We start from the raw sequence: 109,489 nt of genomic DNA, 5'->3' as shown, positions 1-109,489 counted from the left end.
TCGCCGATGCCCGAGGCCTTGACGAAGGCTTCGGCGCGCTTGGCGGTCGAGCGCGGGTCGCGCGAGTAGAGCTCGCCGGTCGAGGGCTCGACGATGTCGCAGGTGATGATCAGCATCGGCGTGGCCGAGAACGGATCGACGAAGACCGACGTGAGGTCGGGCTTGAGGATCATGTCCGACTCGTTGATCGCCTTCCAGCCTTCGATCGACGAACCGTCGAACATCAGGCCGTCTTCCAGCTCGTCTTCACCCAGGACCGAGGCGACCATGGTGAGGTGCTGCCACTTGCCCTTGGGATCGGTGAAACGCAGGTCGACCCACTCGATTTCCTCGTCCTTGATGCGGGCGAGGATGTCCTTTGCACTTGCCATCGCTGATCCTTCTTTTCTCCCGCCCCGGCCGTGAGCGCCGTGCGGGGTTTCAGGGGTGGTTGTGGTGGAGGCCGCCCGTCCCAAGGCCACCCCCGGTTGCACGTTCCCCGTCCCGGCGCGCCGGTTCGGGGAGCGCCAATTCAGATCGCGTCGTCGTCGCGCTCGCCGGTGCGGATGCGCACCGCGGCGTCGACGGTCATCACGAAGATCTTGCCATCGCCGATGCGGCCGGTCTGCGCGGCGGCGGCGATCGCCTCGACCACGCGGTCGACCAGCGCGTCGCCGACGACGACCTCGAGCTTCACCTTGGGCAGGAAATCGACGACGTATTCGGCGCCGCGATAGAGTTCGGTGTGGCCCTTCTGGCGGCCGAAGCCCTTGGCCTCGGTGACGGTGATGCCCGAGACGCCGATCTCGTGCAGCGCTTCCTTCACCTCGTCCAGCTTGAACGGCTTGATGATCGCTTCGACCTTCTTCACCTGGTCAGACCCCTGCAACGCCAGGCCGGCCGCACTAGATGCGGCGGGCGGTTGTCCCTTGTGGCCCGACCTAACAAGAATCGTGCCACGCTCTAGAGGTTTTCACTAGGCCATCGCTCGCGGTTGCGAAAGCGGGAATTGTGCAGGCTGGGCAACAAAGCGAATGAGTTGGCCGCGGCTCGCGCCATAAAGTTACGTCGCCGCGATTTTTTCGTGCACAAATTTTACGCAGGCGCTGCCCGTTTTTTGGGCAGCACTGCGCGCGCCGCCGTTCAGGCGTAAGGCGGCTTGTCGAGGCCCGCGGGGCTGAGCGTGAAGATCTCGCAGCCGTCCTCGGTGACGCCGATCGAGTGCTCGAACTGCGCCGAGAGCGAACGGTCGCGGGTGACCGCCGTCCAGCCGTCGTCGAGGATCTTCACTCCCGGCTTGCCGAGGTTGATCATCGGCTCGATGGTGAAGAACATGCCGGGCCTCAATTCGGGGCCGGTGCCGGCGCGGGCGGCGTGGACCACCTCGGGCGCATCGTGGAACAGGCGGCCGAGGCCATGGCCGCAGAATTCGCGCACCACGCCGTAGCGGTGGCGTTCGGCATGCTCCTGGATCGCCGCGCCGATGTCGCCGAGGCGCGCGCCGGGCCGCACCTGCTCGATGCCGATCATCAGGCATTCGTGGGTCACCTCGACCAGCCGCCGCGCCTTCAGCGACACGTCGCCGACGAGGTACATGCGGCTGGAATCGCCGTGCCAGCCATCGAGCAGCGGGGTGACGTCGATGTTGACGATGTCGCCGTCCTTGAGCGTCTTGTCCGAGGGGATGCCGTGGCAGACGACGTGGTTGATCGAGATGCAGCACGAATGGGTATAGCCGCGATAGCCGAGCGTCGCCGGGATCGCGCCGCCGTCGAGCGTCATCTGGCGCACGACGTCGTCGAGATGGTCGGTGCGCGCGCCGGGCACGACGAGCGGGGCGAGCGCATCGAGGATCTCGGCGGCGAGGCGGCCGGCCTTGCGCATGCCTTCGAACCCGGCGGGGCCGTGCAGCTTGATGGTGCCGTCGCGCGGCTGGACGTCGGTTTCGTCGGCGGTCACATATTCGGTCATTCCCGCGATGTAGCGATCATCGCGGCAAATTGCGAGGCGGCAGGGTTACGTTTCATTGCGCAACGAAGGCGGCGCGATAGGCGGGCTTGACCGCGACGAGCACGGCCGGGGTGACGGGCAGGGTCACCTCGTAGCTGCCCTCGGCGAAGGGGCCGGCGTTGTAGGGGGCGATGAGGAAGCCGATCCGGTCGAAGCCCTTGCCGCCCGCCGAGCCGAGGATCAGGACCTGTTCGAGCGGGTCGATGCAGCTGTCGAATTCGCTGATGTCGCCGCCGGGCTTCCAGTCGGCGCCGCGCTTCTGGCGGCGGGCGCGATCGAGCGCGGCGCAGAACGGCCGGGTGATCGCCGCCTTGAGCGCGGCCTTCGAGGTGAACAGCTCGATCGCGGGGACGCGGCGGCCGGCCTGCTTGTCCCACAGGATCGCGTCGTAGGCATAGTTGGAATGCGCGCCGCCCGAGTAGGAGCCGAGCAGGGTCGAGAGGCTGAGCCAGCCGGGGAGGTCGGTGACGACCTTCCATTCGGTCGAGGATTCGTAAGGGTGGTAGGGGTAGTCGTTGGCCTTGGCATCGGCGCGCGCCGCGGCGGTTTCCCGGGCGAGCTCGGCCTGCTGCTTCGCGAGATCGGCGTCGAGCTGCGCCTTGAGCGCCGGAATCGCGGCGGCCGCGGCGGGATAGGCATAGGCGAACTGGTAGAGGTCGTTGGCCTGCTTGACGCTGCGCGCGGTGGCGGCGGGCGCCGCCGGCGGGGGCGCAGGCGGCGCGGAAGGCTCGGGCGCCGCGGCGGCGCTGGCGCCGGGCGAAGGCGCGCCGGAAGTCGGCGCGCCCTGGCCGCAGGCGGCGAGGACGAGAAGGAGGGCGGGGCAGGCGAAAGTCGCTTTCACGGATCGTTTTCCTCTCGCGCTGATGGCGCGGCTGCTGCAAGGTCGGCCGCAGGATGACCGACAGAAACGCATTGATCCAGCCCGATCAGGGCCAGAGCGCCATTGCCCTCCACCTCGTCGACAAGGGCGGGTTCGACGACTGGCTCAAGACGCTGAACGCCGGACAACGTTCCGCGCTCGCGGCGCAGAAGTTCGAAGGCGGCGGCTACGAGGTCGCGATCGTGCCCGATGGCGATGGCTGGTTCGCGGTGGGCGGCGTTCCCGATACCGCCTCCCTTTCGAGCTGGTGCCTTGCCAAGCTGGCCGAGACCTTGCCGGGCGGAACCTACCGGCTGGCGCGCGAGGAGGCGCTCGGCGGCGAAGGCGCGGGGGTGGCGCGCGCGCTGCACGGCTGGCTGACCGCGCAGTACCGCTTCGACCGCTATCGCAAGGAGCCGAAACCGAACGAGCCGCGCGTGCTGCTGACGAAGGCGGTCAAGGCGATCGAGCCGGCGCTCGCCGAAGCGGGCGCGGTGATGACGGTGCGCGATCTCGTCAACACGCCCGCCGAGGACATGGGGCCGGCCGCGCTCGAGGCCGAGGCGCGCGCGCTCGCCAAGGCGCACCATGCGAGCGTGCACGTCCATGCGGGCGATGTGCTCGAACGTGACTACCCGATGATCCACGCGGTCGGGCGCGCCGCCTCGCGCCACCACGCGCCGCGGCTGATCGAGCTCGAATGGGGCGACCCGGCGCATCCGCGCGTGGCCGTGATCGGCAAGGGGGTCTGCTTCGATTCGGGCGGGCTCGACATCAAGCCATCGTCGGGCATGGCGCTGATGAAGAAGGACATGGGCGGCGCGGCTCATGCGCTGGCGCTGGCCGGGCTGGTGATGGGCCAGGGACTGAAGGTGCGGCTGCACCTGCTGGTCCCGGCGGTGGAAAATGCGATCTCGGGCAATGCCATGCGCCCGGGCGACGTGCTGCGCACGCGGCAGGGGCTGAGCGTCGAGGTCACCAACACCGATGCCGAAGGGCGGCTGGTGCTGGGCGATGCGCTGACCCGCGCGAGCGAGCTGAAGCCCGACCTCGTCATCGACTTCGCCACGCTGACCGGTGCGGCGCGGGTGGCGTTGGGGCCGGACCTGCCGGCGATGTTCGCGAGGGCCGACACGACCGCCGAGGCGCTGCTGCGCAAGGGGCTGGAGCGCGACGATCCGTGCTGGCGCCTGCCGCTGCACGACGGCTATCGCGAATGGCTCAAGTCCGATGTGGCCGACCTGCAGAATTCGCCTTCGGGCGGGTTCGCCGGGGCGAGCGTCGCGGCGCTGTTCCTCGACCGCTTCGTCGGCGAGGGGATCGACTGGGCGCATTTCGACACGTTCGCCTGGCGCCCCGCGGCCAAGCCCGGGCGGCCCAAGGGCGGCGATGCGCTGGGCCTGCGCGCCGCCTGGGGACTCCTGCTCGAACGGTTCGGCGCTTGAACCGGCGGAGCGATGCCAGTAAGCGCGCGGCTTTCCTTTTTGGCGAAGGCGCAGACTTGCCCGCATCGAACGAAGCTTCCCTGATCGACCAGACGCCGGGTTCCGGCGAGCTGGCGCTGTCCGGCCCCTCGGTCACGCTCGACCCGCTGCACCGCCCGGTGCGTGGCGACCTTGCGCACGTGGCGCTCGCCGGAAAGGTCTTCGTGCCGCATTATGCGGTGCCGATGCCGCATGTCGTGCTGGAGCCGGTCGTGCTGCGCAAGACCGGGCAGGACGACGGCGAGCCGATCGTCGAACTGGCGGCGGGGGAAATCTTCAACGTGCTCGACATGGCGGGCGGCCGCGCGTGGGGCCAACAGGGCGACGACGGCTTCGTCGGCTACCTGCCGCTGACGGCGTTGCAGGCGCTGTGACGACCTCGGTCTTCATCGACGGCGCGGTCGGCACAACCGGGCTGGAGATCGCCGAGCGGCTGGCCGGGCGAGCCGAGTTCGCCCTCATCACGCTCGACGAGGCGCGGCGCAAGGACGATGCGGCGCGCCGCGAGGCGATCAACGACGCCGATGTCGTGATCCTGTGCCTGCCCGACGATGCGGCAAGGGACGCGGTGGCGATGATCGCCAACGACCGCACCCGCGTGATCGACGCCTCGACCGCGCACCGCGTGGCCGAGGGGTGGACCTACGGCTTTCCCGAGATCGTCGGGCGCGAGACGGTCGCCGGGGCGAGGCGCGTGTCCAATCCCGGGTGCTATCCGACCGGGTTCATCGCCCTGCTCGCGCCGCTCGTCCACAATGCGCTGCTGCCGGCGGCCTGGCCGTACAGCGTGCATGCCGTGTCGGGCTATTCGGGCGGCGGGAAGGCGCTGATCGGGCGGTTCGAGGACGACCGCGACATCGCCTGGCGAGGCTATGGCCTCAATTTCGGGCACAAGCACGTGCCCGAGATGCAGCGCTATGCGGGGCTGATGATCCCGCCGCTGTTCAGCCCGGCGGTGGTCGCGGCGCATCGCGGCATGGTCGTCGAAATCCCGCTGCCGCTGGGGGTGATGCCGGGCAGCGTGCCGCCCGAACTGCTGCGCGCGGCGCTGACGCAGTTCTACGAAGGCTCGAAGGTCGTGACCGTGGCGCAGGACCTGCCCGCCGATGGCGAGATGCTGATGCGCGCTTCGATGGAGCCATGGGACGGGCTGACGCTGCATGTGATGGGCAGCGCCGATGGCGAACAGGCGCGGCTGGTGGCGGTGCTCGACAACCTCGGCAAGGGCGCGAGCGGGGCGGCGGTGCAGAGCCTCAACCTGATGGCCGGGCTGGACGAGACGGCGGGGTTGCGGCTCTAATCCGGCCGATTGTGTTGGCGTTGCTGCCCTTGTTCGGCGCAGCGAGCGCGAGACCGCCAAAGGAAAGCGCAGCCCTTCGACAGGCCCAGGGCGGGCGGCTTCCTGGCGCGGTCTTTCGATGCGAAGCCTGCGTTGAAGGGTCCGCTTGCGCCCCGTTGCAGAGGTTTCGGCCATCCTCCCCGGGAAGGGGAGGGGGACCGTCCGAAGGGCGGTGGAGGGGTAACCCGCGAACGCGATCGTTGGCGCGAGGGGGCTACCCCTCCGTCGCCCCGTTCGGGGCGCCACCTCCCCTGTCAGGGGAGGATGATCCGGGAAGAGCGCACTTCTGCTCCCCGCCCAATTGCGATCATCCGTGCGCGACCTCGCCGCAGGCACAAAAAAGCCCGCGCATCCGATGGAGCGCGGGCCTTTTGCTCAGCCTGAACCGAAGGATCAGTCTTCCGGCGCGATCGTGACCTTGAGGCCGTCGAGGTCGCCGGTGATCTGGACCTGGCACGACAGGCGCGAGGTTTCGTTGCGGTGGTCCGAGCTGTCGAGCAGGTCGTTCTCGTCCTCGCTCATCGCCGGAACCTTGTCGGCGAAGGCGGGGTCGACGTAGATGTGGCAGGTGGCGCACGAGCAGCAGCCGCCGCACAGCGCCAGCAGTTCGTCGAAGCCGTTGTCGCGGATGGCTTCCATCACCGACAGGCCGGCGTCGGCGTCGATGGTCTTTTCTTCACCCGCGCGGTTCACGACAACAAGCTTCGGCATTGTCCAGGTCTCCTGTCAGGGAGCCTTGCCGCCCCCACTGTTCCCGTTCGGGGCGGGCTGCTATCGCGTCGCCTGGGCTTTGGCAAGGTCGCACGGCGCGCAGGGACGAGAAGGGTGCAAGGCAATGGGACTGAGCGCGGATCAGATCAGGGAAGGGCTCGATTTCATCGCGGGCCGGCATCCGGCAATGGCCGCGGCGATCGGGCGCGTCGGCTATCCCGAGCCGCGCCTCCGCCCGACCGGCTATGCCACGCTGCTGCGCACGATCGTGGGGCAGCAGGTGAGCGTGGCGGCGGCGGCCTCGGTCTGGGCCAAGCTCGAGGCGCTGCTGGGCGAGGACCTGCCGCCGCACGACCTGCTCGCTGCGGACTTCGACGCGCTGCGCGCCTGCGGCCTCTCGCGCCAGAAGCAGGGCTATGCCCGGTCCTTGTGCGAACTGGTGGTGTCGGGCGAGCTCGATCTCGACGCGCTCCCCGAGGATGACGAGGCGGCGATCGCCGAGCTGATCAAGATCAAGGGCATCGGGCGCTGGTCGGCGGAGATCTACCTGCTGTTCGCCGAAGGGCGGGCCGACATCTGGCCGGCGGGCGATCTTGCCGTGCAGGCGGGCCTCGCCAAGCTGCTGGGGCTCGAGGAACGGCCGAGCGAGAAGCTGACGCGCGAGCTTGCCGAAGGCTGGCGGCCGCATCGCGGGGCGGCGGCGATCTTCACCTGGCATTGCTACAACAATCCGGCGCTGTGACCGGAACGAGGGGGGAGACCATGGGAAAGGCGATCTTCATCACCGGCGGCGCATCGGGCATCGGCCGCGCGGTGGCGCAGCGCTTCGCGCAGGAGGGCTGGTTCGTCGGGCTGGCCGACGTCAACGAGGGCGGCATGGCGGAGACCGCGGCCTTGCTGCCGGCCGGGAAAAGCTCGTGCCACAAGCTCGACGTGCGCGACCGGGCGGGGTGGGACGCGGCGCTGGCCGACTTCGCGAAAGCGGCGGGCGGGCGGATCGACGTGGTGTTCAACAATGCCGGCGTGCCGGTCGGCGGGCCGCTCGCTGACCTTGCGAGCGACGAGATCGAGCGGGTGCTCGACATCAACCTCAAGGGCGTGATCTTCGGCGCGCAGGCGGCGCACCCCTGGCTCAAGGCGAGCGCGCCGGGATCGGTGCTGCTCAACACCGCGAGCGCGGCGGGGATCTACGGCACGCCCGGCGCCTGCGTCTATTCGGCGACCAAGTTCGGGGTGCGCGCGGTGACCGAATCGCTCGACGGCGAATGGGCGGGCGAGGGCATCGCGGTGCGCGACCTGATGCCGGCGTTCATCGACACGCCGCTGCTCGACCACAACGCCAACCGCGCGAGCAACGAGGACATCCGCTCGCGGGTGAAGGGCGCGGGGCTCGAGATCAGCCCGGTGAGCGACGTGGCGCAAGCGGCCTGGGCGGCGGTGCACGGGGACAAGCTGCACACGCTCGTCGGCCCGACGGCCAGGCGCATGGCGCTGTTTGCGCGGCTGCTGCCGGGGCTGGTGCGCAAGCAGGTGCGCGGGCGCGCCGGCGCGCTCTAGGGCATCAGCGGCGCGAACCGGTCCATGGCCGCGGCCATGGCGGCGTCGCGGGGGCTGATCCCGCCGGCGTCGTGGGTGGTCAGGGTGACCTCGACGCGGTTGTAGACGTTGAACCATTCGGGGTGGTGGTCGGTCTTTTCGGCTTCGAGGGCGACGCGGGTCATGAAGGCGAAGGCTTCGTTGAAGTCGGCGAAGCGGAAGGTGCGGACGAGGGCGAGGCCGTCCTCGCGCAGGGTCCAGCCGGGGTGGTCGGCGAGCACGGTGGCGACTTCTGACGGGGACAGGCGCTGGACGGCCATTGTTTCGCTCTCCTTGGCAGGCTCCGTCCTTTCCCCTATCGCGCAGGCCCATGCAAGCCGCCCGCCTCGCTGCCTACGACATCGCCTGCCGGCGCGGCGACCGGGTGCTGGTGCGCGCTCTGTCGTTCGAGCTGAAGGCGGGCGAGGCGCTGCATCTGGCGGGCCCCAACGGCATCGGCAAGTCGAGCGTGATCCGCATCCTTGCCGGGTTGCTGCGGCCGGCCTGGGGACATGTCGAGCGCGCCGGCGCGCTGGCGCTGTGCGACGAACGGCCCGCGCTCGATGCGCACCAGCCGCTGGGCGAGGCGCTGGCGTTCTGGCAGCGGATCGACGGCGGGGAGCAACCGCGCGCCGACTTCGGGCTCGAGGACTTGCGCGAGGTGCCCGTGGGCTACCTCTCGACCGGGCAGCGCAAGCGCGCCGCGCTCGCCCGGCTGGCGGCCAGCCCGGCCAAAGTCTGGTTGCTCGACGAGCCGCTGAACGGGCTCGACACGCACTGGGGCGCGGCGGCGCAGGCGGCGATCGAGGCGCATCGCGCGGTGGGCGGGATCGCGGTGATCGCCTCGCACCAGCCGCTGGAGCTGCAGCGGCTGCGCACGATCTCGCTGCTGGAGCACCTGCCGTGAGGACCGGCGCGGCCTTGCGCGCGATCTTCGTGCGCGACCTTTCGATCCTGCTGAAAGGCGCGCTGGGCCGCGGCGGGGCGGTGCTGCCGCTGCTGTTCTTCCTGGCGGTCGCGATGCTGTTCCCCTTCGCCGTCGGCCCCGACGCCAGGCTGCTCGCCCGCACCGGCGCCGGCGTGATCTGGGTGGCGGCGCTGCTTGCCGCGATCCTGCCGCTCGACCGGCTGGTCGAGCCCGATGTCGAGGCGGGCTTCTTCGACCAGTGGGCCTTGCGCGGGCTGGCCGAGGAAGGGGTGCTGGCGGTGCGGATCGTGGCGCACTGGCTGAGCTTCGGGGTGCCGCTGATGCTGGCCGCGCCGATCTCGGCCGGGCTGCTTTCGCTCAGCCGCGCGCAGCTGGTGACGATCGAGCAGGGGCTGCTGCTGGGAACGCCCGGCCTTGCCGCGATCGGCGTGACGATCGCCGCGCTGACCGCGGGCCTGCGCGCAGGGTCTGCGCTGGGCGGCATGCTGGCGATCCCGCTGGCGGTGCCGCTGCTGATCTTCGGCGCGGGGTCGCTGCAACCGGGCGGCGAGGGCGGCCTTGCGCTGCTGGCCGCGAGCAGCCTTGCCGCGCTGGCGATCGCGCCGTTTGCCGGCGGGGCGGCGATCCGCGCCGGGCGGGAATAGCGGACTTGCCGGCCCCCAAGCGCAATTTCGTTGTAGATTGCCCGGGCGCGCCCTAACTCGGGCGGCATGACCGTTGCTGCGCTTTCTCCCAGTTCGCTTTCGCTGATCGGCAACACGCCGCTCGTCCGCCTTGCCGGCCCGTCCGAGGAGACCGGGTGCGAGATCTACGGCAAGTGCGAGTTCGCCAATCCCGGCGCTTCGGTGAAGGACCGGGCGGCGCTGTGGATCGTGCGCGACGCCGAGGAGAAGGGGCTGCTCAAGCCCGGCGGGACGATCGTCGAAGGCACGGCGGGCAACACCGGCATCGGCCTGGCGCTGGTTGCCAATGCGCTCGGCTACAAGACCGTGATCGTGATGCCCGAGACGCAATCGCGCGAGAAGATGGACACGCTGCGCGCGCTGCGCGCGGAACTGGTGCTGGTGCCGGCGGCGCCGTTCTCGAACCCCGGGCACTTCGTCCACACCTCGCGCCGCATCGCCGAGGAGACCGACGGCGCGATCTGGGCCAACCAGTTCGACAACATCGCCAACCGCCGCGCGCACATCGAAAGCACCGCGCCCGAGATCTGGGAGCAGATGGAGCACCGCATCGACGGCTTCACCTGCGCGGCGGGCACCGGCGGGACGATCGCGGGCACGGGCCTTGGCCTCAAATCGTTCGACGAGAAGGTGACGATCGCGCTGACCGATCCGCACGGCGCGGCGCTTTACAACTACTACGCCAACGGCGAGCTCAAGGCCGAAGGCTCGTCGGTCGCCGAAGGCATCGGGCAGGGCCGCATCACCGCCAACCTCGAAGGCGCGCCGATCGACACCCAGTTCCGCATCTCGGACGAGGACGGGCTCTACTGGGTGCAGCGGCTGCTGGCCGAGGAAGGGCTGTGCCTGGGGCTGTCGAGCGGGATCAACGTGGCCGGCGCGGTCGCGCTCGCCAGGCAGCTGGGCAAGGGCAGCCGCGTCGCCACGATCCTGTGCGACACCGGCTTCCGCTACCTGTCCTCGCTCTACAATCCGGCCTGGCTCGAGGCCAAGGGCCTGCCGGTCTTTCCCTGGCTGAAGCAATAGGCTAGTATTTCCGGGATGGCGTTTCCCGGCATCCCCTCGCGCAAGACACCGAGCGCCGCTGCTCTGGCGGAGACGCCGGTCGCGCCGCTTCACCATGTTCCGCTGAGCCCGCGCGCGCTGCGGGCGCAGGCCGTGCACCGGCTGCAGGTCGGGCTGTTCGGGCTTGCCGGGATGCTGCTGCTGGTCAGCCTCGCCAATGTCATCATGGACCGCGCCCAGGCAGGCGATTCCGCCGCGGCGACGCCCGAGGCGGCGCTGACCTCGAGCGCGGCCGCCAACGACCCGCTGGTCGACATGGGCGTGGCGCCCGAGCTTCCGGTCGGCGGCGCCGCGCCGGCCGCGCCGCCCGCCAGCCGCCGCAAGCCCTGAGCCGCATCCGCACGATCGCGCTGGCGGTGGCGCCGGTGCTGCTCGTCGCGGCGGCGCTGGTGGCGAGCCGGGCCCGTTACCCGGCGACCGGCCCCGGCGACCCGGCGGCGGCGGTGCCGCCCGGCGCGAGGCCCGAACTCGGGCTGTTCACCAGCCTGCCGCTGCTCTGGTCCGAAGCCGACGACCTGACCGCGCAGCTTGCCGCCGAGCGCACGCCGTCGCCGATCCGCGCCGCGCTCGAGGCGCGCTACCGGCTGCGCCCGCTTGATACCTTGCGCGACGCGCGGCTCGACCGGTTGCGCCTGCTGATGATGGCGCAGCCGCGGCCGCTCGACCCCGCCGAGAACGTCGCGCTCGACCGCTGGGTCCGCCGCGGCGGGCGCCTGCTGCTGTTCGCCGACCCGATGCTGACCGCGCCGAGCCGCTTTGCGCTTGGCGATCCGCGGCGGCCCCAGGACGTGGTGCTGCTCTCGCCGATCCTGGCGCACTGGGGCCTCGTCCTGCGCTTCGACGAGACGCAGCCGGCGGGCCTGCGGGAAATCGCGGGCAGCGGGTTCGCCAGCAATCTGGCCGGCCGGTTCGCGCTGGCGCCGATTGTCGCCGGCGCTAGCGCTGGCGGGGGCGAGCTCCCGCAGTGCCGGATCGTGCGCGCGGGGCTGGGCGCGGCGTGCCGCATCGGCCGTGGCCGGGTCCTCGCGATCGCCGACGCGGCACTGCTCGAGGCGGGCGATTCGCCGCCGGGGAGCGCGGCGGCGCTGCAGGCGATGGCGGCGCAGGCGTTCGGGACGACGCCGCGCTAGACTTGCGGGAAAACACGGGCAGGCGGGCGACCGGCCATGCCGGGCGGGCGCTTCGCCATGCGGAAAACGGCGGGAATGCGTGGGCCGCGGGCGCGCGCCGGGTGGCGTCGCGGGCCGCCGTGGCCAGGCTCGGGCGAAGGGAAAGGCCAAGAAAACGAACGCTTGGCCGCAATTTCCCGCAAAATCCCGTTGTCGCCCGCAGCTTCCCGAGTTAAGACTTCTCTTCATCGGGACGAATTCCATGTCGCATCCGCGGGGGATGGTCGGCAGCGCCATGCGCTTGCCGGAAGGCTGGAGCTTTTGTCCCGCGCGCGGGGGCTTTTGACGTGGCTGGAGGGCCGTCAAATTACTGGGGTCAGGGCTTTTCGCCGCGCGGCGAAAAGAGCCGCTTCGTCCTCCCCGCGGACTTCCGCAGCACGGTGCGCGACGCTTCGGCCGGCCAGCGCGTGCTGTGCCTCGACAAGCACTCCAAGCATCCCTGCCTCGTCGGTTTCGGCCTGTCCCGCGCCGAAAGCTTCGCCGAGCAGATCGCCCACGAGGAACGCGTCGCGCTCGAGCGGCGCGAGGACTTCGATGCCGACATGCGCGCCGCGCAGCTGTTCGGCTTCATGCGCGTGAGCTTCGACGAATCGGGTCGTTTCGTCCTGCCCGACCACCTCGGCGAACAGGCCTCGATCGGCGAGGCGCTGTACTTCCACGGCGGCGGATCGCACTTCACCATCTGGGCGCCCGACGTGCTGTTCGGCATGGGCCCGGGCTGGGACGCCGCCAAGGCGACCTGCCGCGCGCTGATGGCCGAGGCCGCCGGCAAGGGGCGGCGCAAGTGAGGCATTATCCCGACCTTCCCGAAAACGCGCCGCACATCCCCGTGCTGCTCGACGAGGTCGAAGCGGCGCTCGCCCCGGTTCCCGGTGCGGTGATCGTCGACGGCACGTTCGGCGCGGGCGGCTACAGCCGGCGCCTGCTCGCCGCCGGCGCGACCGTCCACGCCTTCGATCGCGACCCGCACGCGATCGCCGCGGGGGCCGCCTGGGGAGAAACCTGTGGAGAACCTGTGCGCCTGGTGCTCCACCACCGGCGCTTCTCCGAGCTTGCCGAAGGCCTCGCCGAGGCCGGAATTGCGCAGGTTCAGGGTGTCGTGCTCGATATCGGGGTGTCCTCGATGCAGATCGACGAGGGCGCGCGGGGGTTTGCTTTTTCGGTCGACGGGCCGCTCGATATGCGGATGTCGCAGGAGGGGCCGAGCGCGGCCGATTTCCTGAACGAAGCCGACGAGGGGGAAATTGCCGACGTCCTCTACCGCTACGGGGAAGAACGTCAGTCGCGCCGGGTGGCGCGCGCGATCGTCGCGGCGCGGCCGCTTTCGACGACCGGGCAGTTCGCCGCGGTGGTGCGCAAGGCTCTCGGCTATGTCCCGGGGATGCGCGGAAAGAATGCTCCCAAGGATCCGGCGATCCGCAGCTTCCAGGCGGTGCGCATCCACGTCAACGGCGAGCTCGACGAGCTGGCGGCCGGGCTTGCCGCCGCCGAGAAGGTGCTGGCGCCGGGCGGGCGGCTGGCGGTGGTCACGTTCCACAGCCTGGAAGACCGCATCGTCAAGCAGTTCCTGCGCGAGGCCGCGGGCGCGACGCCGGGGGGCTCGCGCCACCTGCCGCAGGCCGCGCCCACCCTGACGCCCGTTTTCGAGAAGCCTTCGGCAGCGATCCGTCCGAGCGCTGCCGAAGAGGCGCGCAACCCGCGCGCGCGGTCGGCAACCTTGCGCTGGGCGGTCCGCACGTCCGCTCCGGCGCGGGAGCACCAAGGGAGCATCGCGGCATGATCGTCACCGCCCATCGCATGCGCTCGATCGGCTGGCTCGCGCTGCTCGCGATCTGCGCCGCGCTGGTCATGGTGCTCGCCTTCCGGGTCAACGCGCTGCGCAGCCAGGTCCGGCACGCCGAGCTGAAGATCGTCGCGCTGCGGCAGGAGAAGATGTACCTCGAGACCGAGTTCGAGACGCGCGCCAACCAGCAGCAGCTCAAGGCCTGGAACGACGTCGAGTTCGGCTATGTCGCGCCGACCGCCGGGCAGTATCTCGAGAACGAGCGCCAGCTCGCCGCGCTGTCGAAGCCGGCCGAGCCCGATGCGCCCGAGCCGATCCGGGTGGCGAGCGCCGACGATGCGGTCGTGGCCCAGGCCGCGTTCCCGGCGATGGTCTCGCCGCTGTCGGGCAAGCCGCTCGGCGCCGGCGCGGACGAGGACGAACCCGCCCCGGCCAAGGTCGATCACGCGCGCGCGGCCGCCTCGCTCGGCGCGCGGCTGGCGCGAGTCGACCATGGCGACGAGGCGCCGGTCACACCGCGCATCCGCCAGCTCGTCGCCAAGGACGACGAGGCGGGCGACGCGCCCGCGAAGAAGCCGGCGAAGGACAAATCGGCGAAGGACGGGCCGGCGAAGGACGGGGCTGCGAAGGACAAGCCGGTGGACAAGCGCGCGGCCAAGCCTTCCGCCAAAGTCGCCTCGGCGACTAAGCCTGAAGGCGCGAAGAAGACCGCTTCGGCGGCGGCTGCGGCGAAGAAGCCGGTCGCGGTCGCTTCGAAGAAGCCTGCCGCGGCGGTGGCGAAGAAGCCCGCCGCGACGGTGGCGAAGAAGGAGGTGAAGAAGGCCAAGTGAACGCGCTGACCGCCTCCGCCGCGATCGCGTCTGGCCGCGTCCAGCTGGCCAACGTCCGCCAGCGGTCGCTGGTGACCGCGAAAGTGCGCGCGCTGTGGGTGCTGCTGCTGTTCGTCTTCGCAACGCTGACCGCGCTGGTGCGCATCGCCCAGCTCGGGCTGTTCGAGGACGCGCCCGAGCGCCGCTCGATGGCCGAGGCGCTGCTGCCGCCGCGCGGCGAGATCACCGACCGCAACGGCGTGGTGCTGGCGCGCGCGTTTCCCTCCTATTCGCTGTGGTACAACCCCAAGGCGCTGGGCGAGGGCGGATCGCCGCTGGTCAAGACCCCCGAGGAGGTGGCCAAGGCGCTGCTGGCGATCTTCCCCGACGCCGACTATGCCGACCTCGTGGCGCGGCTCAAGTCGGACCGCCCGAGCTACCTGCGCAAGCGCGTGCTGCCCGAGGAAGCCAACCGGGTCTTCGCGCTGGGTGAGCCGGCGCTCGAATTCCCGCGCGAGAACCAGCGCTATTATCCGCAAGGCTCGCTCGCCGCGCACGTGCTCGGCTATGTCGACGAGGCCGGCGAGGGCCACGTCGGCATGGAGCAGGTGCTGCAGCAGCGGCTGCTCGATCCGGCGCAGCGCGGCCAGCCTTTCGCGCTGTCGATCGACGCGCGGGCGCAGGGCGCGCTCGAGGACGAGCTGGGCCGCGGCATGATGGAATCGAACGCCAAGGGCGCGGCCGGGATCGTGCTCGATGTCGACACGGGCGAAGTGGTCGCGCTCGCCTCGCTGCCCTCGTTCAATCCCAACCGTTCGGACCGCGCGTTCAACGACCTCGTGTTCAACCGCGTGACCAACCAGGTCTACGAGCTCGGCTCGGTGATGAAGCCGGTCACGGTCGCCTCGGCGCTCGACGCCGGGGTGATCGGCGACATGGCGGTGCGCTACCCGGCGGGACCGCTGCACGTCGGCCGCTTCACCATCCACGACAGCCACAACTTCGGCGCCTCGCTCAACGTGCCCGAGGCGCTGATCCATTCGTCGAACATCGTCACGGCGCAAGTCGCCGACAAGCTCGGCGGCCCGGCGCTGCGCAGCACGATGATGGCGCTGGGCATGAACGAGCGCCCGACGATCGAGCTGCCCGCGCGCGGCTTCCCGATCTGGCCCAAGGGCGACTGGGCGCGGCTGACGACGATGACGGTGAGCTACGGCCACGGCATGGCGGTGAGCCCGCTGCACCTCGCCTCGGCCTATGCCGCGCTGGTCAACGGCGGGGTCTATCGCCCGGCGACGCTGTTCAAGGTCGCGCCCGACAAGGTGCCCGAGGGGCGCCGCGTGTTCAAGGCGGCGACCAGCGCGCGGCTACGCCAGCTGCTGCGCATGATCGTGGTGGACGGCACCGGCAAGAAGGCCGATGCGCCCGGCTTCCGCGTCGGCGGCAAGACCGGGTCGGCGGAGAAGCCGGGCACCGGGGGCTATCGCCGGACCTCGCTGATCGCGACGTTCGCCGCGGCCTTCCCGATGGACAAGCCGCGCTACGTGGTGATCGCGATGCTCGACGAGCCGCAGGGCACGCAGGCGACCTCGTTCCAGCGCACCGCGGCGTGGAACGCCGCGCCGGTCGTGGGCCGCGTGGTGCCGCGCATCGGGCCGCTGCTCGGCGTGGTTCCCGACGCGACCCGCGACGTCGACATCTCGGACCTCAGCCCGCTGGTCGGCAACGGAGACGGCGAATGAAGCTGGGCACACTCGCGGCGCAGGCCGGTCTCGCGCTCGCAGGAGACGACAACGCCAACGTGACCGGCTTTGCCATCGATCACCGCAAGGTGGCGCCGGGCACGGTGTTCGGCGCCTTTGCCGGCACGCGCTTCAACGGCGAGGACTTCATCGCCGCCGCGGTGAAGGCGGGCGCGGTGGCCGTGGTGGCGCGGCCGGAGGCCAAGGTCGAAGGCGCGGCGCACATCGCCGACGCCGAGCCGCGGCGCGCCTTCGCGCGGCTGGCGGCGGGCTTCTTCGCGCCGGTGCCGGCGACGATCGTCGCGGTGACCGGCACCAACGGCAAGACCTCGACCGTGGAAATGACCCGCCAGCTGTGGCGCATGGCGGGGCACCCGGCGGCCTCGATCGGCACGCTGGGCGTGACCACCGCCGACGAAAGCGTCTCGACCGGCCTTACCACCCCCGACATCGTGACGTTCCTGTCGAACATGACCGGGCTTGCCCGCGAAGGGGTGACCCACGTCGCCTACGAGGCCTCGAGCCACGGGCTCGACCAGTTCCGCAACGAAGGCCTGCGCGTGATCGCGGGCGCGTTCACCAACCTCAGCCGCGACCATCTCGACTACCATGCGACGATGGAGGACTACTTCGCGGCCAAGATGCGCCTGTTCGACGAGGTCGTGGCACCCGACGGCGCAGCCGTCGTCTGGGCCGACGACGCCTGGTCGGCACAGGCGATCGAGCACGCCGGGCGACGGGGGTTGCGGCTGCTCACGGTGGGAGAGCAGGGGACTGCGGTCCGCCTGCTCTCCCGTACCCCGACCCAGCTCGGCCAGGTGCTCGAGCTCGAGCACGAGGGCGCGCGCCGCAAGGTGACGCTGCCGCTGATCGGCGCCTACCAGGCGGCCAACGCGCTCGTCGCGGCGGGGCTGGTGCTGGCGAGCGGCGGCGAGGCCGGCGCGACGTTCGAGGCGCTGGCGCGGCTGCAGCCGGTGCGCGGGCGGCTCGAGCGCGCGGCGATCAACCGCGCAGGCGCGCCGGTCTATGTCGACTATGCCCACACCCCCGACGCCATCGAGGCGGCGATCGCGGCGCTGCGCCCGCACGTCGCCGACCGGCTGATCACGGTGTTCGGCGCAGGCGGCGACCGCGACGAGGGCAAGCGCCCGGAAATGGGCCGCAGCGCCTGCGCCGGGTCGGACGTGGTGATCGTCACCGACGACAATCCGCGCGGCGAGGACCCCGCGACGATCCGCGCGGCGGTGCTCGCCGGATGCGATGCGAAGGCGCAGGAAATCGGCGACCGGCGCGCGGCGATCGCCGCCGCCATCGCCATGGCGGCGCGCGACGACATCGTGCTGATCGCCGGCAAGGGCCACGAACAGGGCCAGATCGTCGGCCGCGGCGATGCCGTGCGGGTGCTGCCGTTCGACGACGTCCAGGTAGCCAGGGAGTGCACCGCATGACCGCCCATCCCGCGCTGATGGCGTGGCCGAGCGATCCGGCCGATGCGATCGGCACCGCGCTGTGGACCGCCGAAGAGATCGCGGCCGCGACCGGCGGCGTCGCTTCGGGCGATTTCCAGGTGTCCGGCTGCGAGATCGACAGCCGCGAGGTGCGCGAAGGCGACCTGTTCTTCGCGCTGAAGGGCGAGAGCGCCGACGGGCACCGCTTCCTGCCCGGCGCCTTCGACAAGGGCGCGGCGGCCGCGATCGTCGACCGGGCGGTCGACCACCCGCACGTGCTGGTGGCCGATACCTCGAGCGCACTTGAGGATCTCGGGAGAGCCGCGCGAAGCCGCGTCGATGCGGGGATCATCGGGGTGACCGGCTCGGCCGGCAAGACCGGGGTCAAGGAAGCTCTCTACGCCGCGCTCGACCGGGGCAGCCGGGGCCGCGCGCACCGTTCGGTCAAGAGCTACAACAACCATGTCGGGGTTCCGCTGAGCCTTGCGCGGATGCCCGCGCGCACCAGCTTCGGCGTGTTCGAGATGGGCATGAACCATGCGGGCGAACTCGCCGCGCTGACGCAGCTGGTGCGTCCGCACGTGGCGGTGATCACCACGATTGCGCCGGCGCACATCGGCCACTTTTCGGGCGAGGAAGCGATCGCCGACGCCAAGGCGGAGATCTTCGAGGGACTCGAGGCGGACGGGGTGGCGATCATTCCGGCGGACAACCGCCACTATGCGCGGTTGCGCGCCAAGGCCGAGCGGCACGCGGCGCGGATCGTCGCCTTCGGCAGCGCCGCCCATGCCGACGCCCGGCTGCTCGACGCGGTGGCGGCGCCCGGTGGCGGCACGCTGGTGACCGCCGACCTCGGCGGGCGCAAGCTGTGCTACACGATCGCCCAGCCGGGCGCGCACTGGGTCGCCAATTCGCTGGCGGTGATGGCCGCGGTCGAGGCGATCGGCGGCGACCTCGGCGCGGCGGGCCTCGCGCTCGCCGAAATGGAGGGGCTGGCCGGACGCGGCGCGCGCCACGCCGTGCCGGCGCGCGGCGGCGACAGCTCGGGCGCGGCGCTGCTGATCGATGAAAGCTACAACGCCAACCCCGCCTCGATGCGCGTGACGATCGAGCAGCTGGGCGCGACGCCCGCCGCACGCCGCATCGCTGTGCTCGGCGCGATGCGCGAACTGGGCGCCGAGGAAGCGCGCTACCACCGCGAGCTCGCCGGGCCGCTGCTCGCCGCGAAGATCGATCGGGTGATCCTGGTCGGCGCCGAAATGGCGCCGCTGGCGCAGGCACTGGGGAAAAGCGAAGGCGGCGCGCTTGCCGGGGCAATCGAAGTCGACCATGTCCCGACGGCGGCCGAAGCGGCGGAATGCCTAGCTGCGCACGGGCCGCAGGGTGGCGACGCCATCCTCGTGAAAGGGTCGAATTCGGTCGGGCTCGGCGCGCTGGTGCGCGCCCTGACGGCCAGGGAAAACTGAATGCTCTACCTGCTGGCGCACCTGCTTCACTACGAGGGGTTCAGCAACCTCTTCCGCTACCAGACCTTCCGCGCCGGCGCGGCGCTGCTGACCGCGCTGTTCATCGGCCTCGTGATCGGCCCGCGCTTCATCAACATGCTGCGCATCCGCCAGGGCAAGGGCCAGCCGATCCGCGAGGACGGCCCGCAGAGCCACCTCGCCAAGCGCGGCACGCCGACGATGGGCGGGCTGATGATCGTCATTTCGGCGACGCTCGGGCTGCTGCTGTGGATGGACGTCACCAGCCGCTATGTCTGGGCCTGCCTTGCGGTGACCTGGGGCTTCGGCCTGATCGGCTTCCTCGACGACTACGACAAGGTGACCAAGTACGCGCACAAGGGCGTGTCCGCGAAGGTGCGCCTGCTCGGCGAGTTCGTCGTCGCCGGGATCGCCGCCGCGCTGGTGGTGACCGAGACCAACCTCTACGTGCCGGTGTTCAGCAACCTCTACATTCCGCTGGGGCCGTTCTACTACCTGTTCGCCGCTTTCGTGATCGTCGGCGCGGGCAACGCGGTGAACCTGACCGACGGGCTCGACGGGCTCGCGATCATGCCGGTGATCATCGCCTCGGGCACCTTCGCGATCATCGCCTACCTCGCCGGCCGCTCGGACTTCGCGCACTACCTCGGCATCCCGCACGTGCCGGGAGCGGGCGAACTGGCGATCTTCTGCGGCGCGGTGATGGGGGCGGGGCTCGCCTTCCTGTGGTTCAACGCCCCTCCCGCGGCGGTGTTCATGGGCGATACCGGCAGCCTTGCGCTGGGCGGCACGCTGGGCGTGATCGCGGTGTCGGCGCACCACGAGATCGTGCTCGCGATCGTCGGCGGGCTGTTCGTGATGGAGGCGGTCTCGGTGATCGTGCAGGTCTTCGTCTACAGGCGCACCGGCAAGCGCGTATTCCGCATGGCGCCGATCCACCACCACTTCGAACAGCTTGGCTGGAAGGAATCGACCGTCGTGATCCGCTTCTGGATCGTGTCGATCGTGCTCGCGCTGATCGGCCTCGCCACGCTGAAGGTGCGATGAGGCGATGATCGTCTCGCCCGCCTTTGCCGGCAAGCGGTACGCGGTGCTGGGGCTGGCCCGCTCGGGGCTTACCAGTGTCGCGACCTTGCTGGAAAGCGGGGCGGAGGTGATCGCCTGGGACGCGCGCGAGGAAGCGCGCGCCGCCTGCGATCCGCGCGCGACGCTGGCCGATCCGCTGGCGATGGACCTGACCGGCTTTGCCGGCGTGGTCGTCTCGCCCGGGGTGCCGCTCAACCGCCATCCGATCGGACCGCATGCCGCAAGCTTCGGCGTGCCGGTTATCGGCGACATCGAGCTGTTCGCACTCGCCCGCGCCAGCCTGCCGCCGCATCGCGTGGTCGGCATCACCGGCACGAACGGCAAGTCGACCACCACCGCGCTGGTCCACCACCTGATCGCCTCGGCCGGCATCCCGACCCGGATGGGCGGCAACATCGGCCTGCCGGTGCTGGGCGAGGACCCCTTGCCCGCCGGCGGAATCTACGTGCTCGAGCTGTCGAGCTACCAGATCGACCTGACCTTCAGTCTCGAAGCCGACGTCGCCGCGCTGATCAACATCAGCCCCGACCACCTCGACCGCTACGACGGGTTCGAGGCCTATGCCGCGGCCAAGGCGCGGCTGTTCGCGCTGCAGAGGCCAGATCAGCACGCGATTTTCGGACGGGGCGACCCGCAGACGCTGCGGATCGCCGGCGAAGTCTCGGGCAGCCGGGCGGGCAACCTGGTGCAGATCGTCGATCCCGATGCGCTGGCGGGGCAGGAGGCGTGGCCCTCGCTGCAAGGCCCGCACAACCTCCAGAACGCGGCGATCGCCGTCGCCATCGTCGAGGCGCTGGGCATCGGCGAGGCGGTCTGGCGCGAAGGACTGAGGACGTTCGTCGGCCTGCCGCACCGTATGGAGCGCGTCGCGGAAACCGGCGGCGTTCTGTTCATCAATGACAGCAAGGCGACCAATCCGGCCTCTACCGCCCCGGCGCTGGGCGCCTTTCCGCGCATCCACTGGATTCTCGGTGGCCTGCCCAAGGGCGACGATCTCGACGAGTGCGCGCCCTATTTCGACCACGTGGTCCGGGCCTACACGATCGGCGAGGCCGGCCCGCGCTTTGCCGAGTTGCTCGAGCCGGTCATGCCGGTGCAGCGCAGCGAGATGCTGTGCGATGCGGTGCGTCATGCGATGGATGCGGCCAAGCCGGGTGAGGTGATCATGCTGTCGCCCGCCTGCGCGAGCTTCGACCAGTTCCGCAATTTCGAGGCGCGCGGCGACAGCTTCCGCCAGATCGTCGAGGCGTTGATCGCGGATCGCGACGCGCCTTGCCCGCCCGGAGACGGCGCATGAGCACGACCGCCGAGCCGACCCGCCACGTCACCACCCCGACCAAGGATGGCGGCGTCCGCGTGGTCGGGCGCGGCAACCGCTATCGCCGCAGCCGTCGCAGCGAGCTGGTGATCTGGTGGCGCGAGATCGACCGCGTGCTGCTGGGGCTGGTCATGGCGCTGGTCGTGGTCGGCACGATCGCGGTCGCGGCGGCTTCGCCGGCGGGCGCGCACCGGCTTTCGACCGCGCAGAAGTCGCTGGGCGATCTCTACTTCTTCTGGCTGCACCTGCGCTGGCTGGCGGTGGGTCTCGTCGCGATGTTCCTTGCTTCGCTGCTGCCCAAGGAATCGGCGCGGCGGCTCGCCATCCTGATCGCGGGCGCGATGCTCGTCGCGCTCGTGCTCGTGCCGCTGGTCGGCAGCGAAGTGAAGGGCGCCAAGCGCTGGCTCTACATCGGCTTCAGCCTGCAGCCGTCTGAGTTCCTCAAGCCCGGCTTCGCCATCGCGGTCGCGTGGATCCTGTCGTGGCGGCTGCGCGATCCCAACATCCCGGTGATCGCGATCACGATGGGCCTGATGGGGCTGACCGGGGTGCTGCTGATGGCGCAGCCCGACTTCGGCTCGACCGTGCTGTTCGGCGGGGTGTGGTTCGTGCTGGTGCTGCTCTCGGGCCTTCCGGTCAATCGCATCCTGTGGTCGGTGGCGGGCGGCATCGTCGTCGTGATCCTCGCCTACCTGTTCTATCCCAACGCCACCCACCGCATCGACAGCTTCATCTCGGGCGGCAGCGAGTTCGACCAGGTCGACCTGGCCATGCGCACGCTGCTCAACGGCGGGTGGAACGGCACCGGGCTGTGGCTGGGCACCCGCAAGATGGCGCTGCCCGAAGCGCAGACCGACTACATCTTCTCGGTGATCGGCGAGGAGTTCGGGCTGATCGCCTGCGCCGCGATCGTGCTGCTCTACTGCGCGATCGTGGTGCGGGTGATGCTGCGCCTGATCGACGAGGACGACCTGTTCACGATCCTTGCGGGCGCCGGCCTTACCGCGCAGCTCGCCGGGCAGGCCTTCATCAACATCCTCGTCAACCTGCAGCTGTTTCCGTCGAAGGGGATGACCCTGCCGCTGATCAGCTATGGCGGGTCGTCGACCATCGCGCTGCTGCTCGGCGTCGGCTTCCTGCTCGCCATAACACGTCGCAATCCCTATCTGAGCCGCGAATCCTTCGACTTCAGGGAGCTTCCCCGCAGATGAGCGGCAGTCCACCACCGGGTGTCTCGCGGCACTTCGTCCTCGCGGCAGGCGGCACGGGCGGGCACATGTTGCCCGCCTTCGCGCTTGCGGTGGAACTCGAACGGCGCGGCCACCACGTCGCGCTGGTGACCGACGCGCGCGGCGCGAAGATCCCCGGCAAGCCCGACTTCATGCCCGCGCACGTGCTGCCGGCGGGACGGCTCGGCAAGAACCCGGTCGCGCTGGCCAAGGGCCTCGCCGCAATCTGGCGCGGCCGCGCGATGGCGCTGCGCCTGTTCGCGAGCTTCGAGCCGGCCTGCGTGGTCGGTTTCGGCGGCTACCCCGCGCTGCCCGCGCTGCTGGCGGCGCGCGCGGCGAGGATCCCGACCGTGATCCACGAGCAGAACGCGGTGCTCGGGCGGGTCAACCGCTACCTCGCGCCGCGGGTCGATGCGATCGCCACCGCCTATGGCGAAGTCGACCGGCTCGATCCCAGGCACATGGCCAAGGTCCACTGCGTCGGCAATCCGGTGCGCCCGCAAGTTCTCGCGTTGCGCAGCGAGCCGTTCCCCGACTTCGGCGAGGATACGCTGTTCCGCGTGCTGGTGACCGGCGGCAGCCAGGGCGCTTCGGTGCTGTCCGATGTCGTGCCCGACGGCCTTGCCATGCTGCCCGCCGCGCTGCGCCACCGGTTGCAGGTGACGCAGCAGTGCCGGCCCGAGGACCTCGAGGCGGTGCGCGCGCGCTACGCCGGGCACCAGATCCCGGCCGAGCTCGGCACCTATTTCGAGGACATGGCGAGCCGCCTTGCCGAAGCGCACCTGTTCATCGGTCGCGCCGGGGCCTCGACTATCGCCGAGCTGACCGCGGTCGGGCGGCCCGCGATCCTCGTGCCGCTGCCGATCGCGACCGACGACCACCAGGCCGCCAACACGCGCGAGCTGGTGCGCGCCGGCGGCGCGCGCGCGATCCGCCAGAACGGCTTCACCCCCAAGGAACTCGCAAAGCAGATCCAGACGATGGCGCTTCATCCCCAGACCCTTGCCAATGCCGCGCACGCCGCGTGGAACTGCGGCCTGCCCAACGCCGTCAGCGATCTTGCCGACCTCGTCGAAGGCTTCGGCGGCGCGCCGCTGATGGACGTGATCCGGGTGGGCGAATCGCAGAGCGCGCTGGTCCACGCGAACGAAGCGCTGGCGCGCAGTGCATCGCGGCAGGGGGCCGCGCGATGAAGGGCGTCGGCATCGACATCGGCACGATCCATTTCGTCGGGATCGGCGGCATCGGCATGTCGGGCATCGCCGAGGTGATGCACAACATGGGCTATGCGGTGCAGGGCTCGGACCTTGCCGAAAGCTATGTCGTCGAAGGCCTGCGCAGCCGGGGCATCAAGGTGATGATCGGCCAGCGCGCCGAGAACGTCGCGGGCGTGTCGGTCGTCGTCACCTCGACCGCGGTCAAGCGCGACAATCCCGAAGTCGTCGCCGCATTGGAAGCGCGCGTGCCGGTGGTGCGCCGCGCCGAGATGCTCGCCGAGCTGATGCGGCTCAAGAACACCGTCGCGGTGGCCGGGACCCACGGCAAGACCACCACGACCTCGATGGTCGCCTGCCTGCTCGATGCGGGCGGGGTCGATCCGACGGTGATCAACGGCGGCATCATCAATTCCTACGGTTCGAACGCGCGGCTGGGCGACAGCGAGTGGATGGTGGTCGAAGCCGACGAGAGCGACGGCTCGTTCCTGCGGCTCGACGGCACGATCGCGGTCGTCACCAACATCGATCCCGAACATCTCGACCACTACGGCTCGTTCGAGCGGGTGAAGGACAGCTTCGTCGAGTTCATCGAGAACGTGCCGTTCTACGGCGCCGCGATCCTGTGCATCGACCACCCGGAAGTCCAGGCGGTGATTCCCAAGGTGCGCGACCGCCGCGTCGTCACCTACGGCTTTTCGGCGCAGGCCGACGTGCGCGGCGAGGCGGTCACCCCGATCCCGGGCGGCAACCGCTTCACCGCCGTGCTGCGCCAGCGCGACGGCAGCTTCCGCCGGATCGAGGACATCGAGCTGCCGATGCCCGGCCGCCACAACGTGCAGAACGCGCTCGCCGCGGTCGCGGTGGCGCGCGAGATGGGCGTGTCGGACGACCTCATCCGCACCGGCTTTTCCAAGTTCGGCGGGGTCAAGCGGCGCTTCACCAAGGTGGGCGAAGTCGCCTGCGAAGGCGGCAGCGCCGCGATCATCGACGACTACGGCCACCACCCGGTGGAAATCCGCGCGGTGCTTGCCGCGGCGCGCGAAGGCGTGCGCGGGCGCGTGATCGCGGTGGTCCAGCCGCATCGCTTCACCCGGTTGCGCGACCACATGGAGGACTTCCAGGGCGCGTTCAACGATGCCGACGTGGTCTATGCGGCGCCGGTCTATCCGGCGGGCGAGCAGCCGATCGAGGGCGTCGACAGCGCCGCCATGGTCGAAGGCATCAAGGCGCGCGGCCACCGCAGCGCGCACCTGATCGCCGGGGCGGACGCGCTGGCGTGCGAACTTGCGGGCACGCTCGAAGCGGGCGACATGGTCGTCTGCCTTGGCGCTGGCGACATCACCAAGTGGGCGGCGGGCCTTGCCGGCGCGATCGAGCAGGAAAGGGCGGCGGTGTGACCGCTCTCGCCCTGCCGCCGGTGCGCGGCAAGCTGACGCCCGATGCGCCGCTCGCGCCGCTGGTCTGGTTCAAGTCGGGCGGCGCGGCGCAGTGGCTGTTCGAGCCGAAGGACGTCGCCGACCTGCAGGACTTCCTCGCCGGCCTTGCCCCCGACGTGCCGGTCATGGCGCTGGGGCTGGGATCGAACCTCATCGTGCGCGATGGCGGCGTCCCGGGCGTGGTGGTGCGGTTGGGCAAGGCGTTCGCGAAGGTCGCGCGGGTCGACGACGTGACGCTCGATTGCGGCGGCGGGGCCAGCGGCATCCTAGTGTCCAGCACCGCGCGCGACAACGGCATCGCCGGGCTCGAATTCCTGCGCTCAATCCCCGGCACGGTCGGCGGCTTCGTGCGGATGAACGGTGGCGCCTATGGCCGCGAGGTCAAGGACATCCTCGTCGATTGCGACGTGGTGATCCGCTCGGGCGAGCGGGTGACGCTGCCGCTTTCCGACCTCGGCTACACCTATCGCCATTCCGAGCTGGTCGACGGCTGCGTGGTGGTCGCGGCGCGGTTCCGGGGCGAGCCGGGCGAGCCGGCGGCGATCCAGGCCGAGATGGACCGGATCAGCGCCGCGCGCGAGGCGAGCCAGCCGCTGCGCAGCAAGACCGGCGGCAGCACCTTCAAGAACCCCGATGGCGCGAAGGCGTGGGAGCTCGTCGACCGGGCCGGCTGCCGGGGCCTTGCCATCGGTGGCGCGCAGGTCTCCGAAAAGCACACCAACTTCCTCATCAACACCGGCGCTGCCACCAGCACCGAAATCGAAGCGCTCGGCGAGGAAGTGCGCCGCCGGGTGAAGGATCAGTCGGGAATCGAATTGCAGTGGGAAATCCAGAGGGTGGGGCGTCCGTGAGCCTGCCGAAACTACACGTCGCCGTCCTGATGGGCGGGTGGTCGAGCGAGCGGCCGGTCTCGCTGACGAGCGGCGAGGGGGTCGCCAAGGCGCTCGAATCGCGCGGGCACACGGTGACGCGGATCGACATGGGCCGCGACGTGGCGCTGCGCCTCGCCGAGGCGAAGCCCGATGTCGTCTTCAACGCGCTGCACGGCACGCCCGGCGAGGACGGCACGGTGCAGGGCATGATGGACCTGATGGGCCTTGCCTATACCCATTCGGGCCTCGCCACCTCGGTCATCGCGATCGACAAGGAACTGACCAAGCAGGCGCTGGTGCCGCACGGCATCCCGATGCCCGGTGGCCGCGTGGTGCCGACGCATGAGCTGTTCGAGCGCGACCCGCTGCCGCGCCCCTATGTGCTGAAGCCCGTCAACGAAGGCTCTTCGGTCGGCGTGGCGATCGTCACCGACGATGGCAACTACGGCAGCCCGATCTCGCGCGACAGCGTGGGCCCCTGGCAGGAGTTCGACGAACTGCTCGCCGAGCCGTTCATCCGCGGCAAGGAGCTGACCTGCGCGGTGCTGGCCGGGCCCGACGGCCCGCGCGCGCTGCTGGTCACCGAGCTGAAGCCGAAATCGGGGTTCTACGATTTCGACGCGAAGTACACCGACGGGATGACCGACCACATCTGCCCGGCCGAGATCCCGGACGAAGTGACCGAGGCGTGCAAGGACATCGCGCTTCGCGCGCATCGCCTGCTCGGGTGCCGTGGCACCAGCCGCAGCGACTTCCGCTGGGACGATGAACAGTATGTCGAGGGGCAGGGCGCCGACGGGCTGTTCCTGCTCGAAGTCAACACCCAGCCGGGGATGACGCCGCTGAGCCTGGTGCCCGAGCAGGCACGCAAGCTGGGCATGAGCTACGAGGATCTGGTCGAGGCGATCGTCGCCGATGCGCTGGCGGGCAAGTCCGGCGCGACCGCAATTGCGACGACCGGCGGAGGGAAGGGCTAGGCGGCCATGGCGCAGACGATCCGGCGAGGCGGCAAGGGCGTAAGGCGGGCAACCGCCGCCAAGGGCGTGCGCACCAAGGTGGCGACGGCGCGGAAGCAGACCGGGACCGCGGTCGGCCAGGCCCGCCGCTGGCTGCCGTTCAGCGACGAGACGCTGCACCGGATCGTGCTGACCGTGATCCTGACCGTGGCCGCGGTGCTGGTTTGGACGCTGGCGAGCCTTGCCGGCGTGCCCGCGCTCGCCGAGGACAAGCTGGCGCAAGTCGCCGCCGGATCGGGCTTCGAGGTCAAGCGCGTCGAAGTGCGCGGCGTCAACCGGATGAACGAGCTGACCATCTACGAGCACGTGCTGGGCCAGCGCGACCAGGCGATGAGCCGGCTCGACATCGCGGCGCTGCGCGAAGGTCTGCTGCAGCTGCCGTGGGTGAAGGACGCGCGCGTGTCGCGCCAGCTGCCCGATACGCTGGTGGTCGACGTGGTCGAGCGCAGCCCCCATGCGGTGATGCGCCAGGGCGACAAGCTGACGCTGATCGACGAGACCGGGCACGAGCTCGAGGCGGTCAGCGCGAAGAAGGCCAAGGGGCTGTTCGTGATGGCTGGCGAGGGGGCCGAGGCGCACGTGCCCGATCTCGCCACGCTGCTCGAGGCGGCGCCTGCGCTCAAGCCGCAGGTGGCGCAGGCCGAATGGGTCGGCAACCGGCGCTGGAACCTGACGTTCAAGACCGGGCAGGTGCTCGCGCTGCCCGAAGGCGAGGACAAGGCGGCGGCGGCATTGGTCACCTTTGCGCGGATGGACGGGGTCGACCGCCTGCTTGGCGGACGCGTGGCGAGCTTCGACATGCGCGCGCCCGATCGCATCTACCTGCGCGTGCCGGGGCATGCCGACGAACTGGCGGCGCAGCAGAAGGCGGCGGCGCAGGCCAAGGCGGCGGCCAGGGCCAAGAGCGGCGACAACCGCCAGGTTGCCGCCTCGAGCGCGGCCGCAGCGCCGAAGCCGGCGGCAACGGCGCAGGACTGACCCGATGGCCGTACCGCGCATCACCAAGGTCTTTGCCGCCGTCAACCTCGGCTCGTTCCGCACCTCGGCGATGATCGCCGGGCTGTCCGAAACGGGCGAGATGGTCGTGCTCGGCTCGGGCCATCGCGCCAGCCAGGGAATCAAGCGCGGCTATGTCACCGACATGCAGGCCGCGACCCATTCGGTGCGCGATGCGATCGAGCGCGCCGAGAAGATGGCCAATGCGAGCGTCCAGTCGGTGTGGATCGGCTGCTCGGGCGCGGGGCTGGTCAGCACCACCGCCAAGGTCGAGGTCGAAGTGGGCGGGCGGCGGATCGAGCAGGACGACATCGAGCACCTGCTCGTCGCCGGGCGCGAGGTGATCCAGCCCGACGGGCGCACCGTGCTTCACGCCCAGCCCGCGCACTATACGCTCGACGGCGCGCACGGCGTGCCCAACCCCAAGGGGCTCCATGCCGAGCGGCTCGCGGTCGACATCCATGTGATGCTCGCCGATGGCGCGCCGGTGCGCAACATCAAGGAAACGGTCGAGAACGCGCACCTCAAGGTCGAGGCGGTGGTCGGCTCGCCGGTGGCGGCGGGGCACGCCTGCCTCAGCCCCGAGGAGCGCGAGCTGGGCGTGGCGCTGGTCGAATTCGGCGCCGAAGTGACGACCGTGTCGGTCTATGCCGCGGGCATGCTGCTGGGCATGCAGGTGGTGCCGTTCGGCTCGGGCGACATCACCGACGCGATCGCCTCGGCCTTCGGCATCCGCCGCTACCAGGCCGAACGGCTGAAGTGCATGTCGGGCTCGGCCATCGCCAGTCCCGCCGACCATCGCGAGATGATCCCGGTCAACGCGCCCGGCGATCCCGAAGGCGGGCCGGTCGCGCGCCACGCCGACGACAAGAACCGGATTCCGCGCGCCGAGCTGATCTCGGTCATCACCCAGCAGCTCGGGCGCTTCACCGAAGAGGTGGCCAAGGCGTTGAAGGCGATGGGTTTTACCGGCCAGAGCGGGCAGCAGGTGGTGCTCACCGGGGGCGGGGCGCAGCTGCCGGGCCTTGCCGATTTCGCGCAAGCGGCGCTGGGCCGGCCCGTCCGCATCGGCTCGCCGCCGACGATGCTCGGGCTGCCCCCGGGCCATGCCACGCCAAGCTCATCGACGCTGGTCGGGCTGGTGCTCTACGCCGCGGCCGACCCGGTCGACATCCGCGCGGTCGGGCCGAAATGGAACCCCGCCGAAAGCGGCTATCGGGGCACGAAGTTGATCAATCGCGTGTGGCGCGCGCTGCGTGAATACTTTTGACCCCGGCGTGGCCCGGATCGGCGGGAATACGGGGCGTTTCGCCACTCCATCCTGTGGAAAAGCCGAGTTTAACTTTGCTTCGGGGAAACGTTGTGTGCCAAAGCTCGGGCAAACCTGCCTTGCGCTGCGTCGCACGCGTCGCGCGACCCATCTGACCCGCTGAGGGAGAGACCGACATGAGCATCAACATCGGACCGCCGGCGATCGACGAGCTTCGTCCGCGCATCACGGTGATCGGCGTGGGCGGGGCGGGCGGCAACGCCATTGCCAACATGATCCGCGCCGGGATCGAGGGGGTCGACTTCATCGTCGTCAACACCGACGCGCAGGCGCTCAACAACTCGATCGCGGACACCCGCATCCAGCTCGGCCCCGACATCACGCAGGGCCTCGGCGCGGGCGCACGGCCCGAAGTCGGCCGCGCCGCGGCGGAGGAAACGCTTGAGGACATCGAGCGCTCGCTCGAGGGCGTGCACATGGTGTTCATCGCCGCCGGGATGGGCGGGGGCACCGGCACCGGCGCCGCGCCGGTGATCGCCGAGGCGGCGCGCCGCAAGGGCGTGCTGACCGTGGGCGTGGTGACCAAGCCGTTCCTGTTCGAAGGCACGCGCCGGATGCGCGCTGCCGAAAGCGGCATCGAGGAGCTGCAGAAGCACGTCGATACGCTGATCGTCATTCCCAACCAGAACCTGTTCCTCGTCGCCAAGGCCGAGACGACGTTCAAGGAAGCGTTCATGCTCGCGGACGAAGTGCTGCAGCAGGGGGTGCGCTCGATTACCGACCTGATGGTGATGCCGGGCCTGATCAACCTCGATTTCGCCGACGTGCGCTCGGTGATGGGCGAGATGGGCAAGGCGATGATGGGCACGGGCGAAGGCGAAGGCCCCAACCGCGCGCTCGAAGCCGCCGAACGCGCGATCGCCAATCCGCTGCTCGACGGCGTGTCGATGCAGGGCGCCAAGGGCGTGATCATCTCGATCATCGGCGGGGACGACATGAAGCTGCTCGAAGTCGACGAGGCGGCCAACCACATCCGCGAGCTGGTCGACCCCAACGCCAACATCATCTGGGGCAGCGCCTTCAACCCCGATCTCGACGGCAAGATCCGCGTCTCGGTCGTCGCCACCGGCATCGAGCAGAGCGCCGAGCAGGCCGAGATCGCCGCGCGTCCCGCCGCGATCCCCGGCGCCTCGCGCGGGCCAGCCTTCCCCGGCGCGGCGCCGGCGCGCGCGCCTGCCGCACCGATCGCACAGGCCGAACCCGCCCCTGCGCCGGTGCCCCAGGCCGCGCCCGCCCATCCCGCCGCGCCTGCACAGCCCGCCGCGGCGCCCGCCGCATGGACGGGCGCGCCCGCGGCGCCGGTCCAGCCGGGTTTCGCCTCGCTCGAGCCGCAGCCGGCCGAAGAGGAAGCGCTCGACCTGACGCTCGACCTCAGCGAGGAGCAGGCCGAGCCGGCCCCTGCCACCCCGCTCGCCGACGAGCTTCAGCTCGGGCCGGCCGAGGAACAACCGGCGCCTTCGCGTTTCGGACGCGCCGCACCTGCGCCCGCGGCGCAGCCCGCGCCGGCGCGTCCGGCCGCCGGCAGCACGCTGTTCGAGCGCATGGCGAACCTCTCGCGCGGCGCGGCGCGGAGCGGCGACGACGAAGCCCAGGAAGAGGGCGGCTCGCTCAACATCCCGCGCTTCCTCGGCCGCCAGAACAACCAGTAAGCCGAAGTCCACGAACCAGGGCGCGGCGCTCCCCCGAACGCGGGGAGCGTCGCGACCCTCCGCCGGCGGCCCCGTTGCCGCCGCTTAAGGTCGCTGCCGCTATGGGGTGGGCCCGATGAAGCGCCGAACCGTCAGCCGCCAAGTCCCTGTCACGCGCTGCCGCGCGGACGCTGTCGCGCTTGCGCTCGCCGCGGCGCCGCTCGCGCTCGCCCCTCTTGGCGGCGCACTCGCCCAGCCGGTGGTGCAGCCGACGGGGCCTGGCGCGGTCTCGCCGAGCCAGGCGCTCAATGCCGCGCTGACCCGGCTGGCGCGCGATCCGCGCAACCTGACCGCGCTGATCGACGCCGGCACCGCCGCGCTGCAACTGGGCGATACCGACGCTGCGGTCGGCTTCTTCTCGCGCGCCAACGAGATCGCGCCCGGCAACGGGCAGGTGAAGGCGCAGATCGCGACCGCGATGCTGCGCGCCGACCGCCCGACCGACGCGATCCGCTACTTCGACGAAGCCCAGGCTGCGGGCGCCGACCTGATGCCGTTCGCCGCCGACCGCGGCCTTGCCTATGATCTGGTCGGCGACAATGCGGCGGCGCAGCGGCTCTACCAGCAGGCGCTGGCGCGCGGCGGCAGCGACGAACTGGTGCGCCGCCAGGCGGTCAGCCTCGCCATCGCCGGCGACCGCCGCGGCGCCGAAGCGACGCTGGCGCCGCTGGTCCAGCGCCAGGATCGCGCGGCCTGGCGGGCGCGCACCTTCATCATGGCGATCACCGGCAATCCCGACGAGGCGGTCTCGGTCGCCTATGCCTCGATGCCGCAGGACCTTGCCGCCGGGATTGCACCCTATTTGCGCTTCATGCCGCGCCTGACCGCGGCGCAGCAGGCGGCGGCGGCCAACCTCGGCCGCTTCCCGCGCGCCGCCGACATCGGCCGCGACGACCCCAAGATCGCCGAATATGCCGCGCTCCACCCGCGCGCACCGCGCATCGACCAGGGGCTGATCCCGGCCGGCGCGGCGCTCGGCGGCAATGGCGCGCAGAAGGGCGCGCAAGTGGCGAGCCGCGACAAGCGCCGCCGGCCCGGCCGCGACCAGCAGCTCGCGCTGGCCACACCGCCCCGGCAGGCAGCGACGCAGGCGGGGACGCAGGTGGCGAACACGACGGTGCCCCCGGCTCCGACGCTTGCCGCGGTCCCGCAAGCCGCAGCGCAGGGGTATGCGCAGACGGGGGGGCAGACGGGCGCGCAGACCGGGGCGCAGGTCGCCGCGGCGAGCGTCGCGGTGCCGGTCGTTCAGCCGACGCCGGGCGCCTCTTCTTCGCTGGCGACGGCTGCGTCCCCGGCCGATCCGGGCACGGCGGCGCGCGCGCCTTCGGTTGCTGCGCCCTATCCGCTCGCGCGGATCGACATGGCGCCGGGCGCCGCACCGCCGCCGCGGGTCACCACGATTCCGGTCACGCGCCGGCAGGTCCAGCCGCTACCGCCGTCCGCCCAGCCTGCGAGCGGCGCGATTACGGCCGGTCCGGTGGCGGGCAGCCCGGCTACCGCCGGCCCGGTTGCGGGCGCTCCGGTTGCGGTGGGGCCGAGCCCTGTTCCCGCGCCGAGCCCCGCCCCCGGGCCGCGCCCGGCGCCTGCGCCCGTCGTCGCCGGCCCGGTGCCGACCGAGAGCGCCGAGGCGGCGCCGCCGGCGGCCGACTTCCGCGCCTTGTTCGACGGTTTCCGCGCGCCCGAGGAGGAACAGCGCAGCGCGGTTGCGGCGGTCGACCTCGCGACGATCCGGCCGCGCGGCCGTTCGGCGCCGCCCAAGCCGGCGGTCGCTGCGTCCTCGCCGGTCGCCGCTCCGGGCAAGGGCGCCAAGGTCGCCGCGGACGAGGCGCCTGCCGCCAAGGACGGCAAGTCGGCGAAGGCGGCCGGCCGGACAGGCGCGCGCGGCGAGCGTCCCGACGGACCGACCGCCGTCTCGCGCACCACCGAGCGCGAGGTGCGCGTCGCGCAGGTCGATGAGGACAGCGACGCCAAGGGGGGCAAGGGCGCGAAGTCCGCCAAGGACGCGAAGAGCGGCAAGGACGCCAAGGATACGAAGGGCGCCAAGGATGCGAAGGATGGAAAGGGCGGCAAGGGCGCCAAGGACGCCAAGTCCAAGGCGGGCCCGAGCCATCCCAGCCGGATCTGGGTCCAGGTGCTGAGCGGCGGCAACCGCGACCAGATGGGCAAGGAATGGCGCGGCCTGGTCAAGGAGGCGGGGGCGCTCAAGGCGCGCAAGCCCTATCTGAGCGCGTGGCGCGGCAATTTCCGCCTGCTGACCGGTCCGTTCGAAAGCGACGCCGCGGCGCAGGACTTCGTCCGCACGCTGAAGAAGGACGGGGTCTCGAGCTACCAGTGGACGAGCCCGGCGGGCCAGGCGGTGGACCCGCTCGCGCTCGATTGAGCGGGGGGTGAAGCCGCGCGGAAGCCGGGCCGAAACCGAACCGGCGCCCCGCGCGTTCCCCCCGCGCGGCCGCGGTGTGTCCACAGCTTTTGCACAGGCTTATATAGTTTTGCCCAAGCGGCTGTTAACCTGTGATTGTTCATCGGAGCTTACTTGGCGAAGGAACCGGTGAGCGTGCGCCGGGATCGTCCCGGCCGCCATGGGCCCCGGCCCCGGAGAGCGACAATGCGGACCGGTCACGACGACAGCGAACGCGACGATGCGGCGCCCGTCGATATGCTCGCCTCGCTGTTCGAGGCGCGCGGCTGGCCCTGCGAGTTCGTCTCCGACGACGAGATCCACGGCGAGATCCAGGGCTCCTGGGCAACCTATCAGGTGCGCTGCGTGTGGCGCACCGAGGATCACGTGCTGCAGATCCTGTGCCTGCCCGACATCCGCGTTCCCGACGACAAGCGCGCCTCGGTCTACGAGGTGATGGCGCTGATCAACGAGCAGGTCTGGCTGGGCCATTTCGACGTCTGGTCAAACGGTTCGGTGCTGCTCTACCGCCACGCGCTGATGCTCGGCGACGACGGACTGCTCAGCCTTGGCCAGGCGCAGTCGGCGATCGAGGCGGCGATCGACGAATGCGACCGCTTCTACCCCGCGTTCCAGTTCATCCTGTGGGGTGACAAGAGCCCTGCCGACGCGCTGGCGAGCGCGCTGGTCGACGCCGCCGGCGAAGCCTGAGGCGAGCGGGCGATGCGCATCCTCCAGTTTGGCTGCGGCAACATGGGCGGCGCGATGCTTGCCGGCTGGCTTGCCGGCGGCCTTGCGGCGAGCGACTTCACCGTGGTCGATCCATTCCTCGACGCAGCGCCCGACGGCGTGCGGCTGCTGCGCGCGGCCCCGGATGGCGAAGCCCCCGCCGAGGTCGTGCTGATCGGGTTCAAGCCGCAACAGTTCGCGGCCAGCGCCGCCGCGGTCGCGCCGCACGTGGGCGAGGGCACGCTGCTGCTCTCGATCCTCGCCGGGGTCGACCTCGAGACGCTGCGCGCGGCCTTTCCCGCGGCGGGCGCGATCGTGCGGGTCATGCCCAATCTCGCCGTGGCGCTCGGCAAGTCGCCGATCGCGCTCGTCGGCGACGCCGATGGCGCGGCGCGCGACCGGACCGATCGGCTGATGGCGCCGCTGGGGCAGGCCGAGTGGCTCTCGGGCGAGGACCAGATGGACCTCGTGACCGCGCTCGCCGGCTCGGGCCCCGCCTTCGTCTACCGCTTCATCGACGCGCTGGCGCAAGGCGCCACGGACCTCGGCCTGCCGCGCGAGCAGGCGGACCGGCTGGCGCTGGCGATGGTCGAGGGCGCGGCGCTGCTGGCGGCGCAATCGCCGCACGCGCCGGGCGAGCTCGCCCGCCGCGTCGCAAGTCCCGGCGGGACGACGCAGAAGGGCATCGACGTGCTCGATGCCGAAGGGCGCCTGGTCGCGCTGATGACCGACACCTTGCGCGCGGCGCGCGACCGCAGCGCCGAGATGACGCGAGAAGCCCGCAAATCCTGACCGCGAACCGACCGCGCGATTTACAATTTGTCACGAAAGCCCGTTTCCGGTTTCGCTTGAAACCCGGCGCATCAAGCGCGATATTCGCTGGCATCGGAGCCGATCCCGGCTCTGCATGGAGTGAAACGAGCATTATGGCAAACTGGAACGACCCTCAGCCCCGGACGGGCTTCGGCGCGTCTCCGAGCCTTTCGGGCGCCACCAGCCGCAGCGAGGTCTTCGACGCGGGTCTGCGGCGCTACATGCTGTCGATCTACAATTACATGGCCTCGGGCATCCTGCTCTCGGGCATCGTCGCGCTGCTGTTCGCGACGACCGGGGCGGCCGCGGCGGTGTTCGGCACGCCGCTGCGCTGGCTGGTGGCGCTTGCCCCGCTGGCCTTCGTCATGATCATGAGCTTCGGCATCAACCGCCTGTCGACCAATGCGGTGCGCGGGCTGTTCTGGGCCTTCAGCGTGGTCATGGGCATGAGCCTGTCGTCGATCTTCTTCGTCTACACCGGCCCTTCGATCGCGGCGACGTTCTTCGCCACGGCGGGCGCCTTCGCGGGCCTGAGCCTGTTCGGCTACACCACGAAGAAGAGCCTGTCGGGGATGGGCACGTTCCTGATCATGGGGCTGTTCGGCATCCTGATCGCGTCGCTGATCAACATCTTCCTGCAGTCGCCGGGCCTTGCCTGGGGCATCAGCTTCCTTGGCGTGCTGATCTTCGCAGGCCTGACCGCCTATGACACGCAGCGGCTCAAGGACCAGTACGCCTACCTCGCCGGCACCGAATTCGCGGGCAAGGCGGTGGTGATGGGCGCGCTGACGCTGTATCTCGACTTCATCAACATGTTCACCTTCCTGCTGCAGTTCATGGGCGACCGTCGCTGATCGCACGTTATCTGCGCACAGATTTGCGATGCCCGGTTGGCGGTCGGCGCCAGCCGGGCATTTTCATTGCCGGTCGATGCCGCTATCGTCGTGGCCGGTCTGGAGAATATCTCGCCATTTCGCGATCTTGCGCTGCGCGGGTTCCCGGGGGAGTGTCGATGTCGAATACGAAGCGCGCTGCGGCGCTGTTCCGCGCGGTCCCGTTGCTGGCCGCGACCAGCCTTGCCGTGCTGCTGGCCTCGTGCGCCAAGGCTCCGCCGCCCCCGCCGCCGCCCCCGCCGCCGCCCAAGGTCGTGGTGATCCCGCCCAAGCCGATGCCGCCCAACGGCGCGAGCGACACGCTCGAGATCCCGCCGGTCGACGCGATGGGCCTGCGCCAGTCGGTCAACCGCAACATCAGCCCGGCCCAGGCGCTGTGGAACCTGCGTTCGGCGTACAATGTGGCCGCGCTCAATTGCAGCGCGCCCAAGCATGCCGACATCCTCGTGCGCTATCGCGCATTCCTGACCGGCAACGCCAAGGTGCTGACCGCGACCAACAAGGCCGTCGATGCCGAGTTCCGCAAGAAGTTCGGCGCCAAGTTCGTGCCGCAGCGCGAGGCCTACATGACGTCGGTCTACAACCACTTCGCGCTGCCGCCGACGATCTCGGATTTCTGCGACGCGGTGCTGGCGGTGAGCCGCGACGGGATGGCGGTGAAGCCCGCCGACCTCCAGGGTTTCGCCGTGGTCAACCTGCCCAACATCGAGGTCGTGTTCGACGACTTCTACCGCAAGTACGAGAAGTACCGCGCCGACCTCGCCATCTGGCAGGCGCAGTACGGCCAGAGCGCGGCGGCGCCGCGCGGCGCGAGCGGCGGCGTCGGTTCGCCGTCGTGATGCGCGGGCCATGCAATTTGGGCTTGGCAAAGGCGCGGCCCGTGCGCTAAGGGCCGCGCTCCCGATCGACGCATCGTCTGCGACGCATCGTTCGGGGCGATACTGGAACGGGGCCGTAGCTCAGCTGGGAGAGCGCGTCGTTCGCAATGACGAGGTCAGGGGTTCGATCCCCCTCGGCTCCACCAGTATGCCGTAAAATGCCACATCCCGGCCTGCGAACGGCACCGAACTGCGCTTCCGGTGCTCACGGCCATTCAGGCCGCTGCGCGCCGGTTCTCGTACGGCACCATTCTTGGCTCGGGCTGAGGCATTTTCCATCATACTGGTCCCCTTGCCCCCACGCGCGACTCTTCTCGCGCTTTGCGCTAGAAGCTTCTCCATGCATTTTCTCGACCAGGCCAAGATCTTCATCCGTTCGGGCGCGGGCGGCCCCGGCGCGGTCAGCTTCCGGCGCGAGAAGTACGTCGAATACGGCGGTCCCGACGGCGGCAACGGCGGCAAGGGCGGCGACATCGTGTTCGAGGCGGTGGCCGGGCTCAATACCCTGATCGACTTCCGCTACACCCAGCATTTCAAGGCCCAGCGCGGCCTCGGCGGCGCGGGCAAGAATCGCACCGGCGCAGGGGGCGAGGACCTGGTGATCAAGGTGCCGGTGGGCACGCAGGTGCTCGACGACGACCGCGAGACGGTGCTGCTCGACCTCGTCGAGGCGGGCCAGCGCGAAGTCCTGCTGCGCGGCGGCGACGGCGGTCGCGGCAACCTGTCGTACAAGACCTCGACCAACCGCGCGCCGCGCCAGTGCGGGCCGGGCTGGCCAGGCCAGGAGATGTACGTCTGGCTGCGGCTCAAGCTGCTCGCCGATGCGGGCCTCGTCGGGCTGCCCAATGCGGGCAAGTCGACCTTCATCAACCAGATCACCAACACCAAGGCCAAGGTCGGCGCCTATGCCTTCACCACCACGCGCCCGCAGCTCGGCGTCGTCAGCCACCGCGACCGCGAGTTCGTGCTGGCGGACATTCCCGGCCTGATCGAGGGCGCGGCCGACGGCGCCGGGATCGGCGACCGCTTCCTCGGCCACATTGAACGCTGCCGCGTGCTGATCCACCTGATCGACATCCACGGCGAGACCGACCCGGTCGAGGCGATGCAGATCGTCGAGGGCGAGCTCGAGGCCTATGGCGCGGGCCTCGACGAGAAGCCGCGGCTGGTCGCGCTCAACAAGATCGATCTCGTCGACCGCGAGCTGATCCAGGCGTTCCGCGCCGAGTTGCTCGAGGCCGGCGCCGACGAGGTCTTCCCGATCTCGGGCGCCACCGGCAAGGGGATCGACGCCTTGCTCGACGCGGTGCTCGACTACCTTCCCGCGGCCACCGCGACCGAGCGTCCGGACGGCGAGGTCGAGGACGAGGACGACCGCAGGCCCTGGTCGCCGCTCGACTGAGCGCGAGGGGGCGCGGCGAGACGCCGGGCCGTGCCCGGGGCGGCCCGAAGCGCCCTTCACCTCTGCCGCCAATTCACCTAAGCCCCGTGCGGCCATGACCATTCACCACCTTGCCGACCTCGCCGATTCCGCCGCCTGCCCGCGCCTCGTGGTCAAGGTCGGCTCGGCCCTGCTCGTCGGCAAGGACGGCAACCCGCGCCGCGACTGGCTGGCCGCGCTGGTCGGCGAGATCGCCGCGATGCGCGCGCGCGGACAGGAAGTGATCGTCGTGTCCTCGGGCGCGATCGCGCTCGGCGCGCGCCGGCTGGGGCTCGCCAAGGGCGGGCGCGGCAGCCTTGCCGATGCGCAGGCGGCCGCGGCGGTGGGTCAGATCGCGCTGGCCGGGCTGTGGGCCGACCTGCTCGGCCATCATCGTCTGACCGCGGCGCAAGTCCTGCTGACGCTCGAGGATCTCGAGGATCGCCGGCGCTTCCTCAACGTCACCGCAACGCTCGGCACGCTGCTCGCCGCCGGGGCGGTGCCGGTGATCAACGAGAACGATACCGTGGCGACGCAGGAAATCCGCTTCGGCGACAACGACCGGCTGGCGGCGCGGGTCGGCCAGGCCGCTTCGGCCAGCGGCGTGCTGCTGCTTTCGGACATCGACGGGCTCTACGATCGCGACCCGCGCGCGCCCGGCGCGGTGCGCGTGCCCGTGGTGCGCGGGGTGACGAGCGAAATCCATGCGATGGCGACCGGCGGCTCGTCCTCGGGCCTCGGCTCGGGCGGCATGACCAGCAAGCTCCAGGCCGCCGAGATCGCCGAACTCGCCGGGATGGCGCTGGCGATCGTCGACGGCCGGCCGATCGCGCCGGTCGGGACTGCCTTCGCCGCAGATCGCGGCACGCTGTTCGTCCCGCGCGGGCGCAAGCGGGCGCGCAAGGCCTGGCTCGGCGGCAGGATGCGGCTGCGCGGGGCGGTCCACGTCGACGCCGGGGCGGCGGCGGCGCTGATGCGCGGCTCGAGCCTGCTCGCAGCGGGCGTGCGCGCGGTCGACGGCGCGTTTGCGCGCGGCGATGCGATTGCCGTGCTCGGCCCGGACGGGGCGACGCTGGCGCGCGGGCTCAGCGAATACGATGCGGCCGAATGCGCGCGGATCATGGGGCGCCAGAGCGCCGACCACGAGGCCCTGCTCGGCTATGCCCCGCGTTCGGCGCTGATCCACCGCGACCAGCTGGTCCTGCTCTGATGGGCGCAGACCTGCTGGCGGTGACCGGCGCAACGGGATTTGTCGGACAGGCGGTGCTTGATCTCGCGCAGCGGCGCGGGCTCGAGGTGCGGGCGCTGGCGCGCCGGCCGCAGGAGCCGCGCGCCGGGGTCGAATGGGTCCAGGGCGATCTCGCCGACCGGGCGGCGCTGCGCCGGCTGACCGGACGGGCGACGGTGGTGGTGCACATCGCTGGGGTGGTCAGCGCGCCCGATGCCGCAGGCTTCGAGGCGGGCAACGTGACCGGCACGCTCAACGTGGTCGATGCGGCGCTGCGCGCGGGCGTGCCGCGGCTGATCCACGTCTCCTCGCTGTCCGCGCGCGAGCCGCAGCTCTCGCTCTACGGGGCGAGCAAGCGCAAGGGCGAGCAACTGGTCAAGGCCGCGCCGCTCGACTGGACCGTGGTGCGCCCGCCGGCGGTCTATGGTCCGCGCGATACCGAGATGCTCGAACTGTTCCGGCTCGCCCGGCGCGGATTCATGCCGCTCCCGCCCGAGGGCAAGCTGTCGATCATCCACGTGGCCGACCTCGCCGCGCTGCTGCTTGCGCTGCTGCCGGGCGGCGAGGAGGTGACCGCCTGCACCTTCGAGCCCGACGACGGACAGCCCGGCGGGTGGACGCACCACAGCCTTGCGCGGGCGATCGGCGTCGCGGTCGGGCGGCGCGTCACGCCGATGTCGCTTCCCCCCGGGGTGCTGCGGCTGGGCGCGCGGGCCGACCGCTTCTTCCGCAAGGACCGCGCGAAGCTGACCGAGGACCGCGTCGGCTACATGTGCCACCCCGACTGGCTTGCCCACGAAGGCAGCCAGCCGCCCGCCGCCCTGTGGCGTCCGCACGTCGAGACCCGCATGGGCCTTCACGCGACCGCCGCCTGGTACCGCGAGGCCGGCTGGCTCTGATTGCGCCGGCGCGATTGCCCTTCGGGACATCAGCAATCGCACGCGCTACCGGTTTCGCACTCGTTCGCTCCGATGTGCCAAATCTCCGCTGCAGCAGGTTTACGCTCCAGCAGGATCAGGATGCCCGTGGCTCACTCGGACGAATTGCAGAAGCGCATCGATTTCTACGAGCTCGACCGCAATCGCGGCAGCTTCGCCCGGCTGGGCGGAGTCATCGCGCGTTCGGTCGACCAGGGACTCGCCAAGTTCTACGACAAGCTGGCGCGGACCCCGGCGCTGTCGGGCTTCTTCTCGTCGCAGCAGAAGATCGACTACGCCCGCAACGCGCAGCGCGACCACTGGGTGAAGCTGTTCGAGAGCGGCATCGACCAGGCCTACTTCGAGCGCGCCAACCACATCGGCATGACCCACGCGCGGATCGGGCTCGCGCCGCAGTGGTACATCGGCGGCTATGCGCTGATCCTCGAGCACCTGATCGAGAGCATGGCGCTGCGCGGCGTGCGTCGCTTCCTGCCGGGGCAGAGGCGGCTGGCGCGCGACACCGCGGCGCTGGTCAAGGCGGCGATGATCGACATGGACCTCGCCCTCTCGACCTACTTCGCCAAGGCCGAGGAAGGCACGCGCGAGATCATCCTGGGCCAGATGGGCAGCGCGTTGCGCTCGCTGGCGGGCGGCAACCTGACCACGCGGATGAGCGGGCTTCCCGCCGACTACCGCCAGGCCGAGGACGACTTCAACGCCGCGGTCGCGCAGCTCGCGCAGACGCTGGGCATCGTCGCGGCGAGCAGCGGCAGCATCGCCAACGGCACCGAGGAAATCCGCGCCGCATCCGAGAACCTCGCCAACCGGACCGAGCGCCAGGCCGACAGCGTGCAGCAGTGCGCCGCGGCGATCGGCTCGCTCTCGCGCGCGCTGGCCGAGAGCTCCGAGGCGATGGCGGCGCTGCGCAAGTCCGCCGGCGAGACCGAGCGCGAAGCGACGCAGGGCCGCGCCGCGGTCGGCGAAGCGGTCAGCGCGATGGACGATGCCCAGCGCAGCGCGCAGGAAATCGTCCAGATCGCCGAGATCATCGACGGCATCGCCTTCCAGACCAACCTGCTCGCGCTCAACGCCGGGGTCGAGGCGGCGCGTGTCGGCGAAGTCGGTCGCGGCTTCGCGGTCGTCGCCAACGAGGTCCGCGCGCTCGCCCAGCGCTCGGGCGAAGCGGCCGAAAGCATCAAGAAGCTGCTGTCGACCAGCCGCGAGCAAGTCGATCGCGGCGCGGGTCTGGTCAAGAGCGCGGGCGGCATGCTCCACGGCATCATCGAGCGGGTGACCGACATCAGCAGCGCGGTCTCGGATGCCGCGAGCCTCACCCAGGAGCAGGCCGAGAACGCCGCACAGGTCGACCGCGCGATCACCGAGATGGACCTGATGACGCAGCAGAACGCCGCGATGGTGGAAGAAACCGCCGCGGCCACGCGGAGCATGGCCGAAACTTCGCGCAACCTCGCCGGCGCGGTCGGCCGGTTCCAGTTCGACGTCCCGGCCGAAGCGCGCGCCCGGCTCTACGCGGCCTGATCGGCCGCCATTCCGCCCAGTTCGGCGGCGACCATCTCGCGCAGCGGCAATTGCGCCTTCATCCGCACCGCGAGCAGCGCCGTGCCGCTGACCTTGCGCTGGACGAACAGCGTTTCAGCGGGCGGCAGGTGCCAGTTCGCGCGATCCTCGAACACCGGCATCGCATGCTGGCGGACCTGTTCGACAAAGCGGCGGTCGGCAAAGTCGAACTGCCCGGGCCGCCCGACATGGGCGACGATCACCGCGATCATCGCGTCGATATCGACCCGGTGGCGATCGACCTGGGTGCGCGAGACGAAGCCGATGTCGAGCAGCGCATCGCGCAAGGCGTCGTGGTCCTCGACCAGGCCGGCGCGCAGCAGGCGCGCATAGGCCGCGCTCGTCGCCGGCGCCACGGGGCGCGCCGCGCCGAAGTCGAGCAGGACGATGCGCCCGGTGTCGGGCTGCCAGCGATAGTTGGCGAAGTTGGGGTCGGTCTGCATGAAGCCGAAGCGGAACAGTTCGCCAAGCACCAGCCCGAGCAGCGCCGCCATCGCCTCGTTGCGCTCCTCCTGCGGCGAATGGGCAAGGTCGTCGATCGGCCGCCCGGGCACGAAGTCCATCACCAGCACCTGCTCGCCGGTCAGGTGATCGACCGGGCTCGGCACGACGAAGCGGCGGTCGTCGGCGAGCAACCCGCCATAGCGCCGCATCTGCGCCGCCTCGCGCAGATAGTCGGTCTCCTCGGCGAGCTGCCGCTTGGCCTCGGCCAGCAGCGGGGCGATGTCGAGTTCGGCGGGGAGCAGGCCCGAAAAGTGCAGCAACGTGGCGACATTGTCGACGTCGGCCTCGATGCTGGCGGCGACCCCGGGATATTGCACCTTCACCGCGACCTCGCGCCCGTCGTGGAGGCGGGCGCGATGGACCTGGCCGATCGAGGCGGCCGCGATCGGGATCGGATCGAAGCGGGCAAAGCGCTTGCGCCAGTCGGCGCCCCAGTGGCCGACCAGCACCTTGTTCAGCTGGGCCGGCGGCATGAAGTGCGCGGCATCGCGCAGGCGCGCGAGGATCTCGGTAAGCTCGGGCGGAAGCACGTCGCCCGCATCGAGCGAGATCATCTGGCCAAGCTTCATCGCCGCGCCGCGAAGGCGGGAAAGCTGTTCGGTCACGCGCCCGACATTGGCCGGAGTCAGCACCAGACTCGACAGCTGTGGTCGCTCGCCCTTCGCCAGCCGCCGCGCGCCTTCGGCGATGACACCGCCGGCAAGGCCCCCCGCCAGCTGGCCGAAGGCGGCAAGGCGGGACAGCCGCGCTGAAGGAACCTTGCGATAGCGATCGGACATCACGGCGCCTTTGCAGGAGATATTGCTTCGCAAGATCGCACAAGAGGCCTTTGCCCGGAAGCAGGCAAGTGATCTTTGGGGTCAGCGCGGCAGGGCGTAGGCCATGACCGAATCGCCGAGCCGGGTTCCCAGCGAGTTGTGGCCTCCGGCAACGACGACGATCATCTGCCGTCCCGAGGGGCTGAGATACGTCATCGGCGTCGCCTGAGCGCCGGCGGGCAGGCGCGCGCGCCACAGCACGTCGCCGGTGGCGAGGTCGTAAGCGCGCAGGTAGTAGTCGAGCGTCGAGGACATGAAGCCCAGCCCGCTGGCGGTGACCATCGGGCCGCCGAGCGAGGGCACCCCCATCTTGAACGGGATCGGCACCGGCATCTGGTCGCGCGTGGTGCCGTTCGCGCGGCGCCAGGCGATCTTGCCGGTCACCAGATCGAGCCCTGCGACATAGCCCCAGGGCGGCGCCTGGCAGGGCAGCCCGAGCGGCGACAGGAAGGGATTGAGCTCGACCGCGTAGGGCGCGCCGAAATTGGGGTTGTAGCCATGCTCGCTCGCCCCGTGCAGGTCCGAGCCGCCCGACGGACCGTGGCGGTTGCCGCTGGCGGGATCGCTTCTGGGGACCAGCCGGTCGACGAAGCCCATGTAGTTGGGATGGGCGAAGGCGACCTGCCGCTCGGGGTCGATCGCCATGCCGCCCCAGTCCATCACCCCGAAGTTGCCCGGAAACACCAGCGTGCCCTGCGTCGAAGGCGGGGTGAACGCGCCGTCGTAGCGCAGGCGCCTGAACTTGATCCGGCAGGCCAGTTGGTCGAGCATCGTCGCGCCCCACATGCCGCTCTCGGTCGCGCGGGGCGGCAGGAACGAGACCGAGGAGAAGGGCTGGGTGGGCGAAAGCCGGTCGCCGGGAGCGGCCCCTTGCGGCACCGGCCGGTCGGTCACCGGGTGGAGCGGGCGGCCGGTGCGGCGGTCGAGCACGAAGATCAGGCCGGTCTTGGTCGACTGCACCAGCGCCGGCACCCGTCCCTTGCCCGGCAGGTCGAGATCGACCAGCGCAGGTTGCGCCGGTACGTCCATGTCCCACAGGTCGTGGTGCACCGTCTGGAACACCCAGCGGACTTTGCCGGTCGCCGCCTCGAGCGCGAGCACCGACGTGGCGAAGCGCTCCGTCGTCGCGGGCCGCGCGCCGCCCCACTGGTCGACCGCGCCCATGCCCATCGGCACGTAGATCAGCCCCAGCGCCTCGTCGGCGGTCGAAGTGCTCCACGAATTGGGAGTCGACAGCACATAGTGCTGCCCGGGCGCGAGCGGCGCGGTGGCGTCGGGACGACCCGGATCGAAGTTCCACGCGAGGTGCCCGTCGGCAAGGTCGTAGGCGCGGATCACGCCCGAAGGCATCTTCAGCGCCTTGTTGTCGTAGATCGCGCCGCCGAGCACGACGAGTCCGCGGGTGACCAGCGGCGCCGAGGTGAACTGGTACCAGCCGAGCGGGTGCCCCGGCTGGCCCGGAAGCGTCGAAATCTGCCCATTCGCGCCGAATCCTGGGCAGGGGCGCCCGGTCGCGGCGTCGAGCGCGATCAGCCGCGCATCGTTGGTCGCGGTCAGGATCCGACGCTGGCAGGTACTCGCCTGCGGCACCTCGGCATAGGATACGCCGCGGCACGAGAGGTGCTGCATCTCGCCGGTCACCTTGATCTGCGGATCGTAGGCCCAGCGCGTCTTCCCGGTCTCGGCGTCGAGCGCCAGCACGCGGTTGTGCGGGGTGCACAGGTAGACCGTGTCCGCGACCTTGATCGGCGTCACCTCGTAGGTGATCTCGTCGGGGTCGCCCGGCCGCTGCCGGTCGCCGGTGTGGACTTCCCAGGCGAGCTGGAGCCGCGCGACATTGGCCGGCGTCACCTGGCGCAGCGGCGACCACTTCTGTCCCGCCCACGAGCGCGCATAGGCGCGCCAGTCGCCGTCGGGCTGGTCGCTCGCGGCAATCGCGCCGCGCACGCCGGGAAGCCGCCCGTGCCAGTCGTGGTCGGCAAAGCCCGACGCCACGGCAACGCCGCCCGCGCCGACGAGCGCCAGCGCGAGCGGGCCGGCCACGGTCAGCCAGGGGCGGGTCTCGCCCGCCCGGTGGCGCAGCGCCCGCGTGATCCAGGGCAGGGTCATCGCCAGGCCGAGCGGCACGATGAGGTCGCCCCGCGGCACCAGCTTCCACCAGTCGAGTCCGATTTCCGCGATCGACCAGATAAGCGTTGCGACGATCAAGGCAGCCATCAGGTGCAGCGCGGCCGGCCGGCGCCGCAGCAGCAGCCAGCCGACGAGCGCGAGGCACAGTCCCGCAAGGAGATAATAGGCCGATCCGCCGAGCGCGAGCAGCCATGCCCCGCCGATCGCATCGAGCAAGCCGAGCGCCAGCGCGGTCCACGCGACGAGACGAAGAAGAAGCGGGGTGGGGTTCGCGGTCCGGGCAGTCATCGCGTAGCGCTCCGCAGGGCAACGCCGGGTAAGACGTGCACGACGGGCCAACGCGCAAGAGCGCGATTGGTTCGAACGACGCGGAACATGGCCGCGGCAGCGCGGATCGCGCCCACGGGAAAACCGAGACGGCGCGGAGAAATGGGGGGCCGGCCGCCTCGGTTCGGGGTATTAGGCGACTGACCGCCCGAGCAACCCGCTAACGCAATGTAAGGGGTGGGTCAACCTTAGTTAGTATTCCATTCGTCGCAAAGGCTTGGGGCCACGGCCGACCCGCATAGGGAGGCCGGGATCGCGAGGCCTCAGAAGGCCGGGTCGTACCCCGGCGGCAGCTCGCTGGCCGGGCCGTTGCCGGCGTCGCTGCTGCCGGGTGCGTGAATGCCGCATTCGGTCTTGTCCCAGCCCTTCCAGCGGCCCGAGCGCGGGTCTTCGCCCGGCGCGACCTTGCTGGTGCACGGCGCGCAGCCGATCGAGGGATAGCCCTGGGCTTCGAGCGGGTGGCGGGGCAGGCCGTGGGCGGCGAAGTAGCCGTCCAGTTGTTCCTTGGTCCACGAGGCGAGCGGATTGATCTTGAGCCGCCCTTGCGCGTCGGACTTGTCGATCTCGAAGCGCGGCAGGCCCGCGCGGGTGCTCGACTGGAAGCCCTTGCGGCCGGTGATCGAGGCGTCGTAGCCGAGCAGCGCCTTCGCCAGCGGCTCGACCTTGCGGATCTCGCAGCAGCCGTCGGGATCCCACGACCAGCGCAACCCGTTCTCGTCCTTCTTGGCGACCAGCTCCCAGTCCGGCTCGACGATCCGCAGCGCGGTCATGCCCAGATGCGCGACCAGCTGGTCGCGATAGGCGAGCGTTTCGGGAAAGTGCTTGCCCGTTTCCAGAAACAGCACCGGCACCGAGGGGTCGATGCTGGCGACGAGATGGAGCAGCACCGCGCTTTCCGCACCGAAGCTCGACACGATCGCCAGGTCACCGGCGAGGCCGTCGCGGATCACCGAGCGCAGCATGTCCTGCGTGTCGGTGCCGCGGAACAGGTTGTTGAGCCGGATCGCGTCGCTTTCGGTGAAGCGCGGCGAGGTGTCGATCAGGTCGATCTTGCGGTCGGCCGAACTGCGCGTGGTGCTGCTCATCATGGGTGTCCTCGAGAGACGAGACGTCCGCTCAACCGTGCCTTTTGGCCCAGATCGCGGGACGGCCGTCGACCGTCTTCTGGTAGACGTCGGGCCAGGTCGCGAAGGCCTTGTCGGCGGCCTCGCGGCTGATGTCCTGGTTGGGGGCGAAGCTGTCGAACCCGCAGCGGCGCATGTGGCTGAGCTGGTCGACAAGCACGTCGCCCACCGCGCGCAGTTCGCCCGCATAGCCATGCTCGCGCAGGATGCGCGCCGCCGAATAGCCGCGCCCGTCGGTGTAGGCGGGGAAGTTCACCTCGACGAGCGCGATGCGCTCGAGGTGCGGCAGCAGCGCGCGGGCATCGTCGCCCGGCTCGATGCGCACCGCGGTGGCGTTCGATTGATCGGCGAACGCGTCGACGGTCACCGCCGGATCCGACACCGGCTCGTCATCGCGATAGCGCAGGGTCTGTTCAACCATTGACGGGCTCCTTGGCGTAGATCGCCTCCTTGAACGGGGCCATGCCGATGCGGCGGTAGGTGTCGACGAAGCGCTCCCCGTCGCTGCGCTGGGCGAGATAGACGTCGGTCGCCTTCTCGATGGCATCGACGATGCCGTCCTCGCTGAAGCCGGGGCCGGTGATCGTGCCGAGCGAGGTGTCGGCGCCTTCCGAGCCGCCGAGCAGCAGCTGGTAGTTCTCGACGCCCTTGCGGTCGACGCCGAGGATGCCGATGTGGCCGGCGTGGTGGTGGCCGCAGGCGTTGATGCAGCCCGAAATCTTGAGCTTGAGCTCGCCCAGTTCCTTCTGCCGGCCGAGGTCGGCGAAGCGTTCGGAAATCTTCTGCGCCACGGGAATCGAGCGCGCGTTGGCAAGGCTGCAGTAATCGAGACCCGGGCAGGCGATGATGTCGCTGATCAGGTCGAGGTTGGCGTTGGCGAGGCCCGCCGCGTCGAGCTTCTGCCACACGGTGTAGAGATCGGCCTTCTTAACGTGGGGCAGCACGATGTTCTGCGCATGCGTCACGCGCAGTTCGTCGAAGCTGTAGTCGCGGGCGAGGTCGGCCATCAGGCGGATCTGATCGGCGCTGGCGTCGCCTGGGATGCCGCCGACGGGCTTGAGGCTGATCGTCGCGATCGCATAGCCAGGCTGCTTGTGGGCGTGGACGTTCTGCGACACCCAGACGGCGAAGTCGGGATCGGAGAGGTCGAGTTCGTCCGAAGCCGAAGCGTCGAAGCCGGGCTGCTCGAAGAAGCCCTTGATGCGCTCCAGCTCGGCCGGCGGCGGCTCGAGCCCCAGCGTCAGGATGTGGGCGAATTCCTCTTCCACCTGGCGGCGGTATTCGTCGGCGCCGATCTCGTGGACGAGGATCTTGATCCGCGCCTTGTACTTGTTGTCGCGGCGACCGTAGCGGTTGTAGACGCGCAGGCACGCTTCGAGATAGCTGATCATCTGCAGCGGCGGCACGAACTCGCCGATCACCGGTGCGATCATCGGGGTGCGGCCCATGCCGCCGCCGACGTAGAAGCGGCAGCCCACCTCACCGGCGTCGTTCGTCACCAGCTGGATGCCGATGTCGTGCAGCTTCATCGCCGCACGGTCGGTTTCGCTGCCGATGATGGCGATCTTGAACTTGCGCGGCAGGTAGTCGAATTCCGGGTGGAACGTCGACCACTGGCGCAGCAGCTCGGCATAAGGGCGCGGATCGACCAGTTCGTCGGCGGCGGCGCCGGCGAAGTGGTCGGCGGTGGTGTTGCGGATGCAGTTGCCGCTGGTCTGGATCGCGTGCATTTCGACCGAGGCGAGGTCGGCGAGGATGTCGGGCGCATCCTGAAGCTTGATCCAGTTGTACTGGATGTTCTGGCGCGTGGTGAAGTGGCCGTAGCCGCGGTCGTACTTGTCGGCGATGTCGCCCAGCATGCGCATCTGGCGGCTGTTGAGCGTGCCGTAGGGCACCGCCACGCGCAGCATGTAGGCGTGGAGCTGGAGATAGAGGCCGTTCTTGAGGCGCAGCGGCTTGAACTGGTCCTCGGTGATCTCGCCGGCGAGGCGGCGGGCCACCTGGTCGCGGAATTCGGCGACGCGGGCGTCGACCATGGCCTGGTCGTATTGGTCGTACTGATACATGTCAGATCACCCAGGTGCCGGCGGCAGGGTCGGCAGGCTTGAGGGAAAGGTCGAGGCGCACCGTGGGCCCCAGCGCGCGGATGCGGTCCTTGATGTGCGCGGGGCGGACGCCGTCGTCGGTCCGCGTCGCTTCGATCACCTGCGTGTCGGTGACGATCTGCTTCGCGTTCTCGCGCGCGATGATCGCTTCCGCGCCCTCGGGCACATCGACCGCATCGTTGACGTGGCGCGACCAGCCTTCGCCGGTCCACCAGATCACGTCCCCGGTCCTCAGGTCGCTGCCGGTGATGATCTTCACTGTACGGCCTCCAGCACTTGCTTCAGTTCCATCATGTCTCCCCGGCCTGTCACTTCACCGATCACGATGAGCGCAGGACTCCTGACCTTGTTGTCGGCCACCAGCGCGGCGAGGCCGGCCAGCTGGCCGCGCAGCACGCGCATCGTCGGGCGCGCGGCGTTCTCGATCACCGCCAGCGGCATCGTCGGCGAAAGCCCGTCGGCGATCAGCTTCTCGGCGATCGCCTCGCTGGTAGCGATGCCCATGTAGATGACGAGCGTGCGGCCGACGCCGGCAAGGCCCGCCCAGTTCTGTTCGGACAGGCCCTTGCACTGGCCCGCGACGAAGCTGACGATGCTGGCGTTCTCGCGGTGGGTCAGCGGGATCTGCGCCGCCGCAGCCGCGCCCATCGCGGCGCTGATGCCGGGGACGACTTCGACCGCGACGCCCGCGGCATGGCACGCCTCGGCTTCCTCGCCGCCGCGCCCGAATACGAACGGATCGCCGCCCTTGAGGCGGATCACGTCGTGGCCTTCGAGCGCCTCGCGCACCAGCAGCGCGTTGATCTCGTCCTGCTTCAAGGTGTGGCGCGAGCGGCTCTTGGCGACCGAGATCATCCGTGCGGTGCGCGGCGCCATCGCGAGGATCGAGGGATCGACCAGCCCGTCGTGGACCACCACTTGCGCGCGCATCAGCAGGCGCGCGGCGCGCAGCGTCAGCAGGTCGGGATCGCCGGGACCGGCGCCCACGAGGTACACCCTGCCGGGCTCGGGAGAAGACTGCGTCATGCTCGGCGATGTGGGCCGCACCGCCCAGACTCGCCAGCGAGAATGGCTTGGGGGAAGGCTAGGACAGCTTTAGCGGGAGCGGCCGACGCGCTGTCGCTACCCCTCCGTCAGTCCTGCGGACTGCCACCTCCCCTTCCAGGGGAGGATGATGAGGCTCAACGCGTTATCCTCCCCTGGAAGGGGAGGGGGACCGCCCGGAGGGTGGTGGAGGGGTAGTTCCGCGATCAGCCCTCGCGTTTGCCGGCGAGTATCCGCGCCACTTCGCGCAGGCCGTCGGAATCGCGCAAGTGCACGTCGCTCTGCGGGAAGGGGATCTCGACATTGTGTTCGCGGAACAGGTGCCAGGCGGCCTTGAGCACCTGGCTGCGCACGTTCACGACACCCATCTCGGGATCGCCGATGGTGCAATAGACCACCATCTCGATCGCATTGGGCCCGAAGCTCGACAGCAGCACGCTCGGCGGCGGGCTGGCGAGCACGCGCGGGCTCGATTTCGCGGCCTCGATCAGCAGCCGCTCGGCCTGGTCGATGTCGCTGCCATAAGCGATGCCGATGGGGATCGAGACGCCGACCTCGCGCGAGGAATAGGACCAGTTCTCGACCTGGCTGGTCATCAGGATCTCGTTCGGGATCAGGTATTCGCGGTTGTCGCGCGTCGTCACCGATACCGCGCGCAGGCCGATCTTCTTGACCTCGCCAAAGGTGTTGCCCTTGCCGTCGTTGACCGCGATCACGTCGCCGGGCTTGATCGAGCGGTCCATCAGCAGGATGATCCCGGCGATCATGTTGCCGAAGGTCTTCTGCAGGCCGAAACCGATGGCGAGGCCGAAGGCGCCCGAAAACACGGTGAGCGCGGTCAGGCTGATGCCGAGCACGTCGATCGCGGTGAAGAACGCGAGCGCCCAGACCGCCATGGTCACCAGCTTTTCGGTAAGCACCTTCTGCGTCGGGTCGAGCGTGCCGATCCGGCGGACCATGATCCGGGCAATGCGGGCGGCGAGCCGCGCGCCGTAGAAGGCGCAGAGCACGACGAAGGCCATCCACACCGCGTTGAGCAGCGAGATGTGGTAGTGTCCGATGTCGATCGAGACCGAATCGATCGCCTCGCGCGCATCGCGCAGCGCCCGGGCAAGTTCGCGCATCTGCCGGTTCACAGCGCCGCTTCCCACGCCGCGAGCCCGCGCTCGAGGTCGGCGATGAGGTCGCCCGTCTCCTCGAGCCCGATCGACAGCCGCACGCCGAAGCGGTCGGCTTCGTCCATGCCCGGGAGCGGCCAGCGCGAAGCGGTGCGGATGCTGGCAGGATCGACCGGGGTGGCTAGGCTCTCGAAGCCGCCCCACGAATAGCCGATGCCGAACAGGCGCAGCGCATCGATCAGCGCGTCGCGCGCCTGCGAGGTTCCGCCGCTGAGCACGAAGCTGAACAGCCCGCAGCCGCCGGTGAAGTCGCGCGTCCACAGCGCGTGACCGGGCGAGCCGGGCAGCATCGGGCAGAGCACGCGGGCAACTTCGGGCCGCGCCGCGAGCCATTGCGCGATGGCCGCAGCGCTCCTCGTCTCGGCCGCGAGCCGCAGGTGCATCGTGCGCAGGCCCCGCAGCATCAGCGCGGCGTCGTCGGGCGATACGACGTTGCCCAGCCCCTGCGCGCGCAGGCGCAGGCGGCGGTACCAGTCGGAGCCGGCGCTCGCCGAACCCATCATGCAGTCCGAATGGCCGGAGACGTGCTTGGTCAGGCTCATCACCGCAATGTCGGCGCCGTGTTCGAGCGCGGCGAAGCCCAGCGGCGAGGCCCAAGTGTTGTCGAGCACGGTGACGATCCCGCGCGATTTCGCGATGGCGGCGAGCGCGGGCACGTCCTGCACTTCCATCGTCAGGCTGCCCGGGCTTTCGAGCAGCACGCAGCGCGTCCTGTCGCAGATCGCCGCTTCGAAGCCCGCAATGTCGGCGGGATCGAACCAGCGCGTGGTGACGCCGAAATCGGCGAGCAGCCCGCGCCCCATCACCCGGCTCGGCTCGTAGGCGTTGTCGGTCATCAGCAGCACGTCGCCAGGCCGCAGCACGGTAAGCAGCGCGCCAGCGATCGCCGCGACGCCGGAAGGATAGAGCACCGTTCCGGTCGCGCCAGGCTCGAGTCTCGTCAGCGCATCGGCCAGCGCCCACTGGGTCGGCGCGCCGCGCCGTCCGTAGTAGAACTCGCCGTCCTCGTTGGCGGGATGCGCCCGCAGGGCGGCCATGTCGGGATAGAGGTGCGTGCTCGCGCGCCACACCGGCGGCGCCACGACCGCGCCGGGATGGTCGGGCGTGCCGGTCCATTCGGGGCGGCGCCCGGCGCCGGCAAGACGGGTGCCGGGACCGGCGCTAGCGCTTTCGTCGTGAGCCATCCGCGTTCCTTAGGCGCAAACTGCAGCGATGGGAATCGCCGCAAGGCCGCCCTTGTCGGGAGCAGCAATCAGCGCGCCGGGCCGGTCTCCACCGGCAGCGCGGGGTCAGCGCCCCATTCGGACCACGATCCGTCGTAGAGCGAAACGTCGCCCTTGCCGAGCAGGTGCAGCGCGAAGATCAGTACGTTGGCGGTCATTCCCGATCCGCACGAGGAAATGACCGGGCGATCCAGCGCCACGCCGGCCGCCTCGAATGCGGCGCGCAGGGCGTCGGGCTTCTTCCAGGTGCCGTCAGGGGCGAACAGGCTGGCGTAAGGCACGTTGCGCGCGCCCGGGATGTGGCCGCTGGCAAGACCCGGCTTGATTTCGGCCACATCGCCGGTGAAGCGGCCGGCGCCGCGAGCATCGACCAGCTGTTCGGCGCGGCTGTCGATGTTTGCCAGCACCTGCGCCTTCGAGCGCACGTGGCTCTGGTCGCTCCACACGGTGAAGTGGCGGTGACGCAGGGTCTCGCGCCCTTGCGCGCAGGGGCGCCCCTCGGCCTTCCACTTGGCGATGCCGCCGTCGAGCAGCGCGACGTTCTGCGCGCCGAACATCGTCAGCATGAACCAGGCGCGGGTCGACGACTTGATCGGGCTGTCGTCGTAGACGACGATGCGGCTGCCGTCGCCGAGCCCCAGGCTCTGCATGCGGCTGGCGAAGCGTTCGGCGCTGGGCAGGGTGTTGGCGACCGGCGCGTTGGGATCGACGAGGTTGGCAAGGTCCATGAACACGGCGCCCGGGATATGACAGGCCTCGTATTCGAGACCCGCATCGCGCGCGTGCTCGGGAAGAAAGGCGCTCGCGTCGACCACCCGAAGGTCGCTCGCGCCCATTTCGTCCGCGAGCCACTGGGTAGTGACCAACGAATCCATCATGTGCTCCTGCCTGCGTCCCGGACCGTCTTTGCGCTCTCGGTAACGGTCAGGATACCCGGCGCACGGCCATGCGTCGACCCCTGAAACGGTCGGCTTCGAAACGTTCAGGCGGCGGGCAGCGCGAGCGGCCGCTGCCCGAGGTCGGCCCAGATGCGCGGGCCGAGGTCGAGCCGGAAGGGCTGCAGCCGCGCGGCTGCCGGCTTTGCCTCCTGGCCGACGAGCCAGGCCGCGCGCGCCCGCACGGCCCGCCCGTCGGTGGCGCTGGCCCAGGCGTCGAGCCGCGCGAGCGGCACGAACAGCGCCTGCTCGGCATGGCGGATCGGCATCACCGCGGCGAGCGGGAGCTTCATTTCGCCCTCGAGCACGACCTCGCCGCCCGGCTCGAGCCGGTCGATGCGATGGATCGGCGGAAGTTCGGGGCCGACGAGGCCGAGCTGCTCCTCGACCGAGCGCGAGGCATGGGCCGCGATCATGTCGCCGCCGATGGCGATGTCCTCGAGCGGCTCGCGCCCGCGGTTGAGCGCGACGATGCGATAGGCGAGCGTGGTGTTGACCAGCGTCGCCGACAGCCGCTTCGCCTGAAGCACGAGCACCAGCGGGTCGCTCTCGCGCGAAGCGTCGGCGCGCGGGCGGGGCGGACTGGAAGGCGCAGGCACGGGTGCGGATGTGGGGGCGGGCGCGGGCGCAGCCGTCGCCTCGGGCGAAGGCGCGGGCAAGGGCTCGACCGGTTCGGCGGCCGGCACGGCACGCGGCATGTCCGGCAGGGCCGGCGCACGACGGCGGCGCAGCGCGATTGCCCCGCCGACAAGCGCGAGCGCTGCGCCGCCTGCGGCCCACGGCCACCACGCGGGCAGGACGGCGCCCGGGCTCGCAGGCGGCGCGGCGGGCTCGGGTGTCGGCTCGGCGCGGACGACAGGCGCTGCATCGGCCGGGCTGCCGGCGGGCGTGGGGGCGGGCGCGGGAATGGGGGCAGGCGTGTTCGACCCGGGCGCGCTGGGCGCAGGCGCAGCGCCTTGCGCGGGCGCAGCGCCCGGCACGACCGGGGGCGCCACGCGGGGCGTCGCGCGCGCCCTGCTCGTCGCGGCAGCCGAGGCGGTGGCGGCCGGTGGCGGCAGCACGATCGCCGGAGCGGGGCTTTCGGGCGAAGGCGTTGCGGTCGGGCGCGGGGTTGCCACCGTGGGCGGGGTGCCGCCTTCCTCGACCGGGCCTGCCGCGCGCGGGGCAGGGGAAGGGCTGGCGGGCGGCAACTGATAGTCGCTCGCCGGCTGCGCGCACGCCAGGGCTGGCGCAAGCACAATGCCCGCAAGGCCGGGAGCGATGCGCCGAGCTGTCACGATCCGATAGTCCCCGTCTGTCCGTTGCCTGTCCCGCCAATGCGGGGGCGGCTGAATAACGGCTGAATCGCGATGGCGAAACCGCCGTCTTGCCTCTGCCGGGCGGCAGGTGCATGGGCGTCGCATCATTGCATCACAGGAGCCAGCCGTCATGGCCGAAACCGGTCCGCTGCACCTCGGGCAGACCAGCAGCCTGCCTGCCTCGCCGCACGAAGCGGTGCTCGACTACGTGCCCAATCCGCGCAAGGGCACGCTCTATCTCGTGCGCTTCGTCAGCCCCGAGTTCACCTCGCTGTGCCCGGTGACCGGGCAGCCCGACTTCGCGCATATCGTGATCGACTACGTGCCGGGCGAAACCATCGTCGAATCCAAGGCGCTCAAGCTGTTTCTCGGCTCGTTCCGCAACCACGCGGGCTTCCACGAGGACGTGACGGTCGGCATCGGCCAGCGCCTGTTCGAGGAAATGAAGCCGCAGTGGCTGCGCATCGGCGGCTACTGGTATCCGCGCGGCGGCATCCCGATCGACGTGTTCTGGCAATCCTCGGCGCCGCCCGAAGGGCTGTGGCTGCCCGACCAGGGCGTGCCCTCGTACCGCGGTCGCGGTTGAGGAAAGCGTCGGGCAGGCCATCGGTCCCGCCCGACTTTACCGCGCTTACCAGCGCCCCACTTACCAGCGATAGTCGGGGCGGCGGCGGGTTTCCGCGTCGATGGCGTGGCTGATCTGCATGAAGCGGTCGCCGGTGTCGCGCGCGCCGCGCCAGTCGCGGTAGCGGCAGGCCTGGCGTCCGCGGTCGTCGAGCCGGCGCAGGTCGTAGCGCATGCGATCGGCCACGTCGCGGCGCAGGCGGCCGTACTGCCGCTCGCGGTCGATCCGCTGGTTGATGACGGCCATGAACCGGCCGTTGCAGGTCCGCTCGACCAGGATGCGGTCGCGCTCTCCGGGCGCATAGACGCTTCCCGGGCGATTGTCGCCGCCCCAACCGGGGCCGCCCCAATGGCGCTGGTTCCACCAGTCCTGCGATTGCGCCCGCGCCGCAGGGGCAAGGCCCATGCCCAGCGCGAGTGTGGCGAGCGCGGTGATCGTACGCTTGTCTGCTTTCATGGTCCCACTCCTTGCCGGCCATCCGCTGGTCCGGCTTTGCATGGTCTGCCGCACCGATCCCGGCAGATCGCTGAACGCGCGGTTGGCAACCGTTCATCGTAGTTCGCGGGCGCCTTGCCCGCGCGCGCTGCCGATCGAACCAGCGGCCGGGGCCAAGGTCAATCGCCCTGTGGCGCCAGCTAGGGTTTGCGCAACGACCGCCGGGTAGTTAAGCGCCCAGGCAATTCCAGCGGCGAGGTGGCCCGAGTTCCGATGCGACTGCGCGATTTTCTCCTGCTGGTGGTCGTCTGCGTGATCTGGGCGATGAGCAACGTGCTCAGCCGGATCGTCGTGGGGGAATGGATGGTGCCGCCGCTGTTCTTCGCCGCGGTGCGCTTTGCGGTGGTGATGCTGGCGACGCTGCCCTGGCTGCTGCCGATGCCGCGGCCGGCCTGGCGGATGATAATCGTCGGCATGCTGATGGGCGGGGGCAACTTCGCCGTGCTGTTCCTCGGCCTGCGCACAGTAACGCCGTCGATGGCGGCGATCGTCGTGCAATCGAGCGTGCCGATCACCACGCTGCTGTCGGTGCTGATGCTCGGCGAGCGGATCCACTGGCGCCGGGGCCTGGGCATCACGCTGGCGCTGGCAGGCGTGCTGATCGTCGTGTGGCAGCCCGGGCTGCGGCTGTCGCCCGGGGTGCTCTACATTCTCGCCGCGGCCTTCGCGGGGTCGCTCGGCGCGGTGCTGATGAAGCAGATGGAGGAAGTCCCGGCGATCCGGCTGCAGGCCTGGGTCGGGCTGACCTCGCTGCTGCCGCTCGCGCTGTTTTCCTGGCAGTTCGAACACGACCAGCTCGCGCTCGCGCTGGCGCACGGCTGGCGCTTCGTCGCCGCGGTGGCGTTCTCGGCGCTGATCGTCTCGGTCGGCGCGCACACCGCCTACTACGGGCTGATCAAGCGCTACGAGGCGAACCTGATCGCGCCGCTCACGCTGCTGACCCCGCTCGCGACGATCGCGCTCGGCTACCTCGTCACGCATGACCGGCTCGATGCGCGGATGCTGCTGGGCGCCGCGATCGCGCTGGCTGGCGTGCTGATCGTCGCGCTGCGCCGCAGCGCCGCTCCGGTCGCGCAGGCGGCCGAGCATTCCTGACCGCCCCGCTCAGGCGTGGTAGAGCCCGCGCACGACGTCCGAGACGAGGCCGTTGAGCTGTTCGATGCGCGCATCGCCGAAGGTCGGGCGCTGCAGCAGCATGCCAAGGTGCGCGCAGGTGACGAAATCGCTGGCGAGCTTCATCGCCTCCCAGCGCGCGCGCCACTGCGGGAAGCTCTCGATCATTTCCGAGACCCAGACCTCGTCGTAGCGCCGCGCCGCCGGCTCGAACACCGCGCGCAATGCGGCGTCGCTGCGGGCCGCGACCGCGAGTTCGACATAAGCGGCATATTCCTCGCTCTGCATGCTGCGCCAGTGCGCGGCAGTGGCGATCTCGACGAGGTTGTCCTCGCCCGCCTGCGCGATGCCGGAGAGGTAATCGTCGAGGAACAGCCGCATCCGTGCGTAGAAGACATGCTCGACGACGGCGGCGACGAGGTCGTCGCGCGTCGGGAAATGATGCTGCATCGCCCCGCGCGAGATGCCGAGGTGCGCGGCGATGCGGTGGGTGGTGAGCCCGGCGTAGCCGCCGCCGAGCAGGCAGGCGATCGCCGCCTCGACGATGCGCAGCCGCGTGCGCGTGCTCTTCTGCTGTTGCCAGCGCTCGGGTTCGGCCTCGAGATCGGCCGGGCGCAGCGCGCCCAGCATCCGTTGCTGCATCGTCGATCTCGCCATGCGACCGCGGCCCTCCTGCCCATGTCCTGCAACAGCGCACGATGGTGCGCAACGGCTACCTGATCAAAGGCATAGTTTGCGTGGGGGCGCTCTGCGCGCAAAAAACCATCCGATCGGACTTTTATTGTCCGCAGATGGGGTGAACGGCGGTCACGGCCCGGCCCCCTCGGAGGGGAAACCGGCATGACGATGCATTGCCCGAAGCCCTGGCGCGACCTTTGCCCGCAACGGGCGACGCAATCCTCCCTGGCCCCGGCCGGTTCGTCCGGCCGGGGCGCTTTTTGGCGCCGCCGCGCACTCCGGTCCGGCATCGTCGCCCCTCTCCAATTTGACCGTTGTGGGCCTGTGCGTTTCATGACCTCCTGCCCCCGGCGCAGGTGCCTCGGCCCGGCACGCTGCCGCACGCGACAGATGGGCCGCACCCCGGGAGAGTGACATGGCAACCCTTGCGCCGCATGATCCGTCCCCGCCGTCGCACGTGCCTGCCGGGCACCTCGTCGACGTCGACGTCTATGCGCCGCCGCGCATCGCCGAGCTCGGCTTTCACCGCGCCTGGCGCGACCTTCAGGCAAGCAGCCCGGCCGTCGTCTGGACGCCGCGCAACGAAGGGCACTGGATCGCGCTCTCGGGCGAAGCGCTGCGCGACGTGCAGTCCGACGCCGAACGCTTTTCCTCGCGGGTGATCGTGCTGCCACGCTCGGTCGGCGAGGGCCACGGCCTGATCCCGACGACGATCGACCCGCCCGAGCACCGCCCCTACCGCGTGCTGCTCAACGCCCACCTCAATCCCGCCACCGTGCGCGGGCTGGACGAGGGCATCCGCCGGACCGCGATCGAGCTGATCGAGGGATTCGTCGCCGACGGCGGCTGCGACTTCACCGCGCGCTATGCCGAAATCTTCCCGATCCGCGTGTTCCTCGCCATGGTCGGCCTGCCCGAAAGCGAGGCGCCGACGATCCGCCACTGGGCCTCGTGCATGACCCGGCCGGGCATGGACATGAGCTTCGACGATGCACGGCAGGCCTTCTTCGATCGCCTCGCCCCGCTGGTCGACGAACGCCGCGCCCAGCCCGGCGAGGACATGCTGAGCGCGATGATGGCAGCGCAGATGCCCGGGCTCGATCGCCGCATGACCCGCGACGAGGCGCTCAAGCTTTCGACCCAGGTGCTGATCGCCGGGGTGGACACGGTGGTCAACTTCCTCGGCTTCGTCATCGTCGAGCTGGCGCGCGATGGCGCGCTGCGGGCGCAACTGCGCGCCATGGGCGGCAACCTGATGCCCGCCGTGAACGAGTTCTTCCGCCGCTTCGGCCTCGTCACGATCGCCCGCGAAGTGCGCCACGACATTGCCGATTTCCACGGCGTCCCGCTCAAGGCGGGCGAGATGATCTGCATCCCGACGCAGGTCCACGGTCTCGACGAAACGCTCAATCCCGATCCGCTGGCGATCGACTTCGCCCGCCGCCGCGCGCCGCATTCGGCCTTCGGCAGCGGCCCGCACATGTGTCCAGGACAGGAACTGGCGCGCAAGGAAGTCGCGATCACGCTCGAGGAATGGCTGCGCCGGATTCCCGACTTCGCGCTCGGCGCCGACGCCGATCTTTCGCCGGTGCCGGGCATCGTCGGCGCGCTGCGCCGGGTGACGCTGACCTGGCCGGCGTGACGCGGCGCCTTCAATCGCAACCGACGCAACGCAACACAACGCAACGCAACGCAACGAGGAACGACAGGACTATGGGCAAGATGGATGGCAGGGTCGCGCTGATCACCGGCGCCGCCTCGGGGCTGGGCGCCGAGGATGCGCGCGTGCTGGCGCGCGAAGGCGCCAAGGTGGTGCTTACCGACATGCAGGCCGACCAGGGCCGCGCGGTCGCGGCGGAAGTCGGTGGGCTGTTCCTCGAACAGGACGTGCGCGACGAGGCGCGCTGGCACGAAGTCGTCGCCGAGACGCTCAGGGCCTATGGCCGGCTCGACACGCTGGTCAACAACGCCGGCATCGTCCGCTTCGGCAATATCGAGGTGCTCCCTTACGCCGACTACAAGCTGCAGATCGACGTGATGCTCGACGGCACCTTCCTCGGCTGCCAGGCGGCGATCCCGCACATGAGCCGCGACGGATCGGGCTCGATCATCAACCTCGCCTCGATCGGCGGGATGAAGGGGATGAGCGCGATCCCCGCCTATGCCGGGGCCAAGGCCGGGATCATCGGCATGACCCGCTCGATCGCGATCCACTGCAAGGAGCAGGGCTACCGCATCCGCTGCAATTCGATAGCGCCGGGCAGCATCGTCACCCCGATGACCGCGCAGGCGCTGGCCGAACTGCCCGAGGACGGCGAGGGCACCGGCGGCCACACCCACCTCCAGGGTATGGGCCAGCCGGTCGATATCGCCAACATGGTGCTCTACCTCGCCAGCGACGACGGCAAGCACGTCTCGGGGGCCAACATCGTCGTCGACAACGCCGAGATTGCCTGAGGATCAGGCGAGCGAGACATCCTCGGGCGGCAGGCCGGCCAGGCGCCGCTCGTGGACCGCGACATAGGCCCGTTCGAGCGCCGCGGTATGGCCCGCGGTGTCGAACAGCGGCGTGGTCGTGCGGTTGGCGGCAAGCCTTGCTCGCGCCTGCGCCAGCCGCGCCGGATCGCGCGCGAGATCGAGCGCCAGCGCCTCGTAGGCGACGTCGTCCGGCGCGATCAGCTCGGGCAGCCCGACCGCGTGGAGCAGGCTCGCCGCGACGCGTGCGGCGAAGGCGCGGCCCGGGCGCGTCACCAGCGGCACCCCCGCCCACAGCGCATCGCTGGCGGTGGTGTGGGCGTTGTAGGCGAACGTATCGAGGAACAGGTCGGCGCGGGCGAGGCGCGCAAGGTTGTCGGCCGGCGCCGCCCAGTCGGCATAGACCAGCCGCGCCGGATCGATCCCGCGCCGCTCCGCTTCGCGCGCGAGGTTGGCTTCGGCAGCCGGTTCTGGGCGCAGCAGCCACAGCACGCTGCCCTCGACCGCGCTGAGCAGCCGCATCCAGATGTCGAACTCGCGCGGGCCGATCTTGTAGAGGCTGTTGAAGCAGCAGAACACGAAGCCCTGCTCGGGCAGGCCCAGCTCGGCGCGGGCCGGGGCGTGCGGCGCAATCGCGCGGGCATCGTCGTTGGGCTGGTAGCTGCCCGGCAGCACGATCAGCCGCTCGCTGTAGTGCGCCCGCTCGGGCTTCGGCACCACCGTGGCGTCGGCGACGAGGTAGTCGAGAAACGGCGCGCCGCTGGTGCCGGGAAAGCCGAGCCAGCTCAGCTGCACCGGCGCGGGCCGATGCGCGAAGATCGCGGTGCGGCCCTGGTAGGTATAGCCCTTGAGGTCGACCGCGATGTCGAGCCCGTGCGCGCGCGCCAGCGCGGCGACCTCGGCATCGCCCATGCCGCCGACCTCGACCAGCCGGTCGACCTGGCCCGCCAGCGTCTCGCGCACCGCGCCGCCGGGGTTCGAGCCATAGGAATAGGCGGTGATCTCGAAGCGGCTGCGGTCGTGCGTGCGGAACGTGCCCGCCATCAGGTGCATCGTCGCATGGTCGTGGAAGTCGCCGGAGAAATAGCCGATGCGAATGCGTCCGTCCGCGGCTGCCGGCGGGTTGACCGGATCGGCGACGCGCACCGACCACTTGCGCGCATAGAGCGCGGCGCGCGCGGCCTGGCGCGCCGGGTCGTCGTCGATCGCCAGCAGCGAACCGGGCGAGACCGGCGCGTTGCCCATGCCGAGAGTGTCGGCATGGGCGGCATAGTCGTCGAGCGCGCGCCAGTCGGCGATCTGCATCTGCGTGCGGATCTTCTGCGCGCGGTCGAAGTCGGGATCGTCGCGCAGCGCGATGGCGTGTTCCAGCGCCGCGATCGCCGCTTCGTTCTCGCCCAGGTCCATCAGCGCATAGCCGCGGTTGGCGTGGAGCGTGCCGAGATGTTCGGACTGCGCGCCGGCCTGGACCGTCGCCAGTTCGAAACAGGCGAGCGCGCGCCCGACGTCGCCCTTGTGGTGCTGGACCATGCCCAGCCGGTTGAGCGCCTCGATCCGGGTCGAATCGAGCGCAAGCGCCTGTTCGAGCGCATCCTCGGCGCGCTCAAGATCGCCGTTGTCGAGCAGGATGCCGCCGAGCCGCTCGTAGAGGTCGGCATCGCTCGGCGCGCGAGTGATCGCCTGGTTGAGCGCGGCGAGCGCCTGTTCGACGTCGCCGCGCAGCTCGTGGCCGGTGGCAAGGTTGGTCAGCGCCTCGACGTGGTCGGGCTCCAGCGCCAGCGCCGCGCGCAGCACCTCGATCGATTCGTCGGCACGGCCCAGCGCCTGCAGGCTGATGGCGAGGTTGTTGCGCGCAGCGACATTGCCGGGATCGGCCTCGACCACGGCGCGCAGCGCCGAAACCGCCTCGTCGAAGCGCCCGGTCGCGTGGAGCGAGACGCCGCGCAGGGCCTCGGCTTCGTGCCGCGTCGCCGCGTCGTCGCCCGCCGCCTTGCCCGCGTTGGCCAGCGCCACCAGCGCTTCCTCGTGCCGGTCGAGCTGCTGCAGCGCCGCGCCCAGCACGAGATGCGCCTGCGCATCGCGCGGCCGGGCCATCGCCACCGTCGCGAGCGCCGGTACGGCAAGGTCGAACCGGCCCGCCGCGCCGTAGAGCGCGCCGAGCACGTCCTGCGCCGCGCCGTCGTGCGGCCAGCGCTCGGAAAAGCTGGCCGCCGCCTCGAGGAACTGCTCGAGCGGACCTTGCTGGAACAGGCCGATCAGCCAGGAAATGTCGTCGCTGGTGGGCGGGGGCGTGGTCAGGGTCTGCATCGGGCACCGGCTGGTCGGAGGAGGGTTGTCCGCCGCGCTTATGGCGCTGATGTTGCAGTCCCGTGGCGAACGCCGCCCGGGGCAGCAGCTCTGCCCGGAGCTCTGCCCGCCTCTACCCGCCGAGCACGTCGCCGAGCAGGGCGGTGGTGCGCGCGCTCGACCAGTCGTGCGAACCGATCATCCGCCACACCTCGCGTCCCTGGGCGTCGTAGAGCACGCTCGTCGGCAGCATGCCGGTGTTGTAATGGAAGCCCAGCTGGTTCTCGGGGTCGAGCCAGGTCTCGAGGTGGGCGAACTTCTTTTCGGCGAAGAGCGCCTTGACCTTCTCCGGCTGGCTCATGTCCTGCGAGATCGTCACCACCCGCAGCTTGCCCGGGTACTTGCCGGCAAGCGCGTCGAGCATCGGCATCTCGAGCACGCACGGGCCGCACCAGGTCGCCCACAGGTTGACGAGCACCGGCTTGCCCTTCAGCTCGGCGCTGCGCAGCGTCCTGCCGGCGGTGTCCTGGAACGCGAAGTCGGGCATGGCCGCGCCGCGGTTGGCAATGTCGAGCGTGCCGTTGAAGCCCTGCTCGCCACCCTGGCCGGGGGCTTGCGCGCTTTCCTCGGTCGCAGCGCCGCTCGACGGTTGCGAAGGGGGAGGGCTTTGCCTATCGCACCCGGCGATCCCCAGCGCGAGGGGCAGCATCAGCAAGGCGGGCGAACGTAGCGAGATGAGCGGCAATTCGGGCTCCAACCAGATGTGGGGCGGGCGCTTCGCCGCCGGCCCTTCGGCCATCATGCGCGAGATAAACGCCTCGATACCCTTCGACAAGGCGCTGTGGCGGCAGGACATTGCCGCGTCAAAGGCCCACGTGGGCATGCTCGCCGCGCAAGGCATTGTCACGTCCGAGGATGCCGAGCTGATCGCCGGCGGGCTCGACCGGGTCGCGGCCGAATACGAAGCCGACGGCGTCCCCGAGAACTGGGATCTCGAGGACATCCACATGACCACCGAAAGCCGGCTCGCCGAGCTGATCGGCCCGGTCGCCGGACGCCTGCACACCGCGCGCAGCCGCAACGACCAGGTCGCGACCGACTTCCGCCTGTGGGTGCGCGACGCCATCGACCAGGCCGATGCGGGGCTGCGCCAGCTCCAGGCCGCGCTGGTCGAGCGCGCCGGGGACCATGCCGACAGCATCATGCCCGGCTTCACCCATCTCCAGACCGCGCAGCCGGTCACGCTCGGCCATCACCTGATGGCCTATTACGAGATGGCCGCTCGCGACCGCTCGCGCCTTGCCGATGCGCGCAAGCGGATGAACCGCAGCCCCTTGGGCGCCGCGGCGCTCGCCGGCACCGGCTTTCCCATCGACCGCTTCCGCACGGCCGAGGCGCTGGGCTTCGACGGGCCGACCGACAACAGCCTCGATTCGGTCTCGGACCGCGATTTCGCGCTCGATTACCTGATGGCCGCGGCGCAATGCTCGCTCCACCTTTCGCGCCTGGCGGAAGAGTTCATCATCTGGGCGAGCCAGCCCTTCGGCTTCGTCACGCTGCCCGACAGCCTCTCGACCGGCAGCTCGATCATGCCGCAGAAGAAGAACCCCGATGCCGCCGAACTGGTGCGCGGCCACGCGGGCCGGATCGTCGGCTGCCTCACCAGCCTGATGATCACGATGAAGGGCCTGCCGCTGGCCTATTCGAAGGACATGCAGGACGACAAGCCGCCGGTGTTCGAGGCGGCCGGCCTGCTCGCGCTGTCGATCGCGGCGATGACCGGGATGGTCGCCGAGGCGAAGTTCCGCACCGACCGCATGCGCGCCGCCGCGGAACTCGGCTATGCCACCGCGACCGACCTTGCCGACTGGCTGGTGCGGCAGGCAAATATCCCCTTCCGCGAGGCGCACCACATCACCGGCTCCGCCGTGAAGCTTGCCGAAAGTCGGGGCGTCGCGCTCGACCAACTGCCGCTCGCCGACCTGCGGGCGATCGATCCGCGCATCGACGAGCGGGTCTTTGCCGCGCTGTCGGTCGAGGCGAGCGTCGCCGCGCGCGCCAGCCATGGCGGAACCGCGCCCGCCGAGGTAAGGAAGAGGGTCGCCGAGGCGCGCGCCGCGCTGGGGCTGGAGGACTGAACGCCATGGCTGCGCCGCGCACCCGCTCGATCCTGTTGCTGGGCATCCTGGGCCTTGCGCTGTCGGCCTGCGGCAACCGCCGCGAGCTCAAACCGGTCGCCGGCCAGGTGCTGCCGCCGGCGCCCTACGGCCGGGCGGACAAGCCCGACCCGGACGACCTGTTGCGCGTGCCGGTGCAGGCCAATCCCGAACGCAGCGTCGAGCTGCGCAGCCGTTCGCAGGACAGGGCCGACGATCCCTTCAACCTGCCGCCCCAGGACTGATCTTCTTCAAGGTTTCCAAGATGGACCACTTCCACCCGGTCGTCGGCGTGCTCCACGCCGAAGACGTGCCCCTGCCGCTGATCGCCGCCGAAATCGGCACGCCGGTCTATGTCTATTCGCGCGCCACGCTGACCCGCCATGCCCGCGTGTTCCGCGATGCGCTCTCCGTCCTGCCCTCGGCGCGGATCGCCTTCGCGGTCAAGTCGAACCCCAACCTCGCGGTGCTCAAGGTGCTCGCCGCCGAAGGCTACGGCGCCGATGTCGTCTCCATCGGCGAATTCGAGCGCGCGCTCGCTGCCGGCATGGCGCCCGACAGCATCGTCTTTTCGGGCGTCGGCAAGACCGAGGCCGAAATGGTCCGCGCGCTCGAGGCCGGGTGCGGCCAGTTCAACCTCGAAAGCGAGGAAGAGGGGCTCGAGCTTGCCGAGATCGCCCGCCGCCTCGGCAAGACCGCGGCCTGCGCGCTGCGCGTCAACCCCGACGTCGACGCCGGCACCCATGGCAAGATTTCGACCGGCAAGGCCGAGAACAAGTTCGGCGTGCCCTACGACCGCGCCGCCGCGATCTATGCGCGGCTGAGCCGCACCGAAGGCCTGCGGATGCGGGCGCTCGCGCTCCACATCGGCAGCCAGCTCTCCAGCCTCGAACCGCTCGAGGCCGCCTTCACCAAGGTCGGCGGGCTGATGCAGGAGATCCGCGCGGCGGGCTTCGAGGTCACCCATATGGACCTCGGCGGCGGGATCGGCGTGCCCTACAAGGCGGGCGAGGTCTTCCCGCAGCCGCAGGACTATGCCGCGATGGTCGCGCGCGTGACCGGCAACTGGGGCGTCACGCTGATGTTCGAGCCGGGCCGCGTCATCACCGGCAACACCGGCGTGCTCGTCACCCGCGTCGTCCGCGTCAAGGAAGGCGCGACCAACCCCTGGGTCGTGGTCGACGCGGCGATGAACGATCTCGCCCGGCCCGCGCTCTACGACGCCTGGCACGATTTCGCCGCGGTCGAGCCCACGGGCGAAACCTTCACCGCCAACATCGTCGGCCCGATCTGCGAATCGAGCGATACCTTCGCCATGGCCCGCGAAATCGACACCGTGAAGCGTGGCGACCTCGCCGTGTTCCGCACCGCGGGGGCCTATGGCGCGACGATGGCCAACACCTACAACTCGCGACCGCTCGTCCCCGAAGTCATGGTCGATGGCGACAAGTGGGCGGTCGTCGCCGACCGCATCGAGCCGGCGACCATCCTTGCCGCCGAACGCGTGCCCGACTGGCTTGCCTGACATGCTCAGCAGCCTGCCCCTGTTCCATCGCCTGTCCGGCCAGCCGGTCGTGGTGCTGGGGCAGGGCGAGGCGGCCGAGGCCAAGCGCCGCCTCGTCCTGCGCGCCGGGGCGCTGGTGCTCGACGATCTTGCCGAAGGCATCGACAAGGGCGCGCGGCTCGCCTTCATCGCGCACGAGGATGAGGCCTCCGCGCAAGCCGATGCGATCCGCGCGCGCTGCGCCGGGCTGCTGGTCAACGTCGTCGACCGCCCCGCATTGTGCGATTTCACCACGCCCTCGATCGTCGACCGCGATCCCGTGATCATCGCCGTGGGCACGGCGGGAACCTCGGCGGGCCTCGCCAAGGCCGTCCGTCTGCGGCTCGAGCGCCTGCTCCCACAAGGACTGGGGCGGCTGGCCGAAGCCCTCTACGCTGCGCGGGCTGCGCTCAAGGTGCGTTTCCCCACCGGCAGCGACCGCCGCCGCGCGCTCGACGCCGCGCTGGAAGAAGGCGGCGCGCTCGACCCGTTCCGCGAGGTGGGCGCCGATGCGGTCGCGCAATGGCTCGAAGGCGCGGGAGGCAGCACGGTCGCGCGCCATGTCATCACCCTGCGCAGCCTCGATCCCGACGACCTGACCTTGCGCGAAGCGCGTCTGCTGGGCCAGGCCGACGCAGTGATCGCGCCGGTTGGCGTGCCGCAGGCCGTGCTGGCGCGGGCCAGGGCCGATGCGGCGCGGTTGCCGGCGGGGGCCGATGCTGTGGGCCTGGTCGTGGAACTGCGGTTGCCGGACTAGCCAGCGTGGACAAGTTCAGTCGTGAGCGGAACGGCCGGGATTGGTGGAAAGCGGACGTGCGCTCTGTCCCGCATCATCCTCCCCTGACAGGGGAGGTGTCGCCTCGCATGAGGCGACGGAGGGGTAGCCGCCACACGCGAACGGTCGCGTTCGCCGTTACCCCTCCACCACCCTTCGGGCGGTCCCCCTCCCCTGCCAGGGGAGGATGGGCGAGAACGTCCGCAACTGGGCGTAACCGGTCGTTCGGATTTGTCGGCGTACCCGGGAGCCTCTGTCCCGATGGGCAGGGCAGCCCTATTCCGCCGCCACCTTCTTCGGCGCAATGAGAAAATTCATCCAGCAGCTCGCCACCGGCTTGGTCCGGTCGGCCTGCCAGGCTTCGACCCGCACGTTCGCCACGCGGCGCCCTGCGCGCACGACTTCTCCGGTGGCGAAGATGCGCTCGGGCAGGCCGCCGCGCAGGAATTCGATGCTGATGTTGACCGGCTTCAGGCGCACCTGTGCGTCGATCCCCTCGCGCTCGAGGTGCGCGTGGAGCGTGGCGAAGCCCGCCATCTCGAGCAGCCCGCCGATCGCGCCGCCGTGGAGATAGCCGGGGCGGCCGGTGTTGCGCTCGGAAAAGTCCATCGCGATGACCGGCGCGCCATTCTCGTCGTGATCGGTGAACATGCCCATCGACAGGGCATAGGGCGGCAGCGCGACCATCACTTGGCTTTCATGAATTGCGGCGCCTCGACCAGCATGAAGATGCCGGCGGCATGCGCGACGGGGTCGGTCAGGTCGCCATCGTGGGCGATCCCGCGCACGAAGGCCATGCTCCGCGTCGTCTGGTAGCACTCCGCGCGCGCCACGATGGTGCGGCCGGGGACAGCGGCGCGGACGTAGTCGATGCGCAGGTCGAGCGTCACCTGCGGGCGGAACTTCTTCATCCGCGCCGCCGACGACATCGACGTCGCGTTGTCGAGCAGGCTGATGATCGGGCCAGAGGCCATCACCCCGGTTTCGGGGTCGCCCACCAGGTCCTCGCGCCAGGGCACGGCGAGTTCGATCCAGTCGTCGCCGTGCGCCACGTACTGCATGCCGAGGAAACCGCTGTGCCCGCGGAAGTTGATCATCTTCGCCCACCGCTGCGGGTCGAAGTTCTCTTCCTTGATCATCCGCGCGACGAACGCGGCGTGTTCCCGATCCTCTGCCATCCCCGTTTCCTGCGCTGGACGGGCGGCCTTGGCAAGAATTTAATCGATCGACTAAACTCTCAGAACGCCGCGCCCGCCATCGCGTCGATCGCGCCCTGGAGGATCAGCGCGGCGGCGTGCGAATCGATCCGCTCGGCGCGCTTGGCGCGGCTGAAGTCCTGCTCGATCATCGCGCGCTCGGCGGCCTGCGTGGTCCAGCGTTCGTCCCACAGCAGGATCGGCAGGCCGATGTCTTCCAGGTTCTTCGCCATCGCCCGCGCGCCCTGGCTGCGCGGGCTTTCGCTGCCGTCCATGTTGAGCGGCAGGCCCATGACGATGCCGACCACGCCACGCTCCGCGATCAGCTCCTTGAGCACGCCCTTGTCCTGTGTGAACTTGCGCCGCACGATCGTCTTGCCCGCCGTGGCGAAGCGCCAGCCGGCGTCGCACAGCGCCACGCCGATGGTCTTGGTCCCGGTGTCGAGCCCGAGCAGTACGCCGCCTTCGGGCAGCGCCTCGCGCAGGTCGCGCGCCGACGTGGTGATCATTGGCGGCCCCGCGCGGCGAGCCAGGCGGCCTCGCGCCGGGCGATGTCGGCCCGCAGGTTGGTCCAGAACAGCGGGATGTCGTAGATGTGGTAGTTGTTGCCCGGCAGCACGAAGGTCCCCATCTCGGGCGGGTCGCCGAGCATCAGCAGGCCGGTCTGCGCCTCGCACCGCGCCGGCACCGCCTGCGCGACGATGCGCCCGGACTTGAGGTCGCGCGCCGGCACCAGCGTGCCGAGATTGGCCGAGGCGGGGGCGGACCCGCCGATCCGGCCGGTCAGCGGGTTGAAGCACAGCGCCGGCTCCTTGTCGCGCGGCTTGCCGTCGAGCCCCGGCTGGGCGCGCCATGCCTCGAGCAGCAGCGTCGGGTCGGCCGGCTCGGCAAAGCTCATCCAGCTCGCGACGCATCCGGTCTGGTCGGGCCGGGTGCAGGCCGGCAGGCCCAGCTCGGGCAGGTCCCGCGCCGCCGAGACCGGCCAGCCGACCAGGTAGACCGCGACGATGCGCTGCGCGAGCGGCTTGCCCCGGACCTTGTCGCGCAGGATTCGCAGCAGGTGCAGCGATCCCTGGCTATGGCCGGCGATGACGATCGGCGCATCGGGCGGAACCTGCGCGACGAAGGCGTCGAACGCCTGCGCCAGATCGCCCTGTGCGATGTCGAGCGCACGCCGCGCCTCGGGCTTGGTGGTCAGGAACGCGCCGAAGGCGGCCTGGCGGTAGCGCGGGACATAGACCGGTCCCGCGCCGTTGAACGCGCTCGCCATGCCGCGCACGAACAGATCGGCGCGGAAGCGCGAATCCTTGTCGTCCAGCGGCGCGTTCCAGTGATCGCGGGCGAGGTAGCTGGTCGGATGGGCGAAGAACACCGGCGCCGGCCCCGGCGGCATGCGCGCGGTCCCGTCGGGCATCCAGAGTGCCGGGTCGTCGATCACCCCGGGGCGCGAGATCCACGCCTCGCTGCGCTTGTAGTAATCGGCGGGAAGCGGCCCCAGCGCCTCGAAGGCCCCGCGCGGCACGAAGGCGAAGCGGGTCAGCTCCTTCGAATAGACGCGCATGACCAGCGCGGCGACGAGCGCCATCACCACCAGCAGGACCACACCGTAGAGAAACTTGCGCGCCATCGTTCAGCCGTCCGCCGCCGCCACTTCCTTGTTGCGCTCGGCCTGACGCTCGAGCGCGATCTTGAGCATCGCCACGATCGGGTCGGCCAGCGCAAGCCCGAGGATGCCGAACAGCACCCCGAAGATCAGCTGCGCGCCGAGCACCAGCGCGGGCGCGAGGTCGGCGGTGCGCTTGGCCACCATCGGCACGATCACGTTTCCGTCGACGGTCTGGACGACGAAATAGACGACGATGCAATAGACGCCCATCGCGGTGCCGCCCGAAAAGCCGACCATCACCATCAGCAGGCCCGAGATCGGCGCGCCGATGTTGGGCAGGAAGGCGAGCAGACCGGTCAGGATGCCGAGCAGCGCCGCCATCGGCACGCCGTAGACCGCCAGCGCGATCCAGGTCGCGATGCCCTCCACGGTCATCCCGATCAGCCGGCCGAACAGCAGCATGCGCAACGAGCGGCCCATCTTCTGCGCGGTGCCGTGGAAGCGCTCGCGGTTCTCGAGCGGCAGCATCCAGGCAAAGCCGCGCTGGTAGATGTCGGGCTCGAGCACGAAGTAGATCCCCAGGATCGCGATCAGGAAGGCGGTGGTGAAGCCGCCGAAGATCCCGCCCAGCGCCCGCGTCACCGGTCCGACCCCGCCGATGACCTGTTCGGCCACGCGCGAGAAGTCGGCCTGCTCCATCAGCATGCCGCGGCTGTGCGCCCAGTCGAGCGCGCGTTGCGCCTGGGTCCTGACGATCGTCGGCAGCTCGCTCGCCTGCGCCGCGATCTGGTTGCCCGCCGAATAGAACAGCCAGACCGCGAAGCTTACGCCGGCGAGCAGCACGATGGCGATGCGCAGGCCCCGCGGCACCGGCAGGACGCGGCCCAGCAGCCGCTGGCCGCCGTCGATCATCGCGGCGAAGACCACCCCGCCGAAGATCACCATCAGCGGCTGGGCGAGGAACACCGCGAGCACGATCAGCGCCGCCATGCCGAGCCACACCGCCGCCTTCTTCGCCTCGGCGCGGACCACCCCGTCGCTGATGTCGGTGGGGCCGGTTCGGGTCGGCACGACGGGGACCGCCGCGCCGCTGTCATCGCTCATCGCTGCAGGGCCCTTCTCACTTGCCCGGGGGCGTCACGATCTGCGGGCGCAGTCTCGTCCACGCGCGGCCCGGGCGCAAGGCCTTCCACCAGCTGAGCGGGTTCCAGCCCTCGCTGCCGTCGAGCGACAGCGTGACGAACTCGGCGCGCCCGCCCACGCTCGATAGCGGCACCGGGCCGCCGAGGCCCCGCTCTTCCACCGGCGCGCGGCTGTCAGCCGAATGGTCGCGGTTGTCGCCCATCACGAAGACGTGGCCTGCGGGCACCAGCGTCTCGGGATAGTCGTCGAGCGGCTGGCGCATGTGGTCGATCACGCGGTAGGTCGCGCCGTTGGGCAGCGTCTCGCGCAGGATCGGCAGCTCGCAGAACATCCGCCCGTCCGCCGCGCGGAAACGCAGCCCCGGGAACTCCTCCGGCTCGCACGGCTGGTTCGGGTCGACCGGCAGTTCGAGGGGCGGTTCGACCACCTGCGGCACCTTGCGTCCGTTGAGCACGATCTGGCCGTTCACCACCGCGATGCGGTCGCCGGGCAGCGCGACCACCCGCTTGATGTAGTCCTCGTCGCTGTTGGGCGGCACGACGATGACGATGTCGCCGTACTCGGGCGTGCGCGGCAGCAGGCGCGTGCTCGAGCGCGGCAGCACGTGGAACGAGGCCGAGACCCACGACCAGCCGTAGGGATACTTCGAGACCACCAGCCGGTCGCCGATCTGCAGGTTGGGCATCATCGAGCCCGACGGGATGTAGAACGGCTTGGCGACGAACGAATGGAACGCGATCACCGCGAGCAGCATCAGCGCAAGGCCGCGCAATTCGATCCACCAGTCGACCGCCGCCTCTTCCGCCTCGGGCGCGGAGGCGGGCGCGGCTGTGGGGCCGGAAGCGGGCGCCGGCGCCGGGGGAGCCTGCTCCTCGCTCACGCAGGCGCCTTCAGCGCGCGCGCCTCGATCACCACGAAGGCCTGCGCCCAGGGGTGGTCGTCGGTCAGCGTCAGGTGGACAATCGCTTCGTGGCCCTCGGGCGTGATCGCGGCGAGTCGCGCCGCCGCGCCGCCGGTCAGGGCGAGCGTCGGCGCGCCCGACGGGGCGTTGACCACGCCGATGTCCTTCATGAACACGCCGGCCTTGAAGCCCGTGCCGACCGCCTTGGAGAACGCTTCCTTGGCGGCGAAGCGCTTGGCCAGCGTACCCGCCTTGGTGAACGGCCGCCGCGCCGCCTTGGCGCGCTCGGCGGAGGTGAACACGCGCTTCTCGAAGCGCTCGCCGAACCGGTCGAGCGAGCCCTGGATGCGCTCGATGTTGCACAGGTCGGAGCCCAGGCCGATGATCACCGCGCCTCGTCCATCAGCTCGCGCATCCGCCGGACCGCGGCTTCCAGCCCGGTGAAGATCGCCTCGCCGACCAGAAAATGCCCGATGTTGAGCTCGGCGACTTGCGGGATGGCGGCGATCGCCTGGACGTTGTCGTAGGTGAGGCCGTGCCCCGCGTGCGGCTCGATGCCGTTGCGCGCGGCGAGCGCGGCCATGTCGGCGATGCGCTTGAGCTCGACCGCGCGCGCCTCGCCCGTCGCATGGGCATATTCGCCGGTGTGCAGTTCGACCACCGGCGCACCCAGCTTCATCGCCGCCTCGATCTGCCGCGCCTCGGGCGCGATGAACAGGCTCACGCGGATGCCCGCGTCGGCAAGGCGCGCGACGATCGGCGCGAGCCGGTTGTGCTGCCCCGCGGCGTCGAGCCCGCCTTCGGTGGTGCGCTCCTCGCGCCGCTCGGGCACGATGCAGGCGGCGTGCGGCCGATGCTTGAGCGCGATCGCCAGCATTTCCTCGGTCGCCGCCATCTCGAGGTTGAGCGGCAGGTCGGTCGCGGCCTGGATGCGGGCGAGGTCCTCGTCGCGGATGTGGCGGCGATCCTCGCGCAGGTGCGCGGTGATGCCGTCGCCGCCGACCGCCGCGACGATCTGCGCCGCGCGCACCGGATCGGGATGATCCCCGCCGCGCGCGTTGCGGATGGTGGCGACGTGGTCGATGTTGACGCCCAGTCTCAACGCATGGGGCCTCGACCGCTCGGGCGAGGGCGCGCTCATCACGCCTGCGCCCGGCTGCCCGGCTTGACCGCGGGAGTCGCCGCGAGCGCCGCCGGCACTTCGTCGGGCGCATAGGTCGGGAAGTTCAGCGCGACGAGCGGGAAGAACGGCACGCCGAGGTCGATGCTGCCGCCCGAACGGTCGACCAGCGAGGCCGCGGCGATCACCTGACCGCCTGCTTCCTCGATCGCGCGGATTGCCTCGCGGCTCGACAGGCCGGTGGTGACGACGTCCTCGACCATCAGCACCCTGTCACCTTCACTAAGGGCGAATCCGCGGCGCAGTTCGAAGGTGCCCGTCGGGCGCTCGACGAACATCGCCTCGACCCCCAGCGCGCGGCCCATTTCGTGGCCGATGATCACTCCGCCCATTGCCGGGCTGACCACCTTCTGGATCTGCTGGCGCAGCTCGCGCGGGATCTTGGCGGCGGTCGCCGCGGCGAGCCGCGAGGCGCGCATCGGGTCCATCAGAACCCGCGCGCATTGCAGGTAATGCGCGCTGTGGCGGCCCGAGGAGAGCAGGAAATGGCCTTCCAGCAGGGCCTGGCTGGCCCGGAATTCGGCGAGGATTTCGTCTTCGGACATGGCGCTTCCATCACGCGCCGCGATCGTCGCGGCAGGGTCACTATAGAGACGGGCCGCCATGGCCCGCCACCCTTGCGGCGGCAAGCCTTTTATACACTTTCGGGCTGCCCGAAAAAACTGCCCCGTGCCGCTTGAGGGTTGTGACAACGGCGCGTATAGGCCGGTCCAATCGAGGAATTAGAGGGGTTGCGCGCGCGCCTCCTTGACGCAGCGCAAATCAGGGAAAAGCGGAACATTCGACGATGAGTCTTGCCGATACCGCCCGCCTCGCGGGCAATGCGATCCGGACCCTGGGCCTTGCTGCCGCGCTGAGCTTCGCCCCTGCGGCGATGGCAGCCACGGCTGCCGCGCCCGCTCCGGCTGTCTCCGCCAGCGCCGCTCCGGCGGCCGCTGCCACGCCGGCAGCCGAAGCGTCGAAGGCCGCCTCCGCCGCCGACGCCTACGTGCCGATGAAGCCCACCGCGGGCAAGGGTCAGCCGGTCGATGGCGGCATGACCTTCCAGGACCAGTATTCGCCGACCGGCAAGCAGGCCCTGGCGATGCACGACTACATCCTGTTTCCGGTGATCGTCGCGATCACCTTCCTGGTGCTCGTGCTGCTGCTGGTGGTGATGGCGCGCTTCAACCGCCGCGCCAACCCGGCGGCCTCGAAGACCAGCCACAACACCCTGATCGAAGTGATCTGGACGCTCGTCCCGGTGCTGATCCTGGTGGTGATCGCGGTCCCCTCGATCCGCCTGCTCGCCCAGCAGTACAAGCCCGCGCCCAAGGGCGCGCTGACCGTCAAGGTCACCGGCTACCAGTGGTACTGGGGCTATACCTACCCCGACAACGGCGGGTTCGAGGTCATCTCGAACATGCTGCCCGAGGAAGAGGCCCTCAAGCGCGGCGAGCCGCCGCACCTCGCGGCCGATGCCCGCATGGTCGTTCCTGTGGGTGAGCCGATCCGCCTGCAGACCACCGGTTCGGACGTGATCCATTCGTTCGCGGTGCCTTCGCTGTGGTTCAAGCTCGACGCCGTGCCGGGCCGGATCAACGAGAAGGTCCTGATCATCAACGAGCCGGGCGTCTACTACGGCCAGTGCTCGGAACTGTGCGGCGCTCGCCATGGCTACATGCCGATCGTCGTCGAGGCCCTGCCGCGTCCCAAGTTCGAGGCGTGGGTCAAGGCCCAGGGCGGCACCGTCGGTGGCGCCGCCGCGGCTCCTGCCGCCCCCGCCGTCACGCCTGCCGCCGCGACCGCGCCTGCCGCTCCCGCGGCGGACGCTTCGGCCGCCCCGGCCGCGTAAGAGATACAAGGACGAGGTTCGCAAGCCATGGCTTCCATTCCAGCCGATCACGAAACCTTCGTGGCGCATCACGACGATGCCCACGATCATGACCACAAGCCGAGCTTCTTCGCGCGTTGGTTCATGTCGACCAACCACAAGGACATCGGGACGCTCTACCTGATCTTCGCGATCTTCGCGGGGCTCATCGGCGGCGCGGTCTCGGGCATGATGCGCGCCGAACTGGCGCAGCCGGGGATCCAGTACCTCGGCTACTTCGCCCAGCTCCTGGGCGAAAAGAACCCGAGCTTCGACCAGCAGCTCCACCTGTGGAACGTGCTGATCACCGCGCACGGCCTGATCATGGTGTTCTTCATGGTCATGCCCGCGATCATCGGCGGCTTCGGCAACTGGTTCGTGCCGATCATGATCGGCGCGCCCGACATGGCCTTCCCGCGCATGAACAACGTGTCGTTCTGGCTGACCTTCTCGGGCTTCTGCTCGCTGATGCTCTCGGCCTTCTTCCCGGGCGGCACCGGCAACGGCGCGGGCACCGGCTGGACGGTCTATGCCCCGCTCTCGACCTCCGGCTCGGTCGGTCCGGCGGTCGACTTCGCGATCTTCTCGCTCCACCTCGCCGGTGCGGGCTCGATCCTCGGCGCGGTCAACTTCATCACCACCATCTTCAACATGCGCGCGCCGGGCATGACCCTGCACAAGATGCCGCTGTTCGTGTGGTCGGTGCTGGTCACCGCGTTCCTGCTGCTGCTGTCGCTGCCGGTTCTCGCCGCCGCGATCACCATGCTGCTGACCGACCGCAACTTCGGCACGACCTTCTTCGACGCTGCCGGCGGCGGTGACCCGATCCTCTACCAGCACCTGTTCTGGTTCTTCGGCCACCCCGAAGTCTACATCATGATCCTGCCGGGCTTCGGCATCATCAGCCAGATCATCTCGACCTTCTCGAAGAAGCCGGTGTTCGGCTACCTCGGCATGGCCTACGCGATGGTCGCGATCGGCGTCGTCGGGTTCATCGTGTGGGCGCACCACATGTACACCACTGGCCTCGACGTGAACACGAAGATGTACTTCACCGCGGCGACCATGGTCATCGCAGTCCCCACCGGCATCAAGATCTTCTCGTGGATCGCGACGATGTGGGGCGGCTCGATCGAGTTCAAGTCGCCGATGGTCTGGGCAATCGGCTTCATCTTCCTGTTCACCATGGGCGGCGTCACCGGCGTCGTGCTGGCGAACGGCGGCATCGACGACAACCTCCAGGACACCTACTACGTCGTGGGCCACTTCCACTACGTGCTGTCGCTGGGCGCGGTGACCTCGCTCTTTGCCGGGTTCTACTACTGGTTCCCGAAGATGACCGGTCGCTGGCACTCCGAGCTGCTCAGCCACATCCAGTTCTGGGTGTTTTTCGTCGGCGTGAACACGATCTTCTTCCCGATGCACTTCCTCGGCGTCCAGGGCATGCCGCGTCGCTACCCCGACTACGCCCCTGCGTTCGAGCACTGGAACAAGATCGCCTCGATCGGCTACGAGATCATGGCCGTCTCGATCGTGATCTTCCTGATCAACATCGCCTATGCCTTCATCGCCGGCCGCAAGGCGGAAGGGAACTACTGGGGTGAAGGCGCGACCACGCTCGAGTGGACGCTGTCCTCGCCGCCGCCGTTCCACCAGTTCGAGACCCTCCCGGTCATCGAAGACGGCGCGCACCACTAAGCCCGCGCCGCAAGGCCCGAGTTCGAAACACCCCGGTGGCGACACCGGGGTGTTTTCGTTTCCGCCGCCCGGGCAATCAGGCCCGACCGTGCCTCTGCAAGGGAGGATCGGCGAGCCGCGCGCCAGGCCGCCATCACACCCCTCGCAAGGGGGCGCGACGCGACCCGCACCGCGTGCCTTTGCGATCCCTGCGGGCTTTGTTGCATATGCAAGGATCGCGCGCGCTGTCCTACAGCTTCAACGGTGCGTATAAGCCTCCGCCATGGCTTGCGCTTCGCCCCTTATCCCTCTGAAACGACGCTCGATTCCCACACCGGGCGATGGACCGGTCGCGACGGTCGAGAGGGCGTTCCGGTTTTCACCCAGGACTGTGTCAACTGTGTCAACCCCGGGGCGTTTTCGCCGCGTTGCCGATGCCGGTTTGCACGTCCGCTATCATGCGATAGGGGAAGCGCAACGAGAGGAGCACCCATGTCCGAATTCCGCATGATCGATGCCGGCGAAGTCACCCTGCGCGCCCGGGTCGAAGGCACCGGCCCGCTGGTGATCATGGTCCACGGCTTTCCCGAAAGCTGGTACTCGTGGCGCCACCAGATCGGCCCCGTCGCCGCCGCCGGCTTCACGGCTTGCGCGATCGACGTGCGCGGCTATGGCGGCTCGGACAAGCCGCATCCGGTCGAAGCCTATGCTATGGAGCGGCTGATCGGCGACGTCGTCGGCGTCGCCGACGCGCTCCAGCCGGATGCGCCTGCGATTCTCGTCGGCCACGACTGGGGTGCGCCGATCGTGTGGAACTCGGCCTTCACCCGGCCCGACCGGTTCAAGGCGGTGGCCGGGCTCTCGGTGCCCTTCGCCGGTGCGCCGACGCGGCCCTTCACCGACGTCTTCCGCGAACTGTTCACCGACAAGGGAATCTTCTTCTACCAGGAATACTTCCAGCAGCCGGGCAGGGCCGAGGCCGAGCTCGAAGCGGACGTGCGCCGCTTCCTGCGGGTGTTCCTGCACTCGATCTCGGGCGAGGCGCCGCCCAAGGCCTGGCCGCTCAAGCCGGTCGATGCGCTGCTGCTCGACGGCCTGCCCGAGCCGGTCGCGCCGTCCGCCTGGCTCAGCGCGGCCGACCTCGACTATTATGTCGCCGAGTTCACCGCCTCGGGCCTGCGCGGACCGCTCAACCGCTACCGCAATCACGAGGCCGATCACGCCTACCTCAAGGCCTGGGCGGGCAGGACGCTCGACCAGCCCGCGCTCTACATCGGCGGCACGATGGACCCTGCCAGCACGCTGTTCGGCCAGGTCGCCGATCCCACCGCGATGATGCGCAACTATGCGCCGAACGTCGAAGGCCACATGCTCGAAGGCTGCGGCCACTGGACGCAGCAGGAGCGGCCCGAGGAGGTCAACGCGCTGCTGCTCGACTGGCTGGCGCGGGTGCGCTGAAGCGAAGGCGCGGGCACCTTTCCACCGCGCGCCAACTGGCCTATGGGCGGCGGCAAGACATATGGACTCCACCGCAACCCTTCCGCTGCCCGCCGACTGGCGGGACTTCTTCGCGCTGACCAAGCCGCGGGTGATGACTCTGGTCATCTTCACCGGGCTGTGCGGCCTGCTCGCCGCGCCCGGCAGCATCCACCCGGTGCTCGCCTTCACCGCGATCCTGTGCATCGCGGTGGGCGCGGGCGGCGCGGCCGCGCTCAACCAGTGGTGGGAAGCCGATATCGACGCGGGCATGAAGCGCACCGCCAACCGCCCGCTCCCGGCCGGCCGCATGGAGCGCACCTCGGCGCGCGACTTCGGCTTCGCGCTGTCGGGCGGGTCGGTGCTGGTCATGGGCCTTGCCAACGGCTGGCTCCCCGCGGCGATCCTCGCGCTGTCGATCTTTTACTACGCCTGGATCTACACCGTCTGGCTCAAGCCGCGCACGCCGCAGAACATCGTCATCGGCGGCGGCGCGGGGGCCTTCCCGCCGCTGATCGGGTGGGTCGCGGTGACCGGTCACATCACGCTGATGCCGGTGCTGCTGTTCCTGATCATCTTCATGTGGACGCCGCCGCACTTCTGGGCGCTCGCGCTGTTCGTCCAGACCGACTACGCCAAGGTCGGCATCCCGATGATGCCGGTCGTCGCGGGCGAAAAGGCGACGCGGCGGCAGATCCTGGTCTATGCCGCGCTGCTCCTGCCGCTCGCCGCTGCGCCCTGGTTCATCGGCGCGACCGGCGCGATCTACGGCGTGGCGGCGCTGGTGCTGGGCGCGCTGTTCCTCGCGCTGTCGGCGCGGGTCGGGCTGCGCACCAGCACGCCGGGCGACGGCATGGTGCCGGAAAAGCGGCTCTTTGCCTTCTCGATCATCTATCTCTTCGCGCTCTTCGCGGTGTTAGTCGCGGACCGCTTCGCGACGCTGCAAGGCTGGCAATGATGGCACAGGACCCCAAGACCGATCTCGAGCTGTTCCGCGCGCGGCAGAAGGCGCGCAACCGCGCGCTCGGCTTCGTCCTGCTCGCGCTGGTGGTGCTGTTCTTCGCGATCACCATCGTCAAGATGGGGCTGCACTCGTCGGGGCAGATGTGATGGCGAGCAACGCGGCGACTCCGGCTCCGAATCGGATCGCGCAGCGCAACCGCAAGGTCGCCTCGTTCGCGATCGCCGGCGCGCTGGCGATGCTCGGCCTTGGCTATGCCTCGGTGCCGCTCTACCGCCTGTTCTGCCAGGCGACCGGATTCAACGGCACCACCCAGCGCGCCACCGCCGAGCAGGCGCAAGGGGTCAGGGCCACCGCGCAGCCGATCACCATCCGCTTCGACGCCAATGTCGCGCCGGGCCTGCCGTGGATCTTCAAGCCCGAGCAGGTCACGCAGGACGGCCGGATCGGTGAGCGCAAGATCGCGTTCTTCACCGCCAAGAACCTGTCGGACAAGCCGATCGTCGGGCGCGCGGTGTTCAACGTCACGCCCGAGCAGACCGGCGCCTATTTCCACAAGATCCAGTGCTTCTGCTTCAACGAACAGAAGCTCGAGCCGGGTCAGGAAGTGCGCATGCCGGTGATCTACTATGTCGATCCGGCGATGTTGCAGGACGCCAACGCGCGCGCCATTCCCGAGATCACGCTCAGCTACACCTTCCTCCTCGCCGCCGACCAGAGCCTCGCGCAGGGCGGGAAGGGCGCTGCGGCGAAGAGTGCGACTACGGGTGCAAAGCCTCTGGACCGCACCGCTTCCGCCCGATAAAGGCGGCTCGTTATGCGTCCGGGCAAGTGTCCGGACTGACCGGAATTTCATCGGGGGAAGTCGAGAACCATGGCCGGCGCAAAGAACCACGATTACCACATCCTGCCGCCCGACGTCTGGCCCTTCGTGGGCGCGATCTCGGCGCTGGTGATGACCAGCGGCGGCGTGCTGTTCATGCACAAGATGCCCAACGGCACCGCCGTGATGCTGCTCGGCTTCCTCGGCGTGATCGTCACCTTCTTCTCGTGGTTCGGCAAGATCATCAAGGAAGCCCACGCGGGCGACCACACCCCGGTGGTGCAGCTGCACCAGCGCTACGGCATGATCCTGTTCATCGCTTCGGAAGTGATGTTCTTCGTCGGCTGGTTCTGGGCCTTCTTCGACTTCTCGCTGTTCCCGTCGAAGGTGAACACCGACGTCATCGGCGGCGTCTGGCCGCCCAAGGCGATCGAGGCGGTGATGAACGCCTTCGACCTGCCGCTGCTCAACACGCTGATCCTGCTGTGCTCGGGCACCACGCTGACCTGGGCGCACCACGCGCTGATCCACGGCGACCGCGACGGCCTCAAGAAGGGCCTGTGGGCGACGATCCTCCTCGGCCTGCTGTTCAGCGCGATCCAGGCTTTCGAATACGCCCACGCGCCGTTCGGCTTCGGCCAGAACACCTACGGCTCGTCGTTCTACATGGCGACCGGGTTCCACGGCTTCCACGTGATCGTCGGCACGATCTTCCTGATCGTCTGCCTGTTCCGCGCCTATGCCGGCCACTTCACCCCGCGCCAGCACTTCGGCTTCGAAGCGGCCGCCTGGTACTGGCACTTCGTCGACGTGGTCTGGCTGTTCCTGTTCGTCGCCATCTACGTGTGGGGCAACTGGGGCGCGCACATCGAGTAATGGCCGCGGGTTCGAACCCGGCATCGAAAGGGCAGCCCGGATGCGTCCGGGCTGCCCTTTTCGGTTTGTGCCCCGCTTGCGGCGCGCGCACGCTGTGGGAGGCCCCCGCCGCCTTCGCGCCGGCCTGCCGGGCCTGCGGCACGGCCTTTGCGCTTCACGAGCCGCGGGGGCGCGGGCTGTTCCTCGTCGTCCTGCCGCTGACGGTCCTGCTGGTCCTCGCCGCGCTCAAGCTCGACGAGGCGCTGCGCCCGCCGCTGTGGGTGCAAGGCCTGCTGTGGATCACGCTGGTCCCGCTGCTGGTGACCGCCGCGTTGCGGCTCGCCAAGACTTGCGCGCTCATGCGCGCCCTTGCCCGGAGTGATCGGCCATGAAGCCGCGGTTTCCCGTCCTGTCGACGATGGTGGTGTGCGCCGCGATCCTCACCATGATCGCGCTCGGCGTGTGGCAGTTGCAGCGCAAGCAGTGGAAGGAAGCGCTGATCGCGCGCTACGCCGCCGCCGCGCAGGAGACCGGCGACGTGCGCTGGCCCGAGCGCGCGGACGAGGTCGAGGGCGCGCTCTACCGCACCTCGCACCTCGACTGCCCCAAGGTCGTGTCGATGACCACGGTGGCGGCGCGCAACGCGCTCGACGAGCCGGGCCTCGCGGTCGTGGCGAACTGCCGCCTCGGGCTGAACAGCGAGGTCGCGGTCTCGCTCGGCTGGACGCCCGAGCCCAAGGTGATCGACTGGCCGGGCGGTACGGTCCATGGCATCGTCGCTTCGGGCGGGGAAGGGCCCGATGGCCGCCTTCGCGCGCGGCTCATCGCCTATCCTCCCGCCGCCGGCCTGCAACCGCTGGCCAGGCCCGATCCCAACGCGCTGCCCAACAACCACCTTGCCTATGCGGTGCAATGGTTCGCCTTCGCGGTCGTCGCTTCGGTGATCTACGGGATCCTGCTCTACAGGCGGCTTGCTCCCAAGCCTGCCCGCCGCTAAGCGCGCGGGCAAGGACAAGTGGCTGGGCCCGGATTGGAAGTCAGATGAAGTACGTCAGCACCCGTGGATCGGCGCCCGCCCTCGACTTCGAGGAAGTGACCCTGGCCGGGCTCGCCTCGGACGGCGGGCTCTACGTGCCCGAGACCTGGCCCTCGTTCAGCACGGACGAGATCGCGCGCCTGGCGGGCCTCCCTTATGCCGAGCTGGCGCAGAAGGTGATGCAGCCCTTCGTCGGCGACAGCCTGACGCCCGAACGCCTGCTCGAACTGACGCGGCAGGCCTATGGCCGCTTCGCCCACGCGGGCGTTACCCCGCTCAAGCAGCTCGACGAGCGGCAGTGGGTGCTCGAGCTGTTCCACGGGCCGACGCTGGCGTTCAAGGACGTGGCGCTGCAATTGCTCGGCCTGCTGTTCGAGGAATTCCTCGGCCGGCGTGACGACCACCTGACGATCGTCGGCGCGACTAGCGGCGACACCGGCTCGGCGGCGATCGACGCGGTGGCCGGCCGCGCCAAGATCGACATCTTCATGCTCCACCCGCACGGCCGGGTGAGCGACGTGCAGCGCCGGCAGATGACCACGGTGCTCGCCCCCAACGTTCACAACATCGCGATCGACGGCAGCTTCGACGATGCCCAGGCGATGGTGAAGCGGATGTTCAACGACGCCGCGATGACCGGCACGTTCGGCATCGCCGCGGTCAATTCGATCAACTGGGCGCGGCTGATGGCGCAGGTGGTCTACTACTTCTACGCCGCGCTCCAGCTGGGCGCGCCGCAGCGCAAGGTCGCCTTCTCGGTGCCGACCGGCAACTTCGGTGACGTGTTCGCAGGCTATGTCGCGGCTAGGATGGGCCTGCCGATCGAGCGGCTGATCGTGGCGACCAACGTCAACGACATCCTCCATCGCGCGCTGTCGACCGGCGACTATTCCGCCGGCACGGTCACGCCCACCGCCGCCCCCTCGATGGACATCCAGGTCAGCTCGAACTTCGAGCGGCTGCTGTTCGATGCCGGCGGGCGCGACGGCGCGGCCATGGCCGAGCAGATGCGCAGGTTCGAATCGAGCAAGGCAATCCAGCTGACCAATGCGCAGCGGCAGAGCGCCGCCGCGCTGTTCACCAGCGCCCGCGCCGATGCGAACGACATGGCGCAGGCGATGCGTTGGGCGCACGAGGAATGCGGCGAAGTGCTCGATCCGCACACCGCGATCGCGCTTCACGCCGCACGCGCCGCCACCGACCTTACCGCCGACGTGCCGGTGGTGACGCTGGCGACGGCGCATCCGGCCAAGTTCGTCGACGCGGTCGAGCGCGCCACGGGCGTGCGTCCGCCGCTGCCTTCGCGGGTCGGCGACCTGTTCGAGCGCGAGGAAGCCTGCTCGCGCCTGCCCGGCAACTACGACGCGGTCGCGGCCTTCGTCGCCGAGCGGGCGACGCCGAAGCACGGCTGATGGCGGTCCTCGATCTCCAGCCGAAGCTGATGATCGGCGCGGGCTGGGATGACTTCGGCCTGATCGATTCAGGGCATGGCCGCAAGTTCGAGCGCTATGGCGACCATCGCTTCGTGCGGCCCGAGCCGCAGGCGATGTGGGCGCCGCGCCTGTCCGACTGGCAGGCGCATGGCGAGTTCGTGCCCGGCTCGGACGAGGACGGCGGCGGCAAGTGGCGGTTCGACCGGCCCGTCCCGCGCGATGGCTGGGATCTGTCGCGCGGGGATGTGCGCTTTACCGCGAGCTGCACGCCGTTCCGGCACCTGGGGTTCTTCCCGGACATGGCCCCGGTGTGGGACTGGATGGGCGAGCAACTGGCCGGCAAGGCCGAGGCCGCCACGCTCAACCTGTTCGGCTATACCGGCGTCGGCACGCTGTCGCTGTCGGACCACGGCGCGGTGACCCACGTCGATGCCTCGAAGAAGTCGGTGGCGCAGGCCCGCGCCAACGCCGCGCTTTCGGGCATGGAATCGCGCCCCATCCGCTGGATCGTCGACGATGCCGCCAAGTTCACCGCGCGCGAAGTGCGGCGCGGCAAGCGCTACGACGGGATCATTCTCGATCCGCCCAAGTTCGGCCGCGGTCCCGAAGGCGAGGTCTGGCGGCTCGAGGAAAGCCTGCCGGGGCTGGTGCGCGATTGCGCCGCGCTGCTCGATGGCGAGAGCCGGTTCCTGTTCCTGACGGTCTATGCCGTGCGGATGTCCTCGCTCGCGCTCGCTGGCCTGCTCGAGGAGGCGCTGCGTCACCTGCCGGGCACGATCGAGCACGGCGACCTTGCCATCCGCGAGGAAGGGGAGGGCGGCCGCGTGCTGCCGACCGCGATCTTCGCGCGGTGGAGTAACGCATGACCAAACATGATCTCACGCAAAAGTCCTCTCCCGAAATCGAGCGTTGGATTGCCCGGCACGAGGAAAGAGGACTGACCACCGAGCCACTCTACATCGCCCTCCTGGAAGAGCGAGTGAGACGCGCACAGGAGAGTCACAAGCTGCAATTCGGACTATCACTCACCCATTTAAAGCGATCTGCAATCGAGCAGAGGTGTACAACATATGGTGCTCTCGCTGCAGCGAGCGGGGTCGAGTGGTCCAAGGCTCGGCACCAGATGAACGGCGTGAACGGTCATCTTGATCGTCTGCTCGATATCTGTTTTCTGCAAAACTTGCCGCTGCTCACAGCTATATGCGTAAACCAAGGCAATGTTGAAACCGGCGAACTTGGGCAGGATGCCCTCAAGGGTTTCATTACCGGCGCCAAGCGCTTGGGTTTCAGGATCAACGATACCATTGAATTTCATCACGCTTGCCGCGAGGAGTGTTGGGCTTGGGGGCGGGACAACATGGACGCTCTTGGATGACTGACAGCCTGATCCTCGAAGTCGCCAACGTCGAAACCGATGTTCTCACCGGCATCTATTCGGAAGAGACCGGCCGCCCGCAGCCTTTGCGCATCTCGATCCGCGCCTGGCTCGCCCCGCGTCCGCGCTACACGCCCGACTGCCCGCTGACCGAGAGCAAGAACTACATGGACCTGAAGTTCGCGGCCTCCGAAGGGCTGCCGAAGGACGTCCATTTCAAGCTGATCGAATCGGTCGCCGACCACATCTGCGACACGCTGTTCCTGCAGGACGCGCGGATCGAACGGGTCGAGGTGAAGATCGTCAAGCTGGCGATCAGCGAGGCGGGCGAGGATATCGGCATGACGCTGACCCGCGGCCGCAGCGCCTGGGAGGCCTTCGTCGGGTGAGCGGGGATGCCGCCTCGGTCGCCCGCCCCCTCGCGCTGGTGACCGGCGGCTGGCGACGCATCGGCGCCGCGATTGCCGAGCGGCTCGCGGCGGCAGGCTGGGACCTCGCGCTCCACGCCCACCATGCCGCGACGTTCGATCCCGCCTTCGCGGCGCAGCTCGAGGCGCTGGGGGCGCAGGTCCATGCGCTCGAGGCCGATCTCGGCAAGGCCGATGCCGCCGTCGCGCTGATCGGGCGTGCGGCTTCGGCGGCGGGCCGGCCCGCGACCCTGCTGGTGAACTGCGCCTCGCTGTTCCGCGACGACGACGCGCACAGCTTCAACGCCCACGGGCTTGCCGAACATCTCCAGGTCAACCTTGCCGCGCCGCTGCTGATGACGCAGGCCTTCGCCGCGGCGCTCGGCGACGCGCCGGCCAGCGTGGTGATGATCCTCGACCAGCGCGTGCTCAACCCGGTCCCCGACCAGTTCTCGTACACGCTGTCGAAGCAGGGTCTTCATGCCGCGGTCCGCACGCTCGCGCGGTCGCTCGCGCCCGCGGTGCGGGTCAACGGGGTCGCGCCGGGTCTGACCCTGCCGACCGCCGACTACGATGCGGCGCAGTGGGAGCGGCTCGCGCACCTGATGCCGCTCGATCGCCTGGCCGACCCTGCCGAGATCGCCGAAGCCGTCGCCTACCTTGCCGGGGCGCCATCGGTGACCGGGCAGACGATCTTCGTCGATGCGGGCGCGCACCTTGAATCCTACGCGCGAGACTTCGTACACTTGGCCAAGTGACCGCGCCCGCGCCCCTGATCGACCGATTCGCCCGCAGGATCAGCTACCTGCGCCTGTCGGTGACCGATCGCTGCGACTTGCGCTGCGCCTATTGCATGCCCGAGCGGATGGAGTTCCTGCCGCGCGCCGACGTGCTGAGCCTCGAGGAACTGCACAGGCTGGCGCTCGCCTTCATCGCGCGCGGGGTGACCAAGCTGCGGCTGACGGGCGGCGAACCGCTGGTGCGGCGCGACATGATCGACCTCGTGCGCGCGCTGGGGCGGGAGCTTGGAAGCGGCCTCGAGGAGCTGACGCTGACCACCAACGGCACGCGCCTTGCCGCGTTCGCCGAGGACCTTGCGGCAGCGGGCGTCAGGCGGATCAACGTCTCGCTCGACACCCGCGACCGTGACACTTTCGCCCGTCTCGCCCGGCGCGATGCGCTGCCGCAGGTGCTCGACGGCATCGCGGCGGCGAAAGCGGCGAGGCTCAAGGTCAAGCTCAACACCGTGGCGCTGAAGGGCGTCAACGAGGACGAGCTGCCCGACCTCATCACCTGGGCGCACGGCCAGGGCCACGAGATCACGCTGATCGAGGTCATGCCGCTGGGTGAGATCGAGCAGGACCGCTTCGCGCAGTACCTGCCGCTCGACGCGGTGCGCCGCGACCTCGCACAGCGCTGGACGCTGAGCCCCAGCGACGCGCGCAGCGGTGGCCCGGCGCGCTATGTCGACATTGCTGAGACCGGCGGGCGGCTCGGCTTCATCACGCCGCTGACCGGCAACTTCTGCGAGGGCTGCAACCGCGTGCGCGTCACCGCCACCGGCCAGCTGTTCATGTGCCTCGGCGGCGAGGGCAAGGTCGACCTGCGCGCCGCGCTGCGCTCCGACGATCCCGACGCGGCGCTGGCGCAGGCCTTCGCCCGCGCCATGGGCGAAAAGCCCGAGCGCCACGCCTTTGCCATCGACCGGGCGGGCGCCGCGCCCGCGCTCGCGCGGCACATGTCGATGACGGGCGGTTGATGGCCGCGCGACTTGTTTTCCTCGGTCGGCTCGAGGACGCGGCGGGAAGCGGCGAGCGCGAGGTCGCGCCGGGACCGCTGGCCGAGGTGCTGGCGCGGCTCGACCCCGCGCTCGCGGTCGAACTGCTGGGCGAGCGCGTGCGCATCGCGCTCAACGGCGCGCTCGTCGCCGAGCCGGGCGGGGTGGTGCTGGCGGACGGCGACGAGCTCGCCTTCCTGCCCCCTGTCAGCGGCGGCTGACATGCGCGACGTGCGCCTGCTCGAGACCGCCTTCGATCCCGCGCTGGAGATCGAGCGCTTCACCGCCGGGCATCCGCAGTCGGGCGGCGTGGTCAGCTTTCTCGGCCAGGTGCGCGAGGGCGGCGGGGTCGAGGCGCTGGAGCTGCGGCACTATGCGCCGCTGACCCTGCCCGGGATGCGGCAACTGGCCGACAGCGTACTCGGCCGCTGGGCGCTCGACGGGCTGCTGATCGTCCACCGCGTCGGCACGATGGCCCCGCGCGATCCCATCGTGCTCGTCGCCGCTGCCGCGCGGCACCGGCGCGACGCCTTTGCCGCAGCGGACTTCGCGATGGACCATCTCAAGAGCGAATCGTGGTTCTGGAAGCGCGAGAAGACGGCCGACGGGTGGCGCTGGATCGAGCCGCGCGAGGAGGACCGGCGCGATCTGGCGCGCTGGTAGCTAGCCCGCAACCCGCCTTTTCAGCGCGTCGAGCGTCGCCAGCTCCTGGCGCATCAGGGCATCGACCTCGGCATGCGCCGGGGCGATCGCGTCGAGGTCGGCGTGCGGACCATCGACCGCGGCCTGGGTCGCGACGACGAGCATGCGGTCGAGGTCGGCCATCGCGACCATGCCTTCGCTCCGCGCCGAATCGAGGTCGGCGATGGCGATCTGCGCGACCGACCAGGCCTCGCTGCCAACGCCGGCGCCGCGCGCGGCGGCAACTGCGCGCTCGGCGCCGGGGCGGCGCGATTCGAACCTTGCGTCGGCCTTGCGCGCCTGTTCGCGCAGCGCGGCGACCCGCGCCACCACCGAAGCGTCCGCAGGGAGCGGCTGGGTGGCATCGGGGACCGCGGCGGCCACCGGCTGCGCGCTGCCGTAGGCGCGCTCGGCCGGGCGGCGGGCGAGTGAGGGAAAGCGGCTGCGATCGGCGCTGCAGGCGCTGGTGGCGAGCGCTGCGAGGACGAGCAGGGCCACGCCCCGGTGGTGGAGCAGGGGCGAATGGACAGGGAGGCGGCGCTTGGGCATGGTCCCGCCATAGCATGCGCGCGCACCGGCGCCAGAGCCGCGCGCGGCGGTGCGTCCGGCGCCGGCGGTCTGCGGGCCGGATTGTGCGGCGTCAGGCTTGTGTTGCAGCGTTGACACGAATCTCTCGTTCGACTATCGGCACCGCTCTTTCCGGGGTTCCGCATGCGGCGGGATACCGGCGTATTGCCCGCTGTCCGCGGTTTCTCGAAAGGGAATCGGGGTGCTTGGTGGGCCAGGCATTTGAAACGGATAGCAGGAACCATGTTCGCAATCGTGCGCACGGGCGGCAAGCAGTACCGGGTTGCCGCCGGAGACAAGATCGCTGTCGAGAAGCTGGCGGGTGAAGCCGGCGACACGATCACCCTCGGTGATGTCCTCCTCGCCGGCAAGGACGGCGAACTCGCCGATGCTGCCGCGGTCACGGTTTCGGCCGAGATCATCGCGCAGGCGAAGTCGGAGAAGGTCGTGGTGTTCAAGAAGCGCCGCCGCCACAACTATCGCCGCAAGAACGGTCACCGCCAGCAGATGACCCTGCTGCGGATCGTTTCGGTCGCCTGAAGACGAGATCGGAGTAAGACGAGATGGCACACAAGAAAGCAGGCGGCTCCTCGCGCAACGGTCGCGATTCGGCTGGTCGCCGCCTCGGCGTGAAGAAGTTCGGCGGTCAGGAAGTGATCGGCGGCAACATTATCATCCGCCAGCGCGGTACCAAGGTGTACCCGGGCGCCAACGTGGGCATGGGCAAGGATCACACCCTGTTCGCGCTCGCCGAAGGTCGCGTCCGCTTCCACGCCGGCAAGCTCGGCCGCAAGTACGTGTCGGTCGACGCCATGGCTGAAGCCGCCGAATAATCCGGATGGTCGTGCAAAGGGCCATCCTGCCGGGATGGCCCCGCCGGTACCAGTGACCGGCAGAACGAGGGAGAGGGGCCGACCCGTCTCCCTTTTTTCGTTTCTCCCTCACCCGAACCGTCGCGCGCCGCGCGCCGATTGTCCCGACATCGGCGGTGCTGCGGCGACAGCGCAATATCCCTGTCATCGCGGCGGCTTAGAGGCCGCTTGCAACAGGGCGGATGAGGAGAATCCACGTGTTCATTCGCAGCGAAAGGCTGTTCCTGCGCCCCGCCTGGCCCGAAGACTGGGCCGAGCTGCATGCCGTGATCGACGACGCGCAGGTGGTCCGCAACCTTGCCCGCGCGCCTTGGCCCTATGCCCCGGAGGACGCGCGCCGGTTCGTGAACCTGCCGCAGGATCCCCGCTTTCCCAACTTCTTCGTGACGCTCCCCGGCGCGCACGGCTCGCGGCTGATCGGCAGCGTCGGCCTGGCCGAGGCCGAAGGCGGCGCAGTCGAGCTCGGCTACTGGATCGCGCGCAGCCAGTGGGGCAGGGGCTATGCCACCGAAGCGGCGCGCGCGGTGCTGTCGGTCGCCCGGGCGATCGGTCACGACCGCATCGAGGCAAACCACTTCATCGACAATCCCGCTTCGGGGCAGGTCCTGCGCAAGCTCGGCTTCCGGCCAACTGGCGAATGGCGGCCGCGCTACAGCGAAGGCCGCAAGCAGGTCTGCACGGCAGTGATGTTCGAGGCGCGCCTTACGGCGGCCGGCAATGGCGACGACGACGGCAACGACAGCGGGGGCGGTCAGTCGGTGGAGGTCATGCGAGCCGCGTGAAGCGCGCGGCCCGCATGCCTTGCCGCTGCGCTCAGGCGAGCGCGGCGGTTGCCGGGAATTCGCGCTCGGCCTTGCCGATCAGGGCGCGGTCGTCGTGGTTCCACGGGTGGAAGCCGGGCAGGAAGTAGCTTAGCCACAAGGGCAGGATGCGGCTGACAAGGCCGGGCCGGACCAGCAGGTAGGCGGCAAGCTTCGCCTTGATCTTCCAGCCGGTCAGCCCGTCCTGGCGCAGCAGCTCGAGCGTGTCGGCGATGCGGTGGACGAAGAACTCGCGCGTGACCGCGAGCATCAGCAGCGACTTGATCTTCCAGCGCTTCCACCGGCTCCAGTCGCGCGTCGCGTGGAGCCAGGTGTCGTAGGCGACGCCCTTGTGCTCGATCTCCTCGATCGCGTGCCAGCGCCACAGGTTGGCGGTCTCCTCCTCGCCGCCCGCGAGGTGGGCTGGGGTGCGCAGCAGCTCCAGCGCGAGGATCGCGGTGAAGTGTTCGAGCGCCATGGTTGTGGCGAGGTTTGCTATCGCCGGGCGGCTCTTCGCCTCGTCGAGGCTTTCGCCGAGGCGGCGCTCCATCGCCGAGAGATCGTAGCCCGCTTCGGTGGCGGCGCGGTTGAAGGCCACGTGCTCGCGGGTGTGGTTGATCTCCTGGCGGACGAAGTCGCGGATCTCGGCCTCGAGGCGCGGCGGCACGCCGTCACGGAACGCCTTGACCGATTCGATGAAGAACGCCTCGCCGCGCGGGAAGGTCAGCGACAGGGCATTGTACCAGGCCGAGGCGACGGGGTCGTTGTTGAGCCACCAGCGCGGCAGCTTGCGCTCCCGGCCGAAGCGGCGGTCGCGCACCACCAGTTCGAGATCGGCAGGCGTGCCCTTGCCATGGAGGGCCGGCTTGCCCGCGGCATCGCCGGAGGCTACGTCAAGAGCTTGCAAGTCTGCGGTCATCGTTCTACCCACGCTCAATTGACAGGTATGTCAGTAGCGCCAGAAATAGAGTAACTGACACTGATGTCAATAAGGAAACGCCTGAGTCCCGAGGAAAGCCGCATCGCCGCGCTCGAGGCAGCCCGCGCGCTGCTGATCGAGGCGGGGCCGCAGGCGGTGACGCTGAAGGCGGTCGCGGGGCGGATCGGCCGGACCCATGCCAACCTGCTGCATCACTTCGGCTCGGCATCGGGATTGCAGAAGGCGCTTGCCGGGCACCTCGCCGAAACGATCTGCGCGACGATCCGCGATGCGGTGATCGCCCAGCGTTCGGGCGTCGGCTGCCCGCGGGATGTCGTGGACCTGACCTTCGACGCCTTCGACAAGGAAGGCGCGGGCGCGCTCGCCTCGTGGATGCTGCTGTCGGGCAACGAGGATGCGCTCGATCCGATCGTCGACACGATCCACGATCTCGTCGTCGATCTCGACGAATACGGTTCGCATCGGCAGCGGGGCAACACGCTGGCGCTGGTGCTGATGGCGCTGGGCGATGCGCTGATGGGCGGGCCGCTGGCGCAGGCGCTCGACCTGCCGCGCGATGCCGCGCGCGAGCGGGCCGAGGCGATGCTGGTCGAGGGGCTCCAGGCGGCGCCGGTCACGCCTCTGGAGTAAGCTCCATCCAGTGCGGGACGAGGTCGGCGGCGATGTCTTCGACCCGCAAGTGGTCGACCGCCAGCCCCAGCTCGGGATAGGCGACGCGCCGGCGCTGCTCGTCCGACCGGTCGAGCGGCACCACGACGAGCCGGCGGTTGACCTTCTGCCGCCAGTTCATCCGCGCGGTGTTCTCTTGGCCGACGTAGCAGCCCTTGGTGAAGCTGACGCCGTGAAGGTCCACGGCATTGCATTCGAGCCAGAGCGTCTGGTCGCTGCCCAGTTCGGCCTGGCCTTCGGCAACGCCGAGCTTGAGCCGGTGTTCGCGCCAGGCGGCGTCGACCGGTTCGTCGCCGTACTCCACGGTCGCGATCCAGCGCTGGCCGAGCGCGCGCAGGCGGGGGTCCTCGGCCCCGCCGTGGCCCGGATGGCCTTCCCAGAAGACCCCGAGGCCGTCTGCGCGTTCGATGCGGATCCTGCGCCGCAGCCGGTAGAGCGAGAGCCGTTTGGCGAGGGCGTCGGCGGCCGCAGCCTCGCAATCGAGCAGCAGCGCGTCGGCGCCGTCGGGCCAGACGAGGAAATCGAACAGCACCTTGCCCTGCGGCGAGAGCAGCGCCGCCCAGACCGGCAGCGGTCCCTTGACGTCGTTGGTCACCAGTCCTTGGAGGAAGGCGGCGACGTCCTCGCCGGGCTCTTCGGGGGCGAGGCGGACGAGCGCGCGGTCGAACAGGCGGGGCTTGGACATGGGCTCCATTTGGTCGGGGCGAGCGCACGTTCAAGGGCGAGCGAAGCGCTTTTCGTCGGCAGGGCAGGTTGCACCGTTCTGCCGCTGTGGCAAAGCGCGGTTCCATGACCCAGACTCTGACGATCCGCCGCCCCGACGACTGGCACGTTCACCTGCGCGATGGCGAGGTGCTCAAAGGCGTGCTGCCCTACACCGCGCGCCAGTTCGCGCGCGCCATCGTCATGCCCAATCTGTCGCCGCCGATGACCGACGTTGCCGGCGTTGCGGCCTATCGCGACCGCATTCTGGCGGCGCGGCCCGAGGGCAGCGACTTCACCCCGTTGATGACGCTCTACCTGACCGATGCGACCGATCCCGACGAGGTCGAGCGCGGCTTTGCCGACGGCGTGTTCGTCGCGGCGAAGCTCTATCCTGCCCATGCCACCACCGGCTCGGCGCATGGCGTGACCGCGATCGCCAACATCATGGCCGTGCTCGAACGCATGGAGAAAATCGGCATGCCGCTGCTGATCCATGGCGAGGTGACCGATTCGCACGTCGACATCTTCGATCGCGAGGCAGTGTTCATCGAGCGCACGCTGACCCCGCTGGTCACTGCGCTGCCGGGGCTGAAAGTGGTGTTCGAGCATATCACCACCGAGGAAGCCGCGCAGTTCGTGGCCGATGCCTCCGACCGGATCGGCGCGACGATCACGCCGCAGCACCTCCACATCAACCGCAACGCGATGCTGGTCGGCGGCATCCGCCCGCACGCCTACTGCCTGCCCGTCGCCAAGCGCGAGAAGCACCGCCTCGCGCTGCGCAAGGCGGCGACTTCGGGCAGCCCCAAGTTCTTCCTCGGCACCGACACCGCGCCGCATGCCAAGCACCTGAAAGAGGCGGCCTGCGGCTGCGCCGGCATCTTCAATGCGCCCTATGCGCTCGAAAGCTATGTCGCGGTGTTCGACGAGGAAGGCGCGCTCGACAGGTTCGAGGCCTTCGCCTCTCTCAACGGCCCGGCGTTCTACGGCTTGCCGCTCAACGAGGGCACGGTCACGCTCGAGCGCACCGGCACGCCGGTGCCCGAGACGGTCGATGCCAACGGCACCACGATCGTGCCGTTCCACGCGGGCGAAACGCTAGGCTGGCGCTTCGCTCCGTGAGCGCTGCGCGCCGCGCCGGCGTCGGAGCATGTCGGCGCTGAACACGCCGATCGCGGTCCAGATCAGCACGAAGCAAGCGAGCCGCACCGTGTCGAGCGGCTCGCCGAAGGCGATCGTGCCGAGCAGGAAGCTGATCGTCGGGGCAAGGAACTGGACGAAGCCGAGGACCGAGAGGTCGAGCTGCCGCGCGGCCGCCGCGAACAGCAGCAGCGGCACGCCGGTGACCACCCCGCTGAGCGCGACCAGCCCGGCCGTGCCGGCGCCCTGCGCCATGCTCGATCCAGCCGGCTGCAGCGCGTACCAGGCGACGATCGCAGCGGCGGGAAGCGAGAGCACCATCGTTTCGATGGTCAGGCCCGGCACCGATGCGACCGGCGTCAGCTTGCGGATCAGGCCATAGAGCGCGAAGCTGACCGCGAGCGCCATGGCGACGCCCAGCATGTCGAGCGCGCCCCACAGCAGCAGCGCGATTCCGGCCCCCGCGATCGCGACCGCGCTCCACTGCGTGCGGTTGAGCCTTTCGCCCAGGAAGATCGTGCCGATCAGCACGTTGAGCAGCGGATTGATGTAATAGCCCAGGCTCGAGGCGAGGACGTGTCCCTGGGCGACCGCGATCACGAAGATCAGCCAGTTCGTCGCGATCAGCGCCGCGCTGGCGCAGAGCCGCAACAGCACGGCGCGATTGCGCAAGGCGGCGACGAGTTCCCCGCCCATCCCGCGCCAGGCGACGACCGCAAGGCAGAACGGCAGCGTCAGGCAGATGCGGAAGGCCACCAACTCGAGCGGCGGGACGTGCGCCAGCGCGTGGAAGTACAGCGGCAGGAAGCCCCAGATGAAATAGGCGAGCAGCGCCGCGCCGAGGCCGGGCCCGATAAGCTTGGTAGACGACATGGGACCGCTCTGTCGCAGAGCGACGAGCCCGCGCCAAGCGTTCATTGGGCACCTTGCAGCGAACGTCTCGCGCCCCGTCCGAAACGCTTCGTCGCTTTCCGCGAATCTGACAGCCGCGTTGCATTCCGTTCAGGTTGGTTTGCGTAAACATGAACCAACGACGCTGCTCCGAACATGGTCGAAGCGCCGCCAGAACAGGAGACCGACGATGAATTTCATGACCAGGACCGCAATGGCGCTGGCTGCTGCCGGGACGCTCGGCACGGTGGCCGCCCCTGCCATGGCCGCCGACTTCGGCACGCCCGAAGTCCGCGCCGTGCAGCTCGAGCAAAGCTTCAACCACGACGGCCGCTATGGCGACTACGACCGCTACGACCGATATCGCGGTGGCGACTATGGTCGCCGCTACTACAGCAACTACGACCGCCGCGACTCTTATCGCGGTCCGAGCTGGCGCGGCCGTGACGGGCGCACTTATTGCCGCCGCAACGACGGCACCACCGGGCTGCTGATCGGCGGTGCGGCGGGCGCGCTGCTCGGCCGCGAGATCGCTGGCTACCGCGGCGACCGCACGCTGGGCGCGATCCTCGGCGCCGCCGGCGGCGCCCTGCTGGGGCGCGAGGTCGACCGCGGCGGATCGCGCTGCCGCTGACCGCTTGCCAGCCCTTCGGGTCGCACCGGGGCAAAGGCACAGGAAGGGCGCGCCGGACTGCCGGGGCGCCCTTTTTGCGTTCTTAACCGGCCCCATGCTAGGGCCCCCCCATGGGATCGGGTCGCACGATGGTATACTCGCGGGTCGCGCTGGCGCTGGCGTTGCTGGTCGGCGGCTGTGCCGACGAGGCGCCGCAGACGCGCAAGCAGGTCGAGGACCCGCTGATGACCGAGGCGCTCGAGGGACAGCTGCTGGTCGACCCGGACCTGACCCAGAAGAACATGCGCAATGCCGCGGTGGTCCCGGCGGGTCCGATCGATCCCGCGCGCCCGCCGGCGGATGCCGAGCAAGGACCCGCGCGCTGACCGTCAGTCGTTGCGCAGGCCGACGCCGATGCCGGCGCGCGGTTGCTCCATCTCGGTCGAAGCGACGGGATAGGCGCAGTAGTCGGCCGCGTAGTACGCGCTCGGCCGGTTGTTGCCGGAAAGCCCGGTGCCACCGAACGGCGCTGCCGACGAGGCGCCGTTGGTCGGCCGGTTCCAGTTGACCACGCCGGCGCGGACATTGGCCCAGAAGCGGCTGTAGTCTGCGGGAGTTCCGCCCACCAGCGATGCGGAGAGGCCGAAGCGGGTATTGTTGGCCTCGGCGATCGCGGCGTCGAAATCGTCGACGCGGATGACCTGCAGCAGCGGCCCGAACAATTCGACGTCGGGCTTTTCCGCCATTGCGGTCACGTCGATGATCGCCGGGCTGAGGAACGGCAGGCTCTCGTGCAGGCGCACCATGTGCTTGATCGGCCGCCCGCCGCTCGAAAGCAGGTAGACGAAGCTTTCGGTCAGGCCGTCGGCGGTGCGGTTGTCGATCACCGGCCCCATGAACGGCGGCGGATCGTCGAACGGCGCGCCGACGATCATGCGGTCGGCGAGGCGCTTCACTTCGCCGACGATGGCATCGTACATCGTGCCCTTGACGATCAGGCGCCGCGCCGCGGTGCAGCGCTGGCCCGCTGTCGTGAAGGCCGACTGGGCGACAAGCGCTGCGGCATCGGCGATCTTGGGGGTATCCCACACCACGATCGGGTTGTTGCCGCCCATCTCGAGCGCCACGACCTTGCCCGGATTGCCCGCGAGCCGACGATTGATGGCGATGCCGACATGGGCGGAGCCGGTGAACAGCACGCCGTCGACGTCGTCGTGCTGGGCAAGCGCCTGCCCCTGCGCCGGGCCGCCGATCAGCACCTGCACCACGGCCGCCGAAATGCCCGCGCGATGGAAGCACTGCGCGAGCAGCTCGCCCGTCGCCGGCGCCTTCTCGGAAGGCTTGAGCACCACCACGTTGCCCGCGATCAGCGCCGGAACGATGTGGCCGTTGGGCAGGTGCGCGGGAAAATTGTAGGGGCCGATCACCGCCATCACTCCGTGCGGCTTGTGCCGAATCGCGGCGGTGCCCTGCAGCGCGCTGTCGAGCCGGCGCTGCGCTGTGCGCTCGGCATAGGCGCGGACCGAGACCTCGACCTTGTTGATCACGCTTTCGACTTCGGCACGCGCCTCCCACATCGGCTTGCCGGTCTCGCGCGCAATGGCGGTGGCGAGCTTGTCGGCCTCCTTGCGCACTTCGTTGGCGAAGCGGCGGACCAGTTCGATCCGCGTCGAAAGCGGCTGCGCCGCCCAGGCCGGCCAGGCGCGTCGTGCCCGCGCGACGATCTCGTCGACATCGCCCACCTTTCCGCGCCAGAATTCGGCGCCGGTGGCCGGCTCGATCGAAACGATTTCGTCGGGAATGACGGGCGACTGTTCCACGGTGTCCTTCACCACGCCGGCCATTCGCCGGCACGGTCAATTCTGCGAATAGAACGGAATTGGTAACCAAATAAAGAAGGCAAATTCTCCCCGCTGTATTAGGTGTTTTACCGTATCAATGGGGGCCGGCCGCTTTCGGGGCGAGCCCGTGCGCTTCGCCCATGCGCCGCACCGCGGCGATCTTGGCTGCGAAGGCGGTCCAGTCGTCGTGTTCGGCAATGGGCGCCCAGATCGCCTCGACTTCGTCGATCAGCATCGATTGCGGGGCAGGGTCACTCCAATACGGATGATCCGACGGCAGCGGCGCATGGCGTTCGAGCAGCGCCGCCAGCGCGTCGGCGGCTTCGCTCTTCATCCCCGCCGCGCGCCGCCCCCCACGCCAGCCGAAGAACAGCGCGTCCGGAGCGACCTTGTCGGCGACCATGACCTGCTCGCAGGCCGCGACGAGTGCGTTGTCGGCGTCGCCGCCTTGCGGCGCGACGCCGAGGCGCCAGCACCAGCGCCGCGCCATGCTCTCGCGATAGAGGTCGGGAAAGCGCTGCAGCGCCTCGATCAGCGGAGGCGAATCCTCGAGCAGTCGCAGCGCGACCGCGAGCTGGCCGCAGTTCCAGTGGATCGCCTCGGGCTGGCGGCCGAAGGCGTAGAGCCCGCCTTCGTCGAAATAGGCCGCGGTGAAGCCTGCGTCCCAGCGCGGCAGGAATCGCCACGGGCCGTAGTCGAAGCTTTCGCCGGACACGTTCATGTTGTCGGTGTTGAGGACGCCGTGGACGAAGCCTGCCACCATGTAGCTTGCGGCGAGGTCGGCCATGCGCTCGACGACCTGATGGAGCAGCCGCGCCGCCGGGCTCGCGCCTTCGGGGCCGGGCGCACCGGGGAAGTTGGCGAGGCAGTATTGCACGAGCTGCGCCATCTCTTCGGCGGCTTCGAGTGCAGCGAGGCGCTGGAAGGTGCCGAAGCGGATGTGCCCGTGCGACAGGCGCACCAGCACCGCCGAGCGGGTCGGCGAGGGTTCGTCGCCGCGCCACAGCGCCTCCCCCGTCTCGACGATCGAGAAGGTGCGGCTGGTGTCGACGCCCAGAGCCTCGAGCATCTCGGTCGCCAGCGCCTCGCGCACCGCGCCCTTCAGGGTCAGCCGGCCGTCGCCGCGCCGGCTCCACGGCGTCTGGCCCGAGCCCTTGGTGCCGAGGTCCATCAGCCGGCCCGCGCCGTCGAGCATCTGCGCAAACAGGAACCCGCGCCCGTCGCCGAGCTCGGGATTGTACACGCGGAACTGGTGGCCGTGGTAGCGCAGCGCGAGCGGCTGCGGCAGGTTGTCCGCCAGCGGGGCGAAGCGGCCGAAGTGCTCCAGCCATTCCGCATCGGACAGGCCAGCGAGGCCGACCTGCGCCGCTGCGCGATCGTTGCGCAGGCGCAGCACCGTTTCGGGAAAGTCTGCCGGCATCACCGGATCGCCCAGCCATTCGGCGAGCGCGCGGATCCGGGGCGAGGGGCGATAGGCTGCTGCGTCTTGCGGGGGAGGGATCATCGCGGCATTAGTGGCCGCCGCATGTCGGCCGCGCAAGCATGTGCGGCACGAGCGGAACGGTTTTGGGGGGCGAATGCCCGCCGGCAACAGGAAGAGCGTCCTTGGCGAGCACGGCCGACTACGAGGTGCGCAGCTGGTCCAGCCGCGATGGCCTGCGTCTCCACTTCCGCGACTATCCCGGCGATGCCGAGCGCCCGCCGGTGCTGTGCCTGCACGGGCTGACCCGCAATGCGCGCGACTTCGAGGCGCTGGCTGGCCACCTTGCAGGCCAGGGGCGACGCGTGCTGTGCATCGACCTGCGCGGGCGCGGCGACAGCGACTATGCCAAGGACCCGATGACATATCATCCGGGGCAGTACGTCGAGGATATCGAGGCCCTGCTCGAAGCCGAGGTAATCGAGCGCTTCATCGCGATCGGCACCTCGCTTGGCGGATTGCTGACCATGCTGCTGGCGCTCGTGCGGCCCGACCGGGTGGCGGCGGCGGTGCTCAACGACATCGGCCCGGTGGTCGAAGCCGAGGGACTCGAGCGGATCCGCGACTACGTGGGGCAGGGGCGCAGCTTCGAGACGTGGATGCACGCGGCCCGTGCGCTCGAGGAGGCGCAGGGCGACATCTATCCCGACTTCACCATCACCGACTGGCTGCGCATGGCCAAGCGCACGATGGCGCTGGGCAGCGGCGGGCGGATCGCCTTCGATTACGACATGAAGATCGCCGAGCCGCTCGATGTCGCGAGCGACGGCCCTGCACCCGATTTGTGGCCGGCCTTCGACGCGCTGGCGGGGCGGCCGCTGCTCTTGCTGCGCGGCGCGAATTCCGACATCCTGTCGGCCGCGACGGCGCACTCGATGGCGGCGCGCAATCCGCGGCTCGAGCTGGTGACCGTGCCGCGGGTTGGCCACGCGCCGACTCTCGACGAGCCGGAAGTGGTGGCCGCGATCGAACGGCTGCTCGCCTCGCTCGGATGACCGCGCCGCGCGAGGGCCGCTTGCGCCTGCTGCATCTCCATTCGACTTTCGGCCCGGGCGGCAAGGAACGCCGCAGCGTCGATCTCGTCAACCGCTTCGGGCCGGCGCTGGAGCACGCGGTGGTCTCGGCCGAGCCGGCGGCGCTCGGCGCGGCGCAGTTCGTGGCGCCACGGATCGCGCTGGAGGTGCTGCACGATTTTCCGCCGCTCGCGGGTCGCCCTTCGGTCCGTCGCCTGCAGGCGATCGCGCAAGCGATGCGCGGCTACGACCTCCTGCTCAGCTACAACTGGGGCGCGATGGATGCGGTCATGGCGCATGCCGTGTTCGCCCCGCACTATGGCCTGGCTCCGCTCGTCCACCACGAGGACGGCTTCAATGCCGACGAAGCCGCGGGACTGAAGCCGAGCCGCAACTGGTATCGCCGGATCGCGCTGACCCGGGCGTCGGCATTGGTCGTGCCGTCGCGGCGGCTGGAGCAGATCGCGCGCGGCGCGTGGCGCCAGGGGCCCGCCAAGGTCCGCCGCATCGCCAATGGCATCGACACCCGCGCCTATGGCGCGACGCCGCGTCCCGATGTCCTGCCGCGGGTGATCAAGCGGCCGGGCGAGCGCTGGGTTGGCACTCTCGCCGGCCTCCGCCCGGTCAAGAACCTGCGGCGCATGGTGCGCGCGATGGCCTCGCTGCCGCCCGAATGGCAATTGGTGATCCTGGGCGAAGGCCCCGAGCGGGAGGCGATCCTGGCCGAGGCGATGGCGCTCGACATCGGTCACCGCGTCCACCTGCCGGGCCATGTCGCCGATCCGGCGCAGGTGATCGGCCTGTTCGACCTTTTCGCGCTCTCGTCCGACAGCGAACAGTTCCCGCTGTCGGTGGTCGAAGCGATGGCGGCCGGGCTGGCGGTGGCGAGCCCGGCGGTCGGCGACGTCGCCGAAATTGTCGACGCATCGAACCGCCCCTTCATCACCCGCGAGGGCGACGAGGCGGCCTTTGCCGCGGCGCTCGCCACGCTGGCCGCCGACGAGGAGCTGCGCCACCGCCTCGGCACGGCGAACCGCAAGCGCGCGCAAGGCGAGTTCGACGCCGCGCGGATGGTCGAGCGCTATGGCGCGGTCTATGCCCGCGCGCTCGGCATGACGCACTTTCCCTGACCGCGGCGCGCTTCACCGGCGGTTCACCTGGGAATCGCCACGGACGGCGAAGCGATCATTGAAGTTGAAATGGCGGCTTCATCCGCTAAACACCGCGCGCACCGGGCGTTTTGCCCATGCCGTTCGCCGAACCACCGAAAGCAGCGCCTTGGCCCTGAGACCGACGACTCCGCCATCCCGTTCCGACCAGCTCGCCGCGCGTCAGGCCGCGCAACAGGACGTCTTCCTGCGCGAAGTCGACGATGCGCTGCGCGAAGACCAGACCATTGCCGCCTTGCGCAAGTGGGGTCGGCCGGTCGGCGCAGTGGTCGTTGCCGGTCTGCTCGGGCTGGCCGGATACCTGTGGTACGACAACCACCAGAAGACCATCGCCGGCGAACAGGGCGAGGCCTTCACCAAGGCGCTCGACCAGGTCGAAGGCGGCAATCTCAAGGCCGGCAGCGACGCGCTGGCGCCGGTGGTGAAGGATTCCGGACCCGGTTACCAGGCCGCCGCGCGAGCGATGCAGGGCGCCATCGCGGCGCAGCAGGGCAAGACCGACGAGGCCGCGAAGATCTTCGCCGAAGTCGCCGCCGACACCAAGGCGCCCCAGCCGTTCCGCGACCTTGCGATCGTGCGCGAGGTGTCGCTCAATTTCGAACGGATGAGCCCGCAGCAGGTGATCGACCGGCTCAAGCCGCTTGCCGTTCCCGGCAACCCGTGGTTCGGCAACGCCGCCGAGCTGGTCGGCGTCGCCTACATGAAGAAGGGCGACAACGCCCAGGCCGGCGCGCTGTTCGCGACGATCGCCAAGGACAAGACCGTGCCGGAATCGCTGCGCCGCCGCGTCCGCCAGCTGGCCGGACAGCTGGGCGTCGATGCGGTGGACGATCCGCAGGACGCGATCGTGAAGGTCGCTCCGGCGACGGCCGAATGACAAGGATGTTATCGATGAATCGCAACCGCATTTCGCGCGTCGCGCTGCTTGGCGTCGCCGCGCTCGCGATCGGCCTGGGTGGCTGCGCCGGCAAGGGCAAGGTCAAGGCGACGCCCACCGTCGGACAGCGCGTGCCGGTGCTGTCGCGCATCGAGGCGGGCACCAAGGTCGACGATTCGATCGCCACGCTCGAAGTTGTCCTGCCGCCCGCCGAGGCCAATGCCGACTGGGCGCAGGCCGCCGGCAGCGCGGCCAAGGCGACCGGGCACCTCGCCATCGGCGATGCGCCGCGCAAGGCCTGGGTCGCGCAGGTTCCGGGTTCGACCAAGAAGGAACGCCTCGCCGCTTCGCCCGTGGTGGGCGGCGGCAAGCTCTTCGTGATGGACACGCAGGGCGCGGTCCACGCTTTCGATGCCGCCACGGGCCGCGAGCAGTGGAAGACGGCGGTGCGCATGGACAGCAACAACGCCTCGGTGTTCGGCGGCGGCGCGGCCTATGACGACGGCGCGGTCTACGTCACGACGGGTCTCGGCGAAGTGGCGCGGCTCGATGCCGCCGACGGCGCGATCAAGTGGCGCGTCAAGCCGGCGGGACCGCTGCGCGGTTCGCCCACGGTCGCCTTCGGCGCCGTCACGGTGATGACCCAGGACAACCAGATCGTCGCGCTCAATACCGACGACGGCGCCCAGCTGTGGCACGAGGCAGGTTCGGCCACGCAGTCCGGCGTGTTCGGCGTGGCCGCGCCCGCAGCGGGACAGGGCACCATCGTTGCCGGCTACAGCTCGGGCGAACTCGTCGCCTACCGCTACGAGAACGGGCGCGAGCTGTGGTCCGATGCGCTCGCGCGCACGTCGATCGCGACCTCGGTCTCGACCCTCACCGACATCGACGCCGATCCGATCGTCGAGGCCGGCAGGGTCTATGCGCTCGGCCAGGGAGGGCGCATGGCGGCCTACGAGCTCGTCACGGGGCAGCGCATCTGGGAACTGAACCTCGCCGGCATCTCCACCCCGGCAGTCGCCGGCGAGTGGATCTTCACGCTGACCGACGAGGCCAAGCTGCTGTGCATCGCCAAGGCCAGCGGCAAGGTCCGCTGGCTGACGCAGCTGCGGCACTATCGTAAGGAAAAGAAGAAGGTCGATCCGGTGTTCTGGACCGGCCCGGTGCTTGCCGGCAATCGCCTGTGGATGGCGAATTCGCGCGGCGAGATCGAGACCGCTTCGGTCGCCGACGGCAGCGTGACCAAATTCGCCGACGTCAAGGCGCCGGTCTCGCTCGCGCCGATCGTGGCCAACCAGACGCTCTACGTGCTCGACGACAGCGGCCGGATCACCGCCTTCCGCTGAGGACATCGGCCGAAGACAAGGGACTTCATGGTTTCTGCACCCCTTTTCGGGTAAGCGCCGGGCCATGAAGACAAGCACGGCCGTTCCTTCCGCCAGACCGCAGAGCGACGTCTCCGCAGGCGTCGGCCTGTGCGGCGTGGCGGGCCTGCTGTTCTGGCTCGTGGTCTGCCGCGAGTGGCCGGCGATCGCGACTGCGCTCGACCTTCCCGGACCGCGCGCGCGGCTCGATGGCGCCAATGCCGCGCTTGCCGCGCTGCTGTTCTCGGGCGGGCCGATGGTCGCCTGGTCGCTGCTGGTCGACAAGGTGCACCGCCGTCCGTCGACCGGGATCGACTGGGACGCGCCGCGGCCAATCCGCGAGATCCTGCAGATATCGGTCACCAAGATCGCCGGGCTTTGGGCGACCTGGGCGCTGATCGCCTTCGTCTATTGCCTCGGTCGCTGGTACTGGCGCGGACCATACCTGTTCGCCATGGACATGCTGGGAATCGCAGCGCCGGTGATGGTCGTGTTGTCGGTGCCCTACGTGCTCTGGCTCGACCGGGTGCTGGTGAACCCGCGCGATGGCGCCTGGCATTTCGGGGCGATGCTGCTGGGGCGCGAGCCTTTCAGCAAGGCCGAGGTGGCGCATCATCTGCGCGGCTGGGCGGTGAAGGGGTTCTTCTGCGCGTTCATGATCTCGATCCTGCCGGTGGGCTTCATCGGCGTGGTCGGGTTCGACCTCGATGCCGCCTGGCACCTCGGTCCGGTGGTCGTCACCAATGTCCTCGTCGAGACGATGTTCATGATCGACGTGCAGATCGCCATGGTCGGCTACCTGCTGACGATGAAGCCGCTCGACGCGCAGATCCGCACCGCCAACCCCTATCTCGGCGGCTGGGTCGCCGCGCTGATCTGTTACCCGCCGTTCGCGCTGATGGGCGGCGGCGACGTGCTCGACTATCGCCCGCACAGCGCCGAGTGGGACTATTGGCTCGCCGGCCACACCACGTTGCTGTGGATCTGGGGTATGGCGATGGTGTTCCTCACCGCGATCTACGCCTGGGCCACGGTCGCATTCGGGCTGCGCTTTTCGAACCTCACCTATCGCGGCATCCTGACTAACGGGCCCTATGCCTTCACCCGGCACCCCGCCTATCTCGCGAAGAACACGTTCTGGTGGCTGACCTCGATGCCCTATCTCGCCACCAGCGGATCAATTGTCGATGTAGTGCGCAACACAGTGACGCTGGGCCTCGTCAGCGCGGTCTACTACTGGCGCGCGAGGACCGAGGAACGGCATCTCCTCGCCGCCGATCCCAAGTACCGCGAGTACCACGCGTGGATGGCCGAACACGGGCTGGTGACCGCACCGCTGACGAAGCTGGGGCGGACGATATGGCGCAGCCGCAGGCTTCTGGCGCGTTAGAGAACTTCGCCTTCGTCGGTCTCGAAGCAGCGGATCTGGCGATCGTGCAGGCCGAGATCGGCCCGCTCGGCGGCCCACGCCGCCATGTGCGGCGTGGCGAAATGTGCAGATAGCGCGGCGCGGTCGCGCCACTTCTCGGCAATGTGGATCAGCCCCGGCTCGAGCATGTCCTGCGCATAGGCATAGGCGATGCAGCCATCCTCGGCACGGGTCGCTTCGACCACCCGCTCCATCGCGGGGAGGATCGCGGCGATGTTTTCGACCGGAACCCGAACCGTACCCAGGACGATGATCATCGCTTTGCTCCCGTTCAGAAACTCTTGGCGCGGTAGACCTTGCCGAGATCGCCGGCCCACTCGCCGTGGTAGAGGTCGAGCAGGCGTTCGGCCGGAGTCCTGCCGCTGGCGACGATCTCGTCGAGCGGCTGGAGATAGCCGGTTTCGTTGTCGCCTGCGTCGTTCAGCCGGGCGCGTGCGGCAAGGCCGCCCCGCGCGATCGCCAGCACCTCGGCGGCAATGTCCCGCAACGTGCCGCCACCGGGCAGCGGCGCATCGAGTCCGAGCCGCGGAACCTCGGCGCGAAGGCGTTCGCGCCCGTCGAGGTCCCAGCCCTTGACGAGGTCCCACGCCGCATCGAGCGCGCCCTGGTCGTAGAGCAGGCCCACCCACAGCGCGGGCAGTGCGCAGATGCGGCTCCACGGACCGCCATCGGCGCCGCGCATCTCGAGGAACGACTTCAGCCGCACTTCGGGGAAGGCGGTCGAAAGGTGGTCGATCCAGTCCGAGGCGAGGGGCTTCTCGCCGGGCAGCGCGGGCAGCCTGCCTTCGAGAAAATCGCGGAACGACTGGCCCGATGCGTCGATGTAGCGGCCCTCGCGGAAGACGAAGTACATCGGCACGTCGAGCATGTAGTCGACGTAGCGCTCGTAGCCGAAGCCGTCGTCGAAGACGAAGCCGAGCATGCCCGTGCGCGCGGCATCGGTGTCGGTCCAGATGTGGCTGCGATAGGACAGGAAGCCGTTGGGCTTGCCTTCGAGGAACGGCGAATTGGCGAAGAGCGCGGTCGCGAGCGGCTGGAGCGCCAGGCTGACGCGGAACTTCTGCACCATGTCCGCTTCGCTCGAATAGTCGAGGTTGGTCTGGATCGTGCAGGTCCGAAGCATCATGTCGAGGCCCATCGTGCCCACGCGGGGCATGTGCCGCAGCATGATCTCGTAGCGCCCCTTGGGCATGATCGGCAGCTCGGCGCGGGTCTTGTCCGGCCACAGGCCCAGCCCGAGATAGCCGAGCCCGAGCTTGTCGCCGATCGTCTTGACCTGGGCGAGATGCCGCCCGGTCTCGGCGCAAGTCTGGTGCAGGTTTTCGAGCGGCGCGCCCGACAGTTCGAGCTGGCCGGCAGGTTCGAGGCTGACCGTGCCGTCGGGACCGGCCATGGCGATCACGTTGTCGCCCTCGATCACCGGCTCCCAGCCATAGTCGGTCAGCGCCATCAGCAGGTCGCGGATGCCACCCTGCTCGGCATAGGAGGGCGCGCGGAAGTCGTCGGTGCGATAGACGAATTTCTCGTGCTCGGTGCCGATGCGCCAGCGCTCGCGCGGCTTCTCGCCCTTCTGCATCGGGGCGACGAGCTGGTCCCGGCTTTCGATCACCGGTTCGTTGCTATCTGAAACCTGTCGCGTGCTCATGCGCGCTCAAGTAGAGCGCCGAAGGGCGTTGCGCCAGTGCCAATCGCCGCCGTCACGTGCGTGCGGACCAGTCTCCCGCAACCCCCATCCACAGCGCCAGCGCGGCGATGGCCGCGGTCTCGCCGCGCAGAATGCGCGGGCCGAGGGTGATCGCGCGGGCTGCCGGATGCGCGCGGATGGCGGCGCGCTCGGTCTCGTCGAAGCCGCCTTCGGGGCCGATCAGCAGCGCGGCGGGGCCGGCATGGCCGGCAAAGCTTGCTGTGGCCGGGTCGCCGCCGCTTTCGTCGGCGAAGAACAATGCGCGGCCCTCGGGCCAGTCGCGGAGCAGGGCGTCGAGCTTCACCGGTTCCGCCAGACCGGGCAAGGCGGTGCGGGCGCACTGCTCGGCGGCCTCGGTCACGATCGCCCGCGCGCGCTCGGGGTTGAGCTTGTCCGCCACGCAGCGCCGCGTCAGCACCGGCCGGATCTCCGCAACGCCCAGCTCGGTCGCCTTTTCGAGCACGAGGTCGAAGCGGTCCTTCTTGAGCAGCGCCGGGCACAGCCACATGTCGGGCACGCTTTCGCGAGGGCGCAACAATCGCTCCACGGTAAGCCCCACGCTGCGCTTGCCGACGTCTGCCACGGCCGCAAGCCATTCGCCGGTGACGTCGTCGCACAGGATCACGGCCTCGCCTGGGCCCAGCCGCATGACCTTGCCCAGATAATGCGCCTGGCCTCCCTCGATCTGGAGCTGCACGCCTTCGGAAAGCGCCGCACCTACGAACAGTCGGGGCGCGGACTTCGGCGGCCAGGCGGGCGTGGCGGGTTGGTGTGTCGCGGGATGGTGTGTGGCAGACATGGCGGCGTGGTCTAGCCGATTGCGGAGGGCGGGGCTATGCCACGGGCATGAACGTTGCGCCTGCAGCTCCCGAGATCGTCCCCGACAGCGAGCACAAGGGCCTCGTCGCGCGGCTGCCGCAGCCGGCGCGCGACCTCGCGCAGCTTGCGCGCTTCGACCGGCCGATCGGCTGGTGGCTGCTGTTCTGGCCGTGCCTGTGGGGCTTGTTCCTCGGCGGAGCGGCGGCGCGCTGGGACATCGCGCTATGGCTGCTGCTGGGCGCGATCGCGATGCGCGGGGCAGGCTGCGTCTACAACGACGTGGTCGACGCCGATCTCGATGCGCGCGTTGCGCGGACGGCGTCGCGTCCTGTCGCGAGCGGCCGGATATCGAAGCGGGTGGCCTGGGCCTGGCTGCTCGCGCTCTGCGCGGTCGGCCTTGTCGTGCTGCTGCAATTGCGCTGGCAGGCGCAGGTGGTCGCGCTTGGCAGCCTGGGGCTCGTCGCCGCCTATCCCTTCATGAAGCGGATCACCGGCTGGCCGCAGGCCTGGCTGGGCCTCGTGTTCACGTGGGGCGCGCCGGTCGGCTGGATCGAGGCGCGCGGGTTCGAGGCCCTGGCGCCGATGGGCCTGCTCTACGCCGGCTGCTGGGCCTGGTGCATGGCCTACGACACGATCTATGCGCTGCAGGACCGCGAGGACGACGCGCTGGTCGGCATCGGATCCTCGGCGCGCTCGTTCGGACGCCACGTGCGTGCCGGGGTGGCGGGGCTCTATGCGTTGGCGCTGGTCTGTTGGGCCCTCGCCTTCTGGTTGGTCCGCCCCGATCCGCTGGTGATCGCCGCGCTGCTGCCGATGGCGGTGCAGCTCGCATGGCAGGTGCTGACGCTCCGCGAGGACGGGACCGACCCGCTGGTCAAGTTCCGCTCCAACCGTTTCGCCGGCCTGCTGATGGCGCTCGCCTGCCTTGTCGTCGGGCTTGCTGCTCAGGCGTAGCTGACCAGCTCGAATTCGATTCCGTCCCAGTCGAGGAAGTAGAACCGCCGCCCGGGCGCATAGTCGGCGTGGTTGAACGGCACGAGCCCGTGGGCCATGACGATGGCTTCGGCGGCGTCGAGGTCGTCGACGACGATCCCGATGTGTTGCAGCGGAGCGCCCTTCGCGAATTGGCCCGCGAAGGGCTCGCGGGTGGTGTAGAGCGCGATGTAATCGAACGCGTCGCCAAGGTGGATGGTCCAGCCCTCGTGGATCGCGGGGCCGCGCCAGCGTTCGGTCCAGCCGGTCAGCGCGGCGAGAAAGGACGCCGTCCGACTGGGGTCGCTGACCCGGATATTGACGTGTTCGAGCCGTGCTGCGGGCATCTCCTCAAGTCCTTTCTCAAGTCTTGTCCGAATCGATGCTGCCGCTTATGCAACCTCAAGCTAACTTCAGGTCAAGCTCTGGTATCAAGGGTCAGCATTGAATCGCAACGATCTCATCCCGATCGGCACGCTCGCGCGCCGCACCGGTCTTGCCGTTTCGGCAATCCGCTACTACGAGGAGCGCGGGCTGGTGCGATCGGTGCGCACGGGCGGCAATCAGCGCCGGTTCCTGCGCTCCGACATTCGCCGCCTGAGCTTCGTGCTGATCGCGCAGAAGCTGGGGCTGGGCCTCGCCGAGATCGAGCAGGCGCTGGCGACGCTGCCGCAAGGACGCACGCCCACGGTGCTCGATTGGCAGAAGATCAGCCGGGCGCTGCGTGGCGAGATCGACCACCGCATCCAGTTGCTCACCCGCACGCGACACAAGCTGGACGAGTGCATCGGCTGCGGCTGCCTCAGCCTCGACCGCTGCGCGCTCTACAACAAGGAGGACCGTGCCGGCGCGGCGGGTCCGGGGCCGCGGTTCGTGCTGGACTAAGCGCTGGCGAGCAGGTCGACCGCGCCGCCGAGGTCGACGCTGACCAGCCGGGATACGCCCTTTTCGACCATGGTCACGCCGAACAGGCGGTGCATCCGGCTCATCGTCACGGCATTGTGCGTGACGATGAGGTAGCGCGTCCGCGTCTCGCCGACCATCGCGTCGAGCATGTCGCAGAAGCGCTCGACATTGGCGTCGTCGAGCGGCGCATCGACTTCGTCGAGCACGCAGATCGGCGCGGGGTTGGTCAGGAACAGCGCGAAGATCAGCGCGACGGCGGTCAGCGCCTGTTCGCCGCCCGACAGCAGCGTCAGCGATTGCAGGCGCTTGCCCGGCGGCTGGGCGAAGATTTCGAGCCCGGCTTCGAGCGGGTCGTCGCTGTCGACCAGCGCGAGGTGTGCCTCGCCGCCGCCGAACAGGCGGGTGAACAGGCGGCGGAAGTGGCCGTCGACGGCTTCGAACGCGGTGCGCAGGCGCTCCCGGCCCTCGCGATTGAGATTGCCGATCGAGCCGCGCAGGCGGTGCACCGCCTCGACCAGCTCGGCCTTCTCCGCGACCGAGGTGCCGAGGCGCTGTTCGGCTTCGGCAAGTTCCTCGGCGGCAACGAGGTTGACCGGCCCGATGCGCTCGCGCTCGGCCGAGAGGCGGTCGTGCTCCGTCGACTCGGCGTGCGAGGAGCCCACCTCGGCAGAGGCGAAGCCAAAGCGTTCGGGCAGCAGCGGCGGCGGACACTGGAACCGCTCGCCCGAAATGCCGGCCATTTCCTGCCGACGCACATCCTCGTTCTCGGCGCGGGCGGCGGATCCGGCGCGCGCCTCGCGGGCGGTGGCCAGTGCCTCGTTGGTCGCGGCAAGATGCGCGTCGGCCCCGCGCGCGGTCGCCTCGCACTGCGCCAGCGCGGCTTCGGCGGCGGCGAGCTCGGCGGCGATGCGTTCGCGGATCGCCTCGCCCTGTTCGATTTCGGCGACAAGGCCCGCGGGCTTGGCGGCAAAGACCAGTCGGTCCTGCGCCAGTTCCTCGGCCCGTCCGGTCATGTCGGCGAGGCGGCGTGCGGCATCGCCTGCACGCGACTGCCAGTTGCGGATGTCGGCGCGCACCGCCCCCAGGCGCTCGCGCCCGACCGCGAGCGCCTGATCGAGCGTGGCCGACGCCGCGATCGCCGCCTGCAGTGCAGTCCGCGCCGCTTCGTTGTGGGCGCGCGCGGCATCGACCGCGGCTCGCCCCGCGGCTGGATCGGGAAGCGCTGCGCATCGGGCCTGCGCGGCCGCCAGCTCGTCGTCGCCCGCCGCGCGCTGTTCGCGCACGTCTGCCATGGCGCGCTCGAGTTCCCCCCGGCGCGCGTCCATCCGGGCCCGCGCTGCTTCGGCCGCGTCGAGCGCGCGCAGCGCGCTGCGCTCGGCATCGGCATTGGCCGAGATCGCCCGCTCGGTCTCGG

General features: G+C 69.9%; 116 protein-coding genes and 1 tRNA gene (2 of these 117 running past the window's edge). 76 read left to right on the top strand and 41 right to left on the bottom strand.

Annotation, left to right across the window (positions count from 1 at the left end; genetic code table 11):
- The 4 genes from glnA to K3A85_RS02215 form a co-directional block, all read right to left on the bottom strand.
- Window positions 1-371, bottom strand: partial view of a type I glutamate--ammonia ligase gene (glnA, locus tag K3A85_RS02230; RefSeq protein ID WP_225204867.1) — the beginning only. Its footprint begins 1,039 nt before the window's first position; 371 of the gene's 1,410 nt are visible here — the first part of the coding sequence; its start codon is at window positions 369-371; its stop codon lies beyond the left edge, outside the window.
- Window positions 372-511: 140 nt separating this feature from the next.
- A complete protein-coding gene (locus K3A85_RS02225) occupies window positions 512-850 on the bottom strand; it encodes a P-II family nitrogen regulator (RefSeq protein ID WP_225204866.1) in 339 nt (112 codons plus the stop codon).
- A gap of 272 nt (window positions 851-1,122) precedes the next feature.
- Window positions 1,123-1,950 carry a type I methionyl aminopeptidase gene (gene map, locus K3A85_RS02220; RefSeq protein WP_225204865.1) on the bottom strand — a complete coding sequence of 276 codons (828 nt, stop codon included), beginning with the start codon at window positions 1,948-1,950 and terminating at the stop codon, window positions 1,123-1,125.
- Window positions 1,951-2,002: 52 nt separating this feature from the next.
- A complete protein-coding gene (locus tag K3A85_RS02215; RefSeq protein ID WP_225204864.1) occupies window positions 2,003-2,830 on the bottom strand; it encodes a DUF4163 domain-containing protein in 828 nt (275 codons plus the stop codon).
- A 53-nt stretch (window positions 2,831-2,883) separates the two neighbouring features.
- Here K3A85_RS02215 and K3A85_RS02210 point away from each other — a divergent pair, with 53 nt between their 5' ends.
- The 3 genes from K3A85_RS02210 to argC are packed head-to-tail and all read left to right on the top strand — an operon-like array spanning window position 2,884 to window position 5,632.
- Window positions 2,884-4,293 carry a leucyl aminopeptidase family protein gene (locus tag K3A85_RS02210; protein WP_225204863.1) on the top strand — a complete coding sequence of 470 codons (1,410 nt, stop codon included), beginning with the start codon at window positions 2,884-2,886 and terminating at the stop codon, window positions 4,291-4,293.
- Between the two features lie 56 nt (window positions 4,294-4,349).
- Window positions 4,350-4,706: an SH3 domain-containing protein gene (locus K3A85_RS02205; protein WP_225204862.1), complete on the top strand. Its 357-nt coding sequence runs from the start codon at window positions 4,350-4,352 to the stop codon at window positions 4,704-4,706.
- Window positions 4,703-5,632: an N-acetyl-gamma-glutamyl-phosphate reductase gene (argC, locus tag K3A85_RS02200; protein WP_225204861.1), complete on the top strand. Its 930-nt coding sequence runs from the start codon at window positions 4,703-4,705 to the stop codon at window positions 5,630-5,632. The genes K3A85_RS02205 and argC overlap by 4 nt, the downstream gene beginning before the upstream one ends.
- 432 nt (window positions 5,633-6,064) lie before the next feature.
- On the opposite strand, the gene K3A85_RS02195 is transcribed toward argC, so the two are convergent.
- Window positions 6,065-6,382 (bottom strand): 2Fe-2S iron-sulfur cluster-binding family protein, encoded by a 318-nt coding sequence (locus K3A85_RS02195; protein ID WP_169491729.1) that lies wholly within the window; start codon window positions 6,380-6,382, stop codon window positions 6,065-6,067.
- A 124-nt stretch (window positions 6,383-6,506) separates the two neighbouring features.
- Between K3A85_RS02195 and K3A85_RS02190 the strand changes: the two genes are divergently transcribed.
- Window positions 6,507-7,124 (top strand): DNA-3-methyladenine glycosylase family protein, encoded by a 618-nt coding sequence (locus K3A85_RS02190; RefSeq protein WP_225204860.1) that lies wholly within the window; start codon window positions 6,507-6,509, stop codon window positions 7,122-7,124.
- 20 nt (window positions 7,125-7,144) lie between these two features.
- Window positions 7,145-7,939 (top strand): SDR family oxidoreductase, encoded by a 795-nt coding sequence (locus K3A85_RS02185; protein WP_225204859.1) that lies wholly within the window; start codon window positions 7,145-7,147, stop codon window positions 7,937-7,939.
- Here K3A85_RS02185 and K3A85_RS02180 read toward each other — a convergent pair.
- Window positions 7,936-8,238 (bottom strand): 4a-hydroxytetrahydrobiopterin dehydratase, encoded by a 303-nt coding sequence (locus K3A85_RS02180; RefSeq protein ID WP_225204858.1) that lies wholly within the window; start codon window positions 8,236-8,238, stop codon window positions 7,936-7,938. The genes K3A85_RS02185 and K3A85_RS02180 overlap by 4 nt on opposite strands.
- Window positions 8,239-8,288: 50 nt before the next feature.
- On the opposite strand from K3A85_RS02180, the gene ccmA reads away from it, so the two are divergent.
- The 31 genes from ccmA to K3A85_RS02025 all read left to right on the top strand — a co-directional run bounded on the left by ccmA (window position 8,289) and on the right by K3A85_RS02025 (window position 42,074).
- Window positions 8,289-8,864, top strand: a complete 576-nt coding sequence (gene ccmA, locus K3A85_RS02175) for a heme ABC exporter ATP-binding protein CcmA (RefSeq protein WP_225204857.1) — start codon at window positions 8,289-8,291, stop codon at window positions 8,862-8,864.
- Window positions 8,861-9,529, top strand: coding sequence for a heme exporter protein CcmB (gene ccmB, locus K3A85_RS02170; protein WP_225204856.1), 669 nt, complete (start codon window positions 8,861-8,863; stop codon window positions 9,527-9,529). The genes ccmA and ccmB overlap by 4 nt, the downstream gene beginning before the upstream one ends.
- A 66-nt stretch (window positions 9,530-9,595) precedes the next feature.
- Window positions 9,596-10,594: a cysteine synthase A gene (locus K3A85_RS02165; RefSeq protein WP_225204855.1), complete on the top strand. Its 999-nt coding sequence runs from the start codon at window positions 9,596-9,598 to the stop codon at window positions 10,592-10,594.
- A 15-nt stretch (window positions 10,595-10,609) separates the two neighbouring features.
- Complete coding sequence (locus K3A85_RS02160; protein WP_225204854.1) at window positions 10,610-10,963, top strand: hypothetical protein; 354 nt, start codon at window positions 10,610-10,612, stop codon at window positions 10,961-10,963.
- A gap of 26 nt (window positions 10,964-10,989) precedes the next feature.
- On the top strand, window positions 10,990-11,763 hold the full coding sequence (locus tag K3A85_RS02155) for a Gldg family protein (RefSeq protein WP_225204853.1): 774 nt from the start codon (window positions 10,990-10,992) through the stop codon (window positions 11,761-11,763).
- 326 nt (window positions 11,764-12,089) lie between these two features.
- The gene (locus tag K3A85_RS02150; protein ID WP_225204852.1) at window positions 12,090-12,590 is read left to right on the top strand and encodes a division/cell wall cluster transcriptional repressor MraZ; all 501 of its coding nucleotides are present in this window, start codon (window positions 12,090-12,092) and stop codon (window positions 12,588-12,590) included.
- Window positions 12,587-13,582, top strand: coding sequence for a 16S rRNA (cytosine(1402)-N(4))-methyltransferase RsmH (gene rsmH / locus K3A85_RS02145; RefSeq protein ID WP_225204851.1), 996 nt, complete (start codon window positions 12,587-12,589; stop codon window positions 13,580-13,582). The genes K3A85_RS02150 and rsmH overlap by 4 nt, the downstream gene beginning before the upstream one ends.
- Complete coding sequence (locus tag K3A85_RS02140; RefSeq protein ID WP_225204850.1) at window positions 13,579-14,415, top strand: hypothetical protein; 837 nt, start codon at window positions 13,579-13,581, stop codon at window positions 14,413-14,415. Before rsmH ends, K3A85_RS02140 begins: the two co-directional genes overlap by 4 nt.
- Window positions 14,412-16,136 (top strand): peptidoglycan D,D-transpeptidase FtsI family protein, encoded by a 1,725-nt coding sequence (locus tag K3A85_RS02135; RefSeq protein WP_225204849.1) that lies wholly within the window; start codon window positions 14,412-14,414, stop codon window positions 16,134-16,136. Before K3A85_RS02140 ends, K3A85_RS02135 begins: the two co-directional genes overlap by 4 nt.
- Complete coding sequence (locus tag K3A85_RS02130; RefSeq protein ID WP_225204848.1) at window positions 16,133-17,584, top strand: UDP-N-acetylmuramoyl-L-alanyl-D-glutamate--2,6-diaminopimelate ligase; 1,452 nt, start codon at window positions 16,133-16,135, stop codon at window positions 17,582-17,584. Before K3A85_RS02135 ends, K3A85_RS02130 begins: the two co-directional genes overlap by 4 nt.
- A complete protein-coding gene (locus K3A85_RS02125; RefSeq protein ID WP_225204847.1) occupies window positions 17,581-19,050 on the top strand; it encodes a UDP-N-acetylmuramoyl-tripeptide--D-alanyl-D-alanine ligase in 1,470 nt (489 codons plus the stop codon). The genes K3A85_RS02130 and K3A85_RS02125 overlap by 4 nt, the downstream gene beginning before the upstream one ends.
- Complete coding sequence (gene mraY, locus K3A85_RS02120; RefSeq protein ID WP_225204846.1) at window positions 19,051-20,115, top strand: phospho-N-acetylmuramoyl-pentapeptide-transferase; 1,065 nt, start codon at window positions 19,051-19,053, stop codon at window positions 20,113-20,115.
- A gap of 4 nt (window positions 20,116-20,119) precedes the next feature.
- Window positions 20,120-21,451, top strand: coding sequence for a UDP-N-acetylmuramoyl-L-alanine--D-glutamate ligase (gene murD / locus K3A85_RS02115; RefSeq protein WP_225204845.1), 1,332 nt, complete (start codon window positions 20,120-20,122; stop codon window positions 21,449-21,451).
- Window positions 21,448-22,683: an FtsW/RodA/SpoVE family cell cycle protein gene (locus K3A85_RS02110; protein WP_225204844.1), complete on the top strand. Its 1,236-nt coding sequence runs from the start codon at window positions 21,448-21,450 to the stop codon at window positions 22,681-22,683. Before murD ends, K3A85_RS02110 begins: the two co-directional genes overlap by 4 nt.
- A complete protein-coding gene (murG, locus tag K3A85_RS02105; protein ID WP_225204843.1) occupies window positions 22,680-23,894 on the top strand; it encodes an undecaprenyldiphospho-muramoylpentapeptide beta-N-acetylglucosaminyltransferase in 1,215 nt (404 codons plus the stop codon). The genes K3A85_RS02110 and murG overlap by 4 nt, the downstream gene beginning before the upstream one ends.
- Complete coding sequence (murC, locus tag K3A85_RS02100) at window positions 23,891-25,315, top strand: UDP-N-acetylmuramate--L-alanine ligase (protein ID WP_225204842.1); 1,425 nt, start codon at window positions 23,891-23,893, stop codon at window positions 25,313-25,315. The genes murG and murC overlap by 4 nt, the downstream gene beginning before the upstream one ends.
- Window positions 25,312-26,205 (top strand): UDP-N-acetylmuramate dehydrogenase, encoded by an 894-nt coding sequence (gene murB, locus K3A85_RS02095; protein WP_225204841.1) that lies wholly within the window; start codon window positions 25,312-25,314, stop codon window positions 26,203-26,205. Before murC ends, murB begins: the two co-directional genes overlap by 4 nt.
- Complete coding sequence (locus tag K3A85_RS02090; RefSeq protein ID WP_225204840.1) at window positions 26,202-27,203, top strand: D-alanine--D-alanine ligase; 1,002 nt, start codon at window positions 26,202-26,204, stop codon at window positions 27,201-27,203. Before murB ends, K3A85_RS02090 begins: the two co-directional genes overlap by 4 nt.
- Before the next feature lie 6 nt (window positions 27,204-27,209).
- Entirely contained in the window at window positions 27,210-28,220 is a 1,011-nt protein-coding gene (locus tag K3A85_RS02085) for a cell division protein FtsQ/DivIB (RefSeq protein WP_225204839.1), read from the top strand.
- Between the two features lie 4 nt (window positions 28,221-28,224).
- A complete protein-coding gene (gene ftsA, locus K3A85_RS02080) occupies window positions 28,225-29,508 on the top strand; it encodes a cell division protein FtsA (protein WP_225204838.1) in 1,284 nt (427 codons plus the stop codon).
- Between the two features lie 176 nt (window positions 29,509-29,684).
- Window positions 29,685-31,217: a cell division protein FtsZ gene (ftsZ, locus tag K3A85_RS02075; RefSeq protein WP_225204837.1), complete on the top strand. Its 1,533-nt coding sequence runs from the start codon at window positions 29,685-29,687 to the stop codon at window positions 31,215-31,217.
- A 115-nt stretch (window positions 31,218-31,332) separates the two neighbouring features.
- The gene (locus tag K3A85_RS02070) at window positions 31,333-33,636 is read left to right on the top strand and encodes an SPOR domain-containing protein (RefSeq protein ID WP_225204836.1); all 2,304 of its coding nucleotides are present in this window, start codon (window positions 31,333-31,335) and stop codon (window positions 33,634-33,636) included.
- 225 nt (window positions 33,637-33,861) lie between these two features.
- Window positions 33,862-34,365, top strand: a complete 504-nt coding sequence (locus tag K3A85_RS02065; protein WP_225204835.1) for a type III secretion system chaperone family protein — start codon at window positions 33,862-33,864, stop codon at window positions 34,363-34,365.
- A 12-nt stretch (window positions 34,366-34,377) separates the two neighbouring features.
- A complete protein-coding gene (gene proC, locus K3A85_RS02060) occupies window positions 34,378-35,175 on the top strand; it encodes a pyrroline-5-carboxylate reductase (RefSeq protein ID WP_225204834.1) in 798 nt (265 codons plus the stop codon).
- A 134-nt stretch (window positions 35,176-35,309) separates the two neighbouring features.
- The gene (locus tag K3A85_RS02055; RefSeq protein ID WP_225204833.1) at window positions 35,310-36,050 is read left to right on the top strand and encodes a Bax inhibitor-1/YccA family protein; all 741 of its coding nucleotides are present in this window, start codon (window positions 35,310-35,312) and stop codon (window positions 36,048-36,050) included.
- Between the two features lie 158 nt (window positions 36,051-36,208).
- On the top strand, window positions 36,209-36,928 hold the full coding sequence (locus K3A85_RS02050; RefSeq protein WP_225204832.1) for a hypothetical protein: 720 nt from the start codon (window positions 36,209-36,211) through the stop codon (window positions 36,926-36,928).
- 109 nt (window positions 36,929-37,037) lie between these two features.
- Window positions 37,038-37,113 (top strand) — tRNA-Ala (locus K3A85_RS02045).
- Window positions 37,114-37,307: 194 nt separating this feature from the next.
- Window positions 37,308-38,369 (top strand): GTPase ObgE, encoded by a 1,062-nt coding sequence (obgE, locus tag K3A85_RS02040; RefSeq protein ID WP_225204831.1) that lies wholly within the window; start codon window positions 37,308-37,310, stop codon window positions 38,367-38,369.
- Between the two features lie 94 nt (window positions 38,370-38,463).
- On the top strand, window positions 38,464-39,597 hold the full coding sequence (gene proB / locus K3A85_RS02035) for a glutamate 5-kinase (RefSeq protein WP_225204830.1): 1,134 nt from the start codon (window positions 38,464-38,466) through the stop codon (window positions 39,595-39,597).
- A complete protein-coding gene (locus K3A85_RS02030; protein WP_225204829.1) occupies window positions 39,597-40,514 on the top strand; it encodes an NAD-dependent epimerase/dehydratase family protein in 918 nt (305 codons plus the stop codon). The genes proB and K3A85_RS02030 overlap by 1 nt, the downstream gene beginning before the upstream one ends.
- A 126-nt stretch (window positions 40,515-40,640) precedes the next feature.
- The gene (locus K3A85_RS02025) at window positions 40,641-42,074 is read left to right on the top strand and encodes a methyl-accepting chemotaxis protein (protein ID WP_225204828.1); all 1,434 of its coding nucleotides are present in this window, start codon (window positions 40,641-40,643) and stop codon (window positions 42,072-42,074) included.
- Here K3A85_RS02025 and K3A85_RS02020 read toward each other — a convergent pair.
- The 11 genes from K3A85_RS02020 to K3A85_RS01970 form a co-directional block, all read right to left on the bottom strand.
- Entirely contained in the window at window positions 42,062-43,396 is a 1,335-nt protein-coding gene (locus tag K3A85_RS02020) for an ABC1 kinase family protein (RefSeq protein ID WP_225204827.1), read from the bottom strand. The genes K3A85_RS02025 and K3A85_RS02020 overlap by 13 nt on opposite strands.
- An 81-nt stretch (window positions 43,397-43,477) precedes the next feature.
- Window positions 43,478-45,853, bottom strand: a complete 2,376-nt coding sequence (locus K3A85_RS02015) for a membrane-bound PQQ-dependent dehydrogenase, glucose/quinate/shikimate family (protein WP_225204826.1) — start codon at window positions 45,851-45,853, stop codon at window positions 43,478-43,480.
- A gap of 302 nt (window positions 45,854-46,155) precedes the next feature.
- Entirely contained in the window at window positions 46,156-46,980 is an 825-nt protein-coding gene (locus K3A85_RS02010) for a phosphoadenylyl-sulfate reductase (protein ID WP_404822876.1), read from the bottom strand.
- Window positions 46,981-47,008: 28 nt separating this feature from the next.
- Window positions 47,009-47,437, bottom strand: a complete 429-nt coding sequence (locus K3A85_RS02005) for a DUF934 domain-containing protein (RefSeq protein ID WP_225204824.1) — start codon at window positions 47,435-47,437, stop codon at window positions 47,009-47,011.
- Window positions 47,430-49,082 (bottom strand): nitrite/sulfite reductase, encoded by a 1,653-nt coding sequence (locus K3A85_RS02000; protein ID WP_225204823.1) that lies wholly within the window; start codon window positions 49,080-49,082, stop codon window positions 47,430-47,432. The genes K3A85_RS02005 and K3A85_RS02000 overlap by 8 nt, the downstream gene beginning before the upstream one ends.
- Before the next feature lies 1 nt (window position 49,083).
- A complete protein-coding gene (locus K3A85_RS01995; protein ID WP_225204822.1) occupies window positions 49,084-49,380 on the bottom strand; it encodes a DUF2849 domain-containing protein in 297 nt (98 codons plus the stop codon).
- Complete coding sequence (cobA, locus tag K3A85_RS01990) at window positions 49,377-50,147, bottom strand: uroporphyrinogen-III C-methyltransferase (protein ID WP_225204821.1); 771 nt, start codon at window positions 50,145-50,147, stop codon at window positions 49,377-49,379. Before cobA ends, K3A85_RS01995 begins: the two co-directional genes overlap by 4 nt.
- A gap of 224 nt (window positions 50,148-50,371) precedes the next feature.
- Entirely contained in the window at window positions 50,372-51,301 is a 930-nt protein-coding gene (locus K3A85_RS01985; protein WP_225204820.1) for a mechanosensitive ion channel family protein, read from the bottom strand.
- On the bottom strand, window positions 51,298-52,527 hold the full coding sequence (gene metC, locus K3A85_RS01980) for a cystathionine beta-lyase (protein WP_225204819.1): 1,230 nt from the start codon (window positions 52,525-52,527) through the stop codon (window positions 51,298-51,300). The genes K3A85_RS01985 and metC overlap by 4 nt, the downstream gene beginning before the upstream one ends.
- A gap of 68 nt (window positions 52,528-52,595) precedes the next feature.
- Window positions 52,596-53,441 carry a 3-mercaptopyruvate sulfurtransferase gene (sseA, locus tag K3A85_RS01975; protein WP_225204818.1) on the bottom strand — a complete coding sequence of 282 codons (846 nt, stop codon included), beginning with the start codon at window positions 53,439-53,441 and terminating at the stop codon, window positions 52,596-52,598.
- Window positions 53,442-53,548: 107 nt separating this feature from the next.
- The gene (locus K3A85_RS01970; RefSeq protein WP_225204817.1) at window positions 53,549-54,199 is read right to left on the bottom strand and encodes a hypothetical protein; all 651 of its coding nucleotides are present in this window, start codon (window positions 54,197-54,199) and stop codon (window positions 53,549-53,551) included.
- On the opposite strand from K3A85_RS01970, the gene K3A85_RS01965 reads away from it, so the two are divergent.
- The gene (locus K3A85_RS01965; protein ID WP_225204816.1) at window positions 54,198-54,695 is read left to right on the top strand and encodes a hypothetical protein; all 498 of its coding nucleotides are present in this window, start codon (window positions 54,198-54,200) and stop codon (window positions 54,693-54,695) included. The two genes, K3A85_RS01970 and K3A85_RS01965, sit on opposite strands and share 2 nt — an antisense overlap.
- Before the next feature lie 234 nt (window positions 54,696-54,929).
- Entirely contained in the window at window positions 54,930-55,385 is a 456-nt protein-coding gene (gene queF / locus K3A85_RS01960) for a preQ(1) synthase (protein ID WP_225204815.1), read from the top strand.
- Between the two features lie 60 nt (window positions 55,386-55,445).
- On the opposite strand, the gene K3A85_RS01955 is transcribed toward queF, so the two are convergent.
- Window positions 55,446-55,880 (bottom strand): hypothetical protein, encoded by a 435-nt coding sequence (locus K3A85_RS01955; protein WP_225204814.1) that lies wholly within the window; start codon window positions 55,878-55,880, stop codon window positions 55,446-55,448.
- Between the two features lie 252 nt (window positions 55,881-56,132).
- Between K3A85_RS01955 and K3A85_RS01950 the strand changes: the two genes are divergently transcribed.
- The gene (locus K3A85_RS01950; protein WP_225204813.1) at window positions 56,133-57,014 is read left to right on the top strand and encodes a DMT family transporter; all 882 of its coding nucleotides are present in this window, start codon (window positions 56,133-56,135) and stop codon (window positions 57,012-57,014) included.
- 9 nt (window positions 57,015-57,023) lie between these two features.
- Here K3A85_RS01950 and K3A85_RS01945 read toward each other — a convergent pair whose 3' ends face one another.
- Window positions 57,024-57,689 carry a TetR/AcrR family transcriptional regulator gene (locus K3A85_RS01945; RefSeq protein ID WP_225204812.1) on the bottom strand — a complete coding sequence of 222 codons (666 nt, stop codon included), beginning with the start codon at window positions 57,687-57,689 and terminating at the stop codon, window positions 57,024-57,026.
- A 436-nt stretch (window positions 57,690-58,125) separates the two neighbouring features.
- Here K3A85_RS01945 and K3A85_RS01940 point away from each other — a divergent pair, with 436 nt between their 5' ends.
- Together K3A85_RS01940 and K3A85_RS01935 are read left to right on the top strand one after the other, a co-directional pair.
- Window positions 58,126-59,352, top strand: a complete 1,227-nt coding sequence (locus K3A85_RS01940; RefSeq protein ID WP_225204811.1) for a cytochrome P450 — start codon at window positions 58,126-58,128, stop codon at window positions 59,350-59,352.
- A 71-nt stretch (window positions 59,353-59,423) separates the two neighbouring features.
- Window positions 59,424-60,167 carry an SDR family oxidoreductase gene (locus K3A85_RS01935; protein WP_225204810.1) on the top strand — a complete coding sequence of 248 codons (744 nt, stop codon included), beginning with the start codon at window positions 59,424-59,426 and terminating at the stop codon, window positions 60,165-60,167.
- A gap of 3 nt (window positions 60,168-60,170) precedes the next feature.
- Here K3A85_RS01935 and K3A85_RS01930 read toward each other — a convergent pair whose 3' ends face one another.
- On the bottom strand, window positions 60,171-62,492 hold the full coding sequence (locus tag K3A85_RS01930) for a tetratricopeptide repeat protein (RefSeq protein ID WP_225204809.1): 2,322 nt from the start codon (window positions 62,490-62,492) through the stop codon (window positions 60,171-60,173).
- Between the two features lie 112 nt (window positions 62,493-62,604).
- Entirely contained in the window at window positions 62,605-63,180 is a 576-nt protein-coding gene (locus tag K3A85_RS01925) for a TlpA family protein disulfide reductase (RefSeq protein WP_225204808.1), read from the bottom strand.
- Window positions 63,181-63,232: 52 nt separating this feature from the next.
- Here K3A85_RS01925 and argH point away from each other — a divergent pair, with 52 nt between their 5' ends.
- From argH to K3A85_RS01905, 4 genes are read left to right on the top strand one after another with little or no spacing between them, the layout of a single operon-like run.
- On the top strand, window positions 63,233-64,609 hold the full coding sequence (gene argH / locus K3A85_RS01920) for an argininosuccinate lyase (RefSeq protein WP_225205984.1): 1,377 nt from the start codon (window positions 63,233-63,235) through the stop codon (window positions 64,607-64,609).
- 5 nt (window positions 64,610-64,614) lie between these two features.
- Window positions 64,615-64,872, top strand: coding sequence for a hypothetical protein (locus K3A85_RS01915; protein ID WP_225204807.1), 258 nt, complete (start codon window positions 64,615-64,617; stop codon window positions 64,870-64,872).
- A 20-nt stretch (window positions 64,873-64,892) separates the two neighbouring features.
- Window positions 64,893-66,152 carry a diaminopimelate decarboxylase gene (lysA, locus tag K3A85_RS01910; RefSeq protein WP_225204806.1) on the top strand — a complete coding sequence of 420 codons (1,260 nt, stop codon included), beginning with the start codon at window positions 64,893-64,895 and terminating at the stop codon, window positions 66,150-66,152.
- Between the two features lies 1 nt (window position 66,153).
- On the top strand, window positions 66,154-66,927 hold the full coding sequence (locus K3A85_RS01905; protein ID WP_225204805.1) for a precorrin-2 dehydrogenase/sirohydrochlorin ferrochelatase family protein: 774 nt from the start codon (window positions 66,154-66,156) through the stop codon (window positions 66,925-66,927).
- Window positions 66,928-67,221: 294 nt separating this feature from the next.
- On the opposite strand, the gene K3A85_RS01900 is transcribed toward K3A85_RS01905, so the two are convergent.
- Genes K3A85_RS01900 through pyrE form a run of 9 tightly spaced genes read right to left on the bottom strand, consistent with a single transcriptional unit; the run spans window position 67,222 to window position 73,516 of the window.
- The gene (locus tag K3A85_RS01900) at window positions 67,222-67,632 is read right to left on the bottom strand and encodes a PaaI family thioesterase (RefSeq protein ID WP_225204804.1); all 411 of its coding nucleotides are present in this window, start codon (window positions 67,630-67,632) and stop codon (window positions 67,222-67,224) included.
- Window positions 67,632-68,123, bottom strand: coding sequence for a PaaI family thioesterase (locus K3A85_RS01895; RefSeq protein WP_225204803.1), 492 nt, complete (start codon window positions 68,121-68,123; stop codon window positions 67,632-67,634). The genes K3A85_RS01900 and K3A85_RS01895 overlap by 1 nt, the downstream gene beginning before the upstream one ends.
- Window positions 68,124-68,182: 59 nt before the next feature.
- Window positions 68,183-68,650, bottom strand: a complete 468-nt coding sequence (gene ruvX, locus K3A85_RS01890) for a Holliday junction resolvase RuvX (protein ID WP_225204802.1) — start codon at window positions 68,648-68,650, stop codon at window positions 68,183-68,185.
- Window positions 68,647-69,768 (bottom strand): DUF3089 domain-containing protein, encoded by a 1,122-nt coding sequence (locus K3A85_RS01885; RefSeq protein WP_225204801.1) that lies wholly within the window; start codon window positions 69,766-69,768, stop codon window positions 68,647-68,649. Before K3A85_RS01885 ends, ruvX begins: the two co-directional genes overlap by 4 nt.
- 3 nt (window positions 69,769-69,771) lie before the next feature.
- Entirely contained in the window at window positions 69,772-70,851 is a 1,080-nt protein-coding gene (locus tag K3A85_RS01880) for an AI-2E family transporter (protein WP_225204800.1), read from the bottom strand.
- Window positions 70,852-70,867: 16 nt separating this feature from the next.
- Window positions 70,868-71,770, bottom strand: coding sequence for a signal peptidase I (gene lepB / locus K3A85_RS01875; protein WP_225204799.1), 903 nt, complete (start codon window positions 71,768-71,770; stop codon window positions 70,868-70,870).
- Window positions 71,767-72,180 (bottom strand): holo-ACP synthase, encoded by a 414-nt coding sequence (gene acpS, locus K3A85_RS01870; RefSeq protein ID WP_225204798.1) that lies wholly within the window; start codon window positions 72,178-72,180, stop codon window positions 71,767-71,769. Before acpS ends, lepB begins: the two co-directional genes overlap by 4 nt.
- A complete protein-coding gene (locus K3A85_RS01865; protein WP_225204797.1) occupies window positions 72,177-72,932 on the bottom strand; it encodes a pyridoxine 5'-phosphate synthase in 756 nt (251 codons plus the stop codon). Before K3A85_RS01865 ends, acpS begins: the two co-directional genes overlap by 4 nt.
- Entirely contained in the window at window positions 72,932-73,516 is a 585-nt protein-coding gene (gene pyrE, locus K3A85_RS01860) for an orotate phosphoribosyltransferase (RefSeq protein ID WP_225204796.1), read from the bottom strand. Before pyrE ends, K3A85_RS01865 begins: the two co-directional genes overlap by 1 nt.
- A gap of 242 nt (window positions 73,517-73,758) precedes the next feature.
- On the opposite strand from pyrE, the gene coxB reads away from it, so the two are divergent.
- The 17 genes from coxB (at window position 73,759) to K3A85_RS01775 (ending at window position 87,306) form a co-directional block, all read left to right on the top strand.
- A complete protein-coding gene (gene coxB, locus K3A85_RS01855) occupies window positions 73,759-74,805 on the top strand; it encodes a cytochrome c oxidase subunit II (protein WP_225204795.1) in 1,047 nt (348 codons plus the stop codon).
- 27 nt (window positions 74,806-74,832) lie between these two features.
- Window positions 74,833-76,521, top strand: coding sequence for a cytochrome c oxidase subunit I (ctaD, locus tag K3A85_RS01850; RefSeq protein WP_225204794.1), 1,689 nt, complete (start codon window positions 74,833-74,835; stop codon window positions 76,519-76,521).
- A 471-nt stretch (window positions 76,522-76,992) separates the two neighbouring features.
- The gene (locus K3A85_RS01845) at window positions 76,993-77,958 is read left to right on the top strand and encodes an alpha/beta fold hydrolase (protein ID WP_225204793.1); all 966 of its coding nucleotides are present in this window, start codon (window positions 76,993-76,995) and stop codon (window positions 77,956-77,958) included.
- Window positions 77,959-78,019: 61 nt separating this feature from the next.
- Complete coding sequence (locus tag K3A85_RS01840) at window positions 78,020-78,934, top strand: heme o synthase (protein ID WP_225204792.1); 915 nt, start codon at window positions 78,020-78,022, stop codon at window positions 78,932-78,934.
- Window positions 78,934-79,086, top strand: coding sequence for a cytochrome oxidase small assembly protein (locus K3A85_RS01835; protein ID WP_225204791.1), 153 nt, complete (start codon window positions 78,934-78,936; stop codon window positions 79,084-79,086). The genes K3A85_RS01840 and K3A85_RS01835 overlap by 1 nt, the downstream gene beginning before the upstream one ends.
- On the top strand, window positions 79,086-79,742 hold the full coding sequence (locus tag K3A85_RS01830) for a cytochrome c oxidase assembly protein (RefSeq protein ID WP_225204790.1): 657 nt from the start codon (window positions 79,086-79,088) through the stop codon (window positions 79,740-79,742). Before K3A85_RS01835 ends, K3A85_RS01830 begins: the two co-directional genes overlap by 1 nt.
- Window positions 79,743-79,811: 69 nt before the next feature.
- A complete protein-coding gene (locus tag K3A85_RS01825) occupies window positions 79,812-80,636 on the top strand; it encodes a cytochrome c oxidase subunit 3 (protein WP_225204789.1) in 825 nt (274 codons plus the stop codon).
- Window positions 80,637-80,701: 65 nt separating this feature from the next.
- A complete protein-coding gene (locus K3A85_RS01820) occupies window positions 80,702-81,007 on the top strand; it encodes a DUF983 domain-containing protein (protein ID WP_225204788.1) in 306 nt (101 codons plus the stop codon).
- Window positions 81,004-81,612: an SURF1 family cytochrome oxidase biogenesis protein gene (locus K3A85_RS01815; protein WP_225204787.1), complete on the top strand. Its 609-nt coding sequence runs from the start codon at window positions 81,004-81,006 to the stop codon at window positions 81,610-81,612. Before K3A85_RS01820 ends, K3A85_RS01815 begins: the two co-directional genes overlap by 4 nt.
- Window positions 81,613-81,656: 44 nt before the next feature.
- Window positions 81,657-83,063: a threonine synthase gene (thrC, locus tag K3A85_RS01810; RefSeq protein WP_225204786.1), complete on the top strand. Its 1,407-nt coding sequence runs from the start codon at window positions 81,657-81,659 to the stop codon at window positions 83,061-83,063.
- A complete protein-coding gene (locus K3A85_RS01805; RefSeq protein ID WP_225204785.1) occupies window positions 83,063-83,950 on the top strand; it encodes a class I SAM-dependent methyltransferase in 888 nt (295 codons plus the stop codon). Before thrC ends, K3A85_RS01805 begins: the two co-directional genes overlap by 1 nt.
- The gene (locus tag K3A85_RS01800) at window positions 83,947-84,459 is read left to right on the top strand and encodes a hypothetical protein (RefSeq protein WP_225204784.1); all 513 of its coding nucleotides are present in this window, start codon (window positions 83,947-83,949) and stop codon (window positions 84,457-84,459) included. Before K3A85_RS01805 ends, K3A85_RS01800 begins: the two co-directional genes overlap by 4 nt.
- The gene (locus tag K3A85_RS01795; RefSeq protein WP_225204783.1) at window positions 84,456-84,848 is read left to right on the top strand and encodes a dihydroneopterin aldolase; all 393 of its coding nucleotides are present in this window, start codon (window positions 84,456-84,458) and stop codon (window positions 84,846-84,848) included. The genes K3A85_RS01800 and K3A85_RS01795 overlap by 4 nt, the downstream gene beginning before the upstream one ends.
- Complete coding sequence (locus K3A85_RS01790; RefSeq protein WP_225204782.1) at window positions 84,845-85,624, top strand: SDR family oxidoreductase; 780 nt, start codon at window positions 84,845-84,847, stop codon at window positions 85,622-85,624. Before K3A85_RS01795 ends, K3A85_RS01790 begins: the two co-directional genes overlap by 4 nt.
- Window positions 85,621-86,625 (top strand): GTP 3',8-cyclase MoaA, encoded by a 1,005-nt coding sequence (gene moaA / locus K3A85_RS01785; protein ID WP_225204781.1) that lies wholly within the window; start codon window positions 85,621-85,623, stop codon window positions 86,623-86,625. The genes K3A85_RS01790 and moaA overlap by 4 nt, the downstream gene beginning before the upstream one ends.
- Window positions 86,625-86,864: a MoaD/ThiS family protein gene (locus tag K3A85_RS01780; protein WP_225204780.1), complete on the top strand. Its 240-nt coding sequence runs from the start codon at window positions 86,625-86,627 to the stop codon at window positions 86,862-86,864. Before moaA ends, K3A85_RS01780 begins: the two co-directional genes overlap by 1 nt.
- Window position 86,865: 1 nt before the next feature.
- Window positions 86,866-87,306 (top strand): molybdenum cofactor biosynthesis protein MoaE, encoded by a 441-nt coding sequence (locus tag K3A85_RS01775; RefSeq protein ID WP_225204779.1) that lies wholly within the window; start codon window positions 86,866-86,868, stop codon window positions 87,304-87,306.
- Here K3A85_RS01775 and K3A85_RS01770 read toward each other — a convergent pair whose 3' ends face one another.
- A complete protein-coding gene (locus K3A85_RS01770) occupies window positions 87,307-87,873 on the bottom strand; it encodes a hypothetical protein (RefSeq protein WP_225204778.1) in 567 nt (188 codons plus the stop codon).
- A 261-nt stretch (window positions 87,874-88,134) separates the two neighbouring features.
- On the opposite strand from K3A85_RS01770, the gene rplU reads away from it, so the two are divergent.
- The 3 genes from rplU to K3A85_RS01755 all read left to right on the top strand — a co-directional run bounded on the left by rplU (window position 88,135) and on the right by K3A85_RS01755 (window position 89,545).
- Complete coding sequence (gene rplU / locus K3A85_RS01765; RefSeq protein WP_225204777.1) at window positions 88,135-88,431, top strand: 50S ribosomal protein L21; 297 nt, start codon at window positions 88,135-88,137, stop codon at window positions 88,429-88,431.
- Window positions 88,432-88,454: 23 nt separating this feature from the next.
- Window positions 88,455-88,724 carry a 50S ribosomal protein L27 gene (rpmA, locus tag K3A85_RS01760; protein WP_225204776.1) on the top strand — a complete coding sequence of 90 codons (270 nt, stop codon included), beginning with the start codon at window positions 88,455-88,457 and terminating at the stop codon, window positions 88,722-88,724.
- 236 nt (window positions 88,725-88,960) lie between these two features.
- Window positions 88,961-89,545 (top strand): GNAT family N-acetyltransferase, encoded by a 585-nt coding sequence (locus K3A85_RS01755; RefSeq protein ID WP_225204775.1) that lies wholly within the window; start codon window positions 88,961-88,963, stop codon window positions 89,543-89,545.
- Between the two features lie 31 nt (window positions 89,546-89,576).
- Here the strand turns inward: K3A85_RS01755 and K3A85_RS01750 are convergent, their stop codons facing one another.
- Complete coding sequence (locus tag K3A85_RS01750) at window positions 89,577-90,482, bottom strand: metal-dependent hydrolase (RefSeq protein ID WP_225204774.1); 906 nt, start codon at window positions 90,480-90,482, stop codon at window positions 89,577-89,579.
- A gap of 63 nt (window positions 90,483-90,545) precedes the next feature.
- Between K3A85_RS01750 and K3A85_RS01745 the strand changes: the two genes are divergently transcribed.
- The gene (locus K3A85_RS01745) at window positions 90,546-91,133 is read left to right on the top strand and encodes a TetR/AcrR family transcriptional regulator (RefSeq protein ID WP_225204773.1); all 588 of its coding nucleotides are present in this window, start codon (window positions 90,546-90,548) and stop codon (window positions 91,131-91,133) included.
- Here K3A85_RS01745 and ygfZ read toward each other — a convergent pair.
- Entirely contained in the window at window positions 91,117-91,857 is a 741-nt protein-coding gene (ygfZ, locus tag K3A85_RS01740; protein WP_225204772.1) for a CAF17-like 4Fe-4S cluster assembly/insertion protein YgfZ, read from the bottom strand. The genes K3A85_RS01745 and ygfZ overlap by 17 nt on opposite strands.
- Window positions 91,858-91,961: 104 nt before the next feature.
- Here ygfZ and pyrC point away from each other — a divergent pair, with 104 nt between their 5' ends.
- Entirely contained in the window at window positions 91,962-92,999 is a 1,038-nt protein-coding gene (gene pyrC / locus K3A85_RS01735) for a dihydroorotase (RefSeq protein ID WP_225204771.1), read from the top strand.
- Here the strand turns inward: pyrC and rarD are convergent.
- Window positions 92,976-93,890 (bottom strand): EamA family transporter RarD, encoded by a 915-nt coding sequence (rarD, locus tag K3A85_RS01730; RefSeq protein WP_225204770.1) that lies wholly within the window; start codon window positions 93,888-93,890, stop codon window positions 92,976-92,978. The genes pyrC and rarD overlap by 24 nt on opposite strands.
- Before the next feature lie 217 nt (window positions 93,891-94,107).
- Between rarD and K3A85_RS01725 the strand changes: the two genes are divergently transcribed.
- Together K3A85_RS01725 and K3A85_RS01720 are read left to right on the top strand one after the other, a co-directional pair.
- Window positions 94,108-94,542: a glycine zipper 2TM domain-containing protein gene (locus K3A85_RS01725; RefSeq protein ID WP_225204769.1), complete on the top strand. Its 435-nt coding sequence runs from the start codon at window positions 94,108-94,110 to the stop codon at window positions 94,540-94,542.
- Window positions 94,543-94,670: 128 nt separating this feature from the next.
- Window positions 94,671-94,907, top strand: coding sequence for a hypothetical protein (locus K3A85_RS01720; protein WP_225204768.1), 237 nt, complete (start codon window positions 94,671-94,673; stop codon window positions 94,905-94,907).
- A 3-nt stretch (window positions 94,908-94,910) separates the two neighbouring features.
- On the opposite strand, the gene astD is transcribed toward K3A85_RS01720, so the two are convergent.
- Window positions 94,911-96,365, bottom strand: coding sequence for a succinylglutamate-semialdehyde dehydrogenase (astD, locus tag K3A85_RS01715; protein WP_225204767.1), 1,455 nt, complete (start codon window positions 96,363-96,365; stop codon window positions 94,911-94,913).
- Window positions 96,366-96,456: 91 nt separating this feature from the next.
- A complete protein-coding gene (locus K3A85_RS01710; protein WP_225204766.1) occupies window positions 96,457-97,866 on the bottom strand; it encodes a protein adenylyltransferase SelO family protein in 1,410 nt (469 codons plus the stop codon).
- Window positions 97,867-97,967: 101 nt separating this feature from the next.
- On the opposite strand from K3A85_RS01710, the gene K3A85_RS01705 reads away from it, so the two are divergent.
- From K3A85_RS01705 to K3A85_RS01685, 5 genes are all read left to right on the top strand, one after another.
- The gene (locus K3A85_RS01705; RefSeq protein WP_225204765.1) at window positions 97,968-98,837 is read left to right on the top strand and encodes an alpha/beta fold hydrolase; all 870 of its coding nucleotides are present in this window, start codon (window positions 97,968-97,970) and stop codon (window positions 98,835-98,837) included.
- Window positions 98,834-99,985 carry a glycosyltransferase family 4 protein gene (locus tag K3A85_RS01700; protein ID WP_225204764.1) on the top strand — a complete coding sequence of 384 codons (1,152 nt, stop codon included), beginning with the start codon at window positions 98,834-98,836 and terminating at the stop codon, window positions 99,983-99,985. The genes K3A85_RS01705 and K3A85_RS01700 overlap by 4 nt, the downstream gene beginning before the upstream one ends.
- A 148-nt stretch (window positions 99,986-100,133) precedes the next feature.
- Window positions 100,134-100,901: a tetratricopeptide repeat protein gene (locus tag K3A85_RS01695; protein WP_225204763.1), complete on the top strand. Its 768-nt coding sequence runs from the start codon at window positions 100,134-100,136 to the stop codon at window positions 100,899-100,901.
- A gap of 5 nt (window positions 100,902-100,906) precedes the next feature.
- Entirely contained in the window at window positions 100,907-102,247 is a 1,341-nt protein-coding gene (locus K3A85_RS01690; protein WP_225204762.1) for an outer membrane protein assembly factor BamB family protein, read from the top strand.
- 64 nt (window positions 102,248-102,311) lie between these two features.
- On the top strand, window positions 102,312-103,655 hold the full coding sequence (locus tag K3A85_RS01685) for a methyltransferase family protein (protein WP_225204761.1): 1,344 nt from the start codon (window positions 102,312-102,314) through the stop codon (window positions 103,653-103,655).
- On the opposite strand, the gene K3A85_RS01680 is transcribed toward K3A85_RS01685, so the two are convergent.
- The 3 genes from K3A85_RS01680 to K3A85_RS01670 are packed head-to-tail and all read right to left on the bottom strand — an operon-like array spanning window position 103,652 to window position 106,177.
- Window positions 103,652-103,951 (bottom strand): putative quinol monooxygenase, encoded by a 300-nt coding sequence (locus K3A85_RS01680; RefSeq protein ID WP_225204760.1) that lies wholly within the window; start codon window positions 103,949-103,951, stop codon window positions 103,652-103,654. The two genes, K3A85_RS01685 and K3A85_RS01680, sit on opposite strands and share 4 nt — an antisense overlap.
- 14 nt (window positions 103,952-103,965) lie before the next feature.
- Window positions 103,966-105,339, bottom strand: coding sequence for a glutamate--cysteine ligase (locus tag K3A85_RS01675; protein ID WP_225204759.1), 1,374 nt, complete (start codon window positions 105,337-105,339; stop codon window positions 103,966-103,968).
- A gap of 52 nt (window positions 105,340-105,391) precedes the next feature.
- The gene (locus K3A85_RS01670; RefSeq protein ID WP_225204758.1) at window positions 105,392-106,177 is read right to left on the bottom strand and encodes a 16S rRNA (uracil(1498)-N(3))-methyltransferase; all 786 of its coding nucleotides are present in this window, start codon (window positions 106,175-106,177) and stop codon (window positions 105,392-105,394) included.
- Between the two features lie 47 nt (window positions 106,178-106,224).
- On the opposite strand from K3A85_RS01670, the gene ubiA reads away from it, so the two are divergent.
- On the top strand, window positions 106,225-107,151 hold the full coding sequence (gene ubiA, locus K3A85_RS01665) for a 4-hydroxybenzoate octaprenyltransferase (RefSeq protein WP_225204757.1): 927 nt from the start codon (window positions 106,225-106,227) through the stop codon (window positions 107,149-107,151).
- Here the strand turns inward: ubiA and K3A85_RS01660 are convergent.
- Window positions 107,142-107,516 (bottom strand): VOC family protein, encoded by a 375-nt coding sequence (locus K3A85_RS01660; RefSeq protein WP_225204756.1) that lies wholly within the window; start codon window positions 107,514-107,516, stop codon window positions 107,142-107,144. The two genes, ubiA and K3A85_RS01660, sit on opposite strands and share 10 nt — an antisense overlap.
- A 97-nt stretch (window positions 107,517-107,613) precedes the next feature.
- Between K3A85_RS01660 and soxR the strand changes: the two genes are divergently transcribed.
- On the top strand, window positions 107,614-108,054 hold the full coding sequence (gene soxR / locus K3A85_RS01655) for a redox-sensitive transcriptional activator SoxR (protein ID WP_225204755.1): 441 nt from the start codon (window positions 107,614-107,616) through the stop codon (window positions 108,052-108,054).
- Here the strand turns inward: soxR and K3A85_RS01650 are convergent.
- Window positions 108,051-109,489, bottom strand: the 3' portion of a protein-coding gene (locus tag K3A85_RS01650; protein ID WP_225204754.1) for a chromosome segregation SMC family protein. The gene runs 1,999 nt beyond the window's last position; 1,439 of the gene's 3,438 nt are visible here — the last part of the coding sequence; its start codon lies beyond the right edge, outside the window; the stop codon is at window positions 108,051-108,053. The two genes, soxR and K3A85_RS01650, sit on opposite strands and share 4 nt — an antisense overlap.

Source organism: Novosphingobium huizhouense (genome assembly GCF_020179475.1).
Lineage (GTDB): Bacteria > Pseudomonadota > Alphaproteobacteria > Sphingomonadales > Sphingomonadaceae > Novosphingobium > Novosphingobium huizhouense.
The sequence above is the reverse complement of the archived record's forward strand: the minus strand, read 5'-3'. Positions and strand labels throughout refer to the sequence as shown.

What these genes read in the sequence shown, in the direction of transcription:
- K3A85_RS01895 (WP_225204803.1), bottom strand. Translation starts at nt 68,123, where the DNA reads ATGGCAGAGGATCGGGAACACGCCGCGTTCGTCGCGCGGATGATCAAG.
- K3A85_RS01900 (WP_225204804.1), bottom strand. Translation starts at nt 67,632, where the DNA reads ATGGTCGCGCTGCCGCCCTATGCCCTGTCGATGGGCATGTTCACCGAT.
- K3A85_RS01925 (WP_225204808.1), bottom strand. Translation starts at nt 63,180, where the DNA reads ATGCTGCCCCTCGCGCTGGGGATCGCCGGGTGCGATAGGCAAAGCCCT.
- K3A85_RS02085 (WP_225204839.1), top strand. Translation starts at nt 27,210, where the DNA reads ATGGCGCAGACGATCCGGCGAGGCGGCAAGGGCGTAAGGCGGGCAACC.
- K3A85_RS02185 (WP_225204859.1), top strand. Translation starts at nt 7,145, where the DNA reads ATGGGAAAGGCGATCTTCATCACCGGCGGCGCATCGGGCATCGGCCGC.
- K3A85_RS01680 (WP_225204760.1), bottom strand. Translation starts at nt 103,951, where the DNA reads ATGATCATCGTCCTGGGTACGGTTCGGGTTCCGGTCGAAAACATCGCC.
- proC (WP_225204834.1), top strand. Translation starts at nt 34,378, where the DNA reads ATGCGCATCCTCCAGTTTGGCTGCGGCAACATGGGCGGCGCGATGCTT.
- K3A85_RS02010 (WP_404822876.1), bottom strand. Translation starts at nt 46,980, where the DNA reads ATGATGAGCAGCACCACGCGCAGTTCGGCCGACCGCAAGATCGACCTG.
- K3A85_RS01830 (WP_225204790.1), top strand. Translation starts at nt 79,086, where the DNA reads ATGGCGAGCAACGCGGCGACTCCGGCTCCGAATCGGATCGCGCAGCGC.
- K3A85_RS01775 (WP_225204779.1), top strand. Translation starts at nt 86,866, where the DNA reads ATGCGCGACGTGCGCCTGCTCGAGACCGCCTTCGATCCCGCGCTGGAG.
- murG (WP_225204843.1), top strand. Translation starts at nt 22,680, where the DNA reads ATGAGCGGCAGTCCACCACCGGGTGTCTCGCGGCACTTCGTCCTCGCG.
- K3A85_RS01770 (WP_225204778.1), bottom strand. Translation starts at nt 87,873, where the DNA reads ATGCCCAAGCGCCGCCTCCCTGTCCATTCGCCCCTGCTCCACCACCGG.
- K3A85_RS01950 (WP_225204813.1), top strand. Translation starts at nt 56,133, where the DNA reads ATGCGACTGCGCGATTTTCTCCTGCTGGTGGTCGTCTGCGTGATCTGG.
- K3A85_RS02000 (WP_225204823.1), bottom strand. Translation starts at nt 49,082, where the DNA reads ATGTATCAGTACGACCAATACGACCAGGCCATGGTCGACGCCCGCGTC.
- proB (WP_225204830.1), top strand. Translation starts at nt 38,464, where the DNA reads ATGACCATTCACCACCTTGCCGACCTCGCCGATTCCGCCGCCTGCCCG.
- K3A85_RS02050 (WP_225204832.1), top strand. Translation starts at nt 36,209, where the DNA reads ATGTCGAATACGAAGCGCGCTGCGGCGCTGTTCCGCGCGGTCCCGTTG.
- K3A85_RS02005 (WP_225204824.1), bottom strand. Translation starts at nt 47,437, where the DNA reads ATGGTTGAACAGACCCTGCGCTATCGCGATGACGAGCCGGTGTCGGAT.
- astD (WP_225204767.1), bottom strand. Translation starts at nt 96,365, where the DNA reads ATGGCCGGCGTGGTGAAGGACACCGTGGAACAGTCGCCCGTCATTCCC.
- rplU (WP_225204777.1), top strand. Translation starts at nt 88,135, where the DNA reads ATGTTCGCAATCGTGCGCACGGGCGGCAAGCAGTACCGGGTTGCCGCC.
- pyrC (WP_225204771.1), top strand. Translation starts at nt 91,962, where the DNA reads ATGACCCAGACTCTGACGATCCGCCGCCCCGACGACTGGCACGTTCAC.
- sseA (WP_225204818.1), bottom strand. Translation starts at nt 53,441, where the DNA reads ATGGATTCGTTGGTCACTACCCAGTGGCTCGCGGACGAAATGGGCGCG.
- K3A85_RS01720 (WP_225204768.1), top strand. Translation starts at nt 94,671, where the DNA reads ATGGTATACTCGCGGGTCGCGCTGGCGCTGGCGTTGCTGGTCGGCGGC.
- K3A85_RS01880 (WP_225204800.1), bottom strand. Translation starts at nt 70,851, where the DNA reads ATGAGCGATGACAGCGGCGCGGCGGTCCCCGTCGTGCCGACCCGAACC.
- K3A85_RS01865 (WP_225204797.1), bottom strand. Translation starts at nt 72,932, where the DNA reads ATGAGCGCGCCCTCGCCCGAGCGGTCGAGGCCCCATGCGTTGAGACTG.
- coxB (WP_225204795.1), top strand. Translation starts at nt 73,759, where the DNA reads ATGAGTCTTGCCGATACCGCCCGCCTCGCGGGCAATGCGATCCGGACC.
- thrC (WP_225204786.1), top strand. Translation starts at nt 81,657, where the DNA reads ATGAAGTACGTCAGCACCCGTGGATCGGCGCCCGCCCTCGACTTCGAG.
- ftsA (WP_225204838.1), top strand. Translation starts at nt 28,225, where the DNA reads ATGGCCGTACCGCGCATCACCAAGGTCTTTGCCGCCGTCAACCTCGGC.
- K3A85_RS02015 (WP_225204826.1), bottom strand. Translation starts at nt 45,853, where the DNA reads ATGACTGCCCGGACCGCGAACCCCACCCCGCTTCTTCTTCGTCTCGTC.
- ygfZ (WP_225204772.1), bottom strand. Translation starts at nt 91,857, where the DNA reads ATGTCCAAGCCCCGCCTGTTCGACCGCGCGCTCGTCCGCCTCGCCCCC.
- K3A85_RS02140 (WP_225204850.1), top strand. Translation starts at nt 13,579, where the DNA reads ATGATCGTCACCGCCCATCGCATGCGCTCGATCGGCTGGCTCGCGCTG.
- K3A85_RS02030 (WP_225204829.1), top strand. Translation starts at nt 39,597, where the DNA reads ATGGGCGCAGACCTGCTGGCGGTGACCGGCGCAACGGGATTTGTCGGA.
- K3A85_RS01690 (WP_225204762.1), top strand. Translation starts at nt 100,907, where the DNA reads ATGTTATCGATGAATCGCAACCGCATTTCGCGCGTCGCGCTGCTTGGC.
- K3A85_RS01965 (WP_225204816.1), top strand. Translation starts at nt 54,198, where the DNA reads ATGTCCGGCAGGGCCGGCGCACGACGGCGGCGCAGCGCGATTGCCCCG.
- K3A85_RS01970 (WP_225204817.1), bottom strand. Translation starts at nt 54,199, where the DNA reads ATGCCGCGTGCCGTGCCGGCCGCCGAACCGGTCGAGCCCTTGCCCGCG.
- K3A85_RS01745 (WP_225204773.1), top strand. Translation starts at nt 90,546, where the DNA reads ATGTCAATAAGGAAACGCCTGAGTCCCGAGGAAAGCCGCATCGCCGCG.
- K3A85_RS01885 (WP_225204801.1), bottom strand. Translation starts at nt 69,768, where the DNA reads ATGGCGCGCAAGTTTCTCTACGGTGTGGTCCTGCTGGTGGTGATGGCG.
- K3A85_RS01725 (WP_225204769.1), top strand. Translation starts at nt 94,108, where the DNA reads ATGACCAGGACCGCAATGGCGCTGGCTGCTGCCGGGACGCTCGGCACG.
- K3A85_RS01815 (WP_225204787.1), top strand. Translation starts at nt 81,004, where the DNA reads ATGAAGCCGCGGTTTCCCGTCCTGTCGACGATGGTGGTGTGCGCCGCG.
- K3A85_RS01945 (WP_225204812.1), bottom strand. Translation starts at nt 57,689, where the DNA reads ATGGCGAGATCGACGATGCAGCAACGGATGCTGGGCGCGCTGCGCCCG.
- K3A85_RS02130 (WP_225204848.1), top strand. Translation starts at nt 16,133, where the DNA reads ATGAAGCTGGGCACACTCGCGGCGCAGGCCGGTCTCGCGCTCGCAGGA.
- K3A85_RS01710 (WP_225204766.1), bottom strand. Translation starts at nt 97,866, where the DNA reads ATGATCCCTCCCCCGCAAGACGCAGCAGCCTATCGCCCCTCGCCCCGG.
- ctaD (WP_225204794.1), top strand. Translation starts at nt 74,833, where the DNA reads ATGGCTTCCATTCCAGCCGATCACGAAACCTTCGTGGCGCATCACGAC.
- murD (WP_225204845.1), top strand. Translation starts at nt 20,120, where the DNA reads ATGATCGTCTCGCCCGCCTTTGCCGGCAAGCGGTACGCGGTGCTGGGG.
- K3A85_RS01685 (WP_225204761.1), top strand. Translation starts at nt 102,312, where the DNA reads ATGAAGACAAGCACGGCCGTTCCTTCCGCCAGACCGCAGAGCGACGTC.
- K3A85_RS02065 (WP_225204835.1), top strand. Translation starts at nt 33,862, where the DNA reads ATGCGGACCGGTCACGACGACAGCGAACGCGACGATGCGGCGCCCGTC.
- K3A85_RS01935 (WP_225204810.1), top strand. Translation starts at nt 59,424, where the DNA reads ATGGGCAAGATGGATGGCAGGGTCGCGCTGATCACCGGCGCCGCCTCG.
- ccmA (WP_225204857.1), top strand. Translation starts at nt 8,289, where the DNA reads ATGCAAGCCGCCCGCCTCGCTGCCTACGACATCGCCTGCCGGCGCGGC.
- K3A85_RS02055 (WP_225204833.1), top strand. Translation starts at nt 35,310, where the DNA reads ATGGCAAACTGGAACGACCCTCAGCCCCGGACGGGCTTCGGCGCGTCT.
- K3A85_RS01675 (WP_225204759.1), bottom strand. Translation starts at nt 105,339, where the DNA reads ATGAGCACGCGACAGGTTTCAGATAGCAACGAACCGGTGATCGAAAGC.
- K3A85_RS01940 (WP_225204811.1), top strand. Translation starts at nt 58,126, where the DNA reads ATGGCAACCCTTGCGCCGCATGATCCGTCCCCGCCGTCGCACGTGCCT.
- K3A85_RS01700 (WP_225204764.1), top strand. Translation starts at nt 98,834, where the DNA reads ATGACCGCGCCGCGCGAGGGCCGCTTGCGCCTGCTGCATCTCCATTCG.
- K3A85_RS01795 (WP_225204783.1), top strand. Translation starts at nt 84,456, where the DNA reads ATGACTGACAGCCTGATCCTCGAAGTCGCCAACGTCGAAACCGATGTT.
- K3A85_RS01780 (WP_225204780.1), top strand. Translation starts at nt 86,625, where the DNA reads ATGGCCGCGCGACTTGTTTTCCTCGGTCGGCTCGAGGACGCGGCGGGA.
- K3A85_RS01915 (WP_225204807.1), top strand. Translation starts at nt 64,615, where the DNA reads ATGGCTGCGCCGCGCACCCGCTCGATCCTGTTGCTGGGCATCCTGGGC.
- metC (WP_225204819.1), bottom strand. Translation starts at nt 52,527, where the DNA reads ATGGCTCACGACGAAAGCGCTAGCGCCGGTCCCGGCACCCGTCTTGCC.
- queF (WP_225204815.1), top strand. Translation starts at nt 54,930, where the DNA reads ATGGCCGAAACCGGTCCGCTGCACCTCGGGCAGACCAGCAGCCTGCCT.
- K3A85_RS02165 (WP_225204855.1), top strand. Translation starts at nt 9,596, where the DNA reads ATGACCGTTGCTGCGCTTTCTCCCAGTTCGCTTTCGCTGATCGGCAAC.
- obgE (WP_225204831.1), top strand. Translation starts at nt 37,308, where the DNA reads ATGCATTTTCTCGACCAGGCCAAGATCTTCATCCGTTCGGGCGCGGGC.
- K3A85_RS02210 (WP_225204863.1), top strand. Translation starts at nt 2,884, where the DNA reads ATGACCGACAGAAACGCATTGATCCAGCCCGATCAGGGCCAGAGCGCC.
- K3A85_RS02195 (WP_169491729.1), bottom strand. Translation starts at nt 6,382, where the DNA reads ATGCCGAAGCTTGTTGTCGTGAACCGCGCGGGTGAAGAAAAGACCATC.
- K3A85_RS01670 (WP_225204758.1), bottom strand. Translation starts at nt 106,177, where the DNA reads ATGTCTGCCACACACCATCCCGCGACACACCAACCCGCCACGCCCGCC.
- rpmA (WP_225204776.1), top strand. Translation starts at nt 88,455, where the DNA reads ATGGCACACAAGAAAGCAGGCGGCTCCTCGCGCAACGGTCGCGATTCG.
- pyrE (WP_225204796.1), bottom strand. Translation starts at nt 73,516, where the DNA reads ATGTCCGAAGACGAAATCCTCGCCGAATTCCGGGCCAGCCAGGCCCTG.
- K3A85_RS01800 (WP_225204784.1), top strand. Translation starts at nt 83,947, where the DNA reads ATGACCAAACATGATCTCACGCAAAAGTCCTCTCCCGAAATCGAGCGT.
- lysA (WP_225204806.1), top strand. Translation starts at nt 64,893, where the DNA reads ATGGACCACTTCCACCCGGTCGTCGGCGTGCTCCACGCCGAAGACGTG.
- argH (WP_225205984.1), top strand. Translation starts at nt 63,233, where the DNA reads ATGTGGGGCGGGCGCTTCGCCGCCGGCCCTTCGGCCATCATGCGCGAG.
- K3A85_RS01955 (WP_225204814.1), bottom strand. Translation starts at nt 55,880, where the DNA reads ATGAAAGCAGACAAGCGTACGATCACCGCGCTCGCCACACTCGCGCTG.
- mraY (WP_225204846.1), top strand. Translation starts at nt 19,051, where the DNA reads ATGCTCTACCTGCTGGCGCACCTGCTTCACTACGAGGGGTTCAGCAAC.
- ftsZ (WP_225204837.1), top strand. Translation starts at nt 29,685, where the DNA reads ATGAGCATCAACATCGGACCGCCGGCGATCGACGAGCTTCGTCCGCGC.
- K3A85_RS01845 (WP_225204793.1), top strand. Translation starts at nt 76,993, where the DNA reads ATGTCCGAATTCCGCATGATCGATGCCGGCGAAGTCACCCTGCGCGCC.
- K3A85_RS01905 (WP_225204805.1), top strand. Translation starts at nt 66,154, where the DNA reads ATGCTCAGCAGCCTGCCCCTGTTCCATCGCCTGTCCGGCCAGCCGGTC.
- K3A85_RS02020 (WP_225204827.1), bottom strand. Translation starts at nt 43,396, where the DNA reads ATGTCCGATCGCTATCGCAAGGTTCCTTCAGCGCGGCTGTCCCGCCTT.
- K3A85_RS01835 (WP_225204791.1), top strand. Translation starts at nt 78,934, where the DNA reads ATGGCACAGGACCCCAAGACCGATCTCGAGCTGTTCCGCGCGCGGCAG.
- ruvX (WP_225204802.1), bottom strand. Translation starts at nt 68,650, where the DNA reads ATGATCACCACGTCGGCGCGCGACCTGCGCGAGGCGCTGCCCGAAGGC.
- murC (WP_225204842.1), top strand. Translation starts at nt 23,891, where the DNA reads ATGAAGGGCGTCGGCATCGACATCGGCACGATCCATTTCGTCGGGATC.
- K3A85_RS02070 (WP_225204836.1), top strand. Translation starts at nt 31,333, where the DNA reads ATGAAGCGCCGAACCGTCAGCCGCCAAGTCCCTGTCACGCGCTGCCGC.
- map (WP_225204865.1), bottom strand. Translation starts at nt 1,950, where the DNA reads ATGACCGAATATGTGACCGCCGACGAAACCGACGTCCAGCCGCGCGAC.
- K3A85_RS01840 (WP_225204792.1), top strand. Translation starts at nt 78,020, where the DNA reads ATGGACTCCACCGCAACCCTTCCGCTGCCCGCCGACTGGCGGGACTTC.
- K3A85_RS02110 (WP_225204844.1), top strand. Translation starts at nt 21,448, where the DNA reads ATGAGCACGACCGCCGAGCCGACCCGCCACGTCACCACCCCGACCAAG.
- K3A85_RS02160 (WP_225204854.1), top strand. Translation starts at nt 10,610, where the DNA reads ATGGCGTTTCCCGGCATCCCCTCGCGCAAGACACCGAGCGCCGCTGCT.
- cobA (WP_225204821.1), bottom strand. Translation starts at nt 50,147, where the DNA reads ATGACGCAGTCTTCTCCCGAGCCCGGCAGGGTGTACCTCGTGGGCGCC.
- rarD (WP_225204770.1), bottom strand. Translation starts at nt 93,890, where the DNA reads ATGTCGTCTACCAAGCTTATCGGGCCCGGCCTCGGCGCGGCGCTGCTC.
- K3A85_RS01660 (WP_225204756.1), bottom strand. Translation starts at nt 107,516, where the DNA reads ATGCCCGCAGCACGGCTCGAACACGTCAATATCCGGGTCAGCGACCCC.
- K3A85_RS01825 (WP_225204789.1), top strand. Translation starts at nt 79,812, where the DNA reads ATGGCCGGCGCAAAGAACCACGATTACCACATCCTGCCGCCCGACGTC.
- K3A85_RS02190 (WP_225204860.1), top strand. Translation starts at nt 6,507, where the DNA reads ATGGGACTGAGCGCGGATCAGATCAGGGAAGGGCTCGATTTCATCGCG.
- K3A85_RS02125 (WP_225204847.1), top strand. Translation starts at nt 17,581, where the DNA reads ATGACCGCCCATCCCGCGCTGATGGCGTGGCCGAGCGATCCGGCCGAT.
- K3A85_RS01930 (WP_225204809.1), bottom strand. Translation starts at nt 62,492, where the DNA reads ATGCAGACCCTGACCACGCCCCCGCCCACCAGCGACGACATTTCCTGG.
- K3A85_RS01805 (WP_225204785.1), top strand. Translation starts at nt 83,063, where the DNA reads ATGGCGGTCCTCGATCTCCAGCCGAAGCTGATGATCGGCGCGGGCTGG.
- K3A85_RS02180 (WP_225204858.1), bottom strand. Translation starts at nt 8,238, where the DNA reads ATGGCCGTCCAGCGCCTGTCCCCGTCAGAAGTCGCCACCGTGCTCGCC.
- K3A85_RS01750 (WP_225204774.1), bottom strand. Translation starts at nt 90,482, where the DNA reads ATGACCGCAGACTTGCAAGCTCTTGACGTAGCCTCCGGCGATGCCGCG.
- ubiA (WP_225204757.1), top strand. Translation starts at nt 106,225, where the DNA reads ATGAACGTTGCGCCTGCAGCTCCCGAGATCGTCCCCGACAGCGAGCAC.